The sequence below is a fragment of the Nitratireductor aestuarii genome (assembly GCF_014641695.1).
Taxonomy (GTDB): Bacteria; Pseudomonadota; Alphaproteobacteria; order Rhizobiales; family Rhizobiaceae; genus Chelativorans; species Chelativorans aestuarii.
Genome location: NZ_BMIF01000003.1, coordinates 1 through 113137, shown reverse-complemented (window position 1 = coordinate 113137; position 113137 = coordinate 1). Strand labels below are relative to the sequence as shown.

Below are 113137 nucleotides of genomic sequence, written 5' to 3'. Positions count from 1 at the left end.
ACATTGCTGGGGTTCGAGCCGATCTTTGGCCTTGATCCGGCCCAGCATGAGGGTGACCGGGCTTCCGGACCGCTGACGGCTCTGTGGTACATCGTGTTCGTGCTGCCGATGTTCCTGTTCACGCCGGACCAGCCGCGGAACAATGTCTCCGGCGCTGTCGGCACGGCGCTGCGCCGTCTCTGGCAAACGTTGCGCACCCTGCCGAAGCAGCGGAGCTATTTCAGCTTCCTGATGTCCTCGATGCTCTATCGCGACGCGCTCAACGCGCTTTATGCCTTCGGCGGCATCTATGCGGCGGGCGTACTCAACTGGACCATCGTTCAGATCGGCATTTTCGGCATCATTGCAGCCCTGACGGGCGCTATCGGAGCATGGTTGGGCGGTCTAGCGGACAAGGCCTTCGGCCCCAAGTCCGTGGTCGTAGGGTCAGCCTTGATCCTCGTTCTGTGCTGCCTGCTGGTGATCTCGACCACGAATGACGAGATATTGTTCATCGAGGTCGGCGAAGGCTCGACCCTGCCGACGTTAGCCTTCTACATTGCCGGTGCGTTCATCGGCGCGGCTGGCGGCTCGATCCAGGCTTCATCGCGCACGTTACTCGTTGATCAAGTCCCGCGCGAACGCGTGACGGAGGCTTTCGGCCTCTTCGCGCTTTCCGGAAAGGCGACGTCGTTCATCGGGCCGCTTTCCATCGCTGCAATGACTGCGTGGATGACCTCGCAGGCCTTCTCGCCTGAGACTGCACAGCGGGTGGGTGTGGCTCCCATTCTGGTACTCTTCATCGCCTCGCTGGTGCTATTGCCCTTCGTCAGAGGCGAAAAAGGGAGCGCCTGAGCGGCACTCCCTTCTGTACTTCGATCTTTGCGTCCGCCAACTTTTAGTGGCGGAAGTGGCGCATTCCGGTGACGACCATGGCGATGCCATGCTCGTCGGCGGCCTTGATCACCTCATCGTCGCGCATGGAGCCGCCCGGCTGGATCACCGCCGTTGCGCCTGCCTCGACAGCCGACAGCAGACCGTCAGCGAAGGGGAAGAACGCGTCGGAAGCGACCACGCAGCCCTTCGTCAACGGCTCGGCAAGACCAGCAGCCTCGGCGGCGTCCTGTGCCTTGCGGGCTGCGATGCGGGCGGAGTCGACGCGGCTCATCTGGCCAGCGCCTACGCCAACGGTTGCAAGGTCCTTCGTATAGACGATCGCATTGGACTTCACGTGCTTGGCGACGCGGAAGGCAAACTTGAGGTCGGCCAGTTCCTTCTCCGTCGGCGCGCGCTTGGTGACGACCTTAAGGTCGAGGTCATCGACAACGCCATTGTCGCGGTTCTGGACGAGCAGGCCACCGGCGACCGTCTTCGCGGCAAGGCCGGCCTGACGCGGATCAGCGACGCCACCCGTCAGAAGCAGACGCAGGTTCTTCTTCTGGGCGATGATGGCCTGTGCCTCTTCCGTGGCGTCCGGAGCGATGATCACCTCGGTGAAGATCTTGGAGATTTCCTCGGCAGCGTCCGCTTCGAGCGTGCGATTGAGCGCCACGATACCGCCGAAGGCGGAAACCGGATCGCAGGCCAGCGCCTTGCGGTAAGCCTCGGCGATCGATGCGCCTTCAGCCACACCGCAGGGGTTCGCGTGCTTGATGATGGCAACGGCTGCGGTGCGGGCCGGATCGAACTCGGAAACGAGCTCGAAGGCTGCATCCGTGTCGTTGATGTTGTTGTAGGAGAGCTGCTTGCCCTGGATCTGGCGGGCAGTCGCCACGCCCGGGCGCTTCTCACCGGTGAGGTAGAAGCCTGCCTGCTGGTGCGGGTTCTCGCCATAGCGCATGACCTGCGCAAGCTTGCCGCCGAAGGCGCGCCATTCCGGAGCCTCGACGTTGAGCGTCTCGGCAAACCACTGCGAGATCGCAGCGTCGTAGGCGGCGGTGCGGGCATAAGCCTTGGCAGCCAGTTCCTGACGCAGACGATAGGGCAGCGAGCCGTTGTTCTGCTCCAGAGCCTCAAGAACACGGGCGTAGTCCGCCGGATCGGTCACGATCGCAACATAGGCGTGGTTCTTGGCCGAAGCACGGACCATGGCCGGGCCGCCGATGTCGATGTTTTCCACCACGCTGGCATAGTCGCCGCCACCGAAGCGCACTTCCTCGAACGGATAGAGGTTGATGACAACCAGGTCGATCGGCTGAATATTGTGCTGCTTCATCGCGTCCTGATGCTCGGCATCGTCGCGGATGCTGAGCAGACCGCCATGGACCAGCGGATGCAGCGTCTTGACGCGACCGTCCATGATCTCGGGGAAGCCGGTGAGTTCCGACACGTCGCGGACCGCGAGGCCTTCGCGCTGCAGGGCAGCCGAGGTGCCGCCCGTGGAGACGAGTTCGACGCCCTTACCCGAAAGCGCGCGGGCGAAATCGACGATGCCGCTTTTGTCTGAAACGGAAATAAGGGCTCTGCGCACCGGCACGAGGTCCGGTGCTGGAATGTTCTTGGCGGAGACGGCCATGGCTACTCTCTCTTCATTGCCAGCATGGGGGAATGCCGGCTGCCCTACCACACACTGAGGCTAAATCAAACCTTGTGTGCTGGATCCATTGGTGCGCGAGAGGATGGTACTGGTCCTCAGAAACTGCCAGCTCACTTCCGTGCGCTGATCGGTATTGAAATTGAGGACGATCTGACGGCTTCTGGCGGGGCCCGCAAGCGAGGCGAAAAAGATCGACTCTTCAACAACGGGCTCGACGCCAGCAGCGGCGAAAACCCACGTGTCCGTCTTCTCGCCTACGAGGATCAGCAGGCCCTCCTCGCTTTGGTAGAGGGCGATGTCGGGATGGAGATGGAAGCGAATGGTGATCTCAGCCGGGGCTGGCTTCTGCTCTCCCGCAGGACGGAAGATATCTTGGCCGCGCAGGAGATTGCCCTCGTTTTCAAGGACTACCCTGCGTTGATGGATGAAGTTGAAGCGGGCGGCATAACCATCATGGCTGGCAACGAAACCCTGCGCACCCTGCTTTTCGATCCTCTGGCAGGTGACATTCTGCGGGCCGCTGATCAGCGGCGTTCCGATCCATTCGTCCCAACCGGCAGGAAGCGCAAAACGGGCCTGCGACGTGTCGTTGATCGTCGCGGTCGAGTGAGCGGCCGTAGCGCGCGCCAACGGACGGAATACCTCGTCGCCGAAAGAATCGATGCCGCTGTTGACGATGAACTGATGACGGCCGGACGACATTTCGAAGGAGAGGCAGCCGGCATTGGCCATGTCGGATAGTTCAGCTGCGGGCGGCGCACCTGTGTCGGCAATGACCGTGGTGCCCCCCATCGCAAGCCGCTCGTATCCCGAATAGGGCGCATGGAAGAGCGGTGCTCCGCCGGTGTCGTCGTGTCGCAGCACGGCAGCGATCCGGTCATGCAGGGTGATGCCCATGCCGTTGAAGTGGGCGATGGTGCCATCCTGATGGCGGAAGAAGCGCAGCGCCGGGAGCATCCTGTCGACGGCGCTTACCAGCGCTTCAGGGATCGGCTCAGCCTGATTGGCATAGGTCTGGCGCAACGGCAGGAGGTCAGACAGAAGCTCCAGGATCGCGTTCGGATTGCGCGAGATGTGCCCGCCATCCGGCAGGATCTGGCGTTCGATCTCCTGCGACAGATGTCGCGTGGCCGTGCGCATGGCCGAGGGCGGAGTGGGCAGCGACATGGACGAGAAGGCGAGCGCGATGCGAGCGCGCAGACGGTCCTCTCCATCCGGCATTTCGCGGGCGACCGAGCGCAGGTAGCGGATCTGGACGGCCAGCGTCTTCAGGAACAGCCGGTAGAACGGAAGGTCCGCTCCCTGCAGAACGATTGCCGAATGCTGAAGCCATGCGATGATGCGGCGGGCCGTGATGCCGGGGTGCCAGGCGATGCCGTTGATGCGGCGGCCGTGCAGCGTAATCCAGTCGAGCACGAGCGCGCGGGCGTTGGCCGCGGCAAGGTCCGACTCGGCAACATGGAGATGCCGCAGCCAGCGGAAGCCATGCAGCGCTTCCAGCCAGCCGTAATGCTCCACGTCCATCATGAAGGGCGATTCGCCACCGGCCTCCACCAGATGACCCGCGAGCAGGAATCGGCCGTGATAGATTTCGCGCGCGATCTGCGGATCGGCCAGACGCAGGTCCGGCGGAGCCAGCAAAAGGCGTTCGGGCGTGCGTCCGGAATAGCGCCAGCGATAGGCGGGACCTGCGCGCAAGCGCCGGCGCAGGCGGCGCCATCCCTGCCGCGCGGCAATACTCCACAAGAGCGGATTAAACCCGCCTGCCATGGCCGCTATTACACCCTAGTTGCGAGACCCCAACCTGCAATTCACAAGAATCTAGATGATTCAAGCATTTATGCGAAGGCATAATCTCTGGCATTCGCCGGAATTGAAATAGATTATGGGGATGAAATCGTTGACGCAGCGTAACCCTCAACCTGCACGCTGCCGGAACCTGGCCGCAAAGAACCCGTCGACGCCGGCAAGCTGGCCTGACGAACCATCATCCGCGGTGGGAATTGTCCTGAGCCAGCCCTCTTCAGCAATGAAGTGTTCCGCCCCAGGCAATTCTTCCGGCTGGATCCGGTCGAGTGAGATGTCGGGCCGCTCTTTCAGAAGGGATTGCACCAGATCCTCACCCTCTTCAGGGTCCAGCGAGCAGTTGGAGAACACCACGACGCCACCGGGCTTCACCAGTTCGAAGCAACGCTCCAGCAGACGGCGCTGCAGGCCCGCGAGCTTCGCGATGTCTTCGGGTGACTTGGTCCACAGAACGTCCGGATGACGGCGCACCGTGCCGGTCGACGAACAGGGCGCATCGAGAAGGATCGCGTCGAACTTCTGCTCGGGCTGCCACTTGAGAATGTCGGCCTCAACCACCTCGGCGGAAAGGCCGAGGCGGGCGAGGTTGCTCTTCAGACGCTTCAGGCGATTGCCAGATTGGTCGACGGCCGTGACCTTTGCGCCCGCAGCCGCGAGAGCGGCCGTCTTGCCGCCTGGGGCTGCGCAGAGGTCGGCCACTTCAAGACCAGCGACATTGCCTAGAAGGCGCGGCGGGAGGCTGGCGGCTGCGTCCTGCACCCACCATTCGCCATCCGCAAAACCCGGAAGCTCCGGGACGGAGACAGAAAGATCGTCCACTCGGACAGAGCCGTTGGGCAGCGTCCGGCCGCCAAACTTTTCGGCCCAGTTGTCTGGCTGCGACTTGACCGAGAAATCGACAGGCGACTCGGTGCGGTGGACTTCCAGAATTTGCCGAGTGGTGTCCTTGCCGTAAGCGGCTTCAAGGCGCTCGATCATCCAATCCGGAGCGTCGGCGGTCTTCTCAAGGGTCTTCGGCAGAAGCGTCGCCTTCTTGCGCCCGATGTTGCGCAGGATCGCGTTCACCAGAGCGGCGAAACGCGCGGAGCGGGGGTCGGCCTTTGCCTGAGCCACGGCGAGGTTCACCGCAGCGCTGTCTGGCACATCGAGGAACAGGATCTGCGCCGCAGCGACATGCAGGAGTGCGGAGAGCGAACGGGCGTTACCCGGCAATGCCCGATCAAGCTGGCTCCCAATGATGGCCTCGATTGTCCTGCGGAAGCGCAGCGCGCTGACGAGGATGGCGCGGACCAGCGCACGGTCGCGGCCATCGAGTGCCAGATACTGCGGATGGCCATGTTCGCCATCGGTCAGTGCATCAAGCGGTGTGCGGGCATCGATGACAGCGGACAGGAGCCGCGTCGCGGCCTGACGCGCCTCCATGCCCGGCTGGTTGTCCTCGACCACATGCTCACGCGGAGCGGAGGGACGGCGATGCTGCGGCTTGCGCTGCGGACGGACCTTGCCCTCGCTCACGACCAGGGACCCTTGCGGGCGTTGTCCCACGGACCGGGCCTGCGGCTTCCACCCCAGGGACCGGCCGGCGCTTCGGCGCGCGGAGCGGCCCGATAGCCCATTTCATTGGCTATCGCCTGCAGAGCCGCGATGCGGTTCTCCGTGTTGGGATGGGTGGAGAAGAGGTTATCCATATTCTGTCCGTTGAGCGGATTGATGATGAACATGTGAGCCGTGGCCGGATTACGCTCGGCATCCATGTTAGGCACCTGATGCGCGCTGTTGGCGATCTTGGCAAGAGCGGAAGCGAGCCACATCGGATTTCCGCAGATTTCCGCGCCTCGCCTGTCGGCCGAATATTCGCGTGTGCGGCTGATAGCCATCTGCACCAGCATTGCGGCGAATGGCGCCACGATCATCGCAATCAGGACGCCGATGAAGCCGAGCGGATTGTTGTTGTCGCGGTTGCCGCCGAAGAAGAACGCAAAATTGCCGAGCATCGAGATCGCACCGGCGAGCGTCGCGGTGATCGTCATGGTCAGCGTGTCGCGGTTCTGGACGTGCGCCAGTTCGTGCGCCATCACGCCCGCGACCTCCTCCGCTGTCAGGCGGTGGAGAAGGCCCGTCGTGGCAGCCACCGCGGCGTTCTGCGGGTTCCGGCCTGTCGCGAAGGCGTTCGGCTGCGGATTCTCGATCAGGTACACGCGCGGCATCGGGAGCCCGGCATTCGCTGCCAGACCCTGGACGATGCGGTAGTACTCAGGCGCCGTACGCTCATCGACCTCGACGGCGTTGTACATACGCAGCACCATCTTGTCGGAGTTCCAGTAGCTGAACAGGTTCATGGCAGCAGCAATCAGGAAGGCAATCATCATGCCTCCGGAACCGCCAATCATATAGCCGACACCCATGAACAGTGCGGTCATGAATGCCAGAAGCATTGCTGTGCGAACCAAGTTCATCCAAGTGGCTCCTTTACGCCGAAGTTCCTGCCAGACGGATACATGCTGCAGATCGATTGTGCACCGCCGTCTGTCCCTATAATGATGGGAATGAAACAGGCCAGATTCAACGGATAGAGCGGCAGTCCGATCCCGGCATTGCTGATAAATCAGCGCTTATGATGGACGGACCTTCGCCTAATTTGCCGCACCGTCAGGAAGGAAGATCAGGATGAGCGATACGGAACAACCTCAACCGGTCAAGAAGACACTCTCGCCGGCCGCCCAGCGGGCGCTTGCCGAGGCCGAAGAACGTCGCCGGAAAGCCCTGGAGGCCCAGGAGCAGGCTCCCAAGGAGATCGGCGGACGGGAAGGCCCAGATCCGGCTCGCTATGGCGACTGGGAAGTCAAAGGTGTGGCGGTCGATTTCTGATAAAAGCACCCGCTAAAAGATAAAGGGCCCGAGCGGGCCCTTTTCTCTGAGGACTGGAGTGCCTCGTCCTACTCTTCGTCTTCTTCTTCGTCGCGGTTCGAACGAAGCGAAGAGAGCTTTGCGAAAACTGCATCCGCGTCGAGCTCCTTTTCCTCGGAGCCGTACTCATCCACGTTGAGATGCTCGGTTTCCGAAGCCGGCAGCAGGGTGTCACCCGTCGGAGCAGCAGGCGGAGCATTACGGGCTGCGCGCTGAACTTCGATGTCGAGGTCGATCTGCGAGCAGAGGCCCAGCGTGACCGGGTCCATCGGCGTCAGGTTGGCGGAATTCCAGTGGGTGCGCTCGCGAATCTGCTCGATCGTTGCCTTGGTCGTGCCAACCAGACGCGAAATCTGGGCATCCTTCAGCTCGGGATGGTAGCGAACCAGCCACAGGATTGCATTCGGACGGTCCTGACGCTTGGACAGCGGCGTGTAGCGCGGGCCCTTGCGCTTGACTTCCGGCACACGAACCTTCGGTTCGGAGATCTTCAGACGATAGTTCGTGTTTGCCTCGCCACGAGCAATCTCCTCGCGGGTCAGCTGACCCATGGTGACCGGATCCATACCCTTGATGCCATGCGCAGCGTCGCCATCAGCGATTGCGGACACTTCCAGAGGATGCAGTCCACAGAACTCAGCAATCTGGTCGAACGTAAGCGCCGTATTGTCCACGAGCCAGACAGCGGTCGCCTTCGGCATGAGTAGCGTATGGGCCATAAGCAAGTTCCTTTGTTCGCCCGCGTCCCAGCGCGGGCGGTGGACGTTACCACCGATATTAAGGGAATTGACCCCTATATAGGCATTTTCGAAATTCGAGGCAAGAAAAGCTTGCACCCGGATGGAAATGGAACGTTCTCAGGCGACGTCCAGCACGATTTTCCCGATATGATCGCCTTCTTCCATGCGCTCATGCGCACGCCATGCCTCACGCAGGGGGAAGATGGTGTCCATCACCGGGGAAATCTGGCGGGAAGCGAGCAGCGGCCATACCTGCGCCTCCAGTTCCGCAGCGATTCTGCCCTTGAACTCGATGGTGCGCGGTCGCAGCGTCGACCCTGTGTAGGTGAGGCGCTTCATCATCAGCGAACGGGCATTGATCTCGCTCTGGACCCCGCCCAGGGTTGCGATCTGCACGACCCGGCCATCCATGGCCGCGGCGGAAAAGTTGCGATCGATGTAGGAGCCGCCCACCATGTCCAGAATGACGTCCACGCCGTTGCCGTCCGTTGCATCCCTGACCGCCGCGACGAAATCCTGCGTCTTGTAGTTGATGGCGACATCGGCCCCCAGTTTCCTGCAGGTCTCGACCTTGGCATCGCTGCCTGCCGTGGCGAAGACCCGCGCACCGAAGGCCTTGGCCAGCTGGATCGCCGCGGTACCAATGCCGGAGGTGCCGCCGTGCACCAGGAAGGTCTCGCCTTCCCGCAAACCGCCGCGTTGAAATACGTTATGCCAGACCGTGAAAAAGGTCTCCGGGATCGCCGCCGCCTCGGTGAAGGTATAGCCGTGCGGCACCGGCAGGGCGTTCGACTCATGCGCCACGCAATATTCCGCGTAGGCTCCGCCTGCTGTCAGGGCCGTAACGCTGTCGCCAATCTGCCACCGTGAGACATCCGCACCCACGGCCACCACTTCGCCAGCAGCTTCGAGGCCCGGCAGATCGGATGCGCCGGGCGGCGGCGGATAGTGGCCCTTACGCTGCGAAACGTCCGGCCGGTTGACACCAGCGGCCTTCACCTTGATCAGGATTTCGCCCTGCTTGGGCCTGGGAACTGGCCGCTCCTCCGGTTTCAGCACCATCGGACCACCGTATTCAGTGATGGCGATGGCAGTCATCGAATTCGGTATCGCAGTTCCCAGTGACATCTTTTCCTCCTGAAGCCTTCCCTTGAACAGACCGGTTCAAAACTCACCGAATCCTTTTTCGTTCGTCAAACACTATGAGAGAATTTGCCTCGCAAGCCCAGTCGTATGTATCCTCTTTGAAATTGACGAACCGGTGGAGAGATCGATGGATGAGGATGTTCCCGCGAAGCGCCCTGCCTATGCGATCGGCCAGGATATTTCGACGTTCTCGGTCGGCGACCTCGACGAGACAATCGCGCTCTTGAAGGCTGAAATCGAACGGCTGGAGCGCGCCCGCGAATCGAAGGATTCAACCCGGAATGCAGCAGAAGCGCTATTCCGTCGAAGCTGACCTGCGGAGAAGTAACGCCATCCTCATCGGCTGACCTTTAAATGGACACAAGCTCCACGGAGAGGCGGACGGACGGTCCTGATTCTCAGGGCCATCACTCAGCAAGCGGACAAAACATGCGTGCATCCTTCGGTTCCATCATCGCGCTGCTCTTCGGTACGGCGTTCCTGCTCTCAGCCTCGGGACTGCACGGCCTGCTGTTACCATTGCGCGGACAGCTCGAAGGCTTCAGCACGACATCGCTCGGCCTGCTCGGCACCAGCTGGGCGGGTGGCTTCATCGCCGGGTGCTATCTGGCGCCCAGGCTCGTCCGCCGCGTAGGCCACGTCCGCTCCTTTGGCGCACTTGCGGCTTCCGCCGCCACCATCGCGCTGCTGACCGGGATTTTCGTCGAGATCAACACGTGGATCGTGCTTCGCGCCTTTACGGGCTTCGTCATGGCGGGCGCCTACATGGTGATCGAAAGCTGGCTCAACGAGCGCTCCACCAACGAGTCGCGTGGCACGATCTTCGGCCTCTACATGATGGTCACGAACTCATCGCTGATGCTGGGGCAGATGGGCGTTGCCTTCGGCGATATCTCGACGCCGATCCTGTTCATGGTCACCGGCATCCTGTTTTGCCTGTCGCTGCTGCCGACCGCCATTTCGAAGGCTCAGTCGCCTGCGCCGCTCGCCAGTGTCTCGCTGGATCTGAAGGCGCTCTACGCGAATTCGCCCATCTCGGTCGTCGCCTGTCTCCTGATCGGCGTCGCCAATGGCGCATGGGGTACGCTGGGTGCTGTCTATGGCGCCTCGATCGGCATCCCCACCTTCTATATCGCACTGATGATGAGCGCAGCGGTGCTGTGCGGAGCCCTCGGGCAGTTTCCGATCGGCAAGATCTCCGACTACACTGACCGACGCTATGTGCTGATCGGCGCTGCTGTGACTGCGGCGCTGATCGGCTTTGCCATTTTCGTGCTTGCACCGCGGACGCCGGAAGTCATCCTCGTGATGGTGGGCCTCTATGGGCTTCTGGCCTATACGCTCTACTCCGTCTCGGTCGCCCATGCGAACGACCATGCGCCGGCAGGCAAGTTCGTGCAGGTGTCGAGCGGACTGCTGATGCTTTACGGTATCGGTACGATGATCGGGCCGATCATCGCCGGTTTCTTCATGAACTTTCTGCGTCCGGAAAGTCTCTTTTTGGCGACAGCCGCGGCACATATCAGTGTGGCTGGATACGCAGCATTGCGCATTTCGCGAAGGGCTCCGGTGCCGGCCGAGGCGAAGGATAGCTTCACGACCCAGCCAGCCGAGCGGCTGGCCACGCCGCAGGCAATTCAGCTCAACCCGAGGGCGGAGCTTTCGGTTGATGAGGGGAACGGCGCTGACGCCAAGACCGATTGAACCTTGGTAATAAAAAACAAATGAGCGGTACAACGACCGCTCATCTGCTCAGGGAAGTTAGAGATTTTGATCGCCTGAAAACGCGATCAATGGGTCGTATGCTTCGCTGCTCTCAGCTTCTCAATCTGGTCCTTTAAAGCTAATTTTCGTCTCTTGAGATCGACTATCTCCAGGGTGTCCATCGAGGGATGGTTCAACGCGCTATCGAGCTGACGTTCAAGCTCTCCATGCTTGCGTTGCAGTTCTGAAAGATGGGCTTCAAGCGACATAATGGAACTCCATTAGTTTCCCGCACCGCCTACATCGACTTTCGCCGTTTGTGACGGCACGAAGACAGTCTGCCACTCCCAGATAGGTTTGTCGAACAGAATACGGTAGCTTTTATTGACGATGTGAAATGTGGTAGGGGTAAGGTCATCGATCACCCTAGACCGTGACCACGCTCAGAAGTGCCTGGGACTGTAGTTGTGCGGTAAAAATGCGCGGATCCTCAGATATGTCCGAACAAGATCAGGCTCAGACACGCCTGGAATTTGCCCGCCTCAAGCAGGAACATGCCGATTTCGATGCTGCCATCAATGCCATGATCGCCACAGGATGCGATCCCCTGCAAATTCAGCGGATGAAGAAGAAAAAGCTCGCGCTCAAGGACCGTTTGCAGCAGATGGAAGATGGTCTTATTCCAGACATCATTGCCTGAGCAATCAGACCAGTCTTTTTGATACCGGCAAAGGAAGCCGAGCCTCTATGACCAAAACGATTGCCGATGTTGCCGTGATCATGGGAAGCCAGTCCGACTGGGAAACCATGCGGCATGCCGCGGAAACGCTTGAAGCCCTCCAGATTTCCCACGATGTCCGCATCGTTTCCGCACACCGGACTCCGGATCGCCTCTACGACTTTGCCAAGTCCGCCAAGGCGGAAGGGTTCAAGGTGATCATCGCCGGCGCAGGCGGTGCTGCCCATCTGCCCGGCATGACGGCTGCCATGACGCCGCTTCCCGTGTTCGGCGTGCCGGTGCAGTCACACGCTCTTTCAGGTCAGGATTCGCTGCTCTCGATCGTTCAGATGCCCGCCGGCATTCCGGTCGGCACTCTTGCCATCGGCAAGGCCGGCGCCACCAACGCAGCACTGCTGGCTGCCGCCGTGCTCGCTCTCTACGATCCGGCGCTTGCGGATCGGCTCGATGCCTATCGCGCGGCGCAGACCGAGAAAGTCGCCGAGCGTCCTGTCGAGGTTTCAGGCAAATGACCTCTCTGAAGCCAGGTTCCGTCATCGGCATTCTGGGCGGAGGTCAGCTCGCGCGCATGCTGGCGATGGCCGCAGCGCGCCTTGGTTATCGCATCGTGGTGCTGGAGCCGGATCCAAACTGTCCCGCAGCCCAGGTAGCCAACAAACACATCTGCAAGAAGTATGACGACCCCGAAGGGCTCGCTGAACTTGCCGATGGCTGCGATGTCGTCACCTACGAGTTCGAGAACGTACCGGCTGCTCCGGCCCAGTATCTGAGCGAGCGGAAGCCGCTCTTCCCCCCTGCTCTGGCGCTCGAAGTCTCGCAGGACCGGCTCACCGAAAAGACTTTTCTGAATTCGCACGGCATCGAAACCGCGCCCTTCGCTGCGGTCGAGAGCGTGGACGAGCTGAAGGCAGCCTTGGCCGAGTTCGGCAATCAGGGCGTGCTGAAGACGCGCCGACTCGGCTACGACGGCAAGGGCCAGCGCGTGCTGCGCAACCTGTCGGAAGCAGAGATTGAGACGGCGTTTGCCGAACTTTCCGGCTCGCCGCTGATCCTCGAAGGCTTCGTGCCCTTTGTGCGCGAGATTTCCGTCATTGCTGGCCGCAACCAGGATGGCGCAGTCGTCTCCTTCGATCCGGCAGAGAACGTCCATCGTGACGGGATCCTCTTCAGCTCCACCGTTCCGGCCAACATTTCGGACGAGACGCGGGCTGCGGCGGGAGACATCGCGAGCCGTATCCTCGAAGGACTCGGCTACGTCGGTGTCATCGGCGTCGAGTTCTTCGTGTTCGCCGACGGCAAGCTGCTGGTCAACGAGATCGCGCCGCGGGTGCACAATTCCGGCCACTGGACGGAAGCTGCCTGTGCCCTCTCCCAGTTCGAGCTGCATATCCGCGCCATTGCCGGGCTGCCGCTCGGCGATACGCGCCGGCATTCCGACTGTGTGATGGAGAATCTGCTCGGCGAGGCGCAGAATCAGGCGCCTGAACTTCTACAGGAGCCGGACCTCGTGCTGCATCTTTACGGGAAGGCGGAGCCCCGAGCGGGCCGCAAGATGGGTCATTTCACCCGGCTGGTGCGTCGAGCCAGCTGACTCCTGACCCAAGTGATGATTCATTTCAATGAGTTGTCCTTCGGGAGTTGACAGATCAGACGCTACTGACTATGCAACCACCGAACCAGCGCGCCAGACGGCGCGCTTTTATTTCCGGCCCGAAAGGGTCCCAATTATCGGGCCGTTCGGTCCGGGGCAGACGAGCAAGACCATGAAGATCAGAAACTCGCTGAAGGCGCTGAAGACACGTCACCGTGAGAACCGTCTGGTTCGCCGCAAGGGCCGCGTCTACATCATCAACAAGAGCAACCCGCGCTTCAAGGCCCGCCAGGGCTAAAGGCTTCGCGTCCGGAAGCCTCTGGCTTTTGGACCGTACCTTATGTGGGCACGTTGATTCCCACGCGGAATTTACTTTGCTACAACCGCAGAGGCGTTTATCATCGCCTCATGCGGTTTTTTGCTTTGTCAGCACTTCTGTTGCCTGTTCTCCTGCTCGCCCCTGCGCGGGCAGAAACGATTCCGGATACATCCTCCCCCGTTGAGACCGAGTCGCCCAGCAAGCTCGACGAGCTCTACCTTTCGCTGAAGACCGAACATTCCGAGGTTGCGGCAAACCGCATCGTCTCCACGATCAACAAGGAACTGGCGAAATCAGGCGGCGCCACTGCGGACCTGCTGATCGAGTGGGGGCAGAAGGCGGCGAAGGACAAGAACTATGCCGTCGCCAACGATCTCATGGATCAGGCGATTGGCCTTTATCCGGATTACGTCGAGGCCTGGAACAGCCGCGCCATGCTTCATCTGATGATGAACAACTACAGCATGGCCATTTCCGACCTGTCACACGCGCTGACGATCGAGCCACGCCACTTCGGTTCGCTGAACGGGCTCGCCGGTATCCTGCGCCTCACCGGCAAGGAGACGATGGCGCTCGACGTCTATCGTCGGCTGCTCGAGGTCTATCCGATGCACCGCGGCGCGCAGCGCGCCTTCATCCAGCTGACGGAAGAGAATACAGACGAGGCTCTGTAAGCGCACTTACCTGAAAGAGCCCGCAACACCCTCATGCTGAGCTTGTCGAAGCACGAGGGCTAGGCCCTCACGGTGTGATAAACTCACCTTGAGGGGTTCCGGAAATGAGTTATTCCAGCGCGCCGAAGCCATCCGCGCCGACATAGGCGATGCGGAGCAGGTTTGTTGCACCGGGCGTGCCAAGCGGAACGCCTGCCGTGATGATCACGCGGCTACCGGGCTGCGCGAATTTTTCCTCGTAGGCGATGCGGCAGGCGCGGTCGACCATGTCGTCCAGGTCGCTCGCATCCTCGGACACCACGCAATGGGTCCCCCACACAAGACTCAGCCTGCGCGCGGTTTCCACCACGGGCGAAAGCGCGATGATCGGGACATGCGGACGTTCACGGGCCGCACGGAGGCCGGTCGTGCCGGACGAGGTGTAGGTGATGATCGCGGCGAGGTTCAGCGTCTCGGCAATCTGGCGCGCTGCCAGCGAGATCGCATCTGCACCCGTCGCCTGCGGCTGGGTGCGCTGCGCGCTGATGACCGCCTCGTAGGTTGGATCGCGCTCGACCTGCTTGGCGATGGAGTCCATCATGGCCACCGCCTCGGTCGGATAGGCGCCAGCTGCCGATTCTGCCGACAGCATCACCGCGTCCGCGCCTTCGAAGACGGCCGTCGCCACGTCCGAGACTTCCGCACGCGTCGGCACCGGCGCCGAAATCATCGATTCCAGCATCTGGGTCGCGACAACCACCGGCTTGCCAGCGACGCGGCAGGCGCGGGTGATCTGCTTCTGGATGCCGGGAACCGCTTCCAGCGGCATCTCAACGCCGAGGTCGCCACGGGCAACCATGAGCGCGTCAGAAAGCTCGATGATCTCCGCCAGACGCTTCACCGCCTGCGGCTTTTCAATCTTCGCCATCAGCGCCGCCCTGCCCCGCGCGATCTTGCGCACTTCGGCAATGTCTTCAGGACGCTGGATGAAGGAAAGCGCGATCCAGTCAACGCCTGTTGCCAGTACGGCATCAAGGTCGCGGCGATCCTTCTCGGTGAGTGCACCCACCGGCAGATCCGTGTCCGGCAGGCTCACGCCCTTGCGGTTCGAAATCTGGGTGCCCGCCACGACGCGGCAGCGGATGAAACCCTTGCCCGTCTCAAGCGCCAGAAGCTGCAGCTTGCCGTCATCGATCAGCAGCCGGTGGCCAGGCTGAACGGACGAAAGAATTTCAGGATGCGGCAGGTGCACGCGACGGGTGTCGCCGGGCTCCTCGTTATCGTCCAGAATGAACTCCTGGCCGACCTCAAGCGTCACCTTCTTGTCCGCGAAGGAACCCACGCGCAGCTTGGGGCCCTGAAGATCAGCCAGAATGGCGATCGGTCGTTCGACGCGACGCTCCACGTTGCGGATGCGACCCACCAGCTCGCGCATGGTGTCGTGATCTGCGTGGCTCATGTTGACGCGGAAGACGTCTGCGCCAGCCTGATAGAGCTTTTCGATCATAGCCTCGTCGGAGGACGCTGGACCGAGGGTTGCTACGATCTTTACCTTGCGACCACGCTTCATTGACCGGACGCCCCGGTCATCGACGCACCTTCAGCCGTCTGGCCATCGGTGAGCTGCACCATCCAATTCTCCTGTTCACCCGTGTCGTATTCCTGAAAGCCCGCCCGCTGAAAACCACGCGCGAAACAGTCGTTCACACCCGAAATCTTGAATTCCTTGTCGGAGACGCACATCTGCACCGGACCCGACCAGCGACCGCCGCGCGTCGCATCTTCCGCGTAGAGGTAGTAATATCGTGATTGCAAGGGCCCCTGGATGATTGTCTTGCAGTTCGATCCCTGGATGTGCCACCAGCCCTCGCTCACCCAACCTGCTGTCGTCCTATAGCCGATCGACACGCCAACGAGATTTGGCGTGGAATTACAGACACGAAGGTCGGCGCGGGCTGGAGATGCAAGTGAAATGCCCGCAGCCGCAAGCAGCACGGGAAGGCATATCCGCCATGACATGGACAACCCTTTATGATGCATTTTTCGTCTCGGCATATGAGCGGCATTCCGGCTGTTGTGTTTAAAGTAAATGCACATGTCAATGTGAGCGGATAATAGTACCCTCGTTGCGCAGCAATAGCACAGTTTTACCCGGTATCGATCAAGGCGGCCCGCTCCCGACTCATGACACCCACCCTTCCCCAGGATTTTCCCCCGTACGAGGTGATCGACGGCGACCGTCCCAGAGGTCTAGTTCTGGTTTCGGATCACGCCTTCAACCTTCTTCCCGAGCAATATGGCAATCTCGGGCTTCCAGCATCAGAATTCCAGCGCCACATCGCGTATGATATCGGGGCTGAAGCAGTAACGCGGAGGCTTTCCGCGCTCATGCAAGCACCTGCCGTGATGGCGCGGTTCTCGCGGCTGCTGATCGATCCCAACCGGGGCGAAGATGATCCGACGCTGATCCGCCAACTGTACGACGGCACGGTGATTCGCGCGAACTATCCCCTGGCGGAAGAAGAGCGCCGGAAACGGATCGAAAAGTTCTACCGTCCGTATCATGATGCCGTCTCCTCCGTTGTAACATCCGTTGCAGAAGAGACAGGCTCCGCGCCGCTGGTGATCTCGATCCACTCGTTCACGCCCTACATGCAGGGTCGCGAGCGGCCCTGGCACGTGGGTATTCTCTGGGACAAGGACGACCGGGCCGTGAAGCCGCTGATCTCCACGCTTCAAAAAGAGCCGGGGATCGTCGTCGGTGACAACGAGCCGTACGACGGCGCGCTGCGTGGCGACACGATGTTCAAGCATTGCACCGCCAAGGGCTATGCTCATGCGCTGATCGAGATCCGGCAGGACCTGATCGTTGCCGAGGCAGGCGCGGCTGAATGGGCCGGACGGCTGGCGCCGATCCTTGAAGAGATCAACCGCCGACCTGATATTCATGAGACGAGGATGTTCGGTTCCAGAACCGGACCGATCCGGGATGGGAGTACAGAATGACAGAACTGACCGAAGAACAACGCCGCGACTTCGAGGCCGCTGCTTTCCGCAGGCTCGTGGAACATCTGCGCAATCGCACCGACGTGCAGAACATCGACCTGATGAACCTCGCGGGCTTCTGCCGCAACTGCCTGTCGAACTGGTACCGCGAGGCTGCCGAGGCCGAAGGCGTTGCGCTCAGCAAGGACGATTCCCGCGAACTGATCTATGGCATGCCCTATGCCGAGTGGCAGGCAAAGTACCAGCGCGAGGCGACGGCCGAGCAGAAAGCATCCTTCGAGCAGAACCGGCCACGCGACCACTAGCAGTCTTTTTTGGTTGCGCGGTTCTCGACGGAAAACCGGTTCCCACTTTTCCTGGAACCTACTTTCTTTCGCAGCGGTTCCGGACGCAAAACCGGTTCCCACTTTTCCTGGAACCGCTGCCGAGTCACAAAATCGACAACAAGCGCCGTGTTTTCGGATGGAGACGCCGAGCGGGCGCGCGGGCCGGACAATTCGTCCGGCTTGATTTTCTTGTCCGCCTCCGGCATCGAACCGTTAACCATTTCCCGCCAAATTGCGCGAACGAATCTCAGCTGGAGCAGAGAATGAACGACGTTGTAAACGAGACCTCACAGACCGTAGCCGCAGGCCAGCTGCGCGCCTTCGTAGAGCGGATCGAGCGCCTGGAAGAAGAAAAGAAGTCCATTTCGGACGACATCAAGGATGTCTACGCCGAGATGAAAGGTCAGGGCTTCGACACCAAGGCCATTCGCACGATCGTTCGCCTGCGCAAGAAGGATGCGAACGAGCGCCAGGAGGAAGAGGCAATGCTGGACCTCTACATGGCCGCGCTCGGAATGGCGTGAGCATAAAGTTCTTTTGGTAGCAAAGCGATGACGCCCGGTCGGACCACCCAAGGGCGTCCTCTCTCAAGTCTGGGCTGCAGCTGCAGCCAGCGCCGCGCTCAGCCTGTTCAGCCGATGCAGCGTGAGTCGGTCGGCGAGAAACTGCTGGTGCGGCTCCGGGCGGTCTATGCCCCGCGCTTTACCATCTGCGCCAGCGCACGGCCGGGAGCGGTCTCGGCATTACCGAGGTCCAGCACGATGCTCATATGATTGGCACCCGGAATCGACTGGAACTCAGCCTCCAGGCCGTCCCGCTGCAGGGTTTCCGCCATCGCCTGCCCCTGCTCGTGGAAGGGTTCCGTTTCGTGCACCCCTGCCATCAGCATCGCCGGCCCAATCGGGCGGTAGGCGAGACGCAGCGGTGAGAAGCGGCGCACCTCCTCGTCCGTAATGCCGATCTCCGGCTGCAGGAACGAGTGCTGAAGGGGCTCGAGTTCGTAGATCCCGCTCAGCATCAGCGTAGCCTTGGGCCGCACCGGGCTGTCCGCGTCGAGCAGGAAGGCGCAAAGGTGTCCGCCCGCCGAATGGCCCGAAACGGTGAACTTCTCGGGATCACCGCCGAAGCCCGCCGCGTTTTCACAAAGCCAGGCAGCGGCCGCGCGCACCTGGCGCACGATCTTCTCCATCCGCACGGCAGGCATCAGGCTGTAGTTCAGGATGGCCGCGATGCCTCCGGCCGCCACCACCGTGTCGGCGACGAAGGAAAAATCGCTCTTGTCGAACATCCGCCAATAACCGCCGTGGATGAAGAGATGGACGGGCGCGGCCCGTACCTCCCCCTCGGGGAAGAACAGGTCCAGGCGTTCGAGCTCGCCAGGACCATAGGCCACATCGAGCTCGGCGCGGCACCGCGCGCGGGTCGCAGCGCTGCGCTTGTGATAGACCTCGACATAGGCGTCGAAGTCCGGGACGTGGTCGCGGGTACGAAAGAGATCCATGGCAGCCTTCAGATCGTCGTGGCCACGTATTTTGCCTCGAGGAATTCGAGAATGCCATGGGCCCCGCCCTCACGGCCCAGCCCGCTCTGCTTGACGCCGCCGAAGGGCGCGGCCGCGTCCGAGACCAGCCCGCGGTTGAGCCCGACCATGCCGGTTTCGATCCGGCGGCTGAGCTGCAGGCCCCTCTTCACGTCGGATGTGTAGAGGTACGCGGCAAGACCATGCTCGGTATCGTTGGCGAAGGCCACCGCGTCATCCGGGTTGCTGAAACGGTAGACCGGCGCCACCGGACCGAAGATCTCCTCCTCCGTCATCATCGCGTCGCGCGACACGTCCGTAAGCACGGTGGGTGGGTAATAGAACCCCTTGTTGGCGAGTAGCTTTCCGCCCAGAAGCACCTTCGCGCCACGGCTCACGGCGTCGGTCACCAGCGCGTCGATCTTCTCGACGGCCTTGCGGGTGATCATCGGCCCGCACTGGACGCTTTCGTCCAGACCCGGGCCGACCTTGAGCGCTGCCATGCGTTTGACAAGCCCGTCAACGAACCGGTCATGGATGCCATCCTGCACGAGGAAGCGGTTGGCGGCCGTGCAGGCTTCGCCCGCGTTGCGCATCTTGGCGATCATCGCGCCGTCGAGCGCGGCTTCCAAGTCCGCATCGTCGAACACGATGAAGGGCGCATTCCCGCCGAGCTCCATTGAGCAGCTCACGACGGTGCGGGCAGCTTCCGCCAGCAGCGTGCGGCCGACGGCCGTGGAGCCGGTGAAGGAGAGCTTGCGGACGCGCGCATCGTCCAGCATTGCGGCGGTCACCGGACCGGGCTTGGTTGTGGTGATGACGTTCACCACACCGTCGGGCACGCCGGCGTCGCGGTAGAGCGTGGCGAGCGCATAGGCCGTGAGCGGCGTCTCGCTTGCGGGCTTGAGGATGACCGTGCATCCTGCCGCCAGCGCCGGAGCGATCTTGCGGGTCGCCATCGCCGCCGGAAAGTTCCACGGCGTGATGAGCACACAGATGCCGATCGGCTCATACTCGACGATGATGTGGTTGTTACCCGACGGTGCGATTTGGTACTCGCCGCGCACGCGCACGCCCTCCTCCGCGTACCAGCGGAAGAACTCGGCAGCATAGGTCACCTCGCCGCGCGCGTCCGCCAGGCTCTTGCCGTTCTCGAGCGTGATCAGGCGGGCGAGCTCCTCATGGCGCTCGATCATGAGATGGAAGCAGCGCATGAGGATTTCCGAGCGCTTGCGGGGCGGGGTCGCGCTCCATCCTTCGGCTGCCGCATGGGCCGCATCCACCGCCGCCCGGGCGTGCTCGACCGTCGCATCGGCGACCTGGGCCAGCACTTCTTCCGTTGCCGGATCAACGACGGGAATGGCATTGCCGGGCACCCACTGCCCTCCGATGAAGAGGCCCGGCGCGTAGTCATGGCACGAGCGCGGCAGGCCTGTATCGGTCGGAATTGGCTTGTTCATACTCTGCTCCTGTAGCTCAGTCGACGCTCGCGAGGTCGCCCGCATAGGCAGCCTGAAGCAGGCGTTCCATTGAGGCGGCATCGAGCGGACGCGGATTGTTCTTGATGAGGCGGTCGACGGTCAGCCCCTGCTCGCCGACCCATGCGAGCTTGTCGCGCGCAAGGCCGAGCTCCGCGAGCGAAGCCGGGATGCCGATCGTGCGGAACAACGTGGCGACGTGACGTATCGTCAGCTCGCCCAGCTGCCCCTCGTCGGCTCCATCAAGCCCCATCGCCCGTCCGATCTCGGCGAGCTCTGCGCCATAGGCCGCACGGTTATAAGCCATCACATAGGGCATCATGCAGGCCACGCCGAGGCCATGCGCCGTGTGAGTCAGCGCGCCGATCGGGTACTGGATCGCATGCGACGCCGCCGTGCCGGCCGTGCCGAACGCGAGTCCCGCGTAGAGCGCGCCCATCATAACTTTGGTACGCGCCTCGAGATCCGAGCCCTCACGGCAAGCCCGGTCAAGACCGGCGTTGATCAGGCTGATGGCCTTGAGCGCGAAGAAGTCCGTCATCTCGGTCTTGCCGATGAACACCCGTTCAAGCGCGAGGTCGGGCGAAGGCTCGCGGCGCACTGCCATGAAGGCCTCGATGGCATGAGTCAGGGCATCGGCTCCTGTCACTGCGGTCAGTCCGGGCGGGCAGGTCAGCGTCAGTTCCGGATCGCAGATGGCAACCTGCGGAATGAGATACGGGCTCGAGATGCCCACCTTCATGATCTTGTCCGGGTCAGAGAGCACCGCGACCGGCGTCGCTTCCGATCCCGTGCCCGCCGTGGTCGGCATGGCGATGATCGGAAGCACGGGACCGGGAACCTTGAACTCTCCATAATACTGCTCGGGCGATCCCCCGTGCGTCATCAGCAGCGCGACGCATTTGGCATAGTCGAGGCAGCTTCCGCCGCCGATGCCGATCACCAGGTCCGGATTGAACTCGCGCGCCGGCACCGCCGCCCGGACGCAGGAGTCCCGCGGCACGTCGGGCTCGACACCGGCGTCGATCTGAACCACCATCCCGGCGCTGCGCAGGTCATCCATCATTTCGAGGAATATTGGATCCCCCGCCAGCCGCGCATCCGTGCAAACCAGCGCACGGTTGCCGAAGCGGCGTGCGACGCGGCCGAGAGATCTGCGCTGCCCGCTGCCGAACAGGATTTCGCGGGGCGCCCTGAGCGCGGTGGAGGTGATCATGATGGATGGCCTTCCTCTCTAAGGGAAAACAGTTTCGTGGCTTCGGGACCGGAAAGACGTGACCAGAGGGCGGGAGCGATATTGATACCCTTCGCCAGCGCCTCCTGCCGGCGCGAACGAGCGCGGTCGCCGGGCACCAGAATCCGCCCCGCGCCTTCGCGGACCCGGGCATTGCGAACGCGATCGAGATAGCCCGCGATCGCATCGGCAAGGCCGTTGCGGGCAGGATCGATCACGATGAACACATCGCCCTTGTTGGCCGGATGTCGGTCATCGAGCGTGCCGCGCACGTCGGGTGCGAAGGCAGACCCGGCGATGGAGGCAACCAGCAGCTCGAACCCGAGCCCCAGCCCAAACCCCTTGGCGCCTCCAAACGAGGCGAGCGAGCCGGCCTTCGCGGCCTCCGCATCGGTGGTGGGCCGGCCTTCCGCGTCGAGCGCCCAGCCTTCCTCCAGCGGTTCTCCGCGCAACGCATGATCGTGCACCTTGCCCATCGAGACGATACCCGTCGCGAGATCGAGCACGAACGGCTCGCCCGGGCGCCCCGGCACCGCTATTGCGATGGGGTTTGTGCCGAGCATGGCCTCGGCGCCGCCATGCGGATGGACAAGCGCCTCGGAGCTCGACAGGGCAATGCCGATGCATCCGGCCTCAGCTACCTGCTCCACATAGGGCGCCAGCATCCCGAGATGGTTTGAGTTGGAAATGCCGGCAACAGCGATACCGGTTTCCGGGACCCGTGCAATCAGGGCCTGGATGGCAGCAATCGCAACCGCGGGTCCCATGCCCGCTTCGCCCTCCACATGAAGATAGGCGCTGCGCTGCCAGCTGTGCCGGCCGGTCGTCGAAACGTTCACGAGGCCATTGCAGATTCGCTTCAGGAGGCGCGGCAGACGCTGCAAACCATGCGAGGCATGACCTCTCAGTTCCGCCTGCACCAGCACCTCCGCCTGGAGTCGTGCGTGCTCCTCCGGCACCCCCGCCCGCTCCAGAAGAGCGCGTGCCACGGACATCGCTAAGTCCGCCGATATCAACATCCACCCAAATCCTATATGATATCAGATTGAATATCGTGTAGCATCGTGCTAATTGAAATTCAATAGCGAGAGGAAGCAATGGCAAGACGAGCTCAGACACAGGACAGCGCAGCGAGCGAGACACCCGGCACAACGACCATCCGGCGTCCCTCCAGCCTTGCCAACGAAGTCTATGAGACGATCTTCGCGCAGCTCATGTCGCTGAGGATCGCGCCGGGCTCCCGCATCACGGTCGACAATCTGGCCCGTGAGCTTGGCGTTTCTCAAACTCCGGTTCGCGAGGCACTGGGGCGCCTGGAGGGTGAAGGGCTCGTCTTAAAAACCCATCTCATGGGATATCGGGCCGCGCCGCAGCTCAATGCCAAGCAGTTCCTTGATCTTTACGAGATGCGCCTGCTGATCGAGCCCTATGCCGCTCGCCAGGCGGTCGCGAGCCTGGACGATGACAGCCTTGCCCGCCTCACCGAGGCGGCCGGCGTCATGGCTAGCCGGGGCCAAAAGGGTGACGAGCGGATCCGCTATTCGCAGTTCGCTCGCGAGGATGCGGTGTTCCATGACATGATCATGGAGATGGGCGGCAACGAGCTGATGCGCTCCACGCTCGCCCACCAGCACGTGCATTACCATATCTTCCGCCTGATGTTTCACTCGCGGGTTACGGAAGAGGCACTTTCCGAGCACGAGGCCATCATCTCAGCCTTCGAAGCGCGCGACGCGGACGCTGCCGAGGCCGCGATGCGCGTGCACATCGAGCGGTCGCGGGACCGCCTGCTGCCGGTGTTCGAGCAATGATGGAAGCTGCGCTTGAGATAAGGTCGGCGCCTCCTGCGGAGACCGCAGAGCTGTTGCGGCTGACCGGAGCGGGCAAGCAGTATGGTCCGGTCACGGTTCTGCGTGACGTCAACCTCTCCATCCATGGCGGTGAGATTCATGCGATCATAGGCGAGAACGGCGCTGGCAAGTCCACGCTCATGCGTCTGATATCCGGCCACATCCAGCCCAGCTTCGGAACGATCAACTATCTTGGCGAGGACATGGCCTTCCACGGGCCCGCCGACGCCGAACGGCGCGGCATCGTGCTCGTCCATCAGGAAATCCTGCTCGCCGAGGATCTGACGGTCGTAGAGAACCTGTTCCTTGGCCGCGAGGTCACGCGTCACGGCGTGATCGATGACCGGACGATGGAGCAGATCGCCATCCGTCAGTTGGCTGCGCTGGGCTGCACTGCGCGCCCCTGGCAGCTCGTACGTGAGCTGTCGATCGCGCAGCGGCAGATGGTGCAGATCGCCCGCGGGCTACTGGAGGAGCACAGGATCGTCATCTTCGACGAGCCCACCGCCGTCCTCACCGCCTCCGAAGTGGATCTGCTGCTCGACAAGATCCGGGCGCTCCGAGACCGGGGGGTCGCCGTTCTCTACATTTCGCACCGACTCGATGAGGTCGAGGCGCTCGCCGATCGCATCACCGTGCTACGCGACGGCAATATGATCGGCACCTACGATGCCGGTAGCGTCACCCAGCAGGACATGGCGCGGCTGATGGTCGGACGCGAACTTTCGATGCTCTATCCGCACAAGCGCGGCACCAGCGCCGCCGATCCACTGTTTGAGGTCGAGCACCTTTCTGTTCCCGGCTTCGTTCATGAGGCGTCCTTCGTCGCCCGGCCCGGCGAGGTGCTGGGTTTCGGCGGCATGATCGGCGCCGGGCGGACGGAGATCTTCGAGGGCATCCTCGGCTTGAGGCCGGCGAAGGCAGCAGCCATCCGCGTGAACGGCAAGCCGGTCCAGATCAGGTCGGTCGCCGATGGCTTCGAGGCAGGCATCGGCTACCTGACCGAGGACCGCAAGGGCAAGGGGTTGCTGCTGCGGGAGCGGCTGGCGCCGAACCTCGTGCTCAGCGCTCTCTCCTGGCTCTACAGAAAAATCTACACCGACGAGCGTATCGAGAACGCCGAGCTCAATGGCGCCATCCGGCGGTACGACATCCGCGTGCGCTCGAAGAAGCTCGAGGCTGGGCAGCTATCGGGAGGAAACCAGCAGAAGCTGCTGCTGGCAAAGACGATGCTGCAGGACCCCTCGATCGTCATCATCGACGAACCGACCCGCGGCATCGACATCGGCAACAAGAGCCAGATCTACAGCTTCATCGATGAGCTCGTGCGCCAGGGCAAGGCCTGCATCGTCATATCGTCGGAACTGCAGGAACTGGTGGGTCTGTGTGACCGCGTGCTCGTCATGAAGGACGGGAGGATTACGGCGGAACTCAGGAATGGGGACGTCACCGAGAATGCCGTGGTGCTGGCCGCCACGGTCGGTTCCGGCGCCGTTGGGTCTAGGGAGGAGAATGCACGTGACCGACACCACCTCTGAACTTGTAAGCAAGGAGTCGGTATTCCAGCGCATCAACTGGGTCGATCTCGGACCGTTCATCGCGCTCGCCGTTCTGGTGGTCGTGGGCTACCTGATCAATCCCGACTTCCTGTCGCCCACGAACATCACCAACGTCGTGACCCGCGCCACCTTCATCGGCATCATCGCGGTGGGCGCTACCTTCGTCATCTCGTCGGGGTGTCTGGACCTGTCGGTCGGTTCCATGGCCGCCTTCGCCGCGGGAGCCATGATCCTGTTCATGAACTGGCTTGTTCCGACATGGGGCGCCAACGCCATCCCTGCCGGCATCGTCTTCGTACTGTGCGTGGGAGCGCTCTGCGGCCTGGTGAACGGCCTGGTCGTAACCCTCGGCAAGATCGAACCCTTCATCGTGACGCTGGGCACGATGGGCGTCTATCGCGCCTTCATCACCTTCATGTCGAACGGCGGCTCGATCCCGATCGACCGCTCGCTGCGCGAGCCCTTCCGGCCGCTCTATTTCGGCACGGTGATGGGCATTCCGATCCCGGTGCTTGTCTGCGCGGCCGTCGCCATCGTCGGCTCGTTCATCCTCTACAAGACCAAGTTCGGACGGCGCTGCGCCGCGGTTGGCGCCAACGTCGAGGTGGCGCGCTTCTCCGGCATCTCGGTCGGCCGGATTCGCACGCTCGCGTTCGTCATTCAGGGCATCTGCGTCGCCATCGCGGCCATCTGCTACGTGCCACGCCTCGGCGCCGCGACACCTACCACCGGCCTGCTGTGGGAGCTGCAGGTCATCACAGCCGTCGTCATTGGCGGCACGGCCCTGCGAGGAGGCAAGGGTCATATCTGGGGCAGCCTGGCGGGTGCAGTGATCCTCGAGTTCATCGCCAACCTGATGGTGCTTTCGGACTTCATCTCCGAGTACCTCGTGGCAGCTGTTCAGGGCGTCATCATCATCGTCGCCATGCTGATCCAGAGGTTCTCGAGACGGTCGTGACGGAGCCACACGACACGCGTCTTTTCACAGTGGCTCATTATTATGGGAGGAGTAGTAATGATTAAGAGGACTATGTTCGCACTGGCTGGTGCGGTGGCGCTTCTCGGCGCCGCGCCGGCACTGGCCCAGGACACCAAGGTGATCGCCGTCTCCATTCCGGCCGCAACGCACGGCTGGACCGGCGGTGTCGTCTATCACGCCGAGGCAGCGGCCAAGGAGGTCAAGGCCGCGTTCCCGAACATCGACGTCATCGTCAACACCTCGCCTTCGGCCGTCGCTCAGGTGGGCGTGCTCGAGGACCTCGTAGCCACGCGCAAGCCTGATGCGCTGGTGATCCTGCCCTTCACTTCCGAAGAGCTGACTGGCCCGGTCCAGTCGGTGAAGGAAGCGGGCACCTTCATCACCGTCGTTGACCGTGGCCTGACCGACGAGACCATCCAGGATCTCTATGTCGCAGGCGACAACATCGCGGTGGGCTCCACCACTGCCCAGTTCCTGCTCGAGGAGCTCGGCAAGGGTGACGTGGTCGTCCTGCGCGGCATTCCGACCGTGATCGACGACGAGCGCATCCAGGGCTTCCAGGACGCGCTCGAAGGCAGCGACATCAAGATCCTGGACATCCAGTACGCCAACTGGAACCGCGACGATGCCTTCAAGGTGATGCAGGACTTCCTCGCGAAGTATCCGAAGATCGACGCTGTCTGGGCGAACGACGACGACATGCTGCTCGGTGTGCTCGAAGCCACCCAGCAGGCTGGCCGTACCGACATCAAGTTCGCGCTTGGCGCCAACGGCATGAAGGAGATCATCGAGAAGGTGATGGAGGGCGATGAGATCACGCCGATCTCCACCCCCTACCCGCCGTCGATGATCAAGACCGCGATCTACCTGACCGCGGCCAACCTCAACGGCCAGGCGCCTGTCCGCGGCAAGGTGATCCTCGATGCTCCGCGCATCACCAAGGAGAACGCACAGGAATTCTACTTCCCGGACTCCCCGTTCTGATCTGATCAATGGCGGCGGGCCTCACCGGTCCGCCGCTCAAGCCATCCTGAGACTCAAGGAGTGATGAACATGCCTGGTAAGAAAATCCTGATGCTCGTGGGCGAGTTCACCGAGGAATACGAGATCTACGTCTACCAGCAGGCCATGGAAGCCGTAGGTCACACTGTTCACGTGGTCTGCCCGGACAAGAAGGCAGGCGACATGATCGCCACGTCGTTGCACGACTTCGAAGGGCATCAGACCTACACGGAAAAGCTCGGCCACTATTTCCAGCTCAACAAGACCTTCAGCGAAGTGCGCCTCGAGGAGTACGACGCAGTCTACTGCGCTGGCGGCCGCGGCCCGGAATACATCCGCACCGACAAGCGCGTGCAGGCGATCGTCCGCCATTTCCATGAGACCAAGAAGCCGATCTTCACGATCTGCCACGGCGTGCAGATCCTCGTTGCGGTCGATGGCGTCGTGCGCGGCAAGCGCGTCGGCGCGCTCGGCGCCTGCGAGCCCGAGGTCATTCTTGCTGGCGGCGAATATGTCGACCTCTCGCCCACCGAGGCGCTGGTCGACGGCAACATGGTCTCGGCCAAGGGTTGGACAGCCCTTGCGGCCTTCATCCGCGAGTGCCTGAATGTGCTCGGGACCAAGATCGTCCACAGCTGAGCAAACGCCTTTCTCTGCTGAGCGGCTTCCTCTCAACTCCTCGACCGCCGTGTCGGGGAGTTTCTTTTTGCAGTCCTGCAAGGCTGGCGGAACAGAGCAGGCGGCAGCGGAGGCGCACGGCCGCGCAGCTGCTGCGGATCTTGCTGAGTCTGGTTGCTACCGATGCTGTTCGGGAAGCGGCGGCGGGTCGCGGCGCTGCGGTTGGGCTCGGTCCGACGTGTCCAGACGGAAGATGGCGTCAGCAATGGGAGTTTCTTCCGACTCGAAATCCTCGTCTGACGGGAGCAGGACGGAAACGCGCGTGATCGCGAGATCATCCAGCTGAAAAGGCGTGCCGTAGCCATATTCGAGGTGGCCACGGCCGATGATACCGATGACGAGCGCTTCAGGATCATCCTCAAGCGCGTAAGCGATGTTGCAGGCGAAGGCGCGATCCCAGGTCTGCTGGGCTCGCACGAAACGGTCGAAGGCCAGGTGGTCCGCCGACTTCGCCTCGCGATCCGGTCGCGCGCCGCCTGTAACATCGAAAAGGTACTGGCGGTATTCCATAGTGGCCGGCTTCGCGGGGGTCAGCCCATCGCGCTCTTCTGCCGGAATGGCATCCCAGCCTTCCTTGCCTACGCGGGTGACCAGCGCGCGATAGCAGTTAAGCGCGCGCATCGGCACCTTGAACTGGCGGCAGAAATGGAAAAGCGGCAGGTAGAGGTCCGGATCGAAGTTCCAGACCGTCTTCCATTCCGCCTTCTCCAGAAAGGCGTCCGCATCCAGCTCGCCCGCCACGAACGCATCGAGCGCCGGCTGCACCCGGCGCGGAAACATCTCGAATCCCATGACGAGCCTGCGGCCAGTGGCGAGTAGCCCCGCCGCTACATGAAGCTGCCAGCGATGAATGTCGAACCGGTCGTGGGTCTCGCCCAGCAGCACAGCCTGCTGTTTGCCCATGCGCGCCATGAGATCAGCATGATCGACGAGCGATCGAGTCCTAGGCTCAAGCCAGGTTCCGGCAGGATGTGGGATGGTATCGGTCATGCAGGCAGTCTCGGCGAAAGCGCCTAGAAGTTCAATCTCTCAATGCTGTTGACGGCCTACCCCGCGCCAGCTCATATTTGTCGAACGGGGAGCGGGTATGAGCATATTTTTGCGACTAATTCTGTTGGTGGTCGGCGTCACTGCGTTCGGTGGCCATCATGCACATGCTGACCTTTCATACACCGCGCACAGTACATCCGAGGGGTACAGCTTCATCCTGGTGAGTGGCAGTTTTTCTTACGATGACAACCTCCGCGAGTTTGAGCAGGTCGTGCTCAGACACGATGCGTCTGTCGTCACCTTCAACTCACCTGGCGGAAACATAGCAAAGGCGATGGAGCTAGGCCGCCTCATCCGCTCCAACCAACTCGGCACCATCCAGTTCCGCGACAGCGAGTGCTCCTCTGCCTGTTCTCTGGCATTCATGGGAGGCGTTCAGCGATATGCGGAGGCGGGCTCGATCGGCGTCCATAAGTCGTCTTATAGCGACAGCTCCAGGCTCTCCACGGAAGAGGCGGTGTCTCACGTTCAGGCGCTAACCGCGGAAGTCATCATGTTCATGGGAGAAATGGGTGTCGACCCCGCACTTCTCCAGCTTGCTTTGCAGTATGACAGCAACGACATCCGCTATCTCTCCCGCAGCGAAATGGAAAAGTACCGGGTCACAACGATCAGCGGAACGTCTGTTGCCACCTCAAGCAACACGTTCACCCCTCGCCCACCGGCCAGTCCGCCGCGCTCTGTATCCGGCATCAGCGAAAACCGGCTGACCATTCCGGAGGCTCGATCCGGGCGCGTGAGACATCCCAAAGGCAAGGCCCCGGTGAAGCTGGATTCGAATGGAGACTCGCCCACTCTTGCGACCTTGCAGAACGGTACTTCGCTTCGAATCCTCGACAATCAGGACCGGTGGTACCGCGTCCAATCTGGAAGAATAACCGGCTACATGCACCATACCTGGGTCTACGTCGACCAGTTTGACAGCGGGCCATTCAATCGCCGTCACCTGCAGATCAAGAGCTACGACAACCTGAATGATGCGATCCGTTTCGCTGAGGCTTCTCCGTTGAACCTAGACGTCTATCTTGCATCGAACGCCTGGTATGCCGTTACTCTGAGAGGGACCTTCGAAGAAGGCAACGGAAGGGCTGTCCTGAAGCGTCTGAAAAGCAGCCATCAGATTCCAGACGATTCCTTCATGACTTACGCCAACACCTACGTCAGGAAGCTCTGCTGCAACTGAAGGGCTGAGACGGCGTGGAACCGCTTCACCCTGCGAAATCTGCGCGAAGCGAAGCAGTCGCGCCCCTAAAGCGTACCATTATGCGGTAGAGTCATCTTGCAGAACGCTTCCATGGCGTTTAGCAAGAGGCCCTGTTTTGTGATGCAGAAGGCATGATTTCCCATGGCAACGCGCAAGCTTCTTCTTCTTCCTGGCGACGGCATCGGCCCCGAGGCCATGGCTCAGGTTACCCGCCTCATTGACGTTCTGAATTCCGACTTCAACGCAGGCTTCGAAACACAAACCGGTCTCGTCGGCGGCTCTGCCTATGATGCGCATGGCCAGTCCATTTCCGAAGAGGACATGAAGCTCGCGCTCGCCGCTGACGCTGTGCTGTTCGGCGCCGTTGGCGGACCGAAGTGGGATAGCGTGCCCTACGAAGTGCGTCCGGAAGCCGGCCTCCTGCGCCTGCGCAAGGACATGGAGCTCTTCGCCAACCTTCGCCCGGCCATCTGCTACCCGGCGCTCGCTGCTTCCTCCTCGCTCAAGCCGGAAGTTGTCGAAGGCCTCGACATCCTGATCGTGCGCGAGCTCACCGGCGGCGTCTACTTTGGCGATCCGAAGGAGATCATCGACCTCGGCAACGGCCAGAAGCGCGGTATCGACACGCAGGTCTATGACACGTTCGAGATCGAGCGCATTTCAGGCGTGGCCTTCGAACTGGCGCGTACCCGTCAGAACAAGGTGTGCTCCATGGAAAAGCACAACGTGATGAAGTCCGGCGTGCTCTGGAAAGAGGTCGTATCGGCTACTCACAAGGCCAAGTATTCCGACGTGGAGCTGACCCACATGCTGGCCGACGCCGGTGGCATGCAGCTCGTTCGCTGGCCCAAGCAGTTCGACGTGATCGTGACCGACAACCTGTTCGGCGACATGCTGTCTGACGTTGCAGCGATGCTCACCGGTTCGCTCGGCATGCTGCCGTCGGCATCGCTCGGCGCACCGGATGGCGTTACCGGCAAGCGCAAGGCGCTCTATGAGCCGGTGCACGGCTCCGCGCCGGACATTGCCGGCCAGGGCGTTGCAAACCCGATCGCCATGATCGCTTCCTTCGCGATGTGCCTGCGCTACTCGTTCAACATGATCGAGGAAGCCGACCGCCTGGAAAAGGCAATCGCCGAGGTTCTGAACGACGGTCTGCGTACCAAGGACATCATGTCCGAGGGCATGAACGAAGTTGGCACCGAGGCCATGGGCGACGCGATCATCGCCAAGTACCGCGCACTCGCTGCCTGATACAAACTATCAGCGCTTCGCATCGACGGCCCTTCATTTCGAGGGGCCGTTTTTGTTTGTTGGCTAATAAATTATTTGATTTTCAGCGGACTTCGGAATTCAATATCAGGATCAGCAAGCATACCCATCGAATAGACCAATCTTTTCTGGGATATCGTGCCTTGATCAAAGCTGCTCTTGTTTGCCTCGCCCTTCTTGCCGGGGCTATGACCGCCGACGCCGCAGAATACCAGAAAGTATTTTCGGAGGATCAGCCCGGCGCCAAGGACCATCCCCTCACCGGCCGCTACGGCGACTCCAGGATCCTGCTGCAGAGTGTTGCGGCTTTCAATGAGATCACGTTTGCCGCCGGCAAGGCCGACTACCAAGGCGGCAAGCACTTCACCGAAACGGTGAAGGCGGAGGGGAAGGTCACCCGGACCATCTACATCACCCCGACAGAGCGTTCGACGCTGGAGGTGTTCCGCAATTTCTACGACAAACTCAGCGGCGATGGATTCGAGACCGTGTTCCAGTGCGCAGGCACGGACGAGTGCGGCGAGCCGTTCAAGGAACTCAAATACCACTGGAACAACAAGGATACCCACGTCAGCAACACGACCGTGACGGGCGACCGCACGCGGTTCGTCAGCTCTGTCTTCGACGGCGGGCAAGATATCCGCTATGCCCTGATGAAGAAGGACGGGACATTCGTCAGCCTCTTCGTGGCGCTCAACCGCGGCGGCACCTTCGGCGACTATTCCGCGGCGCTGAATGATCGGGTGACGGCTCTCGTTGAGATCGCCGAGCCAAAGGCGATGGACAATCTCATGCGCACCATCGACAGCGCCGAGATGGCTTCCACCATCGCCAGCATGGGCAGCATCGCGCTCTACGGCCTCTATTTCGACACGGCCAAGGCGGAGCTCAAGGCAGAGTCCGAGCCGCAGCTCGTGGAGATGGCAAACTACCTCAAGAGCAACGACCTGAAGTTCTACGTCGTCGGCCACACGGACAGCCAGGGCAAGCTGGACTACAACCTCGACCTCTCCAACCGTCGCGCCAAGGCAGTTGCGGCCGAGCTGGTGAAGCGCGGGATCAAGAAGGACCGGATCGACGCGCGTGGCGTTGGTCCGCTGGCTCCGGCTGCTCCGAATGATGACGACGACGGCCGCGCCAGGAACCGCCGGGTGGTGCTGGTGGCGCAGTAACGCTTATTTGGCCGACGCCGCTATGCGCGCTGTGCAGGCTTGCGCAGCACCCATGACAATTGACTTCACACCAATTCTGCGTAAAAAGCACCGCTGAACGGAGATTGCTCGGTCATGTGCGCCTTTCATGCGCTTATCATTGCCAGCTTACCAGACGCGGCCGCAAGCGGCAGCGCGTGTCTCCGCTTTACTAAAACAACGACGGCCAAAACGACCCTCAAAACGGTCTAATCTTCCTTGGCTCACTCGTTCTCTCCCCGAGACAAGCCGGGGGAGGAGCAGAGCCCGCGAGGCCGGCGGGTTTGATCCGAAGCTAGCGGAGAGAACAGGAGTAGTGGACTCATGGGTTTTAAGATCGCTGTCGTCGGTGCGACCGGAAATGTCGGCCGTGAAATGCTCAACATCCTGGAAGAGCGCGGCTTTCCGGCTGACGAAGTCGTAGCGCTCGCATCGCGCCGCTCGCAGGGCACCGAAGTTTCCTACGGCGATCGCACGCTGAAGGTGCAGGCGCTGGAGAACTACGATTTCTCCGACACCGACATCGCGCTGATGTCCGCCGGCGGCAACGTATCCAAGGAATGGTCTCCGCGCATCGGCCAGCAGGGCTGCGTCGTGATCGACAATTCCTCGGCCTGGCGCTACGACGCGGAAGTTCCGCTGATCGTGCCCGAGGTCAATCCGGAGGCCGTCGACGGTTTCCGCAAGAAGAACATCATCGCGAACCCGAACTGCTCCACCGCACAGCTGGTCGTAGCCCTCAAGCCGCTGCATGAGCGCGCCACCATCAAGCGCGTCGTCGTCGCCACCTACCAGTCCGTTTCGGGCGCCGGCAAGGAAGGCATGGACGAACTGTTCGAGCAGACCCGCGCCGTGTTCGTGGCCGACCCGATCTCGACCAAGAAGTTCACCAAGCGCATCGCCTTCAACGTGATTCCGCACATCGACGTCTTCATGGAAGACGGCTACACCAAGGAAGAATGGAAGGTGATGGCCGAGACCAAGAAGATGCTTGATCCGAAGATCAAGCTCACCTGCACCGCTGTCCGCGTGCCGGTCTTTATCGGTCACTCCGAAGCCGTCAACATCGAGTTCGAAAAGCCAATCACGGCTGAAGAGGCACGCGACCTCCTGCGCGAGGCTCCAGGCTGCCTGGTCATCGACAAGCAGGAAGACGGCGGCTACATCACGCCTTACGAAAGTGCTGGCGAAGACGCCACCTACATCAGCCGCATCCGCGAGGACGCGACGGTTGAGAACGGTCTCTCCCTGTGGGTCGTTGCCGACAACCTGCGCAAGGGTGCAGCACTCAACGCCGTGCAGATCGCCGAACTGCTGCTCGCACGCGGCCTGATCACGCCGAAGAAGCAGGCTGCCTGATTTATCTGGCCTCGGAGGGGAGCGTTTCCTGGCGAAATGCTCCCTCCTCCACATTTCGGACCACAATCCCATATTCACTCCCCTTTCCGTCTTTCCTGCCTGAGGTCTGATCCATGGCCGATGAAGCGCTTATCGTTGTCGATGTGCAGAACGATTTTTGCCCCGGCGGAGCGCTGGCGGTGGAAGGCGGGCACGAGATCGTGCCGATCGTAAACAGGCTGATCCAGGAGCACGACAACGTTATCCTGACGCAGGACTGGCACCCGGCAGGACACCTGAGCTTCGCCTCGTCCCATCCGGGCAAGGCCCCGTTCGAGACCATCGAGATGCCCTATGGAGCGCAGACGCTGTGGCCGGACCATTGCGTGCAGGGAACCCAGGGCGCGGAGTTTCATCCTGATCTCGACGTAACGAAGGCCGAGCTGATCATCCGCAAGGGTTTTCGCCGCGAGATCGACAGCTATTCCACCTTCTACGAGAACGACCGCAAGACGACGACCGGCCTTGAGGGTTATCTGCGCGACCGCGGTATACGGAAGGTTGTACTCGCGGGACTCGCGACTGACTTCTGCGTAGCCTATTCCGTCATCGACGCCTGCCAGCACGGGTTTGACGTGACCGTTCTGCTGGAAGCCTGCCGTGCGATTGACCTCAATGGCTCCCTCGACGCGATGATCCTACAGATGAAAGAAGCCGGCGCCAATATTTTATAGCCCAGAATTATTCAATATAAAACAATACATATTGATGCGCTATGAAGTAATCCGGTCCCTAATTCTTGCGGGACCTATACTTCTTCTGGCATAAGCGCGGCCGACGTTTGTCACGAACGGAGGCTATGTTGCACAACAAGCACCTGATTTCCGAGCGCAGATTATCCATACTCTCGATTCTTGTTGCTTTCCTTTTCCTCGGGAACATTTGTTACCAGCTGCACGTCGTCCCGGAATGGAAGTGGGGTCCGGCGATCCACAAGACGCCGAAGCACACAGTGTCCGACTTCCGCTCCGAGATTTTCGAACGCGGCAAGAGCATATACGCGCTAGCCGCGTATATCGATCCGAACGCGGACTATGAGCCTGAGGCTTTTCCTGAACTCGTCCACGGCAGCCAATACCGTTCCACTCAGCTTGGGCCGATGGTCAGCGACGGCTGCAACGTCGTCGTGGTGCACCGGCTGGAGCAGGAAGGCGCCGCGCCGATCACTGTCATCGACATCATCCATATCGGCCAGCGTGGTGGGCGGATCGACCGGATGACCCGCTACATCGCCGACGGACGGAGGTAAACCATGTCACGCATGATCGAATACGAATGGAATGTCGGGACTGTCACGAAGCTCGCCCTCTCCGCGATGCGGATCTATCTCGGCTGCTGGATGATCGTGACTGGCACGTCCTACTGGCTGACAGAGTTCGGACTGCCCAGCATCTTCCCGCATCTCGTGCGCAACGCGCCGCTCTCGAGCCAACTGCTGGTGACGCTGATGGAAGTCGGCCTCTACGATGTCGTAAAAACCTGGGAGATCATCGGCGGTCTGATGCTGGTGTTCAACCGCTTCGTGCCGCTCGGGCTCATCATCTGCCTGCCGATCACCTTCATCGTCTGGTACAACGCGATCATCCTGAACGAGCGATACGGCCACCTCTTCAACCCCACCCACATGGGCGCCATGTGCTTCTACATGAATATCCTGGTGATGGTTGGATATGCGCGATACTACGCGCCGCTGGTGGTGACGAGAGCGAAGATGGGGAGCGTCAAGGGCGTTGAGAATTGATTGTGGGATCCAGTGACATGCTTCCGAAGAAGCATCTCGGTATTCGACAGACGATATAACTAGCCTTTTCTCCGTAACGCCAACAAAGCCAGCACCGCCCAGCCGGCGATCATCAGCACGCCGCCGATAGGCGTGATGGCGCCGAACCAGCGCGGGGCGCCGAGCGCCATGGCGTAGAGGGTTCCGGAGAAGATCAAAGCGCCGGCGGTAAACAGCCAGCTGGGGAGACGCCCCCAGGTCTGACCCGAGAGGCCGAGCGCCAGAATGGCGAGCGCGTGCCACATGTGATACTGCACGGCGGTCTGCCACCAGCCGAGCGCTTCCGCATCGACGCGCGCCTTCAGTCCGTGGGCGCCGAATGCTCCAAGGGCAACAGCAAGGCCGCCCAGAACCGCGCCCGTAATTACCAGCCGTTTCTCAACCAATTGACGTCACCCGTTGCATGCGGACCCGTATACGGCGCAAGCCGTCCGAGTGCTCTTGAAGCAGGACAATAGGAGAAGCTCAGGGGCCGGACAAGGAGACAGAACGGCGCTGGTTTTCGCGCCAATAAGGCGCGGCAGCGACAGGCAAGCCGTGGGGTTACTTCGCCGCTTTGCGCGCCGAAGATTTGGCCGTCTTCTTGGCCGCGGGGGCTGCGGGGATGCTTGCCTCGGCGGCTTCGCGTGCAAGCCGGGCAGCGCGGAGACGTTCGGTCTTGGCGTCGCGTGCGGCCGTTTCCTGATCCAGGATCTCGCGCGCCACCCGCGTGGTGACGTCGCCCTTGGTCTCATGCTTGTTTACGGCAGTCGGGGTGAAAACAGAATTGATGAGCGCGTGGTCCATCATGTTCCTCCTTAGAGCGCGGGATGCGGGCGGGAAACCGCTTCACACTTTTCCTCATCCCACTTTAAATGAAAAAGGCCGGGAAGATCCCGACCTCTCCTCAAAGCGCCTCAAGGTCCCTGCCAGTACATCCGTGGTCAAGGATCGAAGCGCTGATGTCATGCCTTAGGCACTACAGCACAGGGTGTCGCCACCCCGCTGAGTGTTAAGCAGCCTGCAGGTTCTGCGCTGCGTACTTGCCGCTGCGGTTGTCCTTCACTACGTCGAAAGTCAGCTTCTGGCCTTCGACCAGCGAGGTCATGCCCGAACGCTCAACAGCAGAGATATGGACGAATACGTCCGGCTGGCCATTGTCGAGTACGATGAAGCCAAAACCCTTGGTGGAATTGAAGAACTTAACGGTTCCAGTGTTCATGATTATTCCCTTTCAATTGGAATAGAGGTTGGTCGCCCGGCAGCGTGCCAGACGGCGGGTCGTTCGAAATTGAAAAGGAAGATCGTAGAAACGCGCAAAGCGCGGAAACAAAGTTCGTTCAGCAAGTTCGATAAAGCCAATGTAGGTGGCTATTGCGGTTATTGCAAGGCAGGAGGGGGATTTATTTATTGCCAGGCCCGAAAACACGAAAGCCACGCTGATGCGCGGCTTTTTCGTGGTGCCATTTTTGGAGCGGGCGATGGGATTCGAACCCACGACCCCAACCTTGGCAAGGTTGTGCTCTACCCCTGAGCTACACCCGCTTTCGCAACACCGTCAGGCGCTGCAGATGGCGCGCTTATAAGCCTAACTGCGGGACAAATGCAACTCGGGAAAATCAGAAACCGTGACGAACAATGTGGATTTCTACAGATTCGTCTTGCGGCGCTAAGCAGGCCCGGAAAACACGAAAGCCGCGCAATGCGCGGCTTTTTCGTGGTGCCATTTTTGGAGCGGGCGATGGGATTCGAACCCACGACCCCAACCTTGGCAAGGTTGTGCTCTACCCCTGAGCTACACCCGCTTTCGCAACACCGTCAGGCGCTGCAGGTGGCGCCTATATGGCCGAACTCCCGGCCGATTGCAACAGGGAAAAAGCAAGTTTTTCACATCAGCCTCATCAGGATTGACGCACCCCCTGCTCGCGGCCACGCAGAGCCTTTGTTTGCTTGCCATCAGCCGATGCGTTTGCCAAAACTCCCACGCTTTCTCGTTGGGGATTCTCATGCCGAAGACGCCAGAAGACCTGATGAAGTTCCTTTCCTCGCTGGGGATCAAGGTGACGACTCACACGCATGTGCCAGTGTTCTCCGTGAGTGAATCGCGCGGCATCTGCGACCACATTCCAGGTGCGCACACGAAGAACCTCTTCCTGCGCGACCGCAAGGACCGTCACTTTCTCGTGACGCTCGAGCAGGACGCCGTGGTCGACCTGAAGTCGATACACCACCTTATCGGCGCTTCCGGCCGCGTTTCCTTCGGCAAGCCTGAGACAATGATGGAACTCTTGGGCGTGATTCCCGGCGCGGTGACCGTTTTCGGCGTGATCAACGACACGAATCACCATTTGACGGTTGTGCTCGATGCGCCCTTAATGGAAAGCAATATCATCAATGGCCATCCTCTCCACAATGCAGCGACGACGTCCATCCAGCGGGATGACCTCATCCGCTTCATCAGGGCGACGGGGCACGAGCCGTTGATCTTGAAAGTTTCGCAATGATCGCCACATCTCAGCGCGGGCGAAAAGCTCGGGGACTTGGTAGGCGTAAGAGCTGGTGAAAGGGCTAAGATGAGCGACCGGAACAATCCTTATGCGGGTGGGGGCTACAGCTCGCAGGCAGGCGGGTCACAAAGTGTGAGCTATGGTGCTTCCAACGGCGCCGCGGCCAATCTGGCCGGTCCCTCCGACGCAGAGCTGATCAAGGATACGACGACGCAGGCTTTCACGGCTGACGTGATTCGCGAATCGCGCAATCAGCCCGTGCTGGTCGACTTCTGGGCGCCCTGGTGCGGACCCTGCCGTCAGCTCACCCCGGCACTCGAGAAGGTAGTGCGCGAAGCGCGTGGCCGCGTGAAGCTGGTGAAGCTAAACATCGACGAGCATCCCGCCATTCCTGGCCAGCTCGGCGTGCAGTCCATTCCCGCGATCATCGCCTTCAAGGACGGCCAGCCCATCGACGGTTTCATGGGCGCGATTCCCGAGAGCCAGATCCGCGAGTTCATCGACCGCATCGCCAAGGGTGGTGCGCCGCAGATCGAGGATGCACTGGCCGCCGCCGCACAGGCACGCAGCGAAGGCGATGCCCAGGGTGCTGCACAGATCTACGCTGCCATTCTTCAGCAGGACCCCGAGAATGTCGACGCGCTTGCAGCGCTGGCCGATCTGTTCTTCGACGCGGGTCAGGCCGAGCAGGCACACAAGTTCCTGGAGCAGGTGCCGGCGGACAAGCAGGATGCGCCGGCCGTAGCGGCCGTACGGACCAAGATTGCGCTTGCCGAGCAGGTGGCCAAGCTTGGCGACCCGGCAGAACTGGAGCGCCGTCTGGCGGCTGATCCCGCCGATCATCAAGCACGATTCGACCTCGCCCTCATCTGCAATGCGCGCGGTGAGCGCGACGCTGCGGCTGACCATCTGCTCGCGATCATGAAGGCCGACCGGCAGTGGGAAGATGACGGCGCGCGCAAGAAGCTCCTGGAGCTGTTCGAGGCCTGGGGCATGACAGACCGCGCAACGCTTGCCGGACGCCGCAAGCTTTCCTCGCTACTGTTCTCCTGATTCTGAACCAAGATCACGGCGATTCGGCCTCTTCACCAGAGGCCGGTCGCTCCGGACTGATGAAACAAGGTTGCCCCGATGGTCGATAGCGGACGCGTGAACAAGAATCCGGTCGATCCCAAGTTGCTCGAGCTGCTCGTCTGCCCCGTCACCAAAGGCACACTGGAGTGGGACGCGGCGAAGCAGGAACTCATCTCCCGACGCGCGCGCCTTGCCTATCCGGTGCGCGACGGCGTGCCTGTCATGCTGCCATCCGAAGCGCGCGAGCTTCAGGACGAGGAGCTATAAGCGCCTACCTATCGGTGACTGATCACTGACACGGTTCTTTCTTCCGTATCACGGTCTCCTCTTCCATCTACTTCCCTCCTCAGTGGAAATTCCGTCCCTTCGGCATGACGGCAGAAACTCCGGCGACGCGTGGCGGACCGGAGACGGTGTGGCTCCCCTGCCCTGCGGGTTTACTCTCGGGCGGAGCTGAGCGCTCTTCCTCCTTCGTCAGCAGGTTCAGCCAACTACTCAGGTCTTCGATCTTTTCCGCGATCACGTGGATGACATCCGAGACGATCTGGAGCCTGCCTGTCACGCGCACCAGACGTGAGCCGAGCACTTCCGGCCTGAATTTTTCAAATACCTGCGTGCGAACAACGATATTGGTCGTGCCCGTTTCGTCCTCGATGGTCATGAAGATGATGCCCTTGGAGGTACCGGGACGCTGGCGGATGAGGACGAGGCCTGCAACCGAAATGCGCTGCCCGTTGCGCCTGTCCCGGAGCGATCCATTCGGCACGACGCCGCTTTGCTTAAGCTGATCACGCAGGAAGGCGAGCGGATGCGCCTTCAGGGAGAGACTTAGCGAACGATAGTCGCTCACCACATGCTCGCTCGGGCGCATGGCGGGAAGCTCCATCTGCGGCTCGGCCTCAAACAGGCCGATCTCGCGCCTGTCGAGAAGAGGCAGGCGATCCGATGCGCGGGCCTCATCCAGCGCATGGACCGCCCAGAGCGCTGCGCGACGGTCGAGGCCGATCGAGCGGAAGGCATCGGCTTCGGCAAGGCGGGCGAGCACGCTCTTGGGCAGGCCGGAGCGCAACCACAAGTCGCGCACGGACTTGTAACCTTCCCCGCGCCGCGTGACGAGCTGCTCCATGTCCTGCTGGGCAAGGCCCTTGATCTGGCGGAAGCCGAGCCGCAGCCCATGTGCGGTGCGGATGATGGAGCGCATCGACCTATGCTGGGGAGCGATCCGCGAGGGCTTGAACGTGGCCTGCTCAAGCGTCGAATCCCAGACGGAAAAATTGATGTCGGGCTCGCGGATCTCCACGCCGTGCTCGCGGGCGTCGCGCACAAGCTGCGCCGGCGCATAGAAGCCCATTGGCTGAGAGTTCAGGAGCGCCGTGCAAAAAATGTCCGGGTAATAGGCCTTGAACCAGGCGGAGGCGTAGACCAGCAGCGCAAACGAGGCGGCGTGGCTTTCCGGGAAGCCGTATTCGCCAAAGCCTTCCAGCTGACGGAAGCAGCGCTCGGCAAAATCCCGCGGGTAACCCTTCCTGACCATGCCCTCAACGAGCTTGTCGCGATAGTGCCTCACCGCGCCGGTGCGCCGGAAGGTGGCCATGGCGCGGCGCAGCTGGTCGGCTTCACTGGAGGTAAAGCCGCCTGCGACGATAGCGATCTTCATCGCCTGTTCCTGAAACAGGGGAACGCCGAGCGTCTTGCCAAGGATCGCCCGCAGTTCATCATTGTGGTACTCGGGCTTCTCCCTTCCCTCACGCCGACGCAGATAAGGGTGAACCATGTCGCCCTGAATGGGGCCAGGACGCACGATCGCCACCTCGATCACCAGATCATAGAAGGTTTGCGGCTGCAGGCGCGGCAGCATGGACATCTGCGCGCGGGACTCCACCTGGAACACGCCGATCGTATCCGCACGCGATATCATGTCGTAGACCGGCTTTTCCTCCTGGGGCAAAGTGGCCAGCGTATAGGGGCGGCCGAAGGAATCCCGCGCCGGGTAGTGGGTCTCCAGCAGATCGAAGCAGCGGCGCAGGCAGGAGAGCATGCCGAGCGCCAGAATATCGACCTTGAGCAGGCCGACATTGTCGAGATCGTCCTTGTCCCACTCGATCATCTTGCGCTCTTCCATCGCCGTCTTGACGATGGGCACGATTTCATCGAGCCGATCCCTGGTGATGACGAAGCCGCCGACATGCTGCGAAAGATGGCGGGGGAAGCCCATGATCTCGTTGGCGCGCTCGAAGGTGTGGCGGGTCAGCGGATCGGACCGGTCCAGCCCGGCGGCACCTGCCTCCTGCTCGCCCACCTCTTTGCTGGACCAGCCCCAGATGGAGCCCGCGAGCGCATTCACGATATCCTCGGAGAGGCCCATGGCCTTCGCGACCTCGCGCATGGCCGAACGACCGCGATAGGAGATGACGGCGGCCGCGAGTGCAGTATTTTTCTCGCTATACTTTTGATAAATATAGGCAATCACCTCGGCGCGCCGGTCATGCTCGAAATCGACATCGATGTCCGGCGGTTCATTGCGCTCTTCGGAAATGAAGCGCTCGAGCAAATGGTCCATGATGTCGGGGCCGACATCGGTGATGCCCAGGCAATAGCAGACCAGCGAATTGGCGGCAGAGCCGCGGCCCTGGCACAGGATGCGCTGACGCCGGGCAAAGCGCACGATGTCGAACACCGTGAGGAAATAGCGGGCGTAGTTCTTCTTTTCGATGAGCGTCAGTTCCTTGCGGATCAGCTCCTCGTGCTTCGGCTCCAGACCCTTGGGGAAGCGCCGCTTCGCCCCTTCCCACGTCAGACGTTCCAGCTCAGCCTGTGCGGTGAGCCCCCGCTCCGACACCTCGTCGGGGTAGTTGTGCTCCAGTTCCTTGAGCGAGAAAGAAAGACTTGCGGCGAAGCGCTGGGTCTCGGCCAGCGCTTGCAGATAATCGCGGAAAAGGCGCTGCATTTCGCGGGGCAGTTTCAGGTGCCGCTCGGCGTTCATTTCCAGCTCAAGGCCAGACTTGGGCACAGTGGTCTTCAACCGGATGGCCGTCAGCACGTCCTGCAGGGCCCGGCGGTCCTTCGCATGGTAGAGAACGTCATTCGTCGCCATGAGCGGCAGGCCAAGCTCATTGGAGATTGAAGCGGCCTGGGCGAAACGCCAACGGTCATCGCCTTTATAAAGGGGGGCGAGCGCAATCCACGCAGACCTGCCGAAGCGGTCCTTGAAGGGCTGCAGCTGCGCGAGAAGCGCGTCCGCGGGTTGGGAAAAGTCGGCCAGGATGGCGAGCGAGATGTTGTCGCCCCAGTCGAAGAGATCCTGCCAGTAGAGGAGTGGTGCTCCTTTCTGCGCCTCCTCCCGCATGTTGGCCTGCGTCAGCATACGGCAGAGATGCGCCCAGCCTTGCCGGTCCTGCGGATAGGCCAGAACGTCCGGCGCGTCGTCGCTAAAGACCAGCCGGCAGCCAGGGTGATAATCAATCTCCTGTTCCTCGGCCTGCTTCCAGGCGCGCACCACGCCCGCGACGCTGTTGCGGTCCGCAAGGCCGATTGCCGTATAGCCCATCAGCTTGGCCGTCAGCACAAGCTCTTCCGGGCGGGAAGCTCCCCGCAGGAAGGAGAAGTTCGACTGAATGCCGAACTCCGCATAGGGCGGAATATCGCTCATGGGAACAGGCCATGCAGGTACCAGCGGGGCATGGTCTCGCCGTCATAGGTGCCTTCGCGGAACAGCCAGAAGCGGCGGCCTTCCATGTCCTCGACGCGGAAATAATCGCGGGCCGCGGAAATGGCAGCCTCCCGCCACCATTCCGGTTCGATCCGCTCTGGTCCCTCGGCCCGGCTGACGCGGTAAAGGGCCTTGCGCCAGCGGAACGAGAAGGGCGGTCCCTCCGGCACCTCGGCTGCCGCTTCGACAAGCTCCGGCCTTGCCAGCAGGCGAAGCGGCCGGGGAGAGACCGACCATGTCACCTCTTCCTGTTGCACGGCCGCAGCGGCGCCACCAGAGCCCCTGCCATTCATGACAAACCGATGCGCACCGGATCGTGCGGGCTGTCTCACCCAGTCGCGGAAGGACATGAATTCCGCCTGGCGTTCGGGAATGTGGCTCTCCGCAGGCGTTGGCATCATCACCGCGGCATCGCCCAGGCGGGCGCGCAGCCGGTCGACCATGAGGGAAAAACGCTCATCCTCCACGACCACCGCATCGCCGTGCAGGTCCTCCTGCTTTTCGACATAGGGGGCGGTGGATGCTGCGGCAAGCCGGACAAGCTCAAAGCCTTGGCCGGGATCGAGGCTGTCTTCCAGGACAGCGAATTTCTCTCGGAAGAGGAGCGCAATGGCCTGCGGCTCGCGGAGCGGGCGCGAGGTGCTGACGGAAATCCGCGAAACAACGCCATCGACCCGGAACAGGGAGAGGGTAAGCTGGCGCACCCCCTCGCCCCGGCGCTCCAGATCCTGCCGGAGCGTGCGCGCGAGCAGGAGCAGCAGATCCTTGATGTCATCAAGCAGGCTGATGGGTTCCCCAAGCCTGCGCTCCACGGATAGGGGCGGAACGGGAAGACGGGGCGAAATGGCCTCTTCGACCAGACCCAGGGCCTGATCGAGGCGCGTGACCAGCAGCCTTCCGAACCGGCGGACAAGCGGCCCGCGCGGCGCATTGAGAAGAGCACCGACACGGCGCAGGCCAACGCTTTCAAGCTTGCGCTGGGCTTCCTCCGCGATCCTCAGAGCCGCGAGCGGCATGGGCGTAAGCGCCTCGCCTTCCCCGCCTGCCGGAATGTTGACGGCGGCCCTTCCACTGAAACGCGCTGCCGCCCAAGCCATGCCAGGCGTGGGGGCCAACCCCGCGCGGGCGTCAAAGCCCTGCGCTGCAAGGCGGCGCACCACCTCCTGCAGAAGGGCATCTTCGCCACCAAAGAGGTGCGCACAGCCGCTGATGTCGAGCAGCAGACCATCGTAGCCATCGATGGCCACAAGCGGAGTGAAGTGATCGCACCAGTCCGCAAGGCGGGTCAGGAGCCGTTCGTCGCCCACCGGATCAGCCTCAAGCACTTCCAAATCCGGGTGCATGGCGCGGGCATCGGCAATTCCCAACCCCACGCGAAGGCCGAGCGCCTCCGCAGCCTCATTCATGGCCGCAATGCGCTGCGTGTTGTCCTCGCGGTGGCTGAGCACGAGCGGCGGCGTTGCTTCAGCCGGCTTTCTGCCGGCCTGCCGCCAGGCCGTTCCGTGCCTGTGACGCAGGATGCGATCCGTTGCCAGACGCGGCAGCCAGATTGCCAGTATCCGCCGCGTGGATTGTGTCGAGCTGAAGAGGTTTCCCTCGAACAGGCTGTCGTTCCTCAAAGGTAAGGTCATGGGAATTCCATTCCAGCACAAAGGTGCCTTCTTTTCCGGTGCGGCTCCTGGTGAGCGTGACGGCGAATGCCGGAGGGCCGATCGAGCGAGGCACGGTCCCCGCGATTGTTTCCCGCAACGTCGAGGCGGCAGAACTCACCTGGAAGCGGGTGGACGCAGCCGTGGGCTCCTCCTCGCCGGCATGGCGGATCAGGAAAAGCGGATAGCCGGCTGCGCGGGCACGGTGGCTCAACCTGCGCGTGGCCGTGAGGGTCAGCTTTGCCGGGTTTCCCTGCAGTTCCAGCAAAATAGCGCCAAACTGGTTCTGAATGGCTGCTTCTTCCGCGACCCAGAGCGCATCCTCGATGCGCTTCGGGTGCACCAGCAGAAGCCGGTCAGAGGTGATGCCGAACAGGCGCGTGAAGCCCGGTGCATAGGGAAGCCCCGTCTCGAAAAAGAAGTTTGAAAGGCCGATCCATAGGAGAGGCGACTGGCTTCCACTGCCCTTGCGGGCAATCGCCGCCAAGGCGAGACTGAACCCTGCCGCCACCGCGGCATCGCGAGTTTGCCTGCCGATGATCTCAATCAGGGCTGCCCGTGGAAGCCCCCCGCCCAAGGCCTCGTCCAGTTCCACAACCCCCAGCGGGAAAAGCCCTGCGGGATGGTTGCGCCGCACCAACATTCCGGCGGAATCGTCAGCTTTCTCCACCTCTTCGCCGCCCGCGCGACCGCCCTCCAGCCGTTCCGGCTGGGTGCCTTCTATGCGGGCAATCTGTTGGCGCAGGGCAAAAAGCTGCTCCTGCGCCGTGGCGGTGCGGGCCATGGCGTTCAAACTCTGTTTTGTTCTCGTTATGTTCTATAGAGATTCCAGAGGTCGTATCCAGAGTCAAGCAGACACTTTCAGCTTGGAACGCACCTCTGTGCGCAAACCTATTGCAGCCGCCTATCCTTAATGGAAACAGAAACGCCGTTTTCCCGTTCTGATGGCATGGGCACAAACGCGCTTCCCGGCGCTCTGCCCCTCGCAACCTGTAACGGAACACGCTATATGCGGGCAAAGGATTGAAAATGGCACGCATATACAAAACCCGGTCATGGTATGACCAACTCTCACCGTCGATCGAGGAAATCGAACTGCTCGCGATGGAAATCTATGCGAATTTGCCGGAAACTTTCCGTAAGCTTACCGGTGAAATCGTGATTCAGGTGGCCGAGTTTCCCCCAGAGGAAATCATGGACGACCTGGCGCTTGAGACGCCGTTCGACCTGCTCGGACTGTTTGAAGGCCGCGGCATTGCAGAACGCTGGAACCCCGACACCGGCGTGGGCCCGAATCGCATCACGCTCTACCGCCGGGCGATTCTGGATTACTGGTCAGAGAACGAGGAAACCTTGGGTGACATCGTTGCCCATGTGCTGATCCATGAGATCGGCCATCACTTCGGGCTCTCCGATGATGACATGGTCCGCATCGAAAGCAATGCGGACGATGGGTATCTGTCAGGGTCGGACTGAAGCTTTCTTAAATAGACCGCTAACAACCTCATCCTGAGCCTGTCGAAGGACGAAGAGTCCAGATTCCGCTGATTTCTCACCCCGTGGTTCGACAAGCTCACCATGAAGGGGTGAGAAATCACCGAGCCTCAATACTCCCCGAGCTTCATCTCAGGCGAATAATCGATCCCGTCCACTTCCTTGTAGACCGCCTGGCCGCAGCGCATGGTCTTGGTTTCCGCGTCAAAGGCATAGGTGGGCGAGCCATGCAGGAACCAGCCCTTGTTCAGGGCTGCCGTGACCTTGTGGCAGAAGCTGGAATCGTCCGGTCCTGAGAGGAAGCGGTAGAGTTTCATTACGTTCTTTCCCTGATCAACCTGGCACGCGAAAGCAGATCCTGTGCGATTTCCAGATGGAGCCGCTCGACCATCTTGCCGCTCATGGAGATGACGCCACGGGTGCTGTTCTCGGGCTTGGCAAATTCCGCAACAATAGCTTCCGCCTCGGCGATCTCTTCCTCAGTCGGGCCAAAGAACCGATTGGCAGCGTCGATCTGGGCGGGGTGAATAAGCGTCTTGCCGTCAAAGCCCAGCTCCCGGCCGTGCTGGCATTCGGCTGCGAAGCGCTCCAGATCCTTGAAATTGTTGGAGACGCCGTCGAGCACAGTCATGTCGCCAGCGCGGGCGGCCAGCACCACCTGAAGCAGGAGGGGCGCAAGATTGGCACGGTTCGGACCCGGGATGATCCGCGTTTCCTTTGCCAGATCGTTGGGTCCGACAATGAGGCAGTCGAGGCGCGATGAAGGATCGCGCGCATGGTCGGCGATTGCGCCGGCGTTGAGGATGGAACGCGGTGTTTCCATCATCGCCCAGAGGCCGATGCTTTCGGGCGCATCCATTTCGGAGAGCGCGCGCTCGACATCAGAAACCGACTGCACGCCCTCCACCTTGGGGATGAGAATGGCATTGGGCTCGCAGGCGCGGGCGGCGAGCAGATCCTCCGTGCCCCATTCACTGCTCAGGGCATTGATGCGAATGGCTATCTCGCACTTGGGCCGGTTGGGGCCGGCAAGAAATGCGCGCAGCTTTTCGCGGGCATTCTGCTTCTCGTCAGGAGCGACCGAATCCTCGAAATCGAAGACGACCGCATCACATTCCAGTGACGAGCTCTTCATCAATGCCCGCTCATTGCTGGCGGGCATGTATAATACCGAGCGGCGGAGTGATCTGGATTGGTTTTTCATGTGAATGTCATGACTCAGCAATTCTGCCGATGCAAGGGGGTTTGCTTGCAGCCCCAGCTTGTGTAAAGAACGCTCAACCCATCGGTTTTTGATAGGCGTGTTATAGTCCATGGAAAAGTTCACTAAGCTCACGGGCGTCGCCGCCCCCCTGCCGATCGTAAATATCGATACGGACATGATCATCCCCAAGGATTATCTGAAGACGATCAAGCGGACCGGGCTTGGATCTGGGCTTTTCGCTGAGATGCGCTTCAATGAGGATGGTTCCGAGAACCCGGATTTCGTGCTGAACAAGCCGGCCTACCGCAACGCGCAGATCCTGGTCGCGGGCGACAACTTCGGCTGCGGATCCTCGCGTGAGCATGCTCCGTGGGCGCTGCTTGATTTCGGCATCCGCTGCGTGATCGCCACCAGCTTCGCTGACATCTTCTACAACAACTGCTTCAAGAACGGCATTCTGCCGATCGTTGTTCGCCCCGATGAGCTGGACAAGCTGATGGACGACGCTTCGCGCGGCTCCAACGCCACGCTGACGGTCGACCTCGAGGCCCAGGAAATCCACGGGCCCGATGGCGGCACGATCAAGTTCGAGATCGATGCGTTCAAGAAGCACTGCCTGCTCAACGGTCTGGACGATATCGGCCTGACCCTCGAGAAGGGCGCTGCGATCACCAGCTTCGAGCAGAAGAACGCAGAGACCCGTCCCTGGGCTTAAAAAGCCCTATATCAAAGCCACTTAGTGTAACCTGCGTGATAACAGCGGGTTACAAAGTGCTTTAAAGATCCGGTATTGATTGCCATACGTCTGGATCATTTCGACTTTCTATTGAAATGATCCAGGTTGTATTTTTCTGCAGTTCCGGAGAGAAATCCGGTTCTGTCGAGGAGATGAGCATGGATTTCCGGATTTTGAGCAGCGCGGCCCTTGCAGTGGCCATGGCATTTTCGCCGGCAAATGCGCAGGAAGAGGCTAGCGGCCCCATCCCCTTTGCGGACGGCAGCTTCACCATCACCGAAAACGCCGAGATGGAGAAAATCCTGTCCTTTGAAGGGCAGGAGATCGCGCGCGGCTATTTCCTCGCCTACAATCGTACCGTGAAGATCGGCGAAGAGGATGTGGCGCTGTTCGAGGTCGGCCCCGGCGGCAATGCCTGCGGCGCCCAGACCGTCATCGCCTGGAAGCCAGAGGGCGAGGACCTGCAGACCGCCGCCGCTGGTGACGATTGCGGTTCACCTTCGCCTTCCGTGTCCGAGACATCCATTTATTTCGTGCCCTACCTCTTGCCGGGAACCTCGTCTCCGGTGCAGGTCTGGACGCCTGACGCGGGACTGAAGATCGCCGGGACGCTGAGCTATACACCACAGCCTGGAACGACCTGGGAGACGCTCGACATCGCCGATCTCAACTATCTGGTCGACGCCTTCGAGAACGAAGATGTGCTTGCCGCAGCCACCAGCCTGCTCGGAGACAAGCTGGCAGAGGTCGTGGCGGGACTTTCCGTCAGTGATGGCTTCCACACGCTCGATTCCGGCATCATGCATGGTTACGGCTGCGTTCCGCATGCCTGCGGCGCGTCGGACTCCTTCATCGCCATCGACAAGGCTGGCAAGAAGCTCTACTTCGCGCAGCAGGACGGCAAGGGCGGACAGGATACCTGGCCGGCTCTGGACCAGTGGCCTGCCGACGTCCGCGAAACGATGCTGAAGTCGATCGGCGGGTAAGCAATCCGAGGTCGCGTTCCTTTCAGCCCCAGTTCGCGCCGGTCAAGAGGTCGAGCGGGATCTTCAGATAGCGCCTGCCGTTTGCTTCCGGCTCCGGCAGGCGACCGCCGTTGATGTTGACCTGCAGCGCATGCAGGATCAGCTTCGGCATCGGCAGGGTGCGGTCGCGAGCCTCACGTAACTCCACGAACTCCGCTTCAGAACTGCATTTCGAGATGTGGGAGTTCGAAGCCTTCTGCTCCGCAACCGTTGTTTCCCAAAGCGGTTCGCGTCCGCCAGGCTGATAGTCATGGCCGACGAAGAGGGGCGTTTCATCCGGCAGTGACAGGATCTCCATGATGGAGCGGTAGAGCTGCGAGGCGCTTCCACCCGGGAAGTCGGCTCGCGCCGTGCCCGAATCCGGCATAAAGATCGTGTCGTGTATGAAGGCGGCATCGCCGATCACATAGGTGATCGAGGCCAGCGTATGACCGGGGGAGAACAGAACCCGCGCGGGAATGTTGCCGAGCGAAAAGGTCTCGCCGTGAGCGAAAAGCTTGTCCCACTGCGAGCCATCCGCCGGAAAATCCGGCCAATTGTAGAAATCTTTCCAGAGCTTCTGGACCTCGACCACCTTCTCACCGATGGCGGTCGGCGCACCGGTCTTCGACTTCAGGTAGTTAGCGGCCGAGAAGTGGTCGGCATGGGGATGGGTGTCCAGAATCCACTGGAGCTCAAGCCCCTGCTCTTTGATATAGGCAAGCAGGGCGTCGGCGTTCCAGGTGGCGGTGCAGCCGGATTTCTCATCATAGTCCAGCACAGGATCGATGATCGCGCACTTCCTGGTGTCCGGATCCGACACGACATACTGGACGGAACACGTGCGCTTGTCGAAGAAGGCTTTCACCAGCGGCTTTGTGGTCGTCATATGATACTCCGGCTAATTACCCCGCTTACTTCATAGAAATCTATGGGCGAGAAGCCAAGTCCTGCAGTCGGCCATCCACCCTACCGAATTGGAACACCACTGAAACCCATGCGTTCAAAATGCTTGTCCCAGCCAGGAGAACTGCATGGTGGCAGGTTCCAAACGCGGCGCAATTCGCATCGGCATTTCCGGCTGGACCTATGCGCCATGGCGCGGCGTGTTCTACCCGAAGGGGCTACCTCAAAAGAAGGAACTCGCCTTCGCGGCCCGGCAATTCCGCTCGATCGAGATCAACGGAACCTTCTACGGGCTGCAGAAGCCGGAAGCTTTCGCCAAGTGGCGCGAGGAGACGCCGGATGACTTCGTCTTTGCAGTAAAGGGCTCGCGCTACATCACCCACATGCGCCGACTGAAGGAGGTCGAAGCACCGCTCGCGAACTTCTTTGCCTCGGGCCTGCTGCGGCTTGGGCCGAAGCTCGGGCCGCTGCTCTGGCAGTTCCCGCCACACATGCGGTTCGATGAGGACCGGTTCGAAGCCTTCTTCCGGCTGCTGCCGCATGACATTAAGGCTGCCGCAAAGCTCTCCAGCCAGCACGACGAGCGGCTTGCAGGACGCGCCTGGATCGAGGCGGAGGGAAATGGACCTGTGCGCCACGCCGTCGAGATCCGGCACGAAAGCTTCTGCACGCCGGCCTTCATCGAGCTGCTGCGCCGACATAATATCGGGCTGGTGGTGGCGGACACACCGGAGTGGCCGCTGCTCATGGATATGACGGCGGATTTTGTCTACTGCCGTTTGCATGGGGCGGAGGAGCTCTATGCCAGCGGCTATGGCGACAACTCGCTTGCCCTTTGGGCGAGCCGCATCGAGGCATGGGCGGAAGGCCGTGAGCCGGAGGATGCAAAGCGGGTGCTCGGCCCCTCGCCGGACCGGGCAAAAGAGCGGGACGTCTATGTCTATTTCGACAATGACATCAAGGTTCACGCGCCGTTCGACGCGGCAAACCTCGCCCGACGGCTTCATGCGGAAGCGGATACGGCCGAGCTGCTGGAGCGAGGAGATGCCGTAGGCATGTGAGCATGAACGCAGCGTTCGAAGACCACTTTTCGTCTCAGATCACAGGCGGTAATATGGGCGCCAATCGATGCGATCCCGCATTTCCATGAGCCTTTGAGGCTTGCCACACTTTTCGAGGGGAGTGGGCGCGCACCAACTGAATTTCCATAAGAATAGGGCGCGCCCATCACTTTCCAAAAGCCGCTTTCTCGGCCAAAAGGGGCGGATGATCTCTCCCGCGCTACTTCGTCAAATTCCGGTTCTCACCTTCGCGACATTGGCGGTTCTGAACGGCACCGCAGCTGCCTTGGCGCATGCCTCGAACAGGGGCCACGTGCTGCTCTTGCCAACGCAGCATTACCTGCTGGGTGGAGCCATTGCGGTGGCGGCGAGCTTCCTTGCACTCGTGTTGCTGCCGCCCGAGCCGTTCGCGCGGATGATGGAGCGGCGCAAGCTTCTGTTCAAACTGCCCTTCGATGGGCGTACGGCGGTCAGCTCCCTCTCCTTCCTGTTCTTCGCAGCCCTCGTCTATGCCGGGTTCTTTGGCAGCCGCGATCCGCTCGCCAATCCTCTGCCGCTCGTCATCTGGACATTGCTCTGGGTAGGTCTGACTCTGCTGCATGGGGTGTTCGGCAACCTCTGGGCCTGGCTTAATCCCTGGTACGGGCCGTGGCGGCTGCTGGTGCGCCTCGGCGTGAAGGAGAGCGGCCATGCCAGTTTGCCCGCCGTTGCCGGATACAAGCCGGCGCTCTTCCTGTTCCTGTGCTTTGCGTGGTTCGAGCTCATCTTTGTTGCGCCGGAAGATCCGACCATTCTCGCGGCAGCGGTGACGGTCTATTGGCTCTTCACCTTCCTCGGCTGCATCATCTTCGGGTTCGAGGCCTGGACGGAACGGATGGAGTTCCTGTCCGTCTTCCTGCGCATGATCTCACAGATCTCTCCCTTCACCGCCAAGCCTTTTGCCAACAGCAATGTCATCTGGCTCGGATGGCCTGGCAGCAAGCTCATGCGGGCAAAGCCCCTGCCGCTCAGCGGCGTGGCATTCCTGCTTCTTGCGCTCAGCTCCGTCTCCTTCGACGGGTTCATGCACACCTTCACGTGGCTCAGCGTGATCGGGATCAACCCGCTCGAGTTTCCAGGCCGGTCCGTGGTCATTGCGCCCAATTCGCTCGGCCTAATTATGATGTTCGTCGCGCTGGCCGGGCTGTTCTTCGCTGCGGTGTGGCTTGGTGAAAAACTGGTGGGCGGAAAAGACTGGCGCAAGGCGGCGGGGCTGCTCGTCTGGCCGATCGTGCCCATCGCGCTTGCCTATCACTTCGCGCATTATCTCACTGCTCTCATGGTGGACGGGCAATACGCCATCGCTTCATTCTCCGACCCGTTCTTCCTTGGCTGGGACCTGTTCGGCACGGCAATCCGCCACGTCCAGGCTGGTATTGTGCTCGGATCGGATGCAGCTTGGTACATCTGGAACGCGCAGGCTGCCGCGATCATCGGCGGCCATGTGCTGGCTGTCTCGCTGTCACATCTTGTTGCCTGGCGGCTGCACCGTTCCGCCCGAAAGGCGGCGCTCAGCCAGGTTCCGATGGCGCTCTTGATGATCGGCTATACCGTCTTCGGCCTGTGGCTGCTCTCGACACCGTCAATCGGTTGATAATTGGCAACAATTTAACATTGCCACCTCGTGCGTTTGATGGTTTGTTGCGCGCGATTTCAGCGGGGCGTGGAAGCCCGGCCGACATAGTTCAGGGGAGTATGTTAGGCAATGAACCCAATCGGCAATCAGAGCCAGGTTGTTGGCAATGGCATTACGCGTCGCGACGTCCTGAAGGGCATCGGCGCTGGCGCCGCACTGCTCGCTGCACCGGGATTCGTGCGCTACTCGCAGGCGCAGACATCTGAACCTATCCGCATCGGTTTCCAGTGCCATCGCACGGGTATCGGCGCACCCTATGGCCGCTGGTACGATCGCACCACCGCTGCGGCCGTGAAGCTGATCAACGAGGCTGGCGGCATCAACGGCCGGCCGATCGAGATCGTCATCGAGGATGACGGCACCGACGCTGCACGCGGTTCCGAAGTGGTCGAGAAGTTCGTGCGCCAGCACAAGGTGGATCTCGTCTACGGAACGCTGTTCTCCCATGTCGTCGTCGGCTCGGCACCCACCGCGGGCGAGCTCAAGGTTCCCTATTATGTCGTCAGCGAGGGCTATCACGTCGCTTCGGGCAAGATGAACCGCTACTGCGTGCAGCCCGGCATCACCGACGTGAAGGCGCAGGTGCGCTCCGTCGCGCCGTGGATCGCAAACAACCTCGGCAAGAAGGTCACGCTGGTCTATCCGGACTACGCTTTCGGCCACGACCACCGCGATTACTTCGCTCCCGCGATCGAAGCACAGGGCGGTCAGGTCGTCGCCATGGTTCCGATCCCGCCGACCGAAACCTCGTTCACCCGCTACCTGCCGCAGATCCCGCGCGACACGGACGTGATCTATCACGTCATGGTCGGTCCCGCCGTGCTGACCTTCGTGAAGGAGTTGGGCGAGTTCTTCGGCAACAGCGGCCCGAAGCTCTTCGGCTTCATCGACTCGCTCGAAGCTGTTGACCTCAAGAGCCCGGGACTCGAGTTCCTCGAAGGCAGCCACTTCTGGGAAGGCATGCCGCGCTATGCGCAGGCCGACATGCCGGACTATGAGAAGTTCTACCGCGAGGCAATCGGGCTTGATGACAACGGCGCGAGCGTCAACGATGCCCGCGACATCTCGACGGCTGCCCACATGTTCGGCTGCTGGGAGACGCTGCACATCATCAAGCGCTCCATGGAAGCCTGCAACTATCAGGGCCCGCAGGACCGTCAGGCCCTGATCGAGGCCACGGAAGCCATGACCGAGATGGAAGCCGGACAGGAGCACCCGCAGGGCAAGAAGGTGTTCGACGGCCGCATACATCAGGTCTTTGGCGAGCAGAACATCAGCCAGGTCAAGGAAGGCCGCCTCGAAGTCGTGCACCGCACGTCCATCGAAGATGGCCGCTACGAGCCCGAGGGCGACTACACCAAGATGTCGTTCTAAGCCGACATTGGTATAAAGGTGGTCCTGCCGGAAGGCGGGATCACTATCACCACCTCCCTCTCTGACCGGATGAGGAAAGCCAATGGGCTTCGGGCCTTACTTCCTGTTGGCCACGCTTGAAGGCCTCGTGACAGCAGCCGTTCTGGCATTGACCGCGCTCGGGCTGTCGCTGGTCTTCGGCGTCATGCGGGTGGTGAACGTGGCCCACGGCGAGTTCTACATGCTGGGCGCCGTGCTTGCCTGGTGGTTCGCCAGCCTCGTTTCCGGCAATCCGGCGCTGGGCTTCCTGCTCGCCGTGGTGCTGAGCCCGCTTGTCGTCGCTGCCGTCGCGTTCATCGCCGACCGGCTCGTGCTGAAGCGGTTGAACTATGAGGCGGAAGGCACGATCGTTGCCACCATCGGCCTCCTCTACATCATCCAGCAGCTGGCACTTACCTTCTACGGTGCCGAGGCGAGGCCGGTGCAGGCTCCGTTCGACTGGCGCATTCAGCTGCCGTGGTTTGGCTATTCGGCCTACAAACTCTTCGTGATTTTCGCTTCCATCGCGATCCTGATCGGCACATGGTTCCTGCTGCGGCGGACGAACATCGGCCTCATCATGCGCGCCACGCAGATCGACCGCGACATGGCGCAGGCGTTCGCCATTCCCGTCGGCAAGGTTTACGCAGGCGTGTTTGCACTCGGCGCCGGCATGGCTGCCCTTGCCGCCGTGCTGATCGTGCCAATCAAGCAGGCCCATTACCTGATGGGACAGGACCCGCTGCTGCTCTCCTTCATCGTCGTCATCATCGGTGGGCTTGGATCGCTGCGTGGCACGGTCGTTGCCGCCCTGCTGATCGGCCTTTCCGACGGCATCATCTCCATGTTCTTCTCGCCGACACTCGCGAAGATGCTGGCGACGCTGCTGGTGGCACTGGTGCTGGTGTTCCGCCCGCAGGGCCTGTTCAGCCCCGGCGGAGTGGCTGCCCGATGAGCGGTTCTGACACGACCAGAACGATCCTGCTGCACGGCGCCCTGCTTGCAGGGCTTGCCGCGCTCGATTTCGTGCTGCCGGACTATCACCACGGTGTGCTGGCCCGCGTCATGGTGCTCTCGGTCTTCGCCATGGGTTACAACATCGCCTTCGGCTATACGGGTCTCTTGAGCCTCGGCCACGCGATGTTCTTCGCCGCCGGGCTCTATGGCGCAGCGCTGCCGATCTATCATCTGGGCTGGAGCGTGTGGCCGTCACTTGGCGCTGGCTTGCTGGCCGGGCTGGTGCTCGCGGTCATCGTCGCCTGCCTCGCGCTGCGAACCCTTGGCGTCGCCTTCATGATCGTGACGCTGATGTTCTCGCAGGTCTTCTATCTCACAACCCTCTACTTCACGACCTATACGCGCGGTGAAGAGGGCCTTGTCCTGCAGCAGGGCATGCGGACGCTCGCGCTGCCAGGCGGCCACATAAGCCTCGCCAACGCGGACGTGAGATTCTGGGCGGCGTGGACACTGTTTTCGCTGACGCTCGTCATCACGCTTTTCCTCGTGCGCTCGCGGTTCGGACGGGCGCTGGTCGCCATCCGCGAAAACGAGGAGCGGATGCGGATGCTGGGCTATGACGTCTTCGCCAGCAAGCTCGCGGCCATGGCCGTTTCCGGAACCATCTCGGCTGCCGCAGGCGCCGCTTATGCCGTGCTGTTCGGCTATGCGGGATCGGGCTTCGCTTCGATCCAGTATTCGATCCTGCCGCTGCTCTGGGTGCTGCTCGGCGGCGCTGCTACAGTGCTCGGGCCCTTCGTCGGCACGCTGATCATGTTCTACCTGATCGACACCGCCTCCAGCTACACGACCCCGCACATGCTGGTGGTGGGTGTCGCGCTGATCCTGCTGATCCTCTACTTCCCGAAGGGCATTGTCGGCACGATCCGCGCAAAATGGCTCCGGTGGCTGCCATGACCGCGCTGCTGGACGTCCGCAATCTCACGAGATCCTTCGGTGGTATCAAGGCCGTTGATAGCGTGAATTTCACGCTGCAGCAGGGCGAGATCCGCGCGCTGATTGGCCCAAACGGTGCGGGCAAGACCACGTTCGTCAGCCTGATCTGCGGACGCGTGCCGGTGGAACAGGGCACAATCCTGTTCAACGGCAAGGACATCACGCGCCTGCCAGCGCACAAGCGAGTGAGGGCCGGCATCGCCTATACGTTCCAGATCACCAGCATCTTCGCCAACCTGACGGTGCGGGAGAATGTGGAACTTGCCGGCATGCGCGAAGGGCATGACGGCAGTGCCGCGCTTGCCGTGCTAAAGCAGGTTGGTCTCGATCATCTGGCAGAACAGAAGGCAGGCGACCTCGCCTACGGCCACCAGCGGCTGGTGGAGATCGCCATGGGCCTCGGGCTTCATCCGCGCCTGCTCATTCTCGATGAGCCAACCCAGGGCCTTTCGGAGGAAGAAGTGGCCGCCTTCATCGCTCTCATCCGCGAGATCGCGCGAAACACGACGGTGCTGCTGATCGAGCACAACATGCATGTCGTGATGGAGCTTGCCCAACGCATTACCGTCATGCAGCAGGGCCGTATCCTGGCCGAAGGCACGCCTGAAGAAATCCGCAATGATGCGGACGTGCAGCGCGCATATCTTGGAGCGTGACATGGAACAGGCGCTAGCGATCCAGTCCATCAACTGCTTCTACGACGAGGTGCAGGTGCTGCACGACCTGTCGCTCGACCTTTCGCGGGGCGAAGTGCACTGCCTCTTCGGGCGCAACGGCGCTGGCAAGACAACCACGCTGAAGGCGATCATGGGCCTCGTGCGGGTGCGCTCCGGCAAGATCGTCAAGGACGGAGTGGAAATCAGCAAGCTCCCGGCGCACGAGATCGCCAAGCATGCCATCGCCTATGTTCCGCAGGGCCGCCGGCTGTTCGGAGAACTCACCGTCGCGGAGAACCTGCAGATTGGCCTGCTCGCCCGCAACAAGGGCGAGGAGACACGCGAGCGCGTGCTGAACCTCTTCCCGCTTCTGCGCGAGCGTCTGAACCAGCGTTCCAGCACACTTTCAGGCGGTGAGCAGCAGATGCTCGCCATGGCGCGCGCGCTCTGCGTCGAGCCAGACGTGCTGCTCCTGGACGAACCCACGGAAGGCCTCATGCCTTCCATGATCGCGCGCATTCGCGAAGCGGTCACAGCACTTCACGAGCAGGGCGTCTCCACCATTCTGGTCGAGCAGCGCGTCGATGCGGTGCTGGAGATCGCGAGCCGCGTTTCCTTCGTCGAGAACGGTCGGGTGAAGGCCACCATGGGCGTTGAAGACCTGCGCGCGGAGCCGGAACTCGTGCGGAAATACGTTGGCGTCGGGTAGCGCCCGCCAACATCTATCCCATCGCGGCAAAATAGCCCTGGAACATGACGAGCATCATGAAGTTGGTGACGTGTGCCTATCCCACACTCACAACCCAAGGATGCTCGATGTTCTACACCGACAACAAGCTACAATTCCCCGTGCGCGTTGAAAAACCCAATCCGGTCTTTGCCCGTGCCCTGCAACAGGCGATCGGCGGCGTGGAAGGCGAAATCCGTGTCGCCATGCAGTACATGTTCCAGGCGTGGGGCGCCCGCGGCGATCCCAAGTTTCGCGAGCTGCTGCTGAACACCGGCGCCGAGGAGCTCGGCCATATCGAGATGCTGGCGACCGCCGTCGCGCTTAACCTGGAAGGTGCTCCGCTTTCATTGCAGGAAGCGGTGTCTGCCGATCCGGTTGGCGGCGCGGTGCTCAACGGCATCAACCTGAAGAACCTTCTGTCGGCCGGACTTTCGGCCATGCCGGTCGATTCCGATGGCGTCCCCTTCGACATGTCTCACATCTATGCGAGCGGTAATATCGCCGCCGACATGACCGCCAATGTCGCGGCTGAGTCCACGGGCCGCGTGCTCGCGGTGCGCCTCTATAATATGACGGACGATCCGGGCATGAAGGAGATGCTCCAGTATCTGATTGCGCGCGACACCATGCACCAGAACCAGTGGATGGCGGCGCTGGAGGAGCTTGGTGGGCCTCAGGATGTGTTCCCGATCCCGAACAGCCATCCTCAGGAAGAGGAGAATCGCGAGTTTTCCTATGCCTTCCTCGGCTTCCAGAAGGATGGCAGCGAGCCGCCGAAGGGCCGCTGGTCCGAAGGCCAGTCGATCGACGGCAACGACAGTTTCTCGACCCGTCTGATGGAACCGCTCGGCGAAGAGCCGAACCTCGGGCGCGCGCGTCCGAACTCCGGCGCGCAAGCCGAGCAGCTATAGGAGGCGGCGATGGAACGACGTGCGTTCCTCGGCAGCCTCGGTGCTGGCGCTCTGGGCGGGCTTGGCGGCCTCGCCCTGGCGCCGCGCCAGTCGGCAGCCGCTACCGCTGCAGCAACTGGACCAGTCATTACCACCTATGTGACTGGCCAAAGTGGCGGTGACAACGTACCCCAAACGGGAGAGGTGGTGCACCTGATTGCCGATCCCAGCTATGGGTACGATCCGAATGCCGTCGCCGTAGTGACGACCAACGGGGCAAGACTTGGGTACCTGCCTCCCATTCATAGCCAGATGCTGGGTCCAATCCTGGCGGCGGGATTTACAGCAATCGGTCGGGTACGAACGAGCGGGAGCGGCGCAAAGCCGCAGGTCCAAGTCTCCGCTGTGCTGCAACCCCCGGTTCATGTGTAGCGATCATTTTTGACGCGACCAACGCGGCGGGGAGTGCTGAAAAGCAGCGCTCCTCGCAACTACGAAAATTTAAGCCCAAGATATACAACAAGTTATGCGTGTCTTCCGCATTAGAAAAAATCTGGTAAGACCGTAGGCATATTGAGAAAAAAGATTTATCAGCCGACTGGAAGCGCAGCTACCTTTGTTCCAAAGCAATAGTGCCTCCTTCTGGAGTTATCATGCAATCGAATCTCGTCATCAGTGTCGGACTGCCCTTAGTGATGTTCATCATCATGCTGGGGCTAGGTCTGTCCCTACGCCTTGACGATTTCTTCCGCGTGATCTCCCGGCCGAAGCCCCTGCTGATCGGGCTTGGCTGTCAGCTTCTGATCCTTCCGATCATCTGCTTTGCCCTGGTTTCGGTGTCGAACCTGCCGCCTGCCATCGCCGTGGGCATGATGCTTCTGGCGGCGAGTCCCGGCGGCACTTCCGCCATGCTGTTCACGCATCTGGGCAAAGGCAATGTGGCGCTCAGCCTCTGTATCGTGGCGGTCACCACGCTTCTGACCACGATCACCATTCCCACCGTGGGCAATATTTCGCTCGAAGCGTTCTTTGGTGACACCAAGCCGATCACCGTGCAGTTCCACCATGTGCTGCAGATCTTCGGCATCGCTGTGATTCCGGTTCTCTGCGGCGTCTTCATCCACCGGCGCTGGCCGGCGCTATCTGCGCGCATGGAAAAGCCGGTGAAGACACTCGCCACGCTCTTCCTCATCTTCGTCGTGATTGCGGCGGTCGTCACCGAGTGGAGGGTTGTGGTGGAATGGGGTCCGATCGTCGGCCTCACGGTCATCGCCTTCAGCATGGCAAGCCTCGCCGTCGGCTATTACGTACCGCAGCTCTTCCAGATTGATCGCCGCGATGCAATCGCGCTCGCCATGGGTGTCGCGCTCCACAACGCTGCGCTCGTCATGACCCTGACGCTCAACCAGTACATGCTGAACGAGCCCGAGATGGCGATCCCGCCAGCGCTCTACGGTGTCACCGCCTATATCATCTGCGGCGCATTCGTCTGGCTCCTCAACAAGGGCAAGGTGCTGCGCGAGGAAGCGAGCAGCTGAGCTGTTATCTTGGAACGTCCGGTGATGGCTGGGTCGCGATAAAGTCGGCGGGCCGCAAGCGCTCCGCCAATAGAACGACCACCAGCAGTATTACCGCGAAGCTCATGTAGACGGGCGAGAAGCCGGTCCGTTCGGCGACGAAGCCAATGAGCGAGGGCGTGACCAGGATCCCGCAATAGCCGATCGCCGTCGCCACGCTCATGCCGATGGAGGAAGGCACACCAGGCTGGTTGCCCGCCGCAGAAAAGACGATCGGCACCATGTTGGCGATGCCGAGCCCCGCCGCCGCGAAGGCAGCAATGGCGATCGCGGGGTTCGATGAAGCGCCGGCTGCCAGCATTCCAACCGCCGCCACCGTGCCTGAAATGCGAATGGTGGTCACCGCGCCGAGCCGGTTGCGCACTCCATCACCCATGAAGCGCATCACAGCCATCGCGCCGGAGAAGAAGGTAAAGGCGAGGCTTGCGGTTGCGAGGTTCGCACCCATTTCCTGCCGTAGATAAAGCGCAGCCCAATCGAGCACCGCGCCTTCAGGCGCCATGCAGAGCAGCGCTAGCAAGCCGATCAGGTAAACCCCAGGATTACTCGGAAAGCGCACCTTTGGAGACGTGTCGGATGAGGCCTGCTGAGGCTGCCGCTCCACCAGCAGGCGTGGAAGTGCAAATGACAGCAGGGCAAGGGCTGCGGCGGTCACCACAGAGGCGTGGCCGATGGGGCCCAGCGCTTCTGCTATTTTCCCGCCCAAACCCGCCCCCGTGAAGCCGCCAAGGCTCCAAAAGCCGTGCGATGAGGACATGATCGCCAGGCCCATGCGGCGCTCGACAACGACGGCGTTTGAATTCATCGCGACATCCATGCCGCCGATGGAAGCGCCGAACAGGGCAATCGCCAATGCTACCAATGCAAGATTGGGCGCGAGTGCCACCAGAAGCAGCGCAAAGGCGCTGATCACCGCCGATCCGCGCAGCACGGCTCGGGAGTTGGTATGGCTGATCAGCCAGCCACAAACCGGCATGATGACGACTGCGCCAAGGCCGAGCGTCAGGATCAGCAGACCAAGCATCGCCTCGCCGACGTCAAAGCGCTGAGCAAGCAGTGGGACCTGCGGCACCCAGCTTCCCATGATCATGCCATTGGTGAAGAAGCACGCGGCCACCGCCCACCGGCCTGCCCTAACCTGACTGGAGATCATTCAAGTCCCTCTGGATCGGAGAGGTTGTTGTGCCCACTGGCACTGGCGAAATGCCGATCGGCCGGAAGGGAGAGGTTCATTCGTTCTATCCGCTCCGAAATCCGGCTCTCGTGCATGTTGCGTGAAGTGCCCGCGCAAGCGAACGTGCAACTTTGGCAATGGTTGCCGGATGGAAGAAGGGCTTCGCCCCTAAAGAGGCGTACCCCAAACGTGAGCAACCCGAACCTTCGTCCGGGTTGCGGATCGTTGGTGTCAGGTCGGCTGACCTGACACACAGTATGCGTCGAAGCTTACTGCTCCAGGTAGTCGTACTTGCCGCCCTTCCATTCGTAGAAGACGTAGCCCGGCAGAGTTACGTCACCCTTGTCGTCGAACTCGAGCGAGCCAAGAACCGTATTGAACGTTCCTTCGTTCATCGCCTTCACAAGGGCTTCAAGGTCGGTGTTGCCAGCGGCCTTCACTGCGTCAGCAAAGATCTGGACCGCAGCGTAGGTGTAGAGCGAGTAGCCTTCGGTGTTCTTGCCGGCTGCCAGCATCTTGTCGACGATCGGCTTGGCTTCCTCGTTCTTGCGCGGATCCGGAGAGAAGGTCATCAGCGTGCCTTCGCCAGCGTCGCCGGTGATCGCCCAATATTCGTCTGTCACGAGAGCGTCACCGGAAACGAGCACGGTGCTCATGCCCTGCTCGCGCATCTGGCGGGTGATCAGGCCTGCTTCCGTGTGGTAGCCGCCGAGGTAGACGGCATCGACGCCTTCCTGCTTCAGCTTGGAAACGAGCGCGGTGTAGTCCTTTTCCTGAGCCGTGTAGGCTTCGTACAGCACCGGCTTGCCGCCAGCAGCCTCGTAGACAGCCATGGTGGCATCGGCCAGGCCCTTGCCGTAGGCGGTCTTGTCGTGGATGAAGGCTACCTTCTTGCCTGCGAACTTCTCGGCAAGGAACTTGCCGGCAATCTCGCCCTGCTGGTCATCGCGACCGCAGATACGGAAGATGTTGTCGCCCGGGCGCTTGTCGGTGAAGTCCGGATTGGTGGATGCGGGCGAAATCTCCAGGATACCTTCTTCGGCATAGACCTGCGACGCCGGGATGGACGAACCTGAGCAGAAGTGACCCGCCACGAAGGTGACGCCTTCAGCGGCGAACTGGTTGGCCACCGCCACGGCCTGCTTCGGATCGCAGGCATCGTCGCCCGTCACAAGACGCAGCATTTCGCCATTGATGCCGCCAGCTTCGTTGATGTCGGCAACGGCCTGTTCAGCACCCGCCTTCATCTGCTCGCCAAACGTGGCGTAAGCACCGGTCATCGGCCCCGCCACGGCAATTACGATTTCTGCCCAGGCAGAACCTGTCATCAGAACACTGAGGGCTGCCCCTGCCAACAACTGCTTTTTCATGATTGCTCCCATTCGTTAATCAGTTTTGTCAGCGGCACCTTGGTTCTTGTATTCCCGCCGCCGACACGCGGGAACTCCCGCACTACCCTGTATGAAAGCTCAACTTCACGAGGAAATAAAGGCTCTCGCACAGTGGATCTCCGCGCTTTACTTATTTCGGCTCCCAACCGAGCAAGGATTTGCGCCTATACATGAAGCTGTACTGCCTGCTTAACTGTTTGGATCTTGTGATCCGGTACCCGAGGAACGCAATCGCCATCAGGACGATGAGGTCGACCACGAAGTAATGCAGGCTCGTCAGCGTTCCTTTAAAGAGCGAGAAGTGGATGAACCGGGACGCCAGTGTCAGAAGAACGACGTCGATTGCCAGCTCGACTTTGGAATGCCAGGCCCTCGCCACGGCGCGGCCGGTGAGATAGGCCGCTCCTCCTCCCAGGCCGATGGTGACGAATACGAATTCCCAGAGGGAAACCTCCCACAGGAGGCCATTTGCCTTTTCCACTAGTGCCCTCCCCCTTCCAGATAAGCCGCACGGACCTCTTCACGCTTCAGAAGCTCCATGCCCGTGCCACTCATGGTGATGCGGCCGTTGACCATCACATAACCCCGGTGCGCGAGCTTAAGCGCATGGAATGCGTTCTGCTCGACCAGGAAGACGGTCAGGCCCTCGTTACGGTTCAATTCCCGAATGGCCTCGAAGATCTGCTTCACCACCAGCGGCGCCAGACCCAGCGACGGTTCGTCGAGCAGCAGCAGCTTGGGTCGGCTCATCAGCGCGCGGCCGATCGCCAGCATCTGCTGCTCACCGCCGGAAAGCGTGCCGCCACGCTGGGTGATGCGCTCCTTGAGCCGCGGGAACAGGTCGAACACGCGCCTCAGGTCATCATCGAAATGGGAAGGCTCGACCAGCGCCGCCCCCATCTGGAGGTTCTCCATGACGGTCATGCGCGGGAAGATCCGCCGCCCCTCGGGCGACTGCGCGATGCCCAGCCGCATGATCTGATGAGTGGGCAGGCCCGTAATGTCCATGCCGTCATAGGTGATCGTGCCGGTACGCGCCTTCGGGTCACCACAGATGGTCATCATCAGCGTGGACTTGCCGGCGCCGTTCGCGCCGATCATCGTCACGATCTCCCCGCGATGGACATCCACGTCGACGCCGCGCAGCGCTACGATCTTGCCGTAGTAGGTCTCGACGCCCCTGATGGCGAGGAGCGGTTCAGTCGAAGCAACCGTCACCGGTTCTGGCCTCTCAATGATTGCACTCATGTGGCGCCTCCATCACTGGAGGAGGTCCCGCGCGGTTTTCGCGTGCGGGGCGTTTTAGGTGCCGCCGTCTTCGCTGTTTCGGTTTTTCCCGTCGCAGCTTTGCGGGCCCGGGGGGCTCGCTTGGGCTTCCCGACCGCCTGAGCCGGTTCCGCTGACGTCACAGGTGCGCGCTCTGCCATGGGTTGCGGCGCCAGATCCGCAATAGCCGCTTCGCCGATCGTTTCGATTACGTGCTCGCGGACTTCCGGAACGTCGAGATCTTCCTCGTCCTCGACGCCGAGATAGGCGGCGATGACCTTGGGATCGGTGCGGACACTCGTTGCGTCTCCGTCGGCGATCTTGACGCCGTAGTCGAGCACGATGATGTGGTCGGAGATCTCCATGACTACGCCCATGTCGTGCTCGATGAGCAGGACGGACGTTCCCTGGCCGCGGATATACTGCAGAAGCTCGTTGAGCTCCTTCGATTCGCGGGGGTTGAGGCCAGCGGCCGGTTCGTCCAGGCAGAGAAGATAAGGATCGGTGCACATGGCGCGTGCGATCTCCAAGCGGCGTTGCGCACCGTAGGGAAGATCACCGGCGGGGTCGTCTGCGCGATCCATTAGGTTCGTCTGCTTCAGCCAGTGCACCGCCTTGTCGACCGCCTCGCTTTCCGCCTTGCGGTAGTTGGGCAGGCCAAGAATGCCGCCAATGGAGAAGCCCGAAGCGACCACCAGACGGTTGTGCTGCGCCACCAGAAGGTTTTCCAAAACAGTCATGCCGCTGAAGAGCCGGATGTTCTGGAAGGTTCTTGCGACACCGGCGCGGGCCGAAATCTCGTGGTCGGCCATGCGTTCGAGGAGGAAGACTCCCTGCTCTCCGTCCTTCTTCCAGCGCAGGCCGCTCGCCGTCACTTCTTCGACAAGCTCCGCCTGCTTGCCCGGACCGTGGCGCATGGCAATGCGGCCTTCGGTGGGTTTGTAGAAGCCGGTGACGCAGTTGAAGACGGTCGTCTTGCCGGCGCCGTTCGGACCGATCAGGGCGGTGATATCGCCCCGACCAACGGAGAAGGACAGATCCCCCACGGCCACCAGTCCACCGAAGCGCATGGTGAGGTGTTCGACGGTGAGGACGGGGTCTGCCTCCCAGTTCGGAATCGTGGCGGGGTTTGGTGCAACCAACGTATCTGACATCAGTGGCCCTCCCCCTGTGCGACGAGGTCCGCACCGATGCGTTTCTTTTCCTTGAGCGCAACGGTTGGTTCGCGGGTGGAGACGAAGCCTCGCGGCTTCCAGACCATGATGATGACCATGGCGAGACCAAAGAGCAGCATGCGGTACTGTACCGGGTCGAACCCGGGGCCAAAGATGTAGGTGAGGAAGCCCAGGTTACGCAGCGCCTCCGTTCCGCCGATCATCACGATCGCGGCGATCACCACGCCGATCTGGGAACCCAGACCGCCAAGAACAACAATCGCCAGTATGATGGCCGATTCGATGAAGCTGAAGCTTTCCGGCGAGATGAAGCCCTGGCGCGTTGCGAAGAAGGATCCGGCAAATCCGCCAAACATCGCGCCTATCGCGAAGGCGGTGAGCTTTGTGTTGCGGGTGTTGATGCCGAGCGACCGGCAGGCGATCTCATCTTCACGCAGCGCCTCCCACGCGCGGCCGATCGGCAGTGCGCGCAAGCGCATCGTCACGATGTTGGTGATGAGCGCGAGCAGGAAGATGATGTAGTAGAGATAGACGAAGCGATGGATCGGGTCATAGGTGAGCCCGAAGAAGGATGCGAAGCTTCCTTCGCCTCGGGCAAACTCCAGGCCGAAGAGGGTCGGCTTCGGAATGCCCGAAATGCCGTTCGGTCCACCTGTAAACTCGTACCAGTTGAGCAGCACGACGCGAATGATCTCACCGAAGGCAAGCGTCACGATCGCGAGATAGTCGCCCCTCAAGCGGAGAACGGGGAAGCCGAGAACAAGGCCCCAGCAGGCGGCCAGCATGCCGGCGAGCGGAAGTGCCGTCCAAAAGCCGATGAACTCGAAGTGCGTCGAAAGCAGCGCGAATGAATAGGCGCCCACCGCGTAGAAGGCGACGTAGCCCAGGTCGAGGAGACCGGCGAGGCCCACCACAATGTTGAGGCCCCACCCCAGCATCACATAGGTCATGATGAGGATGGCGATGTCGATGAACTGCCGGTCGCGGTTCGGGAAGAAGTACATGGCGACGAAGGGCAGAACCAGCGCGAAGATGAAGAAGGCGCGCAGCAGCCATTTGCCGAGATCCGGAAGGCGTTCCGACACGGTCGCCGATCGCGGCTTTGTCGAAGAGCCCGACCACGTCCGGTTGAAGACGAAGAGATTGAGCAGCAGCCGGCCGACGAAGACGACGACGATTGCGGTGATCCAGGCCGACCAGCGCATCTTCAGCGAGAGGCCGCCGGGAGCAATGTCCGTGCGGAAGCCGATGAAGAAGAAGCTGAGAACGCCTGCCAGGAAGGCGGCAATCGCTGCATCGCGTACGGCTTGGGCAAACCTGTTTTCTTCCTGACGTGCCCTGGCGCCTGGTGATGTGTTTGCAGAAGTGACTGCCATCATACCTTCTCCACTTCCGGTTTGCCCAAGAGCCCGGAGGGCAGGAAGATGAGCACAATTGCGAGGATGGAGAACGCAGCCACGTCCTTGTATTCAACCGTGAAATAGGCGGACCAGAACACTTCGATCAGGCCGATCAACAGGCCTCCAAGCATGGCGCCGGGAAGCGAGCCGATGCCCCCGAGCACTGCGGCGGTGAACGCCTTGATGCCCGCGAGGAAGCCTATGTAGAAGTCGATTACACCGTAGAGCAGGAGGAACATGCAACCTGCAACGGCGGCAAGTGCAGCGCCCATGACGAAGGCCAGCGAGATCGTCCGGTCGACGTCAACGCCGAGGAGGGCCGCCATCTTGCGGTCCTGCTCACAGGCGCGCTGTGCACGGCCAAGCGGCGAGCGCGTGATCAGCAGCGTGAAGCCTGCCATCAGGACTACGGTGGTGACGATGATCAGGATCTGCATGTAGGACAGCTGGACGCTGATGCCGCCGGTGATTTCCGAGGGAGGAATGAGGGTGATGCCGCCTTGCACCTGAGGCGGCAGCGGCTTGACGCGCGCACCCTGGGTGATTTGGACGAAGTTCTGCAGAACGATCGACATGCCGATGGCGGTGATCAACGGCGCCAGCCGGAACGACCCGCGCAGGGGCCGGTAGGCGATCCGCTCGACGGACCAGCCCCAGGCGGCGGTGAAGAGCATTGCTATGATCAGGACAATGAGAAGGACGACCGGCAGGAAGGCAAAGCCCAGAATACTCGTCAGTATCAGAAAGACTGCCAGAGATATGAAGGCACCGATCATGAAGATATCGCCGTGGGCGAAGTTGATCATGCCAATGATGCCGTAGACCATCGTATAGCCGATCGCGATCAGACCGTAGATAGATCCCAGCGTCAGCCCATTAATAAGCTGCTGGAGAAAATACTCCATGTACTAAGCTCTCCCGGAAATGTCGCATCATGCGCATTTCTTTTTGTTGTGCTCCCCTGTTGAACGATGTCGGGCGTTTTCGCCTCTTTCAGCATTCAACTTCGAACTATCCCCCGATGCTCAATGCATGGGAATGCTTGCAAGGTAATGGATTACATCTCCTCGGATTCAGAGAACTTCCTCTGTTCTCAACTCCCATTCCGGTCTCCCTTTCCGGTTCAGGGGGTCAGCCTAGTTTAATCAATTTAATCCATCAAGATAGAACATAGTAATCCATCAAGTGACGCTAAAACCATGCGCAAAGGGATCATCTTCATCAATGAAGATGGTGTTGAGCCCAGTCATCTTGGCCCAACCGCCGATGGAAGGAATAATCGCAGGAAGTTCACCAACTTTGGTTTCTGCCTCGATGCGGCCCTTGAAGACGGAGCCGATGATGGATTCATGATTGAAATCCGCGCCCGGCTTCAGTCTGCCCCTGCCATAGAGCTGCGCCATGCGGGCCGAAGTGCCGGTACCGCAGGGGGAACGGTCGATCGCCTTGTCGCCGTAGAAGACGGCGTTGCGCGCGGAATTCTCCGGGCTCTGTGCGGCACCCGTCCACATGATGTGGCTCAGCCCCCTGATGGAAGGCTGCTCGGGATGGACGAACTCGCGCATCGCGTTCAGCCGCTGGCGCAGGACGGGGCTCCAGCGGATGAAGTCTGCCGCCGTGTAGTCTGCCATGTCGCGGAAGTTCTCCTGCTCCTCGACAATGGCGTAGAAATTGCCGCCATAGGCGACATCGACCTTCAGCGTTCCGAGGTCAGGACATTCAACCTCGATATCCGTCGCGTACAGGAACGAGGGGACGTTGGTGATCCGCACTTCGCGGACGCGCCCACCCTCTTGCCGGTATTCGGCGACCACCAGACCGGCTGGTGCATCAATGCGCAGCGATCCCGGTGTCTTCGGCTGCACCAGGCTGTGCTCGATGGCGAAGGTCACCGTGCCGATCGTGCCGTGGCCGCACATGGGCAGGCAGCCGGACGTCTCGATGAAGAGAATGGCGACGTCGCAATCCTCGCGGGTCGGCGGGTAGAGGAAGGAGCCCGACATCATGTCGTGGCCGCGCGGCTCGAACATCAGCCCGGTGCGGATCCAGTCAAACTCTGCTAGGAAGTGCGCGCGCTTCTCCAGCATAGTGGTGCCTCGCAGATTGGGCGCTCCTCCCGCCACGAGGCGGACCGGGTTACCGCAGGTGTGACCGTCGATGCAGAAGAAGCTGTGGCGCATCAATCTCTTACCTCTTGAAACGGCTGGCCTTGAAGGGCTCGGTGTCTAGCGGCAGGTCCTGTTCGAGCACAAGGTCACGAATCAGGCGGGCAGTTGCCGCGGCCTGCGTCAGGCCAAGATGGCCGTGACCAAAAGCATAGAAGACATTCGGCGAGTGGCGTGAACGATCGATGACCGGCAGGGAATCCGGCAGAGAGGGGCGATAGCCCATCCACTGACGACCACCTTCAATCTTGAGGCCCGGCAGGAACGCGGCGGCTTTGCTTAGCATCGCCTGTGAGCGGGCAAAATTGGGTTGTCTACGTAATCCACCGAGCTCTACCGCCCCGCCTACACGAACACCTGTCGCGAGAGGTGTGACGACGAAACCGTGGCTCGGGAAAGTCAGCTGCCGGCGCACGTCGAAGGCGCCCGGCGGCAGCGTCGTGTTGTAGCCGCGCTCGGTCTCGAGCGGGATCGGATCGCCGAACACGCGCGTGAAGCGATGGGACCAGGCGCCAGCCGCTATGATCAGCTTTTGTGCCAGAAAGGTTCGGCCGTCGGCGGTGCGGACGGAAATCATTCCGCCATTCAGCTTCACCTCCGTCACATTGGCGGGGCTGAAGTTGGCGCCGGCACTTTCGGCATAGGTCCAGATCGCCTGTCCCAGCTGGCGCGGGTCGGCCACGGTCTTCCAGCCGGGCAGGAAGGTCGCGAAGCGGAAGCGGTCGGAGAGACCTGGCTGCAGCTCAGCTATCTCTCCACTACGAAGCGTGAGAAAGGGCACCTCGAAGCGGCGGCGGACCTCGTCCACCACCGACGATGCGGTGAACTCCGCTTCGCTGTCATAGAGCTCCAGCGCGCCATCCTCGCGCAGCATGTGCGTGAGGCTCGCACGTGACAGCAGGATCTGCCACTCGCGCTGGGCAAGCTTCATCAACTGGGCCTGAGCGGATACCGCCGTTTCGAACTGGGCTGGACGGGCCGCGAGCAAAAACCGCATCAGCCACGGCAGGAGCTTCGGAAAATAGGCGGGCGGGATGGCGAGCGGGCCAAGCGGGTCGGCGAGCCAGCCTGGAACCTTGCGCAGCATGCCCTTCTGGGCGAGCGGCAGGATGTCAGCAAACGCCAATGCTCCGGCATTGCCGGAACTCGTCTCCTCGCAAATGCCCGATCGGTCGATGACCATGACCTTGCGGCCAGCTTCGGCGAGGTAAGTCGCCGCGGTGACGCCGATGATGCCGCCACCCAGCACCAGGATTTCAGTCGTCACCGGGGGACTTTGTGGAGGCACTTTACGTTCCTTGTCAAAATTCGGGCAGCGCCGGCCGTTTGGCCAGCCGGTCGAGGATCGTGCTTTCGACCGCAGCCCGGCGTTCACCGCGAAGCGGCTGGCGAGGCATGCGGACGCGCTCGTTTGAGCCTATAGCATGAACTTCGGCAAGCTTGATGTTCTGAACAAGATAGGTTGATACATCCAGATCGAGCAGCGGACGGAACCAGCGGTAGATTTCCCGGGCTTCTTCCATGCGCCCTGCCTTGACGAGGCGATAGATCGCCACCGTCTCACGCGGGAAGGCTGTGACCAGGCCAGCCACCCAGCCATCAGCACCCATGGCAAGCGCCTCGTAGGCGAGATTGTCGACGCCAGTGAAGACGTCGAAACGGTCACCGAAGACATTGATGATGTCCGTGGTGCGTCGGATATCATCGGAGGACTCCTTGATCGCCACGAACAGGTCGTCCTTCGCGATCTCCTCAAGCATCGGGATGGTCACGTCGACGCGATAAGCGATGCGATTGGAGTAGATCATGACCGGCAGGCCCGAAGCCTCCGCCACCGCCCGCATCGTGTCGATCGTTTCCTGCGGGTCGGTGTGATATATCGGGCTTGGCACCAGCATCAATCCGTCGGCCTTGGCAGCGGCAGCCTTGCGAGCGAGCTCGACAGCATCGCGCGTCGCAGCCTCATTGATCGTCAGCAAAACTGACTTTCCGCCCGCAACGCCTTGAGCGATCTTCAGAATCGCGAGCTTCTCGTGCGTGCTCAGCATAGAGCCTTCACCGAGCGAACCGCCCATGATCAGGCCATCACATCCAGCTTCGATCAGGAGACTTATGCACCGCTCCATCTCCGCATGATCGATATGATCGTCAGGGGTGAACTTCGTGGTAACTGCCGGAAATACGCCACTCCACATTGAAAACCGCTCCCTATTGATATATCAGTGATATATTAAGAATTGGGTGTTGCTGTCAACGCGCATAGGATGCCATCTGGAGCAATGTACCACAACGCTAGCATATCAGGCTTCTTGAACGACCCGCTTCGACCCGAACGCGTGGCCGAAAAGGCATATCAGGCGTTGGAGCAACTGGTCGTCACGCTGCAATTGCCGCCGGGTTCGGTCACGACGGAAGGCGTTCTCATCGAGCGGCTAGACCTCGGGCGGACGCCCGTTCGCGAAGCGATTCAGCGGCTTGCCTGGGAAGGCCTGATGGAGGTGCGCCCGCGCGCGGGGATTGCCATAGCGGCCCTCAACACAACCGACTGGCTGAAGGTCATCGAGGCTCGTCAGTATCTGGAAATCACCCTCGCCAAGGCTGCCGCTCGGCTCGTCACACCCGAAACCGCATCGCGCTTCCATGAAGCAGCGCTCAACATGCAGCGCTCTGTCGTCGCCAACGACGTACTGGCCTATCTGGCAGCCGACAAGGAACTCGACGCTGCCGTCGCAAGTGCTGCGGACAATTCCTTTGCATCACGCGTAGTGGCGCCGCTCCAGACACACAGCCGCCGCTTCTGGTTTCGCTATCAGGCGGAGCGCAACCTCGCCTATGCCGCCGAGCAGCACGTTCGCATCATCAGCGCTATTCTGAATGGCGATGAAAAGGCCGCAGCGAAGGAAACCGACGCGCTGATGCGCATGCTGAAGAAGCAGGCCGAAGCCGCGTTCCGCCACACGGGGTGAACTTCGCCTACCGACGCGCTCTGCGCATCTTCAAGCAAACACGGTTATTTGATTGAACAAGGCTTGAGCCAGCCTAACTCGACAACGTATTAGAGCAAGGGTGGCCTTCAGTTTGCAGGGTCGTAGTTCTCGCGAATGAGCTTGTGCAGGATCTCCTTGACCTTCCGCTCGTCGGCGCGGCTCATGCCCGCCGTGATCTTGCGCTCAAACTCTCTGCGGGCGTGATTGAGCTGCTTTGCCACCTCGTTACCCGCCTCGGAGAGCGCGTAGCTGTCATTTCCGACCTCAACGATCAGCCCCTTCGACAGGAGAATGTCCAGCGCTTCCCTCGTCGCCCGTTCAACCAGGTGGCTGCGTTCCGTCAGACAGGCCTGAGAGATCGGTCCTTCCGTCTCGAGCGTGTAGATCACACGGCTTTCGGCAAGGGTAATGCCATGCTGCGCACGGTAGGTCTCGAACTGGGCGGACAGCACATGATGGGCGAAGTAAAGCAGCGTCGGAAGCGGCAGGTCTTCGCGCTCCACCACCTGCTCGACCTGCTGGGCCGGGCTCACCTTCAACAGCGGATGCTCGTCGGCCACACCGTAGCGGCCCTGAACATAGAGAAGCGCGTCGCCGTCCGTGTAGGAATAGCGCTCCACGCGGCCAACCATGATGATGTGATCGCCGCCATCGTAGATGCGGTCTGTAGCGCATTCGAGCGTAGAAATCGCACCTTCAACCAGCGGAACGCCGTTGAGCCCCCTGCGCCAGGCAACGTTCTCGAACTTGTTTTCAGAGGAGCTCGCGAAAGCCTGGGAGACCTCCAGCTGGTTTGCACCCAGGATCGATACGGCAAAATGCGAGGCGCTCTCAAAGATGGAGAAGCTCCGCGAAGTTCTTGCGATCGACCAAAGGATGAGCGGCGGATCAAGCGAGAGGGAGGAGAAAGAATTCGCCGTTACGCCTGCCATCCGCCCATCTGACTCAGTTGTCACGACGGTTACGCCGGTCGCAAACTGACCCAGGGCCCTGCGGAATGCCCGCGTATCGTCACGCGGATCTCCGGAGATTTCGGCTACATCAGATACGGTCATCCAGACAAATTCCCTGATCGAATTTCAAGGCGATAAACGCCGCAGCGGGCATCTCGATCGCCATGCGCGAACACGTAGTTCAATCTACCCACGCCTGCCACCCCCTTGATGCATCAAGAACAAGTGGAAATCTCGCGCACCATCTCGAGTCGCGGTCCCGAAAGGCCTATCAGGCGGCTGAAGCGCTCCAGTTCATTAGCCGGAAAATCCTGAAGGTGACCTGAGTTGCTGGAAGACGATCCACGTCGTCGGATCCAACCTGCAACCAACAAACATCGACGCTTCATACTGCGAGGTAAACGCGTGAGCGAACAGCGTGTAATCATTGCCGGCGCCGGACCGGTCGGCATGGTCGCGGCTGCCCGTCTGGTTCAGGCGGGTATTCCGGTGACCGTGCTTGAAGCCGGCGACGGTATTTCACGACTGTCTCGCGCGTCCACCTTTCACCCGCCAACACTCGACATGCTCGACGACCTGGGCGTGGCATCGTCGCTGATGGAGGAGGGTCTTGTTGCGCGCAACGTACAATATCGCTCCAAGCACGATGGCTTGCTCGGACGTTTTGACTTTGCCGAAATTGCCGACCACACGCGTCACCCATTTCGATTGCAATGCGAGCAATGGCGGCTCTGTGAAATCCTTCTGGAATATCTGCGCTGCTCGCCGCTGTTCCAGATGCACTTCAACAGCCAGGTTCGTTCCACGTTTCAGAATGATCGTGGGGCTGGCGTCATCCTTGCGGACGGCACGCGGCAGGTGGGGCGGTGGGTGATCGCTGCGGATGGCGCAAGTTCGGCCATCCGGCAGTACCTCGGCATCCCATTCGAAGGGTTCACCTGGACAGAACGGTTCCTCGTCCTCACTACGCCGGAGGATCTTGCGCGCCGTATTCCGGAACTGGACAGCGTTTCCTATGTATCGCACCCGGAAACGTGGCATTCCTTCCTGCAGATCCCAGGGCACTGGCGCGTGATGTTTCCTGTTCCAGTGGGGATACCAGATACAGAGGCGTTCGAGGATTCATTCGGCGAAGCTCTTCTTCACGGCGTTCTGCCGGAGCTGGTCGACCTCGAAATTTCGCATCGGACGCTTTATCGCGTGCATCAGCGGGCTGCCTCCACATTCCAGCAGGGCCGCATCTTCCTCGCAGGCGATGCAGCGCACATAAGCAACCCGCTTGGCGGTATGGGCATGAACGCCGGTATTCACGATGCCGTAAACCTAACCGGGTGGATGATCTCGGTGTGGAATGAAGGAGCGCCGGAAAAAGAGCTTGAGCGCTACGATCTGCAACGGCGCCGCGTGACGGAAGAGTACATCCAGACGAGCACTATTCAGAACAAGCTGGACCTGGAGGCGGCCACGCCACAAGACCAGGCGATCTTCCGCAAGACGATGGAGGATCGGATGGCGGATCAGGCCTCCCGCCGCGAGTTCCTGCTCGGCATCAGCATGATCAAGGCGCTCGATCGTGCCGAGCAGCTCGGCTGACAGACTGGATTTCGGCCCTAAACGCCCTGCCCCACGGTGGTGATGGACGTATCATCCCAGGCTTCACCGGCAGCCAGAAGGCAGCTGACACCATCTACGTCGGTGGTCAGGATGGTCCAGCTCCCGTGGTCGGAGACGAAGACCTCCATTACGGCATCTTCACCAAGCAGGCCGATGGCCTTCTGGGATTCTGCAAACTGCATTCCAAGCTGCTGAACAACATCCTCACGGGGGCCGCAAATCTGGGTCTCGGTGACAGCGGTGGTCGATTGCGAAAACAATCCTACCGTGGTCAGGACCATCAGTCCTAACCCACTCTGTACTATCCTGTTCATCTCAGCCTCCTGTCGCGTCTTTGCGGCGACATGTATGAGACTATAACAACCGCGATTGCTCAGCGTTCCATTCAAATGTTAGCGACTGCCCAATGGGTCAGCGAAGTGTGGCCGCTTCGTCATTCGGAGTAGCGCCGCAGAGCGCGGATATAACCTTAGCTGTACCGTCCGGAGCCACGAGGATGCGGGTGTCGAAGGCGGGCGCCTGCAGGAAGGTCGTCTGCTCCTGGTTGCCCAGCATCCATTCGGAGCTGAAGCTGGCGTAAAGCTCGATATCGTTGCCGATCTTCGTCATCTGGTACGTCGTCTGCCCATGCCCCCTGATCTGGAGCAGGTCATAGGCCATGGGCAGTCCGTGGAGCTCGAGTGACGACTGAATCATCATGGCAAAGAGTTTCTGGTACGTGATCACTTCGAGCGCACCGAGCTGCTCTGGCGAAGCATGCAATCGGCCGGAGATTGCAGTCTTGAGGCTTCTCAACCTTGCAAGGTCACCCGCCCTATCGGCGTCCATGTGCGGAATCTCACTGCCATCAACCATGTAGATCGCACGCCCGAGATCCCTTACAAGCTCGCCCTGAAAACGGCACCTGGCATCGGGATCGGACCAGGCTTCGGAGATATCCTTGTTGAGCTTCTCTGCAAGGATATCGCCACTGCAGAGTTCGACCGAATGGGTGAAAGATGGGATGCCCGAGCCGTAGTCGATCCTGAGTTCATAGCCGAACGGCATCATTTCGACCGTGAATCGATCGACATAACCGCCACCGACCAGGTTCTTCAGGGCAAAATACGCCACAGCCTTATCGCGATCTGTCGCGCTGGGGTCATAGAGCGTAAACAGATGGCTCTTGGCTTCACGCACATTCGTCCTGCAAAACCAATCCTTGATCGTATCCCAGATCCGTTCGATCGTGCGGGCAATCGAAGGCCGGTCACTCTGCCCGGCGCTGGCAGCCTTGATATCGGATGGGTTGAGCGAAATATCGAAGAAACGGCCCTGGATCCCGAGTACTGTAGCCATGAAACAACCTGCAATATCTAAAAACCAATGGCGTACACTCACGCCTATGGGTTCAAGCTAAATTGTTTCATTCGGTACACTGTCTCAAAAATGACAGCAGGCAGAGGGTTGCTACCTGACGGAACAGATGCCGTCAGGCCTTTTCTTGATGATCTTGCAGCTCCTTACTTCCGGACTGGATCAATGCCTATCACTGCCGATAGAACCGTTGCCTTGCCATCTGAATCTATCAGTATCTGGGTATCGTACACCGGGGCGAGGAGCATAGGCGATTGGGGGCCGGCGATAGCTTCCAGTTGCCTCCTGAGCTCAGAGCCCTTGATATCGGATTGCCATTGCGTTGTTGAACGAGCATGCATGATGACGCCACCCTTCTTGTCCGAAAAGAAGTTGAAGCTTGTCTCCCCCTTCCCTCCAAAGTGCATCAATTGACTGGGATCGAGAACCTCGCAGGATGAATATATAAGTAGGGCAAAGAGCTTCTGGGAGGCGATGGCAATGGCTGCCTGCTTCTGCTTTTCATTTCCCGGAATATTGCCAATCGCTTCCCCGAACGTGGTCAGCGGGGGCTCTTTGTCGGTGAAGCGAATCGGTTCCGAGCGAAGGCGGTAACTGCTGCGACCAAAATCCTTCTGCAACGCTTTCTCGTACTTGGCTCGCTCCGTCGCGTCCGTGATGCTCCAGCGCGTATAATCATTCAGAGTTTTGGTCAAACGAACCGGATCGCAGATCTGAACCGAAAAGGAGTAGGGCTCCAGCCCACCGCCGTACTTTATCTCGAGTGAATAGCCAAACGGTTCAATGGTAACGACAAACCGGTCCTGATAGGCGGGCGCCACAAGAGCCTTGAGCTTGAAAAAACTTTCCGCCTTCTCGCGCGGCGAGGCCTCGGCATTGTACAGAACAGCCAGATTGTCCTTAGCCTGAACATAGTTCGTTCCAAGAAACCAGTCGGTGATGTGGTCCCAGACACGGTTTAGCTTGGCACCAAGCGTGTCCGGTTTCTGCGCATAACGGATATCAGTCTGAGATACCTGCAGGTCCCCAACTTTACTTGCCATATAAAATGCAATCACAGCGGAATAACTCCAACTATACGAATGTAAAATAAATATTATTCAGAATAAAATTACCGAAGATTATTGGTAACAAGACATTAAAAGGCAAAACGACGGCACTTGCGCGCCGTCGAGTCTTTTATCTTCAGGTTGTGCAGAACTTGTCCTGATAATGACAGGGTGAAAGCTCACACGAAGGGCTTTGCTACCTGATAGCGGCGCGGCACAAGGCGCTCGAAATACTTGACGCCTTCGGCTGAAAGCCTGTTCTGGTCCGGGTCGAGAATGCTATCCGGCATGTGCTGCGTCTTGCCTGCCACCTGATCCAGCGGAACGTTCCTGAAGATGGTCTTCGAGCCATCGAACTGAAGAGCAACCGACGTGCTTCCCTGCTCGGCAAAGCGCACTGCAGCAGCACCAGCGGCGAAGGCCTCACGTGCATCCACTTCGTTTAGCGTAGCAATGTTGCCGCGCGGCAGGTAACCGAACGTATCCACGCGGGCGCGCTTGCCCGGCAGATCCTCGGCCAGCATGCGTTCCACAGCAGCACCAAGATCGGTGCCAGAGAGTTTTACGTTGCCGTGCTGGTCGCGCTCCAGCTTTTCCGCCGGCACCAGCGTTTCCACCAGCGAACGGCCATCCGCGCCCGAAACGCCCTCGGACATGGCAACCACGCAGCGGCCGTGCCGTGACATCGCGGACTTCACGTCATCGATGAAGTGCTGACGATCAAACGCACGCTCCGGAACATAGATCAGATGCGGACCGCTTTCCTCGTCCATCGACCATGCTGCCGATGCCGCTGTCAGGAAGCCAGCGTGCCGGCCCATGACGATGCCGACATAGATGCCGGGAAGCGCATGGAAATCGAGATCGACGCTCAGGAATGCGCCGGCAACAAATTCCGCGGCCGAAATGAAGCCCGGCGTGTGATCGTTCAGAACCAGGTCATTGTCGATTGTCTTCGGCGCATGGATACAGGCGATCTGCCTAGCTGAGGCCTTGCTCAGGATGCCCTGGGTTCCCGCCGTATCGTTGCCGCCGATGTAGATAAACGCGTCTGCACCGATGTGCTGCAGGGTCTTCAGAACCGTTGCGCAATAGGCCTCGTCGGGCTTGTCGCGCGTGCTGCCAAGGGCTGCACTTGGCGTCCCCGCAATTGCCCTGAGCTCGGTTTCAGAGAGCTCCGAAAGGGGCACGAGGTTGCCGTCGCGCACGCCTCGGATGCCGTGCAGAGCGCCCAGAACCCGGGCCTTGGGATAGAGCTTCCGCGCCTCAAGCACGGCGCCAACAACGGTCTGGTTAATCACAGCGGTTGGACCGCCGCCTTGTGCAATTACAAATGTTTCCGCCATGGCTACTCTCTCTCGCTTGCTTGGTTATCTATAGCACGCGAGAGCAGTCCGCCACCATGTTCGAAGCTCTTGACGCTCTCGAAACTCAAGCTTGTTTGGGATCGTCCAGAACGAGGTCGTGCTGAATGATCGCGGCATCTGGTCCGATGAAAAGCCAGATGGACAGGTGGCTGGGTTCCTGCCGTTCTACAAAATGCTTCTGATAAGGTTCGGCAGCGAGGTTTTTGAGTTCGCGGAAAGCGGAGAGCTTCTCGGCATCCGTGCTCTCCGCCGAGTAAAGCTTCAACAGGCAATCCTTCGCTGCGCCAACCTTTGTGCCGCAGAACCAGTCCTTGATCGCCGTCCAGGCCTTTTCGATCATGGACCTCGACGAACCTTTCTCCGCCGACAAACGAAGTGCCCTGAAGTCGGTATGATCGATACCAGCACAGGAGCTGCGACCTGGAACCATCAAAAGGTTAGCCATGGGCAATTCTCCGTCTACAAGGAAATGTAGCGGAGTAATTACCCTCCAACGCCCTTTAATCCTGTAACGAAAGTGACTCCGTTGGAGCGATTGGGCTTAGCCTACGAACGCGCGCTCAACCACGAAATCGGCAGGCTCGGAATTGGAGCCTTCCTTCAGCCCCGCCTTCTCCACCAATTCCTTGACGTCCTTGATCATGGCCATGGAGCCGCAGATCATGACGCGGTCAACCTCGCGGTTGAGGGGTTCTGTCCCCAGAGCTTCAAACAGGCGGCCGTTCTCGATCAGGGTCGTAATGCGGCCCATTTCGGGTGAGGCTTCGCGGGTCGTGGAAGCGAAATGCTTCAGGCGCCCTTCCGTCAGCTCGCCGATCAGCGGATCTTCACGCGTGTCCGCGATCAGTTCCTCGCCATACTTCAACTCCGCGACGTCGCGGCAGGTATGGGTGAGGATGACCTCGTCGAATTTTTCGTAGGTCTCCGGGTCGCGCACGAGGCTCGCGAAAGGCGCGATGCCGGTGCCGGTCGAGATCATGTAGAGACGCTTACCCGGCAGCAGCGCATCGTGCACAAGCGTGCCGGTTGACTTCTGGCGCATCAGAACGGTGTCGCCGGGCTGGATCTTCTGCAGATGCTGGGTCAGCGGACCGTCGGCAACCTTGATGGAGAAGAACTCGAGCTCCTCGTCCCACGAGGGGCTTGCGATCGAATAGGCGCGGAAAACGGGCTTGGCAGCGTTTGGCAGGCCGATCATGACGAACTCGCCGGAACGGAAGCGAAAGCTTTGCGGCCGTGTGATACGGAAGGCGAAAAGATTGTCCGTGTAGTGCGTGACGGAAATCACGCGCTCGGCAAACACGCCAGCCGGAATCGGAAACTCGACCGTCTGGTCCTCGGTGGCGCTACCTGGCACTGCAATGTTCATATGCTGCCTTCCGTTCAATCCTATGCCCGAGACTAATACAGCAGACGTAACCCACCGCCCTGCCGGACGGAAGGATTCTCATCCCATTTTCTTCGGGAACGAAGAATATCCTGCATGGATATGGGGTGCGGCACGGGAATGTTCAAACGCCATGCCTGCCACGACGTTCCAAATAAAAAAGGCAGGCGACGGAGACCGCCACCTGCCTTTTCGAAATCGGGAAGCGATTACTCGCTGGCAGCAGCTGCTTCTGCAGCGGCCTTGGCATCTTCCTCAGCCTTGCGGGCTGCAGCAAGACGCTCCTGAGCCTTCTGGCCAGGCTCAGCCTTCTTCGGGTTGTTACGCTCCGGACGCTTGGCAATGCCAGCCTGGTCGAGGAAGCGCAGAACGCGGTCGGTCGGCTGTGCACCCTGGGCGATCCAGTGCTTGATGCGCTCTTCGTTCAGAACGACGCGGTCTGCATCCTTGGCGAGCATCGGGTTCCAGGAGCCCAGCTCTTCCAGGAAACGGCCATCGCGCGGTGCGCGGGCGTCAGCGAGAACGACGTGGTAGAAGGGACGCTTCTTGGAGCCTGCGCGAGCAAGGCGGATCTTAAGGGACATTGTATTTTCCTTTCATTCAACACGTAGGCAGGTCACCCTGCCGATTAGAAGCGCAATTCCTCACGCCTTTTTCTTGTTTGAGGCTCGCATCGAAGCCGCCGGGAGAGCAGTGCGGGCGATCCTCGGTTAGCCTAGTTTCCCGCCGATGCACGCTCTTCAGCGATCGCCTCGTGATGACGGATCACCTCGCGAGCGATGAAGGTCAGGATCTTTTCGGCAAAGTCCGGATCGAGATGTGCTTCATCAGCCAGACGCCGCAGGCGGGCGATCTGCTGCTGCTCGCGCTGCGGGTCTGCAGCTGGCATCTTGTTGGCAGCCTTCAGCGCGCCCACCGCCTTGGTGCAGCGGAAACGCTCGGCCAGAATATGAATGAGTGCAGCGTCCAGGTTATCGATGGAAGCCCGATACTCCAGGAGCTTGGCTCTTGCTTCGTCCATGCCAGTGCTCATTTTCCCCCTCACTTCTTTCTCGGCAAGCCGGGGAACCCGGCACCCGGCAGGCCCGGAAGACCGGGCATTCCCCCGCCCGGTAGTCCTGGCATTCCCTTCGGCAGGCCGCCGGGCATTCCGCCCGGGCCGCCCAGCTGCTTCTGCAGCGCCTCAAGCTGCTTCGGATCCATCTTTGACAGATCCGGCATGCCGCCACCAAGGCCGCCGAGGCCCATCTTCTGGGCCATGCCGCCAACGAGGCCGCGCATCATGCCGCCCTTCTTGCCCTTGCCGCCCATGGCCTTCATCATGTCGGCCATGCCACGGTGCATCTTCAGCAGCTTGTTGATCTGGGCTGCGTCGGTGCCGGAACCGGCAGCGATGCGCTGCTTGCGGCTGTGCTTCAGCAGATCCGGATTGGAACGTTCGGCCGGGGTCATCGACTGGATGATGGCGATCTGACGGGCGATCACCTTGTCGTCCATGCCGGCGCCTGCCAGCTGATCCTTCATCTTGGCCATGCCTGGCATCATGCCCATGATGCCGCCGAGGCCACCCATGCGCTGCATCTGGCGAAGCTGCTCGGCGAGGTCGTTCAGGTCGAACTTCCCCTCCTGCATCTTCTTGGCCATTGCAGCGGCCTGTTCCTGATCGATGGTCTGCGCAGCCTTCTCGACCAGGCTGACGATGTCGCCCATGCCAAGGATGCGGTCGGCGACGCGGCGCGGATGGAACTCGTCCAGCGCGTCCATCTTTTCGCCAACACCGATCAGCTTGATCGGCTTGCCGGTAACGGCGCGCATCGAGAGCGCTGCACCGCCACGACCGTCGCCGTCCATGCGGGTCAGCACGATACCGGTGATGCCAACGCGCTCGTCGAAATTGCGGGCGAGATTGACGGCGTCCTGACCGGTGAGCGAGTCGGCGACCAGCAGAACTTCGTGCGGAGCCGAGACCTGATGGATGCCAGCCATCTCCACCATCAACGGCTCGTCGATGTGCGTGCGGCCGGCGGTATCGAGAATAACAACATCGTAGCCGCCGAGCTTCGCGGCCTGCACAGAGCGGCGGGCGATCTCGGTCGGCGACTGGTCGGCGATAATCGGAAGCGTGGAAACGCCGGTCTGCTCGCCGAGCTGCTTCAGCTGCTCCTGGGCGGCCGGACGGCGCGTGTCGAGCGAGGCCATCAGGACCTTCTTGCCCTGGCGCTCGGTGAGGCGCTTGGCAATCTTGGCCGTGGTGGTGGTCTTACCGGAGCCCTGCAGACCGACCATCATGATGACGACAGGGGCCGGGGCATTGAGGCTGATCGTCTCGCCCTCGGAGCCGAGCATCTCGATAAGCTCGTCGTGGACGATCTTGACGACCATCTGGCCGGGCTTGACCGACTTCAGGACGGTCGCGCCGACAGCCTTCTCGCGGACGCGGTCGGTAAAGGAGCGAACGACGTCGAGCGCGACATCGGCCTCGATCAGAGCCCGGCGCACTTCACGCAATGCTGCGGAAACATCGGCTTCCGACAGGGCTCCCCGCCCAGTCAGGCCGTTCAGGATGGCGCCTAGGCGTTCCTGGAGGTTCTCAAACATTCGCGCTCCTTTGGATCTCGTGATGCGGAATAACCGTCCACGAGAGGTAATGCATTCGCGCGCAAGATTAAACAGAGAGCAAAGCCAAAATGCACCCGGGGGCGCCACGCGCTGCCGGGTGTTGACCTCCGGGATCGGGTCCCGGTCGGCTGCTCAGAGTCTAAACTCGTCGCGAAAGTCGTGTCTCTAAACAGGAAACGGGCCGAAGAGTCAAGTCTCCGGCCCGTTTCCGAGATCAATCAGTTTCAGTCAGCTTAGCGCATCACATAGACGATGCGGCGGCTATCGGGTTCGACAAGAACCGGCTGGCCGTTCACGGACACATAGCGGTACTCGTAGTTCGGGATTTCCTGAACCTGGACGGTCTCGGGAAGCGATGCGCCGACGACGACTTCGCCTTCAAGATAAACGGGCTCAGGACGATGTTCCTGAACGTAGGTCACCACCTCCTGTGGCGGAGTGATCGTGTCGACAGTACCGCCGGCAATCGCGCCGGCTGCGCCACCAACGGCTGCACCAACCGGTCCACCGATGATTGCACCGGCGATAGCGCCCGTAGCAACGCCCGTCAGAGCGCCGGCGTTGTTCTCGCCCGTGCTGGCGGTCGTCTCATAGGTGACTGTCGGAACGGTCGACTGACGCTCGGTCAGGACAACCGTCTGCTGATCAGCGGAAGTGACGAGGTAATCGGAGTAGGCCCAGCCTTCAACGCCATTGGCCGTAACCTGGCACCACTTGCTGCCTTCGATACAGCCGGAAACTGTAGCTTGTCCCGATGCCATGATTGCACCGACTACCGGGTACTGGGGGCCTGGCCCTGCCCGCACGTTAAGATCGGTCACGGCTTCTGCCGTCACCTGTGCGCCTGCCGAGCCAGCCACAGCTACAAGAGCAACTGCCGCAAGTGCACTTTTTGCAAGTGCTGCCATCATGTTTCCATTCTCCTTTTGTTAGTCGCTGATCAAACTAAGGCGACGTTAATTCGTTCCATGTTATCTACGGGCTTGACTCCTGAATTTACTTCAGGCGCATAGCCTTCAACCCATGAGTGCTTACGGAGTTCGGCATGAACCTAGGCGGCAAAGCGCGCTTATTCGCAGCAATCTTTTTATCCAGCGTATTCACTGCAGGCGCGGCCAGTGCAGCCACGTGCGGCAATGACGCAAGCGGGTTTGAACGTTGGAAGACAAGCTTCTCGCAGGAAGCTGCGGCACGTGGCGTTGGACAGCGCGCGCTGAACGCGCTCGCGGGCACGACCTACGCGCGCAAGACGATCGCGGCCGACCGTGGCCAAAAGAGCTTCAAGCTCTCACTTAACGAATTTATGCAGAAGCGTGGCTCTGCAACCATTGTTTCGCAGGGCAAGAAGCACAAGGCGCAGAAGGCATCGCTGTTTGCAGCGATCGAGCGCCAGTATGGCGTTCCTGCCGGTCCGCTGATCGCCATCTGGGGCATGGAAACCGGCTTTGGCCGCTTCCTGGGCGACCAGAACACGATCTCGGCCGTGGCGACGCTGGCATATGATTGCCGCCGTTCAGAGTTCTTCACCGACCACCTCTACGCAGCCCTGCAGCTGATCGATCGCGGTATCCTGACGCCGCAGGCGGTCGGTGCTGCTCATGGCGAGATCGGCCAGACGCAGTTCCTGCCCGGAAGCGTGCTGAAGTACGGCGTGGATGGTGACGGCGACGGCCGCATCGACATGGTTCGTTCGACAGCTGATGCTCTCGCCTCGACCGCGAACTTCCTGCGTGCGCATGGCTGGCGCCCGGGTGCCGGTTATCAGGAGGGTGAACCGAACTTCGCCGCTATCCAGGGCTGGAACGCCGCAACGGTGTACCAGCAGGCCATTGCGCTCATGGGTCGGGATATCGACGGCGCACGCTAATTTAGATCAAGACGCGTGTGGAAAACCTATCACCGCGCGCTCAAGTTTATGTGAAAAGCGGCACCCAAGGGCGCCGCTTTTTTATTTGGCGAGAATGGCGTCGGTTACATCCCGTTTCCGTGCCGCAACTCCATGCAGCGATAAAAATCGGCCAGCTGCTTGCCCCGCTCGGGACGGAACGTCCTGCCCGCATCCTCAAGGATGACAATGCGATCGAGCCGGAAGGTGCGGAAGCTCTCCCGCAACTCGCACCAGCCGACGAGCGTCCAGACCTTGCCCCAGAACCAGAGGCCCAACGGGCGGACGGTGCGCTTGGTGATGTTCTCCTGCTCGTCGCAGTAGTCGAGCCGCAGTACCCGCCGGTCCTCCACCGCACGTTCCAGCACGTCGATGATCTGCCGCTCAGCATCGCTGATGCCCCAGCTCGGCGTATGGATCTCAGTCTTGGAAATGCGGTCCTTTTCGGTGTCGGGAAGAACAGCGCGGATCTTGACCAGCGCCTCTTCCGCCGCACGCGCCATGGCCGCGCCACCGAAGGCGCGCACCATGCGCGCTCCAGCCACCAGAGCCACGATCTCATCACGCGTGAACATGAGTGGCGGAAGCTCAAAGCCATCACGCATCAGGTATCCGACACCTGCCTCGCCATCGATCGGGACACCCGTCGACTGGAGATCCGCGATATCGCGATAGATGGTACGGTCTGACACTTCCAAACGTTCTGAAAGCATGCGCGCGGTGACGAGACGGCCACCGCGCAAATGCTGCACGATCTGAAACAATCGATCTGCGCGTCGCATCTGAACCGATCCCCTTCAATTCAGTTTTTGGCGCAGCTGTCAGGGCCCGGCATGATGCGGGTCCAGCAGCGCTTCATATCCAAGACGCTGATCCAGCACCCATCCCGACATGAGGTGAGAAAATTCGTGCGAATCCCCGTCGTTTCGCGGCGCAATTTGCACAACCCCTCCTGACAACGTTATGTCAGGAGCCTGTCAGTGGTGAAACGCTGCGGTCACCTCTTGCGTAGCGCCTCCTCGATCTCGGTGAGGATCGCCGGATCGTCGATGGTGGTCGGCATCGTCCAGTCACGCCCATCGGCGATCTTCTGCATGGTGGCGCGCAGGATCTTGCCGGAGCGCGTCTTCGGCAGGCGCTTGACCGCAATCACCTCCTTGAATGCGGCAACGGGTCCGATCCGGTCGCGCACCATGGCAATCAATTCACGCTCCACTTCGCGGAAGTCACGGTCGAAGTTCGCCCGCAGAACGACGAAGCCACAGGGCGTCTGGCCTTTCATCTCGTCGGCAACGCCCACAACGGCACATTCCGCGACGTCCGGATGCTCGGCCACGACTTCTTCCATGCCGCCGGTCGAGAGGCGATGGCCGGCGACGTTGATGATGTCGTCGGTGCGCGCCATGATGAAGAGGTAGCCATCCTCGTCGATGTATCCCGCGTCGGCCGTCTTGTAGTAGCCCTTGAAGTCGTGAAGGTAGGACGAGAAGAAGCGATCGTCCGCATTCCAGAGCGTGGGTAGCGCTCCCGGCGGCATCGGCAGGCGGATGACGACATTGCCGAGCGTGCCCGGCGCACTCTGGTGACCGTCGTCGTCCAGGATCTCGATGGCGTAACCTGGCATGGGAACACCCGGCGAACCGTACTTTACCGGCAGCAGCCCAAGCCCGACCGGATTGTGGCTGATCGGCGCTCCGGTTTCGGTCTGCCACCAGTGGTCGATGACGGGAACCTTGAGCTGCCTTTCGGCCCACTTGATCGTTTCCGGATCAGCGCGCTCGCCCGCCAGGAACAGGGTGCGCAGGTTCGAAAGATCCCGTTGGCGGATGAACTCGCCCTCGGGATCGGCCGTGCGGATGGCGCGGAAGGCCGTCGGCGCGGTGAAGAGGGCTGCAACCTTGTGCTCCTCGATCACGCGCCAGAAGGTACCGGCGTCAGGCGTACCAACGGGCTTGCCTTCAAACAGGACTGTCGTGCAGCCATGCAGCAGCGGCGCATAGACAATGTAGGAGTGCCCAACCACCCAGCCGACGTCCGAGGCGGCCCAGAACACTTCGCCGGGCTTGATGCCGTATTCGTGCTCCATGGTCCATTTCAGCATGACCATGTGGCCGCCGTTGTCGCGCACAACGCCCTTCGGTGCACCGGTCGTGCCCGACGTGTAGAGGATGTAAAGCGGATCGGTCGGCGCCACCGGAACGCAGGGAACGCTCTCGCCACGTGCCGCATCCATCGCCTGGCGCATGTCGATGTCACGGCCGTCCATCAGCCCGCACTGCTGTTGCTCACGCTGGAGGATGACACAGGCGGACGGCTTGTACGTTGCGAGTTCGATCGCCTTGTCGAGCAGCGTCTTGTAATCGACAACTCGACCGGGCTCGATGCCACAGGAGGCGGAGACAACCACCCTGGCTTCCGCGGCATTCAGGCGGACGGCAAGTTCAGGCGCGGCAAAGCCGCCGAAGACGACCGAGTGCACAGCGCCAAGACGCGCGCAGGCGAGCATCGCAAACAGCGCTTCCGGCACCATCGGCATATAGATGATGACGCGGTCGCCCTTCTCGACGCCCTGCTGGCGCAGAACGGCGGCAAGCGCCTGCACTTCCGATTGAAGCTCGGCGTAGGTGAACTTCTTCTGCCTGCCGGTGATGGGGCTGTCGTAAATCAGCGCAAGCTGGTCGGCGCGGCCTTCCTCGACGTGACGGTCAACAGCGTTGAAGCACGTATTGCACTCGCCACCGACGAACCATCGGCCATAGACGCCCTGTTCAGGATCGAAGACTTTCTCGTAGGGGGAGAACCAGCGAAGCTCATCAGCCGCATGCGCCCAGAACTGATCCGGATTGTCCTTCCACTCGCGATACACATCATGATAACGCGATGCCATGCTTCTCCTCCTAACCCTGCCTTTCCTGCCTCAATGGCCGAAAGGACAAGGAGATCATTGTCCTGCTTTGACAAGTGAACAAATTCGGGTGAAAGAAATCAACCTCAAAACGCAGGACATCAGATCCCCGTATGGCGACAAAAGTTCTTTCATATCTGATCATCGCCATGATGATCCTGCATATCATACGCCCTCTTGGGCTTCCTGGCCTCAGGAAACGCAGCGATTTCTGGAAGTTGGCTGTGGTCGCGCTCATCGCTATGGGTGCGACAGTACTACTGAGCCACGGATAATCTTTCCACTCCAGAACATATCAAGTTCAACCGAGACGATTATCGGCAAAAACAAAAAAGGCGCACGATTGCTCGCGCGCCTTTAGAATCAAAGTGAAACGCTGATTAAGCAGCCTTCTCTAGGTCCAGCTTCCACTGGCCGGTAGCAGCGAGGCTGTTCATGCGGGCGCGGTGCGCGAAGGCGGCCTGGCCAGCAGCGACATTCTCAGCCTTACCACCCCAAGCCTTAAGCGCAGCAGCCTGCAGGGCGCGGCCGTAGGAGAAGGTCAGCGGCCAGGACGGGTTGTGCAGCTCATTCATCAGCGACAGATGCGCGGTTGCTTCCTCGTCGGACTGACCGCCGGAGAGGAAGGCGATGCCGGCAACGGCAGACGGAACGGTCGACTTGAGGACGCGAACGGTCTTCTCGGCGACTTCCTCACGCGATGCCTTGCGTGCGTTCTTGCCGTCGATGACCATGTTCGGCTTCAGGACCATGCCCTCAAGGCTGACGCGTGCGTCGTAAAGCTCATCGAAAACCGTGTTGAGAACGAACTCGGTAACCTCGTAGCAGCGGTCGATCGAGTGGTCGCCCGGCTCGCCGTCCATCATGATTTCCGGCTCAACGATCGGAACGATGCCGGCTTCCTGGCAAAGCGCAGCGTAGCGGGCGAGCGCCTGCGCGTTCTGGCGAACGGCACCACGGGTCGGCAACACGTCGGAGATATTGATAACGCCGCGCCATTTGGCAAAGCGTGCGCCGAGCTCGTAATACTCGTTCAGGCGCTCACGCAGGCCGTCGAGGCCTTCGGTAATCGACTCGCCCGGGAAGCCAGCGAGCGGCTTGGAACCAGCATCGACCTTGATGCCTGGAACGGCACCAGCAGTCTTGATGAGTTCTACGAGCGGTGTGCCGTCCTTGGCGCTCTGGCGCAGGGTCTCGTCGTAAAGGATCACGCCGGAGATGTAATCCTTCATCGCATCGGCGCGGAACAGCATCTCGCGGTAGTCACGACGCGTGTCAGCGGTCGATTCAGCTCCGATCGTGTCAAAGCGCTTCTTGATCGTGCCCGTGCTCTCGTCCGCAGCAAGGATACCCTTGCCCGATGCCATCATGCGGGCTGCAATGTCTTCAAGACGTTCGCTCATCTTTTCGCGTCTCCTTCTCTCATTTCATTCCTGCCTAGCAGACACCAAAGACAAACGGAATGATGCTGGTTTCTCTTAAATCGATATAGCTCTGGTTACTTGCTCAATGCCGCGACGCCAGGCAGAACCTTGCCTTCCATCCACTCAAGGAACGCGCCACCGGCGGTCGAAACATAGGTGAACTTGTCGGCAGCGCCGGCATGGTTGAGTGCGGCAACCGTGTCGCCACCGCCAGCCACCGAGACCAGCGCACCGGCTTCCGTGCGGGCAGCAGCGTAGTTAGCCGCCGCGACCGTTGCACGGTCGAAGGGCTCGATCTCGAAAGCGCCGAGCGGGCCGTTCCAGACGAGCGTCTTGGCCTTGTCGAGCCAGGCTTCGACGTTCTTCACGCTTGCCGGACCCGCGTCGAGGATCATGGCATCGGAAGGCACAGCGGAGACGTCGACCGTCTCGTTCTCCGCGCCAGCCTTGAACTCACGCGCCACGACCGCATCAACCGGCAGGACGATGGAACAGCCTGCTGCTTCCGCATCGCGCAGGATCTGGCGCGCAGTATCGGCGAGGTCGTGCTCACAGAGCGACTTGCCAACCTCAACGCCCTGGGCGGCCAGGAACGTGTTGGCCATGCCGCCGCCGATTACCAGCGCATCGACCTTACGTACGAGGTTCGACAGGAGGTCGATCTTGGTGGAAACCTTGGCGCCGCCAACGATGGCGAGCACCGGGCGTTCCGGATTGCCGAGACCCTTTTCCAGCGCCTCAAGCTCTGCCTGCATGGTGCGGCCAGCGTAAGCCGGTAGCAGACGGGCCAGACCCTCCGTGGAAGCGTGGGCGCGGTGCGCAGCAGAGAAGGCGTCGTTGACGTAGGTATCGCCGTTTGCGGCAAGCGCCTTGGCGAACTCCGCGTCGTTCTTCTCTTCACCGGCATGGAAGCGGGTGTTTTCGAGCAGCAGGATGTCGCCGTTGTTGAGCGCTGCGATGGCGCTGGCTGCTTCATCGCCAATGCAGGAGGTTCCGAAGGCGACCTTGCGGCCGAGAACAGCTTCGACAGCGCCGGCCACCGGCTTCAGGGAGTCTTCCTCGACGACCTTTCCCTTGGGGCGGCCGAAGTGTGCGAGAAGGATTACCTTCGCGCCCTTGTCGGAAAGTTCGCGAATGGTCGGAGCCACGCGTTCGATGCGGGTGGTATCGGAAACCGCGCCGTCCTTCACGGGAACGTTCAGGTCCACGCGCAGAAGAACGCGCTTACCCGCGATGTCTTGAAGATCGTCCAGGGTCTGGAAGCCGGCCATTACTGCCTCACTATGCTAAGCTTATCGTCGGTGGCGAAAATACAGGGCATCGCGCAGTTAACAAGCCCGGTAGCTGTGCTTGGTTGCAAGTGAATCGATTATATTTTTCAGATGCTTGAGTCTGTGTTGTCGCGGCAAAGAAAAACGCGCCCGGCGGGGTGCCGAGCGCGTCAGGGAATGTCGTTCCCGAAGGAAATTTAGAGGGTCTTGCCGATCTCCACGGCCACGTCGGCCATGCGGTTGGAGAAGCCCCACTCGTTGTCGTACCAGGACATGACGCGGACGAGATCGCCTTCGATGACCTTGGTCTGGTCCAGAGCGAAGGTCGACGAAGCCGGGTTGTGGTTCATGTCCATCGAAACCAGCGGCTCGTCCGTGTAGGCCAGAACGCCCTTCAGCGCGCCATCAGCGGCAGCGACCAGAGCAGCGTTGACTTCCTCAACGGTAACCTTGCGCTTCGGCACGAACTTGAAGTCGATGACCGAAACGTTCGGGGTCGGGACGCGGATGGAAACACCGTCCAGCTTGCCCTTGAGCTCCGGCAGAACCAGGCCGACGGCCTTGGCAGCACCGGTGGAGGTCGGGATCATCGACATGGCGGCTGCACGGGCCCGGTAGAGGTCCTTGTGCATGGTGTCGAGGGTCGGCTGGTCGCCCGTGTAGGCGTGAACCGTCGTCATGAAGCCCTTTTCGATGCCGAAGGCGTCGTTCAGGACCTTGGCAACCGGTGCAAGGCAGTTGGTGGTGCAGGAGGCGTTCGACAGAACGATGTGCTCGCTCGTGATCTTGTCGTGGTTGACGCCGTAGACAACGGTCAGGTCGGCATTGTCAGCCGGAGCCGACACCAGAACGCGCTTCGCGCCACCCTGGAGGTGAGCCGAAGCCTTCTCCTTGGACGTGAAGATGCCGGTGCACTCGAGAACGATGTCGACGCCGAGCTCGCCCCACGGCAGCTTGGACGGATCACGCTCAGCAAACACCTTGAAGGAGTCCTCGCCAACGCGGATGGTGTCGCCATCAACGACAACCTTGCCGGGGAAGCGGCCGTGCACGCTGTCGTAGCGCAGCAGGTGAGCGTTGGTCTCAACTGGACCAAGGTCGTTGATCGCGACGACATCGATGTCCTTGCGGCCCGATTCATAGATGGCGCGAACCACATTGCGTCCAATGCGGCCGAATCCGTTGACGGCTACTTTAACGGTCATGAACTACCTCCGACGAGCGTTTAACACCGCATCTGCTGAGCGGCGGAGTGGCTTAGAGTTGTCAAACCCCTGGAACCGATACGATCCCAGGGGGAAGGGTTTATCAGGCAAGGCGCTGTTCGACTGCCGAAACCACAGCGTCGGCGGTGATGCCGAAGTGCTTGTAGAGATCCGGCGCGGGTGCGCTGGCGCCGAAGCCGGTCATGCCGACGAAGATGCCATCGATGCCGATGAAGCTGTCCCAGCCCATACGGATGCCCGCCTCGATCGCAACGCGAACCGGCGCATCACCGATGATTGCCTTGCGGTATTCCGGCGTCTGCAGCTCGAAGAGCTCGAAGCACGGTACCGAAACAACGCGGGTCGGGATGCCACGAGCCTCAAGAGCCTCGCGGGCCTTCACAGCGATCTCGACTTCCGAGCCCGACGCAAAAATCGTGACCTTGGCGGCATCGCTGGCCGAACGCAGCTCGTAGGCGCCGCGGGCCGACAGGTTTTCTTCCTCGAAATCGATGCGCACCGGTGCGAGCTTCTGACGGGTCAGGGCGAGCGTCGAAGGGGTCTCGGCCGATTCAACGGCAACCTGCCAGCACTCCGCCGTCTCAACCGTGTCGGCCGGGCGGAAGACGAAGTGGTTCGGGATCGCACGAAGGGCAGCCATGTGCTCCACCGGCTGGTGGGTCGGGCCGTCTTCACCGAGACCGATCGAGTCATGGGTCATGACGAAGATCGAGCGGATGCCCATCAGCGAAGCAAGACGCATGGACGGACGAGCGTAGTCCGAAAAGCACATGAACGTACCGCTGTAGGGGATGATGCCGCCATGGAGCGCCATGCCGTTCATGGCCGCAGCCATGCCGTGCTCGCGGATGCCGTAGTGAATGTAACGGCCCGAGAAATCGTCCGGCGTAACCGGCTTCGTCTGGCTCGTCTTGGTGTTGTTCGAGCCGGTCAAGTCAGCGGAACCGCCGATCATCTCCGGAACAGCTTCGTTGATGACTTCGAGCGCCATCTCGGATGCATTACGCGTCGCGACGGCTGGCGGGTTGGCTGCCAGCTTGCGCTTGTAGTCGACAATCGCGCTTGCGAAAGCTTCCGGCAGGTCGCCCCGCATGCGGCGCTCGAACTCTGCGCGGGTTTCCGCATCAGCAGCAGCAAGGCGCTTCTCCCATGCACCACGCTCCTTGACGGAACGCAGGCCAGCGAGACGCCACTCGTCCAGAATGTCGGACGGAACTTCAAAGGGCTCCGCCGTCCAGCCGAGGGCCTGGCGGGTTGCCTTGACCTCGTCCGCGCCGAGCGGCGATCCGTGCACCTTGTTCGTGCCTGCCTTGTGGGGCGAACCGAAACCGATGGTCGTGCGGAAGGCGATCATGGTCGGACGATCGGAGTTGCGGGCAGCCTCGATGGCAGCCGCAATGGCTTCCGGATCATGGCCGTCGGCGCGCATCGTGTTCCAGCCGGAAGCGGCGAAACGTGCGCACTGATCGGTGGAGTCGGAGAGCGAAACCGGACCGTCGATGGAAATGTTGTTGTCGTCGAAGAGAACGATGAGCTTGTTCAGCTTCAGGTGGCCGGCAAGCGCAATGGCCTCCTGGCTGATGCCTTCCATGAGGCAGCCGTCGCCCACCAGAGTGTAGGTGTAGTGGTTGACGAGGTCGTCACCGTAGCGGGCGCTCAGCAGGCGTTCTGCCATGGCCATGCCGACGGCATTGGCGATACCCTGGCCGAGCGGGCCGGTCGTCGTCTCGATGCCTGCGGCGTAGCCGTATTCCGGATGGCCGGCCGTACGCGAGCCGAGCTGACGGAAGTTCTTGATCTCATCGATCGTGATGTCTTCGTAGCCGGTCAGGTAGAGCAGCGAATAAAGCAGCATCGAACCATGGCCGGCGGAAAGAACGAAGCGGTCGCGGTCCGCCCACTTCGGGTTCTGCGGGTCATGCTTCAAGAAGCGGGTGTAGAGAACAGTGGCAATGTCAGCCGCACCCATCGGGAGTCCCGGGTGGCCAGAGTTCGCCTTCTCTACGGCATCCATGGATAGGAAGCGAATTGCATTCGCCATCCGGTCGTGTTTTTCGCGTGAGGTCATGTCTGCTCGCTGATCGCTGATCGCTGCCGGTCTGCTCAGGCAATGGCCCGCCTGAATTAGCTCGCGGACACATAGCAGGTGCTCCGCATGAGTCAATAAACTGGGGCGGCTCAAAACGAGCACATCAAGTCACAAACCGTTTTAAATTGGCACTTTTTGACCCCGCCCCCGCAATAAGTGGTGCATAAATGGGGATCGATGGGGTACCTGTTGACGCCAACTTAACACAACGCATAGTGTTCCTTGCGTAAAGCATTATGATTCCGGGTGATTCTCATGCGGCGGGCTTGGAACGGAAGACGATGGCCAGCGACACCACTTTGAGAGAAGCGCTCGAACGCTTGAGCAGAGGCATTGAGCGACTTGAGGCATCGGTCGACAGCCGCCTCGAGAAAGAAAACGATTATGCCGAGGCAGACGCCGAAATACAGAGGATGAACGCGGACCGCTCGCGTCTAGCCCAGGAAATAGACAAGGCAGAAGCCAGGGCTGAGCGGCTGGCTGAAGTTAACCGCGAAGTCTCCCGCCGTCTGGTGACGGCGATGGAAACGATCCGGGCAGTACTTGACCGCTAGGGTCAACCAGGGCGAGGACGATGGCGCAAGTTTCGGTCACGATTGACGGCAAAGTCTATCGAATGGCCTGCAACGAGGGGCAGGAAGAACACCTGATCGACCTCGCGCAGCGGTTCGATCGCTATGTCACCCATCTGAAGGACTCCTTCGGCGAGATCGGCGATCAGCGGATCACCGTCATGGCCGGCATCATGGTCATGGACGAGCTCGTGGAGCTGCAGAAACGCGTCAAGGGCATGGAGGCAGAGATCGCAACCCTCCGCAAGACCCGCGACGATGCCCTGCTGCGCGCCGATAAGACCGACGCTGCCGTGAGCAGTTCGCTCGAGGAGCTGGCCGTACGCATCGAAGCTGTCGCGGCAAAGCTCGCCACAAACTGATCGCCGCGGGCTGTCGCAATACACATTCTGCATCTTTGAACCTGCGGATGAGCAGTTTTTCAGCCGCTACAGCTGCGCTTGTGCCGCAAAACAAGTTCCCACAGCCAGGCGAATTGCTTAAAGAACGCCGAAACACTGGCGCAACTGACTGAACTGCGAATTTTTTCATGGCGAAGCTCGAAAATCCCGTCCAACTCGGCGTCATCGGCGCTCCTCACGGAATAAAGGGCGAGGTTCGCGTCAAAACCTTCACCGAAGATCCGACTGCGCTTGGCAACTATGGTCCGCTCACGACTGAGGACGGTGCGACGCTCACCATACGTAGCGTGCGTCCGTCCAAGACGGTCGTTGTCGTGCGGTTCAAGGAGATCCAGGATCGCAACGCTGCAGAGCTTTTGAACGGCAAGGGCCTGTTCGTGGAGCGGGACGCACTGCCTGACGATCTCGATGAGGAAGAGTTCTACCATGCCGACCTGATCGGACTCGAAGTCCGCGACGAGGAAGGCGAGACTGTCGGCAAGATCACGGCGGTGCAGAATTTCGGCGCCGGTGACATGCTGGAGGTGCGTCCCCGCGGTGGCGCCTCGGTCTTCATCCCCTTTACCAAGCTTGCCGTGCCCGCCATCGACTTCGACAGCGGTATCGTTACGGTAAATCGTGAGCTCGCCGGCTTGATAGACAAGGAAGAAGACTTAGAGCTTCGCGAGAAGGATGAACCGGAGGCGGATGCATGACCTTCCGCGCTACCATTCTGACCCTTTATCCCGACATGTTCCCCGGGCCGCTCAGCCAGTCGCTCGCAGGTCGCGCCATGAGCGAGGGAACGTGGTCGCTCGACACCGTGCAGATCCGCGACTTCGCGCTCGACAAGCATCGCAGCGTCGATGACACGCCTGCCGGCGGCGGTGCCGGCATGGTGATGCGACCCGACGTTCTTGCCCGCGCGATTGATACGACTGCTCCGGCAGAGGATCCGCGCCCGCGCCTTCTGATGAGCCCGCGCGGAAAGCCGCTGACACAGGCGAAGGTTCGCGAACTGGCTGACGGTCCCGGCGCCATCATTCTCTGTGGGCGGTTCGAGGGTGTAGACCAGCGTCTGATCGATTCTCGGCAGCTGGAGGAAGTCTCGATCGGGGACTATATTCTTTCCGGTGGCGAGATCGCCGCGCTCGTTCTGCTTGACGCAGTGGTGCGCCTGCTGCCCGGCGTCATGGGTAACGATCAGTCCGGCACCGAGGAAAGTTTCGAGAACGGGCTTCTGGAGCATCCCCACTACACGCGGCCGACAGTTTTTGAGGATCAGCCAATCCCGGACGTGCTGCTCTCCGGCAATCACAAGAAGATTGCCGCGTGGCGCAGGGCCAAGGCCGAGGAGATTACGCGCGAGCGGCGTCCTGACCTCTGGGAAGCACATCTGCAGAACCGCCGTTAGACCAGTTCTAACCATTGTTTTGACGCAATCCCTGACGGAAAACCGGTTCCCACTTTTCCTGGAATTGCTCTAGGCTCGTTATTTGCCTATCCCGTGCAAGAAATGGTGGAAGGCATTCTGTGAGTCGGCTAATCATCTTTTGCAGTCGTCTTGAATATCGCCTCAACCGTTCTCGCGAGGTCTGGCCATGAAATCCATGCTGTTACGTGGAGCCATCCTGAGCCTGCTGGCTACTTTTGCCGGCACGGCACAAGCGGCAGAAGAAAAGCTCGACTGGGCGCAGCCCTTCGTGGGCGACTGGACCCTTTCCGGTGTTTCCGAGGGCGATCCCTACTGCCTGATCACGCTCGGTGATGAAGGAACCATCGGCGGCGCGACGCTCGACATTTCGGCCACCTGCCTGCGTCGATTCCCGCTCGAGGAGGTCTCGGGCTGGACGCTGCGTGACGATTCCATCGTGCTTATCGACGCAACCCGCCAGCCAGTGCTGACGCTGGATCACCAGACGACAGACAGCTATGGCGGTGAGCTGGCCGACGGACGAACCGTCGCCTTCGACCGGGGCGGTTTCGACGCGCCCGAGCTGGACGAACTGATGGACGGCACATTCAACCTCAGCGGGTACAACGACCAGGAGTCTTGCGGATTCATGGTCGAAGCCGCATCGCCGACCGAAGGCACCATCGAACAGTCCGGCGACTGCCCGGCCGAATGGAAGGACAAGGGCTGGAGCAAGTGGCAGATCGCCTCGGAAAAGCTCGAACTGCTGGATGGAAACGGAGCTGCGATCCTGACACTGACGCGCGAAGACGCCTTCACGTTCAGCGCTGATGGACATGAGGGCCTGTTCTTCGGCACCGGCTCGATCCTGGTCAGCGAATAGTCGCAGACGTGCACCCTGGGGCGGGAATGAAACTCTTCTTGAAACTCGAATATGCGGCACTGTCGGTGGCCGCACTCATCGCCTACCACCAGTTTTCCGGGAACTGGTGGCTGTTTGCTCTGCTCATCCTCGCACCTGATCTCTCGATGCTGGGATACCTTGCCGGTCCGCGAGTTGGCGCGTGGTGCTACAACATCGCGCATACCTGGCTCACAGCCTTGGCCGTGCTGCTGACCGGCTGGCTGGGGGACAGTGATTCCACGATCGCGGTGGCACTGATTCTCGTCGCCCACATCTGTATCGACCGTGCCATGGGCTATGGGCTGAAGCATGAATCGGGCTTCAAGGATACGCATCTGGGCCGCATTGGCCGCGATTCCTGATCCTTCCACGTGTGAGGGCTGTTGATTAAGCGGTCGGACTGGTGTATGTGCCCAGCCCAAGGCTGCCATGGGTTCATGGCTCCTCACACTAAATCACGAACGTGAACTCGCCCCTGTGGCTTCTTCGGAAGGCACACTCCCTCAGGCGGTAATCTACTGCCAGCGAGATGGGCGCTCTGACGTTCCCAAGAACGAAAGAGGATACAACGATGGACCTTATCCGTCAGCTAGAGGCCGAGCAGGCCGCCAAGATTGCTGCCAAGCGCACCCTTCCTGAGTTTTCGCCGGGCGACACCGTTCGCGTTCTCGTACGCGTTACCGAAGGTTCGCGCACCCGCGTCCAGGCCTACGAAGGCGTCTGCATTGCCCGTTCGGGCGGCGGTCTGAGCGAGAGCTTCACGGTTCGCAAGATCTCCTACGGCGAAGGCGTCGAGCGCGTATTCCCGGTCTACTCCCCGCTCGTCGAGGGCGTTGAAGTCGTCCGTCGTGGTAAGGTTCGCCGCGCCAAGCTCTACTACCTGCGCGACCGCCGCGGTAAGTCCGCTCGTATCGTTGAGAACACCAACGCACGTTCGCGCAAGCTGAACGACGCTGACCGCGCTGCTGCTTCCGCCGAGAAGGCCCGTATCGAGGCCGAGAAGGTCGCTGCTGCTCAGGCTCTGGCCGCCGAGAAGGCTGCTGCAGAGGCTGCCAGCGAATAAGAATCGCCTGTGCGATTGCTGAATGCGAAAAGGGAGCTTCGGCTCCCTTTTCTATTTGCATCGACACCTGCCAAACCCGCTTTTTTGAACCACGCAGATCGGGTCAACACGCGATTGCAGCCCGGGCAAAACGCTGGTAATGAAAACCCCATGCTGAACCTAGCTTTGAACCCGGCTCCAAAGGATTTTGTCTTGCAGGACATCAAGCGCCTGCCGGGCCGGTTTTTTGCACGCCTTTCAGGCACGCTGCTGAGCCGACTTACCTGAGCGGAACCTCCGCTTCCGGGTCCAACACTTTCGGCATTTTCAGGATTCAAGACCATGACCAAACCGCGCACCCTGTACGACAAAGTCTTCGACGATCATCTGGTTGATGAACAGGATGATGGTACCTGCCTGCTCTACATCGACCGCCACCTCGTGCACGAGGTGACGAGCCCGCAGGCCTTCGAGGGCCTTCGCGTGGCAGGACGCCAGGTGCGCCACCCAGAGAAGACTCTGGCCGTCGTCGATCACAACGTTCCGACCTCGCCAGACCGCAAGTTCGGCATCAAGAACGAAGAGAGCCGCATCCAGGTGGAAGCGCTCGCGACGAACGCCGCCGACTTCGGCATCGAGTACTATAACGAGGCTGATGAGCGTCAGGGCATCGTGCACATCGTTGGTCCCGAGCAGGGCTTCACCCTGCCCGGCATGACCATCGTCTGCGGCGACAGCCACACCTCCACGCACGGCGCATTCGGCGCGCTGGCGCACGGCATCGGCACGTCCGAGGTCGAGCACGTTCTGGCAACGCAGACGCTGATCCAGCGCCGCGCCAAGAACATGCTGATCCAGGTCGACGGCAAGCTGCCTGAAGGCGTGACCGCAAAGGACATCATCCTCGCTATCATCGGCGAGATCGGCACCGCTGGCGGTACCGGCCACGTGATGGAATATGCCGGTGAAGCCATCCGCTCGCTGTCGATGGAAGGCCGCATGACGGTCTGCAACATGTCCATCGAAGGCGGCGCACGCGCAGGCATGATCGCTCCGGACGAGACCACATTCGAGTACATCAAGGACCGTCCCCGCGCTCCAAAGGGCAAGGCCTGGGATCTGGCCCGCGCCTACTGGGAGACGCTGCACACGGACGAAGGCGCTCACTTCGACCGCATCGTGAAGCTCGACGCAGGCAACCTGCCTCCGATCGTCACCTGGGGCTCCTCGCCCGAGGACGTCGTCTCCGTCACGGGCATCGTGCCGGATCCGGACCAGATTGAAGACGAGGTCAAGCGCATCTCCAAGAAGCGCGCGCTCGAGTACATGGGCCTGACTGCCGGCACGAAGATCACGGACATCGAGATTGACCGCGTCTTCATCGGCTCCTGCACCAACGGTCGCATCGAAGACCTGCGCGCCGCTGCCAAGGTTGCGCAGGGACGCAAGGTCAACGAGCGCGTCAATGCGATGATCGTTCCGGGCTCGGGTATCGTGAAGGCTCAGGCCGAGGCCGAGGGTCTGGACAAGATCTTCATCGAGGCCGGTTTCGACTGGCGCGAGCCGGGCTGCTCCATGTGCCTGGCCATGAACGACGACCGTCTGCGTCCCGGCGAGCGTTGCGCTTCCACGTCGAACCGCAACTTCGAAGGCCGTCAGGGCTTCAAGGGCCGTACGCACCTCGTTTCGCCGGCCATGGCTGCTGCCGCCGCCATCGCTGGTCGCTTCGTGGACATTCGCGAGTTCCGCTAAGACTTACGCGGGTTCGTCTAAATCAAAGCCATCGCAGCCGACGGGTTGCGATGGCTTTTCCATTTGGTGCGATAGCCGTCAGCTGGTGTGATAAACTGTCAGCGCCAGAACCGCGGCCGAAGCGGCCCCAATCATGCCCATGGTCAGAACGGTACCCACTCCCAAAAAACCGGAAATTGCAACGCCGCCAATGAAACCGCCCCACGACATTGCCAAAGCGTTGGCCAATTCCTTACCCGCGATGCCAGCAGCGGCTGCTACTGCCCTGCATTCATTTTTACTTAGTTCGCGCATGCGGCACCCTCCCGTGCACGGTCAGCACCACGCTTCAGCAAAGTCTCTGCTCGAAATAATCCCATTCAAATCTCCTTAAATGAATAACATGTTTTATATTTGCGAACCCGTTTGCAGGTCAACCGAGAGGTAGATTGGCTGAGGACGTAAGCTGGGGACGAAGGCGTGCTGACCCTTGATAGGCCTCTTTAAGGGGGTACTACTATCGATCTAACTGCACTCCCATTTCCGGACCGATCCAGCCAACGGCTGGAGATTAGTGAAGCCGGAAGCGCGAAGGGGCCATGCTGAAGTTCATCCATTCAAGCGATCTCCACCTGGGCAAGCGGTTTGCAAACATGCCGGAGGAGATCCGCGGGCGCCTCCGCGAGGCTCGCCACGCAGTCCTCGGCAAACTCGCGGAAGCCGCACGTGATCATGGCGCGAGCGTGATCCTGATCGCTGGTGATACGTTCGACACCGAGACGCCCTCGCCTGAAATTCGCCGGCAGACGCTTGCGGAGATGGCTGCTCATGCGCCGCTGCAGTGGATCATCCTGCCAGGAAACCACGATTCGCTGCAGGCCTCGCAACTCTGGAATGCACTTCAGGCAGAGGCTCCGGCCAATGTGGTACTGGCTATGGAGCCTCGGCCGATCATGCTCTCGGCAGATGCCACGCTTTTGCCTGCGCCGTGCACGACAAGGCGCCCCGGCCGAGATCTCACCGAATGGGTCGACAATGCTGCGACGCCCGATCGGAACATCCGCGTTTGCCTCGCCCACGGAGGCATTCTGGATTTTTCCGAGGATGGCGATGCGTCCGGCATCATCGCACCGGACCGGGCCAAGCGCTCGGGCCTCGACTATCTGGCGCTCGGCGACTGGCACGGCACCATGGCGGTGGACCCACGCACCCATTACAGCGGAACGCCCGAGCCCGACCGCTTCAAGCACAATGAACCCGGACGGGCGCTGGCGGTGGAAATTCCGGCAGCGGGCGCCGAGCCGATCGTGACGCCGGTCGAGACCGGCACATTCTCATGGTCCACCCAGCCGCTGCACCTCCTGAGTGAGGATGATCCTGCGGCATTGGTGCGCCAGCTGCTCCCCGAAGGTGTGAAGCGACGGCAGACGCTGATGCGCATTCTTGCGAGCGGCAGAACCCGGCCCGACGGACGCGCTTCGCTGGCCGCGACCATCGAACACGCAGCGCCGGAATTCGCTTTCCTTGCTCTTGATGATGCGGGGCTTGAGACTGACTGCGAGGCAGGCGACCTCGATGCTATCGACAAGGCCGGAGCGCTGCGCATCGCTGCCGAAGAGCTCCTGACCGACAGCGATAACACGGCACTTTCGGCGGCCGAGCGGCAGGTTGCTCGTGAAGCACTGCTTCGCCTCTTCTCCTACTCGCAGAAGATTGCGTCATGAAGATTTCCGCCCTCAGACTGCACAATGTGAAGCGCTTTGCCGGAAAAGGCGTGGCGCTGGAGAACATCCAGGAAGGCGTGAACGTCTTCTGCGCCGCCAACGAGTTCGGCAAGTCGACGAGTTTCGAGGCGTTGCACGCACTGTTCTTTCAAGCTCACACCAGCACGGCAAAGGATGTGCGCAGCCTCCAGCCCTATAGCGGCGGCGCGCCTATGGTGCAGGCCGATATCGTTACCGGCAACGGTCGCTACAGGCTCACCAAGCGGTTCCTGAGCAGCAAGCACGCGAGCGTTACCGACCTCGAAAACGGACGGCTGATCGCGCAAGCTGACGAGGCGGAGCAGTTCATCTCCAGCCTCGTGCGTGGCGGAACGGCGGAGCCTGCGGGCCTGCTCTGGGTGCGGCAGGGCGTAACCGGCATCGACCAGCGCGACAAACGAGAAGAAGAGAACGAGAAGCGCATCCGGGAGAGCCTGCTCACCTCCGTCCAGGGTGAAGTGGAAGCGATCACCGGTGGCCGGCGCATGAGCGCGATCATCGAGAGGTGCAGCGAGGAGCTGAGCCAGCTTGTCACGGACAAGCTGAAGCCCAAGGCTCGCGGACCCTACGCCGTGGCCATCGAGGAGCGAGACCGTCTCGTTGCCGAAGAACAGAGGCTGCGCGGCGAGGTGGAGCGGCTGCGTGAGGCGCTAGATCAGCGGGCGCAAATCGTGAAGCGTCTGGCTGTACTCGAAGATGCCGAGGAAGAGGCGTCGCGGCGTTCCGCCGTCGAGAAGGCGACCGCTGTGTTCGAGGCAGCCAAGGCTCACCGCGAGGCGCTGAAAGCCGCCGAGGCGGAGGCGCGGCTTGCCCATTCGCAACTTGAGAAGGCGGAACAGGATTTCGTAGCGTTCCGTACCGCCTCGAAGCGGTCGAAGGAACTTCAGGCAGAGCTTGCGACGGTTGAGGAGGAGCGCCGCAATGCACTCGCTCGCCGCAACGAAGTTTCGCTTGCGATGGACAAGGCACTTTCGGCTGCACAGGCTGCAGCGGCTGAGGAACAGGAAGCCCGGCAGCTGCTTCAGCGCCTCGATGCGGCGCTAAAGGCCCGGCAAGCAGCAGAAGAACTCATCCTGCTGCGCGAGCGACTGCAGCAGGCCGAAGCGCTTCGCGCCAGCCATGAAGCCCTTAAGGCTGAGCTTGCCAACCTCACATTGCCAGCTGGTCTGATCGACAAGTTGCAGAAGCTGGAAGTGGAGATCGCCGGGCTCAGAGCGGCCAAGGAGGCAAGCCTCCCGACGCTCAGGATGCAATATCAGCCTTCGGCTACAGTCGGTGTTACAGTCAGCGGCAAGCAGCTAGAAGATGGCGCTGAGCAGAGCTTCGATGATCTTGTGGAGCTGGAAATTGCGGGCGCTGGTACGCTCATCCTGCGCTCCAACCGGCCGGCGGATGCCGATGCCATGCTGCTTCGCAAGGAGGCCGAGCGGCGCAAGCTGCTCGAAGCTGCCAGTCTCGCGGATCTGGCGGAAGCTCGCGCGCGGGAAGCCAGCGTTCAGGCCAAGCTCTCCGACTTGAAGCAGCTGGAGCTGCGGCTGGAGCATCTTGCACCGGAAGGGCTCGCCCGCCTGCGGGAACTTGTTGCACAGCGGGAATTGCTGGGCGCGAGCGTTCCCGATGTCGAGGGCGATCCGGAGGTCGTGCGGACACGGGCGGCGGAGGCAGCGCAGAAGCTGACCGATGCCAACGGACGGATCCGCGAGGCACAGCCCCAGCGCAGCCGCGCTGACGATGCGCTGATGGCGATCGAGACGCGCCACGCCAAGATTATCGCCGAGCTGACCCAGGTCGATTCCGTCCTTGGCGCTGCTGACGCCCGCGCGAGCCGCGAACAGTCGCTGGAGGCCTCATACTTCCAGCAGAAGCAGAACTTTGAAGAGCTGAACCAGAAGGTGGAAAAGCTGCAGCTTGCAGCGCCCGATCTGGCCGCAGCCGAAGCTGCGCTCCAGCGGGCTCGGTCTGTTCAAGACGCAGCCAACAAGGAAAAGACAAACCTCCATATCAAGCTCGCGGAACTCAACACCGAGATCCGCAACAAGTCGGACGAAGCCGTCGAAGAAGCCTGGCGAGAGGCCGAGGATGCGCTGGCCATCACGAATGAACGGGTCGCGCGCTTCCAGAAGGAAGTTGCGGTTCTGGTCCGGCTGCGGTCAGCGCTACAGCAATCACGTTCGGCGGCCCGCGATCTCTACCTGCAGCCGGTGATCAAGGAGCTTCGCCCGCTCCTCAACCTTCTGTTCGATGACGTGTCGTTCGTCTTTGATGAGAAGACCTATCTGCCTCAGTCGCTGCGCCGAAACGGACAGGATGAGAGTATTGAGGTGCTGAGCGGCGGCATGAAGGAGCAGCTGTCGATCCTGACCCGCCTTGCCTTCGCACGGATGCTGGCCGCCCATGGCCGTCCGGCGCCGGTCATCCTCGACGATGCGCTTGTCTATTCCGACGACGACCGGATCGAGAAGATGTTCGACGCGCTACACCGGCAGTCGCGCGACCAGCAGATCATCGTGTTCTCCTGTCGCCAGAGGGCGTTCTCGAAACTCGGCGGAAACGTGCTCGAGATCTCAGACTGGCGGCCGGAGGCTTGATGGGCCTTAGTCTGGCTCTCCGAGCTGGACGCGGCTCTCAAGCAGCAGGCCCTTCTCCTCAAGAACCGGATAGGCGGCTGCGGCAACGAGATGAGAGTTGATCAGCCTCAGGTCGCGGATCACGTCCAGATGGAGCGAGCTGGTTGCGGAGGTATTGAGATCGCCTTTCCGTAGCCGGATGAAGTGAGACTGTGTCGCTTCACTCTCGGCCTTCCGGAAAGCAGCCTTTTCGCGCGCCAGCATCTGCGCCATCCGCTCGTCCTGCGTCACAAGCAGCGAGGCGGCTGTCTGAAGATTGTTGGTGAGCCGGTCAAACAGGCGCTTCAACTCCTTCTGCCCCTCCTCGGAGAAGCTGAGGCCGCGCCGCAGCCGCTTTGAGAGGTGGGGGAGAAGGCCTCGGTCGATCACGTCGCCTGCCTGCTCCAGGTTGGTGGAGAAGAGCAGGATCTGATCGAGGCGCAGCTTGTCGGCTTCGCTCAGCTCCTCCGGGTCAATCGAGGTGAGGTAGGTCTTGATGGCCGTGTTGATGTGGTCGATCACGTTGTCCTTGTCGCGCAGCGCGGAAAGCGCCTTGCGATCGGAGCCCGTGACGCCGTTTCGGGCACCTTCCAGCATCTCTCCCAGAACGTCTACCAGACGCAGAGCTTCCCGGGTGGCCTGGCCGAGTGCGACCATCGGCGTTTCCTTGGCGGCAGGGTCCAGATAGCGCGGTCGTGTCGGGTCGGTCTCATCCACCTTCTCGGGCAGGAGCTTGATCAGGAGCTTCGAGAACGGTCCGAGCAGCGGCAGGAAGAGCACCGCCAGCACCACATTGAAGGCTGTGTGGAAGTTGGCAACCGCACGGGCGTAATCCGCCGCCATGAGCGGCGCGAGTTCGGCAATCTTGTCAAGGAAAGGCATGGCGATCGCCAGACCCACGACGCGCGTTGCAAGGTTGCCAATGGGCAGCCGCTTGCCGGCGGGGTCGTCTCCCAGGTCGCCTTCCAGCACAGGATTGACCGCCGTTCCAAGGTTGGCGCCGAGCACCAGCGCGAATGCCTGGAATGGCTGGATGAGATCGTGCGCGGCAAAGGACATGATCAGCAGCACGACGGCCACGCTTGAATGCGCCGCCCAGGTGAGGATTGCCGCCACAATAATGTTGAGCAGCATGACGTCGGACATGCTCTCTAGCACCCAGGAGAGTGCCTCGGATTCTTCGAACTCACTCATCAGATCGAGGATCTGATGCAGCGCCAGGATCATGAAGCCGAGGCCGATCATCACGCGGCCGAGATCATGGATCTGGTGGTTCGAGGCCTTGCGGAACATCACGACGCCAATGAGGATCAGCGCTGGCGACACGGCTGCGATGTTGAACGAAAGCACCTGAACAATAAGGGTGCTGCCGACGTTGGCGCCGAGCATCACCGCCAGCGCCGGGACGAGATCCACAAGCCCGCCAGCGGCGAAGGCGGCGGCCATCAGGCCGGTCGCCGTGCTGCTCTGCAGGATAGCCGTGACAAACAGCCCCGCGCCCAATGCGTTGAGACGGTTCTTCAGAGCATGGCCGAGGAACGACCTGAGCTTGGGTCCAAAGGCCCGCTGAATTCCCGTCTGGACCATACGGGTACCCCAGAGCAGCAGGGCAATATGGCCAGCCAGGGCAACAAGGCCTAAAACCAGCGCCATGAAAGATCTCCTAAAACGACGGGGGGTTGCCGAGGCAAGCGCCCGACGCAGACTTGTGCGTCAACGGTGATCTTTTCTGACCGTTCCTTCAAATGCAAGCAAGCGGGCCAAATGCCTCGGCTGACGCTCTGGTCAGATGGGAGGCAGGCCAAGCCACTTCGTCAGCGCCTCGGCAATGAGGTTGATCGAGAGGGCAGCCAGCAGAATTCCCATGACCCGGCGGAGCACATTCGCCCCATGCTTGCCGATGATGCGCGACACCAGGTCACCCGCCAGGAAGAGACCCAGCATGATCAGCAGGTTCAAGCCCAGCATGGCAACGGTTTCCATCTGCTCGAAGAAGCTCAGACGGTTGTTGTCCATGAGGATCACCATGGCCAGCATGGACCCGGGACCGGCTATGATCGGCACAGCGATCGGGTAGACGCCCAGGCTTTCCGGCGTCTCACCTTCCACGTCGGGATTCTTGGAGTGGCCACCGCCCTGCCCCAGCACCATCATCAGCGAGAAGATCAGCATGATGATGCCGCCGGCGATCTGGAACGAGAGAAGCGAGATGTTCATCGCCTGCAGAATGAACTGCCCGACAATCGCGAAGACCACGAGAACGATGAAGGCGACCGGGATGGCGATAAGTGCGGCCTTGCGGCGCCCGGCCTTGTCCAGATCTCCGGTAACGGTGAGGAAGAGAGTTGTGTGGCTGATCGGATCGAGAACGGCGAGAAGGGTCATGAACTGCGTCAGCAGCAGCGTTTGATCGACCAGCATGCATTACTCCGTGGCGGACTTTTCGGCAGAGATACGAATTGGCGCGACAGGTAAGAAGATAAACGGCGGACTGTCCAGAGAAACGATCTGGCGGTTATCTGCCATCGCAGCATAAGCTTAACAGCTGACTACTCCCTGAAATGCAAGAAGCCGTCGCTCTTGCGGGCAACGGCTTCCTGGTAGCTATTTCAGGTCTGGACCCTAATTGGATGAACCGTGCCAAGGGATCAGGTACTTCCGCGCTCCGACGACGATCGCGTAGAAGGCGAAGCCCAGAACCGAGAGGTGCACGATCACCGCGAACAGCGCAGTGGTGTTATAGGTGTTCATCTCGCGGACGGCGAGATTTCCGAGGCCGACGTTGCCGCCAAGGTATTCACCCACGACCGCACCGATGATCGAGAGCACGACGCCAACTTCCATGCCGGTCAGGATGTACGGAAGCGAGCTCGGGAAATCGAGGTGAACCAGACGCTGCATCGGCGAAGCGTTGATGCTCGCCATGACTTCGCTGTGGCCGCGCTCAACCGACTTCACGCCCAGAACGGTGTTAAGCAGGATCGGGAAGAACGCGAGGATCGTGGCGATCACCACCTTCGAGGTGATGCCGAAGCCGAACCACACGATGAAGAGCGGCACCAGCGCCACCTTCGGGATCACCTGCGTGGCGATGACGAACGGGTTCAGCATGCGCTCCAGACGGGGCATCTTGCCGAGGATCATGCCGAGGCCGACGCCGAGGATGCTAGCCAGGATGAAACCGAGGAAGGTTTCCCAGGCGGTCACGCCCGTGTGGAACCAGACGTTCTTGTCGGCCAGGAACTTGATCCACTGCATGCCAACCGCGGACGGTGGCGGCAGGATCAGCTTGCTGACGTTGAAGAACCGAACGTAAGCTTCCCAGCCTCCAAGGAACACGAACAGAAGCAGCAGGCTACCGATCCAGGCGGGGAACTGGGCTGGCCCTTCCGCCGACGGATTGTTGTTTTTCTCACTCATTGAAGCCTCGTTTGACTTGCGGAAGCCCACTAGTGTTCCAGCTGCGTGCGCAGGTGCGCGACGATCGACTGAAACTCCGGCAGCTTGTGAATGCTCGAATCCCGAGGGCGCTCGAAAGGAACATCGATGATTTCCTGAACACGGCCCGGACGCGGCGAGAGCAGGATGATACGGCTCGCCAGGAACACGGCTTCGGTGATCGAGTGCGTCACCAGCACCACCGTCTTGCCGGTTTCCATCCAGATGCGCTGCAGCTCGCCATTCATCGTGTCGCGCGTGATCGCATCGAGCGCGCCAAACGGCTCGTCCATCAGCAGGATGTTCGGGTCGTAGCTCAGCGCGCGCGCAATTGCTGCACGCTGGCGCATGCCGCCGGAGAGCTCCTTCGGGAAGCGCTTCTCGAAGCCGCTGATGCCGACCAGCTTGCAGAGCTCGGCCGCCTTTGCCTGCCGCCCTGCCTTGTCGATACCGCGAAGCTTCAAGGGAAGTGCGATATTCTCTTCGATGGTGAGCCACGGAAACAGGTTTGCTTCCTGGAACACCATGCCGAGCTGCTTCAGCGCATCGACATTGCGATTGCCGTTCGACCAAAGGTTGGCGCCGCCAACCTCGATCGATCCTGCGGTCGGCGTCTCAAGGCCGGCGATCATGCGCAGCATGGTGGTCTTGCCGCAGCCCGATGGGCCGAGCAGGATCGTCATCTCGCCGCCCTTGATATCCAGGGTGGTCGGGGTCAGGGCCTGAACGCCATGACCGCGAACGCCGAAGTACTTTTCAGCTCCGTTGAGCGTGATCGAATTGTTGTTGCCGCCGCCCGCCGCGACGCTCTGCATTGTCATTTCACGGCCTCATCGTAAAAGGCAGTCGAGAAGAGGGAGGAAACATCATCGATCTGCATGATGTCAGCCGCTCCAACGAGGCGTGCGGCCTCTTCGAAGACTTCCGGCACGTTGCGCATCACGTTCTCGTCGCCCTGTGCCAGCGCGAGCTCGTTGTAGGCCTTGATAGCTTCAAGGCGGAACTCGCGATCCTCAGTCACGGTGAGGTCGAACTTCGAGGCGACGCGGTCGAGGATTTCAGCCGGATCGGCGGCCTTGATCTCAAGCGCCGAGTTGCGCATCGCGCGAACGAACTTGACCACGGTGTCGTGGTTCTCGGTAGCAAACTTCTCGGTCGTACCGATAACGCCGCCCGGCAGCGGAGCGAACTGGGTCGTGCTCCAGATCTTGACCGGCTCGTTGGTCATGCGCAGCAGAAGCGCCGTCTCGATGTTGGCGATGAAGGCGTCAACGCGGCCCTGCTTCAGGATCTCGACGTTACCGGCGCTCGAACCGATCGCCTGACGCGGTACATCCGCAACAGGAATACCTGCACCGGCGAGCATGAGGTTCAGGATATTCTCCTGGCCACCGCCCAGCGAAGCAACGCCAACGGTCTTGCCGCGCAGTTCTTCCGGCGAGTTGATGGGGTCGCCTTCGCGGCTCACCAGGCTGAAGATGCCGCCCTGAAGGCTGGTCGCCACCGATACGAGCTTGGTGTCCTGCGATGCGGAAGCCTTGAAGAGGTCAAGCAGGCCAACGCGGGTGAAGTTCGCCTGTCCGGCGATCACCTGCTGGATGCCGACGGCCGTGCCGCGCACGTTGGTGATCTCGACCTCAAGACCTTCCTTTTCGAAATGGCCGCCAACAACGGCGTTCATCTCCGGGAGGTACTCGAGCGTCAGGTCGAACGGCTCCATGAAAACAAGCTTGGTGGCAGACTGTGCGAAGACGGGAAGTCCGCCCATGGCGAGATACGCGCCACCGGCGGCCGCACCCTTCAACAACATACGACGGGTAAGTTTTTCAGAGATTGCCATAATGATTGTCTGCCTTATCTATGAATGCGTGTTGTTCAGGAGATGTACCCGCCGGCCGGAAGGCCGTTTGTCAGGTACGGGAGGCGTTGAAAGTCGAAACTTCGGCGGAGCGATGGGAGGGCAGCCGTCCTGCCGGCAACGCCAGGCTGGACCAATGTTCTGGGCGGCAATTCACGCGTGCCTATCAACCGTTACCCCTCCAAGAAACGCTGTGCTGAACCGGCGTCGATTTTTCGTTGACATGTTCTATTCGCCAGCTTCCTGAAAGCATTTCATTCTGTCCCTATAGCCAGAAGCTACAAAAACGTTCCTGTCATTCCGGAACGCTATAGCTGGTTGCCTATAAAGGTTTTTGGACCCGTGCAAAGGAAGTCGCGGACCGGTTAACACGTTTTTTGTCACAGGTTTCCGCACACCTATAACCATCCGGAATGCCCACCCTCATGAGGGCAATGGTCGCACCAATGTCATGGCTGCATAGTGCCCGCCTTATTCTCACTGAAACCAGATGAGTGGCGGTTCATGGCGATGGCATCCAACTCTAGCGAACATCTCGAAGCAGGAAATCAGGCCGTAGTGGAGCGCCTGTTCGAGGCACAGCCCTTTCTGATCGGCATGGCTCTTGCCGGCGAGGCAATTCCCGGGATGCACCCGAACCTCGTCCTCCACGCAGGCCCGCCCATCGCCTGGGAGAACATGGTTCCCGCCATGCAGGCCGCGATACTGGGCGCACTCATCTTCGAAGGTCGCGCAGAAACGCTTGAAGCAGCCCGAGAGCTGGTCGAGTCCGGCGTGATCTCGTTTGCACCGGGCCATGACCACCAGGCCGCAGGCGCAATGACCGGCATCATCACCGCCTCGATGCCCGTATTCGTCGTCGAAGAGAAAAAATCCGGCATCCGCGCTCATGTCACGGTGAACGAAGGTCTCGGCAAGGTGCTGCGTTTCGGCGCCAACGATCCGGAAGTGATCGAGCGCCTGCGCTGGATGCGCGACGAGTTCTATCCGCTGATGCGTCAGGCCCTTGAGATCGCCGGACCGATGAACCTCAAGAAGGCCGTTGCTGAAGCGCTTCGCCGCGGTGACGAGGTTCATAACCGCAACAAGTCGGCCACGACCCAGTTCTTCAAGGAAATCACGCCCCATCTGCTGGCAACCGGCGCACCGCACGAGAAGCTCGCCGCAGTGCTGAAGTTCATCGCGGACAACGACCACTTCTTCCTGTCGCTCGCTATCGCCCAGGCGAAAGCAACGTCGCTCTATGTGGAGCAGCTTGGCGTCGGCAGCACCGTAACGGTTATGGCCGGCAATGGCGTGGAAGTCGGCATCCGCGTCGGCGGTCTCGGCAAGAAGTGGTTCACCGCACCGGCCCAGGTTGGCGACATCAAGCTCTTCCCCGGTTACACCAAGGAAGACGCGACGCCCACCATGGGTGACTCCTACATCACCGAGAGCATCGGTCTTGGCGCCTTTGCGCTGGCCGCCGCACCGGCCATCGCCTCCTTCATCGGCGGAACGGTCTCCGATCTCGTTGAGCGCTCGAACACGATGCGCCAGATCACCTTGGCAGAGCACCCGGAGTTCGTTATCCCGGCGCTCGACTTCAGGGGGGTTCCTTGCCCGATTGACGTGCGCAAGGTGGTGGAAACGGGGGTTACGCCATTGATCAACACCGGCATTGCTTCGAACAAGCCCGGCGTGGGCCAGGTCGGCGCCGGCGTGCAGCAGGTTCCGCTTGAGTGCTTCCAGAAGGCCGTAGCCGCTCTCGGCTGAGGCCGATCCGCGACTACGCCGGAACGGAGGACGCCATGAGCGTAACTTTTCTGTCTGAGCTGATGAGCGAAATCAGCCAGCGCGGCCGCAGCTTCCTGCAGCGAAACCGCGAGCAGCCGCGCAACCCTATCGAACTTTGCGAGGCCCTCGTCTCACGCCGGGGCGAGGTCTCTTCCTTCGTGCTTTCGGAAGCCGTCTGGCAGAGCTGGGACCGGCTGGACCGCAAGGGACAGGTCGATTTCCTGATCGAGGTCGCGCAACGTTTCGGACCTGATGAGAATGCCGTTCTGGAGGCTCTTGCGGTCGCTCAGGAACGTCGTGACGCCGACGCCTACCATCGCTTGCACCGGGCAACCGAGCCGCGTTCGCAGGAGCTTATCCGCCGTCTCAATATGGCCAAGCAGGGGACGCTGAGGCTGGTGCGGATGCGCGAGGTGCTGACGGACGCCATCGGTGAGCATCCGGCGCTGGCACACCTCGACGGCGACTTCTTTCACCTGTTCAACTCGTGGTTCAACCGCGGCTTTCTGGAGCTACGGCCAATCAACTGGAATACGCCAGCAAGCATTCTCGAGAAGTTCATCGAGTATGAGGCGGTTCACGAGATCAATGGCTGGGACGATCTGCGCAGCCGGATCGAGCCGAAGGACCGGAGGCTCTTCGCCTTCTTCCACCCGCAGATGGGTGAGGAGCCGCTGATCTTCGTCGAGGTCGCGCTGACCAGCCAAGTGCCGAACAGTATCCAGTCGCTGCTCGCGACGGATCGCGAGGAAATTGCGCCGGAGCAGGCGACGACGGCTGTCTTCTATTCGATCTCCAACTGCCAGAACGGGCTGAAGGGCATTTCCTTCGGCAATTTCCTGATCAAGCAGGTGGTTGAGCAGCTGCGCAACGAGTTGCCCAACCTGAAGAACTTCGTGACGCTTTCTCCCGTGCCGGGTTTCCGCCGCTGGCTGGATGGCATTCGCAAGGACGAGCAGCAGACGGTACTGGCGCCGAGGGATCTGGAAGCACTCGCCGCGCTTGACGAGCCCGATTGGTCTGCGGAGACGGAGAGCGTTTACGCGCTCAACCCGCTGCTGCAGGGGGTGGCGGCACACTATTTCCTGGCTGCGCGAGACAAGCGCAACCGCGTCATTGACCCTGTCGCCCGCTTCCATCTGGGCAACGGCGCCAAGCTCGACAACATCCACACCTTCGCCGACCTTTCGGCGAACGGCAGGCGCAACGCCTACGGCCTGATGGTCAACTATCGCTACGAAATGTCGGAGATCGAGGCCAACCACGAGGCGTATGCCGAGAGAGGCGACGTGGTGGCTTCGCCTTCGGTTCGCAGCCTGCTGAAGAAATTCCAATCAAAAACGAAAATTGCCCACGCTAGCTAGAGGGAGGCTATGCAGTACAATCTTTACACCCAGATTCTCTCCCGCGCGTCAGACCGCGATGCCCCGTGCATCCGAACCGCGGACGGCCGGGTCTACACCTATGGTGATGTCGATACGCTTTCAGCACGTTTTGCAAACGTGCTGCGCAGCAGGGGTGTCGTCATCGGTGACCGCGTCGCTGTACAGGTGGAGAAGTCGCCGGAAGCCATCATCCTTTATCTCGCCTGCCTGCGAGCCGGTGCTGCCTTCCTGCCGCTCAACCCCGGCTACACGACCGCCGAGATCGAGTATTTCGTCGATGACGCCACGCCGCACATCTTCGTCTGCGACCCGCAGAAACGCAAAGACCTGGCCCCGATCTGCGAAAGCCTGAACGTCGCCCACCTGCTCACCCTCGACGCCAACGGGAAGGGTACGCTTACGGAGTTCGCCGCCAAGGCGGAGACGGATTACGAAACCGCAGCGGTGGAAGCGACGGATCTCGCCGCGATCCTCTACACATCGGGTACGACCGGACGTTCCAAGGGCGCGATGCTGACGCATGCGAACCTCGCCTCCAATGCGCGGACGCTGGTAGAATACTGGCAGTTCACCGAGAGTGACGTGCTGCTGCACGCGCTGCCGATCTTCCATACGCACGGGCTGTTCGTGGCTACAAATGTTGTGCTGACGGCCGGCGCATCGATGATCTTCCTGCCGAAGTTCGACATCGAGGAAATCCGCAAGAACCTGCCTCAGGCAACGACGCTGATGGGTGTGCCGACGTTCTACACGCGTCTGCTGAACGAAGAGTGGCTGGATCGCAGCAGTACCGATCACATGCGCCTGTTCATCTCGGGATCGGCACCGCTGCTGGCTGAAACGCACAAGGCATGGACAGCACGAACTGGCCACCACATCCTCGAACGCTACGGGATGACCGAGACCAACATGATCTCGTCCAACCCCTATGACGGCGATCGGCTGCCCGGATCGGTCGGCTTCCCGCTGCCCGGCGTCAGTGTTCGCATCACCGATCCGGCGAGCGGTGCGCTGCTGCAGAGTGGCGAAGTCGGCATGATCGAAGTGAAGGGCCCCAACGTCTTCAAGGGCTACTGGCGCATGCCGGACAAGACGCGCGCGGATTTCCGCGAGGACGGCTACTTCATTACCGGTGACCTCGGACAATTTGACGAAGGCGGTTATCTGTCGATCGTCGGTCGCAACAAGGATCTCGTCATCACCGGCGGATACAACGTCTATCCGAAGGAACTGGAAGAAGAGATCGACCAGATCGAGGGCGTCGTTGAGAGTGCCGTCATCGGCGTGCCGCATCCTGACTTCGGTGAGGGCGTCACGGCAGTGGTGGTCGCCAGGAAGGGCTCAACGCTGACGGAAGACAGCGTGATCAAGGCGCTGGACGCAAGGCTCGCCAAATACAAGCTGCCGAAGCGCGTGATCTTCGTGGAAGAGTTGCCGCGCAACACGATGGCCAAGGTGCTGAAGAACGAGCTGCGGAAAACCTACGCAGATCTCTACAAATAACAAAGGGGCCCGCGAGGCCCCTTCAGACCGCTGACAAACCCGCCGATTTTTTTGGCGGGTTTTTCGTTTGGAGCGGGAAGGCGTCGCTGCGGGTGTTGACGCAGAGAAGATGAAGAAGGAGCCCGCGGGCTCACGCCCCGGCCATGTGTGGTTTCCGGGTGAGTGCCAGGGCGATCTTCTTCATGTTCTGGCTGGCGGCTGCCAGCAGGCATTGCCACGTT

General features: G+C 61.0%; 113 protein-coding genes and 2 tRNA genes (1 of these 115 cut by a window edge). 56 read left to right on the top strand and 59 right to left on the bottom strand.

From position 1 onward, the window contains the following. A protein-coding gene (locus tag IEX27_RS06675) for an MFS transporter (protein ID WP_188720172.1) crosses the window boundary here: on the top strand, positions 1-834 show its 3' portion. It extends 552 nt beyond the left edge of the window; only the last 834 of its 1386 coding nucleotides appear in the window; its start codon lies beyond the left edge, outside the window; the stop codon is at positions 832-834. Positions 835-877: 43 nt separating this feature from the next. Here IEX27_RS06675 and purH read toward each other — a convergent pair whose 3' ends face one another. From purH to htpX, 4 genes are all read right to left on the bottom strand, one after another. Further along, on the bottom strand, positions 878-2494 hold the full coding sequence (gene purH, locus IEX27_RS06670; RefSeq protein WP_188720171.1) for a bifunctional phosphoribosylaminoimidazolecarboxamide formyltransferase/IMP cyclohydrolase: 1617 nt from the start codon (positions 2492-2494) through the stop codon (positions 878-880). A gap of 60 nt (positions 2495-2554) precedes the next feature. After that, positions 2555-4285, bottom strand: a complete 1731-nt coding sequence (locus tag IEX27_RS06665) for a heparinase II/III family protein (protein ID WP_188720170.1) — start codon at positions 4283-4285, stop codon at positions 2555-2557. A gap of 147 nt (positions 4286-4432) precedes the next feature. Continuing rightward, a complete protein-coding gene (locus IEX27_RS06660) occupies positions 4433-5842 on the bottom strand; it encodes an RsmB/NOP family class I SAM-dependent RNA methyltransferase (RefSeq protein WP_373869867.1) in 1410 nt (469 codons plus the stop codon). Continuing rightward, positions 5833-6777, bottom strand: a complete 945-nt coding sequence (htpX, locus tag IEX27_RS06655) for a zinc metalloprotease HtpX (protein WP_188720169.1) — start codon at positions 6775-6777, stop codon at positions 5833-5835. The genes IEX27_RS06660 and htpX overlap by 10 nt, the downstream gene beginning before the upstream one ends. A gap of 211 nt (positions 6778-6988) precedes the next feature. Between htpX and IEX27_RS06650 the strand changes: the two genes are divergently transcribed. Then, positions 6989-7189, top strand: coding sequence for a DUF1674 domain-containing protein (locus IEX27_RS06650; protein WP_188720168.1), 201 nt, complete (start codon positions 6989-6991; stop codon positions 7187-7189). Positions 7190-7257: 68 nt separating this feature from the next. On the opposite strand, the gene IEX27_RS06645 is transcribed toward IEX27_RS06650, so the two are convergent. Further along, positions 7258-7947 carry a DUF1013 domain-containing protein gene (locus IEX27_RS06645; protein WP_188720167.1) on the bottom strand — a complete coding sequence of 230 codons (690 nt, stop codon included), beginning with the start codon at positions 7945-7947 and terminating at the stop codon, positions 7258-7260. A 138-nt stretch (positions 7948-8085) separates the two neighbouring features. Then, positions 8086-9096 (bottom strand): NAD(P)H-quinone oxidoreductase, encoded by a 1011-nt coding sequence (locus tag IEX27_RS06640; RefSeq protein ID WP_244630258.1) that lies wholly within the window; start codon positions 9094-9096, stop codon positions 8086-8088. A 145-nt stretch (positions 9097-9241) separates the two neighbouring features. On the opposite strand from IEX27_RS06640, the gene IEX27_RS06635 reads away from it, so the two are divergent. Both IEX27_RS06635 and IEX27_RS06630 read left to right on the top strand, forming a co-directional pair. Further along, positions 9242-9427: a DUF1192 domain-containing protein gene (locus tag IEX27_RS06635; RefSeq protein ID WP_188720166.1), complete on the top strand. Its 186-nt coding sequence runs from the start codon at positions 9242-9244 to the stop codon at positions 9425-9427. A 116-nt stretch (positions 9428-9543) separates the two neighbouring features. Further along, a complete protein-coding gene (locus IEX27_RS06630; RefSeq protein WP_188720165.1) occupies positions 9544-10818 on the top strand; it encodes an MFS transporter in 1275 nt (424 codons plus the stop codon). 86 nt (positions 10819-10904) lie between these two features. On the opposite strand, the gene IEX27_RS06625 is transcribed toward IEX27_RS06630, so the two are convergent. Next, positions 10905-11087, bottom strand: coding sequence for a YdcH family protein (locus IEX27_RS06625; RefSeq protein ID WP_188720164.1), 183 nt, complete (start codon positions 11085-11087; stop codon positions 10905-10907). A gap of 227 nt (positions 11088-11314) precedes the next feature. Between IEX27_RS06625 and IEX27_RS06620 the strand changes: the two genes are divergently transcribed. The 5 genes from IEX27_RS06620 (at position 11315) to IEX27_RS06600 (ending at position 14141) form a co-directional block, all read left to right on the top strand. Continuing rightward, a complete protein-coding gene (locus IEX27_RS06620; RefSeq protein WP_188720389.1) occupies positions 11315-11518 on the top strand; it encodes a YdcH family protein in 204 nt (67 codons plus the stop codon). A gap of 47 nt (positions 11519-11565) precedes the next feature. Further along, positions 11566-12069, top strand: coding sequence for a 5-(carboxyamino)imidazole ribonucleotide mutase (gene purE / locus IEX27_RS06615; RefSeq protein WP_188720163.1), 504 nt, complete (start codon positions 11566-11568; stop codon positions 12067-12069). After that, positions 12066-13148 (top strand): 5-(carboxyamino)imidazole ribonucleotide synthase, encoded by a 1083-nt coding sequence (locus IEX27_RS06610; protein ID WP_188720162.1) that lies wholly within the window; start codon positions 12066-12068, stop codon positions 13146-13148. The genes purE and IEX27_RS06610 overlap by 4 nt, the downstream gene beginning before the upstream one ends. A gap of 172 nt (positions 13149-13320) precedes the next feature. After that, positions 13321-13446, top strand: coding sequence for a type B 50S ribosomal protein L36 (ykgO, locus tag IEX27_RS06605; RefSeq protein ID WP_188720161.1), 126 nt, complete (start codon positions 13321-13323; stop codon positions 13444-13446). Positions 13447-13571: 125 nt separating this feature from the next. Continuing rightward, a complete protein-coding gene (locus IEX27_RS06600; protein WP_188720160.1) occupies positions 13572-14141 on the top strand; it encodes a tetratricopeptide repeat protein in 570 nt (189 codons plus the stop codon). Positions 14142-14250: 109 nt separating this feature from the next. On the opposite strand, the gene pyk is transcribed toward IEX27_RS06600, so the two are convergent. Both pyk and IEX27_RS06590 read right to left on the bottom strand, forming a co-directional pair. Next, the gene (pyk, locus tag IEX27_RS06595) at positions 14251-15690 is read right to left on the bottom strand and encodes a pyruvate kinase (RefSeq protein WP_188720159.1); all 1440 of its coding nucleotides are present in this window, start codon (positions 15688-15690) and stop codon (positions 14251-14253) included. Further along, entirely contained in the window at positions 15687-16139 is a 453-nt protein-coding gene (locus tag IEX27_RS06590) for a DUF1036 domain-containing protein (RefSeq protein ID WP_244630257.1), read from the bottom strand. The genes pyk and IEX27_RS06590 overlap by 4 nt, the downstream gene beginning before the upstream one ends. Positions 16140-16304: 165 nt before the next feature. Here IEX27_RS06590 and IEX27_RS06585 point away from each other — a divergent pair, with 165 nt between their 5' ends. The 3 genes from IEX27_RS06585 (at position 16305) to IEX27_RS06575 (ending at position 17976) form a co-directional block, all read left to right on the top strand. Next, entirely contained in the window at positions 16305-17126 is an 822-nt protein-coding gene (locus IEX27_RS06585) for an N-formylglutamate amidohydrolase (RefSeq protein WP_188720157.1), read from the top strand. Next, the gene (locus IEX27_RS06580) at positions 17123-17431 is read left to right on the top strand and encodes a DUF1244 domain-containing protein (protein WP_188720156.1); all 309 of its coding nucleotides are present in this window, start codon (positions 17123-17125) and stop codon (positions 17429-17431) included. Before IEX27_RS06585 ends, IEX27_RS06580 begins: the two co-directional genes overlap by 4 nt. Before the next feature lie 284 nt (positions 17432-17715). After that, positions 17716-17976, top strand: coding sequence for a DUF2312 domain-containing protein (locus IEX27_RS06575; protein WP_188720155.1), 261 nt, complete (start codon positions 17716-17718; stop codon positions 17974-17976). A gap of 164 nt (positions 17977-18140) precedes the next feature. Here the strand turns inward: IEX27_RS06575 and IEX27_RS06570 are convergent, their stop codons facing one another. The 4 genes from IEX27_RS06570 to IEX27_RS06555 are packed head-to-tail and all read right to left on the bottom strand — an operon-like array spanning position 18141 to position 22702. Continuing rightward, on the bottom strand, positions 18141-18953 hold the full coding sequence (locus IEX27_RS06570) for an alpha/beta hydrolase (RefSeq protein ID WP_188720154.1): 813 nt from the start codon (positions 18951-18953) through the stop codon (positions 18141-18143). A gap of 8 nt (positions 18954-18961) precedes the next feature. After that, positions 18962-20431 (bottom strand): NAD-dependent succinate-semialdehyde dehydrogenase, encoded by a 1470-nt coding sequence (locus IEX27_RS06565; RefSeq protein ID WP_188720153.1) that lies wholly within the window; start codon positions 20429-20431, stop codon positions 18962-18964. Positions 20432-20447: 16 nt separating this feature from the next. After that, the gene (locus IEX27_RS06560; RefSeq protein ID WP_188720152.1) at positions 20448-21665 is read right to left on the bottom strand and encodes an iron-containing alcohol dehydrogenase; all 1218 of its coding nucleotides are present in this window, start codon (positions 21663-21665) and stop codon (positions 20448-20450) included. Then, positions 21662-22702, bottom strand: coding sequence for an Ldh family oxidoreductase (locus tag IEX27_RS06555; protein ID WP_188720151.1), 1041 nt, complete (start codon positions 22700-22702; stop codon positions 21662-21664). The genes IEX27_RS06560 and IEX27_RS06555 overlap by 4 nt, the downstream gene beginning before the upstream one ends. Positions 22703-22780: 78 nt before the next feature. On the opposite strand from IEX27_RS06555, the gene IEX27_RS06550 reads away from it, so the two are divergent. The 5 genes from IEX27_RS06550 to IEX27_RS06530 all read left to right on the top strand — a co-directional run bounded on the left by IEX27_RS06550 (position 22781) and on the right by IEX27_RS06530 (position 27712). After that, complete coding sequence (locus tag IEX27_RS06550; protein ID WP_188720150.1) at positions 22781-23494, top strand: GntR family transcriptional regulator; 714 nt, start codon at positions 22781-22783, stop codon at positions 23492-23494. Further along, complete coding sequence (locus IEX27_RS06545) at positions 23494-25071, top strand: sugar ABC transporter ATP-binding protein (RefSeq protein WP_188720388.1); 1578 nt, start codon at positions 23494-23496, stop codon at positions 25069-25071. The genes IEX27_RS06550 and IEX27_RS06545 overlap by 1 nt, the downstream gene beginning before the upstream one ends. Next, positions 25046-26050 (top strand): ABC transporter permease, encoded by a 1005-nt coding sequence (locus tag IEX27_RS06540; protein WP_188720149.1) that lies wholly within the window; start codon positions 25046-25048, stop codon positions 26048-26050. Before IEX27_RS06545 ends, IEX27_RS06540 begins: the two co-directional genes overlap by 26 nt. A 57-nt stretch (positions 26051-26107) precedes the next feature. Further along, positions 26108-27055, top strand: a complete 948-nt coding sequence (locus IEX27_RS06535) for a substrate-binding domain-containing protein (protein WP_188720148.1) — start codon at positions 26108-26110, stop codon at positions 27053-27055. A gap of 69 nt (positions 27056-27124) precedes the next feature. Further along, positions 27125-27712 (top strand): DJ-1/PfpI family protein, encoded by a 588-nt coding sequence (locus IEX27_RS06530; RefSeq protein ID WP_188720147.1) that lies wholly within the window; start codon positions 27125-27127, stop codon positions 27710-27712. A gap of 156 nt (positions 27713-27868) precedes the next feature. On the opposite strand, the gene IEX27_RS06525 is transcribed toward IEX27_RS06530, so the two are convergent. Continuing rightward, positions 27869-28741: a ChaN family lipoprotein gene (locus IEX27_RS06525; protein ID WP_188720146.1), complete on the bottom strand. Its 873-nt coding sequence runs from the start codon at positions 28739-28741 to the stop codon at positions 27869-27871. Positions 28742-28838: 97 nt separating this feature from the next. Between IEX27_RS06525 and IEX27_RS06520 the strand changes: the two genes are divergently transcribed. The 7 genes from IEX27_RS06520 to IEX27_RS06490 all read left to right on the top strand — a co-directional run bounded on the left by IEX27_RS06520 (position 28839) and on the right by IEX27_RS06490 (position 35606). Continuing rightward, positions 28839-29984, top strand: coding sequence for an SH3 domain-containing protein (locus IEX27_RS06520; RefSeq protein WP_244630254.1), 1146 nt, complete (start codon positions 28839-28841; stop codon positions 29982-29984). A 162-nt stretch (positions 29985-30146) separates the two neighbouring features. Then, entirely contained in the window at positions 30147-31259 is a 1113-nt protein-coding gene (gene leuB, locus IEX27_RS06515; protein ID WP_188720145.1) for a 3-isopropylmalate dehydrogenase, read from the top strand. Positions 31260-31420: 161 nt separating this feature from the next. Then, on the top strand, positions 31421-32449 hold the full coding sequence (locus IEX27_RS06510; protein ID WP_188720144.1) for an OmpA family protein: 1029 nt from the start codon (positions 31421-31423) through the stop codon (positions 32447-32449). Positions 32450-32791: 342 nt separating this feature from the next. Continuing rightward, positions 32792-33826: an aspartate-semialdehyde dehydrogenase gene (locus tag IEX27_RS06505; protein ID WP_188720143.1), complete on the top strand. Its 1035-nt coding sequence runs from the start codon at positions 32792-32794 to the stop codon at positions 33824-33826. A gap of 113 nt (positions 33827-33939) precedes the next feature. Continuing rightward, on the top strand, positions 33940-34539 hold the full coding sequence (gene pncA / locus IEX27_RS06500) for a bifunctional nicotinamidase/pyrazinamidase (protein WP_188720142.1): 600 nt from the start codon (positions 33940-33942) through the stop codon (positions 34537-34539). Between the two features lie 125 nt (positions 34540-34664). Beyond that, complete coding sequence (locus tag IEX27_RS06495) at positions 34665-35114, top strand: hypothetical protein (RefSeq protein ID WP_188720141.1); 450 nt, start codon at positions 34665-34667, stop codon at positions 35112-35114. Between the two features lie 3 nt (positions 35115-35117). Next, positions 35118-35606, top strand: coding sequence for a DoxX family protein (locus tag IEX27_RS06490; RefSeq protein ID WP_188720140.1), 489 nt, complete (start codon positions 35118-35120; stop codon positions 35604-35606). 59 nt (positions 35607-35665) lie between these two features. Here IEX27_RS06490 and IEX27_RS06485 read toward each other — a convergent pair whose 3' ends face one another. The 6 genes from IEX27_RS06485 to IEX27_RS06460 form a co-directional block, all read right to left on the bottom strand. Beyond that, the gene (locus tag IEX27_RS06485; RefSeq protein WP_188720139.1) at positions 35666-36031 is read right to left on the bottom strand and encodes a DUF423 domain-containing protein; all 366 of its coding nucleotides are present in this window, start codon (positions 36029-36031) and stop codon (positions 35666-35668) included. Between the two features lie 157 nt (positions 36032-36188). Then, positions 36189-36431 (bottom strand): hypothetical protein, encoded by a 243-nt coding sequence (locus IEX27_RS06480; protein ID WP_244630253.1) that lies wholly within the window; start codon positions 36429-36431, stop codon positions 36189-36191. Positions 36432-36636: 205 nt separating this feature from the next. Beyond that, positions 36637-36846 carry a cold-shock protein gene (locus IEX27_RS06475; RefSeq protein WP_188720137.1) on the bottom strand — a complete coding sequence of 70 codons (210 nt, stop codon included), beginning with the start codon at positions 36844-36846 and terminating at the stop codon, positions 36637-36639. A gap of 12 nt (positions 36847-36858) precedes the next feature. Continuing rightward, positions 36859-37122: a hypothetical protein gene (locus IEX27_RS06470; RefSeq protein WP_188720136.1), complete on the bottom strand. Its 264-nt coding sequence runs from the start codon at positions 37120-37122 to the stop codon at positions 36859-36861. Continuing rightward, a tRNA-Gly gene (locus IEX27_RS06465) sits at positions 37095-37169 on the bottom strand. The genes IEX27_RS06470 and IEX27_RS06465 overlap by 28 nt, the downstream gene beginning before the upstream one ends. 185 nt (positions 37170-37354) lie before the next feature. Beyond that, positions 37355-37429: transfer RNA gene (locus IEX27_RS06460), tRNA-Gly, on the bottom strand. A 201-nt stretch (positions 37430-37630) separates the two neighbouring features. Between IEX27_RS06460 and IEX27_RS06455 the strand changes: the two genes are divergently transcribed. The 3 genes from IEX27_RS06455 (at position 37631) to IEX27_RS06445 (ending at position 39472) form a co-directional block, all read left to right on the top strand. Continuing rightward, a complete protein-coding gene (locus tag IEX27_RS06455) occupies positions 37631-38128 on the top strand; it encodes a prolyl-tRNA synthetase associated domain-containing protein (RefSeq protein ID WP_188720135.1) in 498 nt (165 codons plus the stop codon). 69 nt (positions 38129-38197) lie between these two features. Continuing rightward, positions 38198-39184, top strand: coding sequence for a thioredoxin (gene trxA, locus IEX27_RS06450; protein WP_188720134.1), 987 nt, complete (start codon positions 38198-38200; stop codon positions 39182-39184). A gap of 78 nt (positions 39185-39262) precedes the next feature. Continuing rightward, positions 39263-39472 carry a Trm112 family protein gene (locus IEX27_RS06445; RefSeq protein WP_188720133.1) on the top strand — a complete coding sequence of 70 codons (210 nt, stop codon included), beginning with the start codon at positions 39263-39265 and terminating at the stop codon, positions 39470-39472. Between the two features lie 79 nt (positions 39473-39551). Here the strand turns inward: IEX27_RS06445 and IEX27_RS06440 are convergent, their stop codons facing one another. From IEX27_RS06440 to IEX27_RS21330, 3 genes are read right to left on the bottom strand one after another with little or no spacing between them, the layout of a single operon-like run. After that, positions 39552-42854 (bottom strand): error-prone DNA polymerase, encoded by a 3303-nt coding sequence (locus tag IEX27_RS06440; protein ID WP_188720132.1) that lies wholly within the window; start codon positions 42852-42854, stop codon positions 39552-39554. Next, positions 42851-44431, bottom strand: a complete 1581-nt coding sequence (locus IEX27_RS06435) for a Y-family DNA polymerase (protein WP_280516471.1) — start codon at positions 44429-44431, stop codon at positions 42851-42853. The genes IEX27_RS06440 and IEX27_RS06435 overlap by 4 nt, the downstream gene beginning before the upstream one ends. Next, positions 44379-45347: an ImuA family protein gene (locus tag IEX27_RS21330; RefSeq protein WP_244630252.1), complete on the bottom strand. Its 969-nt coding sequence runs from the start codon at positions 45345-45347 to the stop codon at positions 44379-44381. Before IEX27_RS21330 ends, IEX27_RS06435 begins: the two co-directional genes overlap by 53 nt. 245 nt (positions 45348-45592) lie before the next feature. Here IEX27_RS21330 and IEX27_RS06430 point away from each other — a divergent pair, with 245 nt between their 5' ends. Next, on the top strand, positions 45593-46039 hold the full coding sequence (locus IEX27_RS06430; protein WP_188720130.1) for a metallopeptidase family protein: 447 nt from the start codon (positions 45593-45595) through the stop codon (positions 46037-46039). 128 nt (positions 46040-46167) lie between these two features. On the opposite strand, the gene IEX27_RS06425 is transcribed toward IEX27_RS06430, so the two are convergent. After that, positions 46168-46374 (bottom strand): DUF1737 domain-containing protein, encoded by a 207-nt coding sequence (locus tag IEX27_RS06425; RefSeq protein ID WP_188720129.1) that lies wholly within the window; start codon positions 46372-46374, stop codon positions 46168-46170. Next, positions 46374-47261, bottom strand: coding sequence for an HpcH/HpaI aldolase/citrate lyase family protein (locus IEX27_RS06420; protein WP_188720128.1), 888 nt, complete (start codon positions 47259-47261; stop codon positions 46374-46376). Before IEX27_RS06420 ends, IEX27_RS06425 begins: the two co-directional genes overlap by 1 nt. Before the next feature lie 109 nt (positions 47262-47370). Here IEX27_RS06420 and leuD point away from each other — a divergent pair, with 109 nt between their 5' ends. Both leuD and IEX27_RS06410 read left to right on the top strand, forming a co-directional pair. Further along, positions 47371-47976 (top strand): 3-isopropylmalate dehydratase small subunit, encoded by a 606-nt coding sequence (leuD, locus tag IEX27_RS06415; RefSeq protein WP_188720127.1) that lies wholly within the window; start codon positions 47371-47373, stop codon positions 47974-47976. Between the two features lie 179 nt (positions 47977-48155). Next, positions 48156-48983 (top strand): Ivy family c-type lysozyme inhibitor, encoded by an 828-nt coding sequence (locus IEX27_RS06410; RefSeq protein ID WP_188720126.1) that lies wholly within the window; start codon positions 48156-48158, stop codon positions 48981-48983. Positions 48984-49005: 22 nt separating this feature from the next. On the opposite strand, the gene IEX27_RS06405 is transcribed toward IEX27_RS06410, so the two are convergent. After that, positions 49006-49890 carry an MBL fold metallo-hydrolase gene (locus tag IEX27_RS06405; protein WP_188720125.1) on the bottom strand — a complete coding sequence of 295 codons (885 nt, stop codon included), beginning with the start codon at positions 49888-49890 and terminating at the stop codon, positions 49006-49008. A 145-nt stretch (positions 49891-50035) separates the two neighbouring features. Here IEX27_RS06405 and IEX27_RS06400 point away from each other — a divergent pair, with 145 nt between their 5' ends. From IEX27_RS06400 to IEX27_RS06355, 10 genes are all read left to right on the top strand, one after another. Beyond that, positions 50036-50968, top strand: a complete 933-nt coding sequence (locus IEX27_RS06400) for a DUF72 domain-containing protein (RefSeq protein ID WP_188720124.1) — start codon at positions 50036-50038, stop codon at positions 50966-50968. A 205-nt stretch (positions 50969-51173) separates the two neighbouring features. Next, the gene (locus IEX27_RS06395) at positions 51174-52601 is read left to right on the top strand and encodes a hypothetical protein (RefSeq protein WP_188720123.1); all 1428 of its coding nucleotides are present in this window, start codon (positions 51174-51176) and stop codon (positions 52599-52601) included. A gap of 111 nt (positions 52602-52712) precedes the next feature. After that, positions 52713-54017 (top strand): ABC transporter substrate-binding protein, encoded by a 1305-nt coding sequence (locus IEX27_RS06390; RefSeq protein WP_188720122.1) that lies wholly within the window; start codon positions 52713-52715, stop codon positions 54015-54017. A gap of 82 nt (positions 54018-54099) precedes the next feature. After that, complete coding sequence (locus IEX27_RS06385) at positions 54100-54990, top strand: branched-chain amino acid ABC transporter permease (protein WP_188720121.1); 891 nt, start codon at positions 54100-54102, stop codon at positions 54988-54990. Then, complete coding sequence (locus IEX27_RS06380; protein WP_188720120.1) at positions 54987-55949, top strand: branched-chain amino acid ABC transporter permease; 963 nt, start codon at positions 54987-54989, stop codon at positions 55947-55949. Before IEX27_RS06385 ends, IEX27_RS06380 begins: the two co-directional genes overlap by 4 nt. Further along, positions 55946-56644: an ABC transporter ATP-binding protein gene (locus IEX27_RS06375; RefSeq protein WP_188720119.1), complete on the top strand. Its 699-nt coding sequence runs from the start codon at positions 55946-55948 to the stop codon at positions 56642-56644. The genes IEX27_RS06380 and IEX27_RS06375 overlap by 4 nt, the downstream gene beginning before the upstream one ends. A 1-nt stretch (position 56645) precedes the next feature. After that, the gene (locus IEX27_RS06370; RefSeq protein WP_188720118.1) at positions 56646-57353 is read left to right on the top strand and encodes an ABC transporter ATP-binding protein; all 708 of its coding nucleotides are present in this window, start codon (positions 56646-56648) and stop codon (positions 57351-57353) included. 107 nt (positions 57354-57460) lie between these two features. After that, positions 57461-58285 (top strand): manganese catalase family protein, encoded by an 825-nt coding sequence (locus tag IEX27_RS06365; protein ID WP_188720117.1) that lies wholly within the window; start codon positions 57461-57463, stop codon positions 58283-58285. Between the two features lie 9 nt (positions 58286-58294). Next, the gene (locus IEX27_RS06360) at positions 58295-58696 is read left to right on the top strand and encodes an HIRAN domain-containing protein (RefSeq protein WP_188720116.1); all 402 of its coding nucleotides are present in this window, start codon (positions 58295-58297) and stop codon (positions 58694-58696) included. A gap of 221 nt (positions 58697-58917) precedes the next feature. Then, complete coding sequence (locus IEX27_RS06355) at positions 58918-59802, top strand: bile acid:sodium symporter family protein (protein ID WP_188720115.1); 885 nt, start codon at positions 58918-58920, stop codon at positions 59800-59802. 4 nt (positions 59803-59806) lie between these two features. Here IEX27_RS06355 and IEX27_RS06350 read toward each other — a convergent pair whose 3' ends face one another. From IEX27_RS06350 to IEX27_RS06305, 10 genes are all read right to left on the bottom strand, one after another. Further along, complete coding sequence (locus IEX27_RS06350; protein ID WP_188720114.1) at positions 59807-60994, bottom strand: MFS transporter; 1188 nt, start codon at positions 60992-60994, stop codon at positions 59807-59809. A gap of 290 nt (positions 60995-61284) precedes the next feature. Continuing rightward, positions 61285-62385, bottom strand: coding sequence for a branched-chain amino acid ABC transporter substrate-binding protein (locus tag IEX27_RS06345; RefSeq protein WP_188720113.1), 1101 nt, complete (start codon positions 62383-62385; stop codon positions 61285-61287). A gap of 151 nt (positions 62386-62536) precedes the next feature. Further along, on the bottom strand, positions 62537-62887 hold the full coding sequence (locus IEX27_RS06340; RefSeq protein WP_188720112.1) for a DUF6867 family protein: 351 nt from the start codon (positions 62885-62887) through the stop codon (positions 62537-62539). Then, positions 62887-63654, bottom strand: a complete 768-nt coding sequence (locus tag IEX27_RS06335; RefSeq protein ID WP_188720111.1) for an ABC transporter ATP-binding protein — start codon at positions 63652-63654, stop codon at positions 62887-62889. Before IEX27_RS06335 ends, IEX27_RS06340 begins: the two co-directional genes overlap by 1 nt. After that, complete coding sequence (locus IEX27_RS06330) at positions 63651-64826, bottom strand: ABC transporter ATP-binding protein (protein WP_188720110.1); 1176 nt, start codon at positions 64824-64826, stop codon at positions 63651-63653. Before IEX27_RS06330 ends, IEX27_RS06335 begins: the two co-directional genes overlap by 4 nt. Then, positions 64826-66223, bottom strand: coding sequence for a high-affinity branched-chain amino acid ABC transporter permease LivM (gene livM, locus IEX27_RS06325; protein WP_188720109.1), 1398 nt, complete (start codon positions 66221-66223; stop codon positions 64826-64828). Before livM ends, IEX27_RS06330 begins: the two co-directional genes overlap by 1 nt. Next, positions 66223-67152, bottom strand: coding sequence for an ABC transporter permease subunit (locus IEX27_RS06320; RefSeq protein WP_188720108.1), 930 nt, complete (start codon positions 67150-67152; stop codon positions 66223-66225). Before IEX27_RS06320 ends, livM begins: the two co-directional genes overlap by 1 nt. Before the next feature lie 276 nt (positions 67153-67428). Further along, complete coding sequence (locus tag IEX27_RS06315) at positions 67429-68430, bottom strand: 4-hydroxyproline epimerase (RefSeq protein ID WP_188720107.1); 1002 nt, start codon at positions 68428-68430, stop codon at positions 67429-67431. 4 nt (positions 68431-68434) lie between these two features. Further along, positions 68435-69700, bottom strand: coding sequence for an NAD(P)/FAD-dependent oxidoreductase (locus IEX27_RS06310; protein WP_373869865.1), 1266 nt, complete (start codon positions 69698-69700; stop codon positions 68435-68437). Between the two features lie 13 nt (positions 69701-69713). After that, entirely contained in the window at positions 69714-70607 is an 894-nt protein-coding gene (locus IEX27_RS06305; protein WP_188720105.1) for a dihydrodipicolinate synthase family protein, read from the bottom strand. Between the two features lie 84 nt (positions 70608-70691). Between IEX27_RS06305 and IEX27_RS06300 the strand changes: the two genes are divergently transcribed. Continuing rightward, complete coding sequence (locus IEX27_RS06300; RefSeq protein ID WP_188720104.1) at positions 70692-71378, top strand: GntR family transcriptional regulator; 687 nt, start codon at positions 70692-70694, stop codon at positions 71376-71378. A gap of 107 nt (positions 71379-71485) precedes the next feature. Here the strand turns inward: IEX27_RS06300 and IEX27_RS06295 are convergent, their stop codons facing one another. Beyond that, on the bottom strand, positions 71486-72454 hold the full coding sequence (locus IEX27_RS06295; RefSeq protein ID WP_188720103.1) for a flavin reductase: 969 nt from the start codon (positions 72452-72454) through the stop codon (positions 71486-71488). Positions 72455-72757: 303 nt separating this feature from the next. Here IEX27_RS06295 and IEX27_RS06290 point away from each other — a divergent pair, with 303 nt between their 5' ends. Continuing rightward, the gene (locus IEX27_RS06290) at positions 72758-73945 is read left to right on the top strand and encodes an FAD-dependent oxidoreductase (protein WP_188720102.1); all 1188 of its coding nucleotides are present in this window, start codon (positions 72758-72760) and stop codon (positions 73943-73945) included. Between the two features lie 17 nt (positions 73946-73962). On the opposite strand, the gene IEX27_RS06285 is transcribed toward IEX27_RS06290, so the two are convergent. The 10 genes from IEX27_RS06285 to IEX27_RS06240 all read right to left on the bottom strand — a co-directional run bounded on the left by IEX27_RS06285 (position 73963) and on the right by IEX27_RS06240 (position 82655). Next, positions 73963-74280, bottom strand: a complete 318-nt coding sequence (locus IEX27_RS06285; RefSeq protein ID WP_188720101.1) for a hypothetical protein — start codon at positions 74278-74280, stop codon at positions 73963-73965. 97 nt (positions 74281-74377) lie between these two features. Next, positions 74378-75304, bottom strand: a complete 927-nt coding sequence (locus tag IEX27_RS06280) for a hypothetical protein (RefSeq protein ID WP_188720100.1) — start codon at positions 75302-75304, stop codon at positions 74378-74380. A gap of 164 nt (positions 75305-75468) precedes the next feature. Next, positions 75469-76380 (bottom strand): hypothetical protein, encoded by a 912-nt coding sequence (locus IEX27_RS06275; protein ID WP_188720099.1) that lies wholly within the window; start codon positions 76378-76380, stop codon positions 75469-75471. 170 nt (positions 76381-76550) lie between these two features. Beyond that, positions 76551-77717: a diphosphate--fructose-6-phosphate 1-phosphotransferase gene (locus IEX27_RS06270; protein ID WP_188720098.1), complete on the bottom strand. Its 1167-nt coding sequence runs from the start codon at positions 77715-77717 to the stop codon at positions 76551-76553. An 85-nt stretch (positions 77718-77802) separates the two neighbouring features. Next, positions 77803-78183 carry a hypothetical protein gene (locus IEX27_RS06265; RefSeq protein WP_188720097.1) on the bottom strand — a complete coding sequence of 127 codons (381 nt, stop codon included), beginning with the start codon at positions 78181-78183 and terminating at the stop codon, positions 77803-77805. 96 nt (positions 78184-78279) lie between these two features. Continuing rightward, the gene (locus IEX27_RS06260) at positions 78280-79107 is read right to left on the bottom strand and encodes a ferredoxin--NADP reductase (protein ID WP_188720096.1); all 828 of its coding nucleotides are present in this window, start codon (positions 79105-79107) and stop codon (positions 78280-78282) included. Positions 79108-79334: 227 nt separating this feature from the next. Further along, complete coding sequence (gene rpsP, locus IEX27_RS06255) at positions 79335-79709, bottom strand: 30S ribosomal protein S16 (RefSeq protein ID WP_188720095.1); 375 nt, start codon at positions 79707-79709, stop codon at positions 79335-79337. Between the two features lie 131 nt (positions 79710-79840). Then, on the bottom strand, positions 79841-80146 hold the full coding sequence (locus IEX27_RS06250; RefSeq protein ID WP_244630250.1) for a chorismate mutase: 306 nt from the start codon (positions 80144-80146) through the stop codon (positions 79841-79843). A gap of 20 nt (positions 80147-80166) precedes the next feature. Beyond that, entirely contained in the window at positions 80167-81723 is a 1557-nt protein-coding gene (gene ffh / locus IEX27_RS06245; protein WP_188720093.1) for a signal recognition particle protein, read from the bottom strand. A 254-nt stretch (positions 81724-81977) separates the two neighbouring features. Beyond that, on the bottom strand, positions 81978-82655 hold the full coding sequence (locus tag IEX27_RS06240; protein WP_188720092.1) for a DUF1236 domain-containing protein: 678 nt from the start codon (positions 82653-82655) through the stop codon (positions 81978-81980). 134 nt (positions 82656-82789) lie between these two features. Here IEX27_RS06240 and IEX27_RS06235 point away from each other — a divergent pair, with 134 nt between their 5' ends. After that, positions 82790-83611, top strand: coding sequence for a lytic murein transglycosylase (locus IEX27_RS06235; RefSeq protein WP_188720091.1), 822 nt, complete (start codon positions 82790-82792; stop codon positions 83609-83611). 104 nt (positions 83612-83715) lie between these two features. Here IEX27_RS06235 and IEX27_RS06230 read toward each other — a convergent pair whose 3' ends face one another. From IEX27_RS06230 to tkt, 6 genes are all read right to left on the bottom strand, one after another. Further along, on the bottom strand, positions 83716-84411 hold the full coding sequence (locus tag IEX27_RS06230; RefSeq protein ID WP_188720090.1) for a helix-turn-helix transcriptional regulator: 696 nt from the start codon (positions 84409-84411) through the stop codon (positions 83716-83718). Positions 84412-84626: 215 nt separating this feature from the next. Next, positions 84627-86516 (bottom strand): propionyl-CoA synthetase, encoded by a 1890-nt coding sequence (locus IEX27_RS06225; RefSeq protein WP_188720089.1) that lies wholly within the window; start codon positions 86514-86516, stop codon positions 84627-84629. Between the two features lie 398 nt (positions 86517-86914). Beyond that, positions 86915-87937: a class I fructose-bisphosphate aldolase gene (locus tag IEX27_RS06220; protein ID WP_188720088.1), complete on the bottom strand. Its 1023-nt coding sequence runs from the start codon at positions 87935-87937 to the stop codon at positions 86915-86917. 95 nt (positions 87938-88032) lie between these two features. Further along, a complete protein-coding gene (locus IEX27_RS06215) occupies positions 88033-89229 on the bottom strand; it encodes a phosphoglycerate kinase (RefSeq protein WP_188720087.1) in 1197 nt (398 codons plus the stop codon). A 197-nt stretch (positions 89230-89426) separates the two neighbouring features. Continuing rightward, a complete protein-coding gene (gene gap, locus IEX27_RS06210; RefSeq protein WP_188720086.1) occupies positions 89427-90434 on the bottom strand; it encodes a type I glyceraldehyde-3-phosphate dehydrogenase in 1008 nt (335 codons plus the stop codon). Between the two features lie 103 nt (positions 90435-90537). Beyond that, positions 90538-92523 (bottom strand): transketolase, encoded by a 1986-nt coding sequence (tkt, locus tag IEX27_RS06205; protein ID WP_188720085.1) that lies wholly within the window; start codon positions 92521-92523, stop codon positions 90538-90540. A 302-nt stretch (positions 92524-92825) separates the two neighbouring features. On the opposite strand from tkt, the gene IEX27_RS06200 reads away from it, so the two are divergent. The 8 genes from IEX27_RS06200 to leuC all read left to right on the top strand — a co-directional run bounded on the left by IEX27_RS06200 (position 92826) and on the right by leuC (position 98608). Then, positions 92826-93098, top strand: coding sequence for a DUF4164 domain-containing protein (locus IEX27_RS06200; protein WP_188720084.1), 273 nt, complete (start codon positions 92826-92828; stop codon positions 93096-93098). Between the two features lie 20 nt (positions 93099-93118). Next, positions 93119-93478, top strand: coding sequence for a cell division protein ZapA (locus IEX27_RS06195; protein ID WP_188720083.1), 360 nt, complete (start codon positions 93119-93121; stop codon positions 93476-93478). Between the two features lie 167 nt (positions 93479-93645). Further along, a complete protein-coding gene (gene rimM / locus IEX27_RS06190) occupies positions 93646-94212 on the top strand; it encodes a ribosome maturation factor RimM (protein WP_188720082.1) in 567 nt (188 codons plus the stop codon). Continuing rightward, positions 94209-94910: a tRNA (guanosine(37)-N1)-methyltransferase TrmD gene (gene trmD, locus IEX27_RS06185; RefSeq protein WP_188720081.1), complete on the top strand. Its 702-nt coding sequence runs from the start codon at positions 94209-94211 to the stop codon at positions 94908-94910. The genes rimM and trmD overlap by 4 nt, the downstream gene beginning before the upstream one ends. A gap of 187 nt (positions 94911-95097) precedes the next feature. Then, complete coding sequence (locus IEX27_RS06180) at positions 95098-95793, top strand: AprI/Inh family metalloprotease inhibitor (protein ID WP_188720080.1); 696 nt, start codon at positions 95098-95100, stop codon at positions 95791-95793. Positions 95794-95819: 26 nt separating this feature from the next. Continuing rightward, positions 95820-96176, top strand: a complete 357-nt coding sequence (locus tag IEX27_RS06175) for a DUF4260 domain-containing protein (protein WP_188720079.1) — start codon at positions 95820-95822, stop codon at positions 96174-96176. A 209-nt stretch (positions 96177-96385) separates the two neighbouring features. After that, positions 96386-96877 (top strand): 50S ribosomal protein L19, encoded by a 492-nt coding sequence (rplS, locus tag IEX27_RS06170; RefSeq protein ID WP_188720078.1) that lies wholly within the window; start codon positions 96386-96388, stop codon positions 96875-96877. 321 nt (positions 96878-97198) lie between these two features. Next, positions 97199-98608, top strand: a complete 1410-nt coding sequence (gene leuC / locus IEX27_RS06165; protein WP_188720077.1) for a 3-isopropylmalate dehydratase large subunit — start codon at positions 97199-97201, stop codon at positions 98606-98608. Positions 98609-98686: 78 nt separating this feature from the next. Here the strand turns inward: leuC and IEX27_RS06160 are convergent, their stop codons facing one another. Beyond that, a complete protein-coding gene (locus tag IEX27_RS06160; protein WP_188720076.1) occupies positions 98687-98902 on the bottom strand; it encodes a hypothetical protein in 216 nt (71 codons plus the stop codon). 284 nt (positions 98903-99186) lie between these two features. Between IEX27_RS06160 and IEX27_RS06155 the strand changes: the two genes are divergently transcribed. Beyond that, positions 99187-100311, top strand: a complete 1125-nt coding sequence (locus IEX27_RS06155; protein ID WP_188720075.1) for a metallophosphoesterase family protein — start codon at positions 99187-99189, stop codon at positions 100309-100311. Beyond that, on the top strand, positions 100308-102938 hold the full coding sequence (locus tag IEX27_RS06150) for an AAA family ATPase (protein ID WP_188720074.1): 2631 nt from the start codon (positions 100308-100310) through the stop codon (positions 102936-102938). Before IEX27_RS06155 ends, IEX27_RS06150 begins: the two co-directional genes overlap by 4 nt. Positions 102939-102944: 6 nt before the next feature. Here the strand turns inward: IEX27_RS06150 and IEX27_RS06145 are convergent, their stop codons facing one another. From IEX27_RS06145 to IEX27_RS06125, 5 genes are all read right to left on the bottom strand, one after another. Continuing rightward, the gene (locus IEX27_RS06145; RefSeq protein ID WP_188720073.1) at positions 102945-104609 is read right to left on the bottom strand and encodes a Na/Pi cotransporter family protein; all 1665 of its coding nucleotides are present in this window, start codon (positions 104607-104609) and stop codon (positions 102945-102947) included. Positions 104610-104741: 132 nt separating this feature from the next. Continuing rightward, positions 104742-105377 (bottom strand): MarC family protein, encoded by a 636-nt coding sequence (locus tag IEX27_RS06140; protein WP_188720072.1) that lies wholly within the window; start codon positions 105375-105377, stop codon positions 104742-104744. A 201-nt stretch (positions 105378-105578) separates the two neighbouring features. After that, complete coding sequence (locus IEX27_RS06135; protein WP_188720071.1) at positions 105579-106376, bottom strand: ABC transporter permease; 798 nt, start codon at positions 106374-106376, stop codon at positions 105579-105581. A gap of 29 nt (positions 106377-106405) precedes the next feature. Beyond that, on the bottom strand, positions 106406-107215 hold the full coding sequence (locus IEX27_RS06130; protein WP_210315506.1) for an ABC transporter ATP-binding protein: 810 nt from the start codon (positions 107213-107215) through the stop codon (positions 106406-106408). Beyond that, on the bottom strand, positions 107212-108234 hold the full coding sequence (locus tag IEX27_RS06125) for an ABC transporter substrate-binding protein (protein ID WP_188720070.1): 1023 nt from the start codon (positions 108232-108234) through the stop codon (positions 107212-107214). Before IEX27_RS06125 ends, IEX27_RS06130 begins: the two co-directional genes overlap by 4 nt. Before the next feature lie 522 nt (positions 108235-108756). On the opposite strand from IEX27_RS06125, the gene IEX27_RS06120 reads away from it, so the two are divergent. From IEX27_RS06120 to IEX27_RS06110, 3 genes are read left to right on the top strand one after another with little or no spacing between them, the layout of a single operon-like run. Continuing rightward, positions 108757-110007 carry a YlbE family protein gene (locus IEX27_RS06120; RefSeq protein ID WP_210315505.1) on the top strand — a complete coding sequence of 417 codons (1251 nt, stop codon included), beginning with the start codon at positions 108757-108759 and terminating at the stop codon, positions 110005-110007. Positions 110008-110042: 35 nt separating this feature from the next. Beyond that, positions 110043-111392, top strand: a complete 1350-nt coding sequence (locus IEX27_RS06115) for a malonyl-CoA decarboxylase (RefSeq protein WP_188720069.1) — start codon at positions 110043-110045, stop codon at positions 111390-111392. A gap of 9 nt (positions 111393-111401) precedes the next feature. Continuing rightward, the gene (locus tag IEX27_RS06110) at positions 111402-112916 is read left to right on the top strand and encodes a malonate--CoA ligase (RefSeq protein WP_188720068.1); all 1515 of its coding nucleotides are present in this window, start codon (positions 111402-111404) and stop codon (positions 112914-112916) included. Positions 112917-113137: the final 221 nt, after the last annotated feature.

Excerpts from the sequence above, each read along its gene's own strand:
- purH (WP_188720171.1), bottom strand. The coding sequence starts at position 2,494 with ATGGCCGTCTCCGCCAAGAACATTCCAGCACCGGACCTCGTGCCGGTG.
- IEX27_RS06665 (WP_188720170.1), bottom strand. The coding sequence starts at position 4,285 with ATGGCAGGCGGGTTTAATCCGCTCTTGTGGAGTATTGCCGCGCGGCAG.
- htpX (WP_188720169.1), bottom strand. The coding sequence starts at position 6,777 with ATGAACTTGGTTCGCACAGCAATGCTTCTGGCATTCATGACCGCACTG.
- IEX27_RS06650 (WP_188720168.1), top strand. The coding sequence starts at position 6,989 with ATGAGCGATACGGAACAACCTCAACCGGTCAAGAAGACACTCTCGCCG.
- IEX27_RS06645 (WP_188720167.1), bottom strand. The coding sequence starts at position 7,947 with ATGGCCCATACGCTACTCATGCCGAAGGCGACCGCTGTCTGGCTCGTG.
- IEX27_RS06640 (WP_244630258.1), bottom strand. The coding sequence starts at position 9,096 with ATGTCACTGGGAACTGCGATACCGAATTCGATGACTGCCATCGCCATC.
- IEX27_RS06635 (WP_188720166.1), top strand. The coding sequence starts at position 9,242 with ATGGATGAGGATGTTCCCGCGAAGCGCCCTGCCTATGCGATCGGCCAG.
- IEX27_RS06630 (WP_188720165.1), top strand. The coding sequence starts at position 9,544 with ATGCGTGCATCCTTCGGTTCCATCATCGCGCTGCTCTTCGGTACGGCG.
- IEX27_RS06625 (WP_188720164.1), bottom strand. The coding sequence starts at position 11,087 with ATGTCGCTTGAAGCCCATCTTTCAGAACTGCAACGCAAGCATGGAGAG.
- IEX27_RS06620 (WP_188720389.1), top strand. The coding sequence starts at position 11,315 with ATGTCCGAACAAGATCAGGCTCAGACACGCCTGGAATTTGCCCGCCTC.
- purE (WP_188720163.1), top strand. The coding sequence starts at position 11,566 with ATGACCAAAACGATTGCCGATGTTGCCGTGATCATGGGAAGCCAGTCC.
- IEX27_RS06610 (WP_188720162.1), top strand. The coding sequence starts at position 12,066 with ATGACCTCTCTGAAGCCAGGTTCCGTCATCGGCATTCTGGGCGGAGGT.
- ykgO (WP_188720161.1), top strand. The coding sequence starts at position 13,321 with ATGAAGATCAGAAACTCGCTGAAGGCGCTGAAGACACGTCACCGTGAG.
- pyk (WP_188720159.1), bottom strand. The coding sequence starts at position 15,690 with ATGAAGCGTGGTCGCAAGGTAAAGATCGTAGCAACCCTCGGTCCAGCG.
- IEX27_RS06590 (WP_244630257.1), bottom strand. The coding sequence starts at position 16,139 with ATGTCATGGCGGATATGCCTTCCCGTGCTGCTTGCGGCTGCGGGCATT.
- IEX27_RS06585 (WP_188720157.1), top strand. The coding sequence starts at position 16,305 with ATGACACCCACCCTTCCCCAGGATTTTCCCCCGTACGAGGTGATCGAC.
- IEX27_RS06580 (WP_188720156.1), top strand. The coding sequence starts at position 17,123 with ATGACAGAACTGACCGAAGAACAACGCCGCGACTTCGAGGCCGCTGCT.
- IEX27_RS06575 (WP_188720155.1), top strand. The coding sequence starts at position 17,716 with ATGAACGACGTTGTAAACGAGACCTCACAGACCGTAGCCGCAGGCCAG.
- IEX27_RS06570 (WP_188720154.1), bottom strand. The coding sequence starts at position 18,953 with ATGGATCTCTTTCGTACCCGCGACCACGTCCCGGACTTCGACGCCTAT.
- IEX27_RS06565 (WP_188720153.1), bottom strand. The coding sequence starts at position 20,431 with ATGAACAAGCCAATTCCGACCGATACAGGCCTGCCGCGCTCGTGCCAT.
- IEX27_RS06560 (WP_188720152.1), bottom strand. The coding sequence starts at position 21,665 with ATGATCACCTCCACCGCGCTCAGGGCGCCCCGCGAAATCCTGTTCGGC.
- IEX27_RS06555 (WP_188720151.1), bottom strand. The coding sequence starts at position 22,702 with ATGTTGATATCGGCGGACTTAGCGATGTCCGTGGCACGCGCTCTTCTG.
- IEX27_RS06550 (WP_188720150.1), top strand. The coding sequence starts at position 22,781 with ATGGCAAGACGAGCTCAGACACAGGACAGCGCAGCGAGCGAGACACCC.
- IEX27_RS06545 (WP_188720388.1), top strand. The coding sequence starts at position 23,494 with ATGGAAGCTGCGCTTGAGATAAGGTCGGCGCCTCCTGCGGAGACCGCA.
- IEX27_RS06540 (WP_188720149.1), top strand. The coding sequence starts at position 25,046 with ATGCACGTGACCGACACCACCTCTGAACTTGTAAGCAAGGAGTCGGTA.
- IEX27_RS06535 (WP_188720148.1), top strand. The coding sequence starts at position 26,108 with ATGATTAAGAGGACTATGTTCGCACTGGCTGGTGCGGTGGCGCTTCTC.
- IEX27_RS06530 (WP_188720147.1), top strand. The coding sequence starts at position 27,125 with ATGCCTGGTAAGAAAATCCTGATGCTCGTGGGCGAGTTCACCGAGGAA.
- IEX27_RS06525 (WP_188720146.1), bottom strand. The coding sequence starts at position 28,741 with ATGACCGATACCATCCCACATCCTGCCGGAACCTGGCTTGAGCCTAGG.
- IEX27_RS06520 (WP_244630254.1), top strand. The coding sequence starts at position 28,839 with ATGAGCATATTTTTGCGACTAATTCTGTTGGTGGTCGGCGTCACTGCG.
- leuB (WP_188720145.1), top strand. The coding sequence starts at position 30,147 with ATGGCAACGCGCAAGCTTCTTCTTCTTCCTGGCGACGGCATCGGCCCC.
- IEX27_RS06505 (WP_188720143.1), top strand. The coding sequence starts at position 32,792 with ATGGGTTTTAAGATCGCTGTCGTCGGTGCGACCGGAAATGTCGGCCGT.
- pncA (WP_188720142.1), top strand. The coding sequence starts at position 33,940 with ATGGCCGATGAAGCGCTTATCGTTGTCGATGTGCAGAACGATTTTTGC.
- IEX27_RS06495 (WP_188720141.1), top strand. The coding sequence starts at position 34,665 with ATGTTGCACAACAAGCACCTGATTTCCGAGCGCAGATTATCCATACTC.
- IEX27_RS06490 (WP_188720140.1), top strand. The coding sequence starts at position 35,118 with ATGTCACGCATGATCGAATACGAATGGAATGTCGGGACTGTCACGAAG.
- IEX27_RS06480 (WP_244630253.1), bottom strand. The coding sequence starts at position 36,431 with ATGGACCACGCGCTCATCAATTCTGTTTTCACCCCGACTGCCGTAAAC.
- IEX27_RS06475 (WP_188720137.1), bottom strand. The coding sequence starts at position 36,846 with ATGAACACTGGAACCGTTAAGTTCTTCAATTCCACCAAGGGTTTTGGC.
- IEX27_RS06455 (WP_188720135.1), top strand. The coding sequence starts at position 37,631 with ATGCCGAAGACGCCAGAAGACCTGATGAAGTTCCTTTCCTCGCTGGGG.
- trxA (WP_188720134.1), top strand. The coding sequence starts at position 38,198 with ATGAGCGACCGGAACAATCCTTATGCGGGTGGGGGCTACAGCTCGCAG.
- IEX27_RS06445 (WP_188720133.1), top strand. The coding sequence starts at position 39,263 with ATGGTCGATAGCGGACGCGTGAACAAGAATCCGGTCGATCCCAAGTTG.
- IEX27_RS06440 (WP_188720132.1), bottom strand. The coding sequence starts at position 42,854 with ATGAGCGATATTCCGCCCTATGCGGAGTTCGGCATTCAGTCGAACTTC.
- IEX27_RS21330 (WP_244630252.1), bottom strand. The coding sequence starts at position 45,347 with ATGGCCCGCACCGCCACGGCGCAGGAGCAGCTTTTTGCCCTGCGCCAA.
- IEX27_RS06430 (WP_188720130.1), top strand. The coding sequence starts at position 45,593 with ATGGCACGCATATACAAAACCCGGTCATGGTATGACCAACTCTCACCG.
- IEX27_RS06425 (WP_188720129.1), bottom strand. The coding sequence starts at position 46,374 with ATGAAACTCTACCGCTTCCTCTCAGGACCGGACGATTCCAGCTTCTGC.
- IEX27_RS06420 (WP_188720128.1), bottom strand. The coding sequence starts at position 47,261 with ATGAAAAACCAATCCAGATCACTCCGCCGCTCGGTATTATACATGCCC.
- leuD (WP_188720127.1), top strand. The coding sequence starts at position 47,371 with ATGGAAAAGTTCACTAAGCTCACGGGCGTCGCCGCCCCCCTGCCGATC.
- IEX27_RS06410 (WP_188720126.1), top strand. The coding sequence starts at position 48,156 with ATGGATTTCCGGATTTTGAGCAGCGCGGCCCTTGCAGTGGCCATGGCA.
- IEX27_RS06405 (WP_188720125.1), bottom strand. The coding sequence starts at position 49,890 with ATGACGACCACAAAGCCGCTGGTGAAAGCCTTCTTCGACAAGCGCACG.
- IEX27_RS06400 (WP_188720124.1), top strand. The coding sequence starts at position 50,036 with ATGGTGGCAGGTTCCAAACGCGGCGCAATTCGCATCGGCATTTCCGGC.
- IEX27_RS06395 (WP_188720123.1), top strand. The coding sequence starts at position 51,174 with ATGATCTCTCCCGCGCTACTTCGTCAAATTCCGGTTCTCACCTTCGCG.
- IEX27_RS06390 (WP_188720122.1), top strand. The coding sequence starts at position 52,713 with ATGAACCCAATCGGCAATCAGAGCCAGGTTGTTGGCAATGGCATTACG.
- IEX27_RS06385 (WP_188720121.1), top strand. The coding sequence starts at position 54,100 with ATGGGCTTCGGGCCTTACTTCCTGTTGGCCACGCTTGAAGGCCTCGTG.
- IEX27_RS06380 (WP_188720120.1), top strand. The coding sequence starts at position 54,987 with ATGAGCGGTTCTGACACGACCAGAACGATCCTGCTGCACGGCGCCCTG.
- IEX27_RS06375 (WP_188720119.1), top strand. The coding sequence starts at position 55,946 with ATGACCGCGCTGCTGGACGTCCGCAATCTCACGAGATCCTTCGGTGGT.
- IEX27_RS06370 (WP_188720118.1), top strand. The coding sequence starts at position 56,646 with ATGGAACAGGCGCTAGCGATCCAGTCCATCAACTGCTTCTACGACGAG.
- IEX27_RS06365 (WP_188720117.1), top strand. The coding sequence starts at position 57,461 with ATGTTCTACACCGACAACAAGCTACAATTCCCCGTGCGCGTTGAAAAA.
- IEX27_RS06360 (WP_188720116.1), top strand. The coding sequence starts at position 58,295 with ATGGAACGACGTGCGTTCCTCGGCAGCCTCGGTGCTGGCGCTCTGGGC.
- IEX27_RS06355 (WP_188720115.1), top strand. The coding sequence starts at position 58,918 with ATGCAATCGAATCTCGTCATCAGTGTCGGACTGCCCTTAGTGATGTTC.
- IEX27_RS06350 (WP_188720114.1), bottom strand. The coding sequence starts at position 60,994 with ATGATCTCCAGTCAGGTTAGGGCAGGCCGGTGGGCGGTGGCCGCGTGC.
- IEX27_RS06345 (WP_188720113.1), bottom strand. The coding sequence starts at position 62,385 with ATGAAAAAGCAGTTGTTGGCAGGGGCAGCCCTCAGTGTTCTGATGACA.
- IEX27_RS06335 (WP_188720111.1), bottom strand. The coding sequence starts at position 63,654 with ATGAGTGCAATCATTGAGAGGCCAGAACCGGTGACGGTTGCTTCGACT.
- IEX27_RS06330 (WP_188720110.1), bottom strand. The coding sequence starts at position 64,826 with ATGTCAGATACGTTGGTTGCACCAAACCCCGCCACGATTCCGAACTGG.
- livM (WP_188720109.1), bottom strand. The coding sequence starts at position 66,223 with ATGGCAGTCACTTCTGCAAACACATCACCAGGCGCCAGGGCACGTCAG.
- IEX27_RS06320 (WP_188720108.1), bottom strand. The coding sequence starts at position 67,152 with ATGGAGTATTTTCTCCAGCAGCTTATTAATGGGCTGACGCTGGGATCT.
- IEX27_RS06305 (WP_188720105.1), bottom strand. The coding sequence starts at position 70,607 with ATGTGGAGTGGCGTATTTCCGGCAGTTACCACGAAGTTCACCCCTGAC.
- IEX27_RS06300 (WP_188720104.1), top strand. The coding sequence starts at position 70,692 with ATGTACCACAACGCTAGCATATCAGGCTTCTTGAACGACCCGCTTCGA.
- IEX27_RS06295 (WP_188720103.1), bottom strand. The coding sequence starts at position 72,454 with ATGACCGTATCTGATGTAGCCGAAATCTCCGGAGATCCGCGTGACGAT.
- IEX27_RS06285 (WP_188720101.1), bottom strand. The coding sequence starts at position 74,280 with ATGAACAGGATAGTACAGAGTGGGTTAGGACTGATGGTCCTGACCACG.
- IEX27_RS06280 (WP_188720100.1), bottom strand. The coding sequence starts at position 75,304 with ATGGCTACAGTACTCGGGATCCAGGGCCGTTTCTTCGATATTTCGCTC.
- IEX27_RS06270 (WP_188720098.1), bottom strand. The coding sequence starts at position 77,717 with ATGGCGGAAACATTTGTAATTGCACAAGGCGGCGGTCCAACCGCTGTG.
- IEX27_RS06265 (WP_188720097.1), bottom strand. The coding sequence starts at position 78,183 with ATGGCTAACCTTTTGATGGTTCCAGGTCGCAGCTCCTGTGCTGGTATC.
- IEX27_RS06260 (WP_188720096.1), bottom strand. The coding sequence starts at position 79,107 with ATGAACATTGCAGTGCCAGGTAGCGCCACCGAGGACCAGACGGTCGAG.
- rpsP (WP_188720095.1), bottom strand. The coding sequence starts at position 79,709 with ATGTCCCTTAAGATCCGCCTTGCTCGCGCAGGCTCCAAGAAGCGTCCC.
- IEX27_RS06250 (WP_244630250.1), bottom strand. The coding sequence starts at position 80,146 with ATGGACGAAGCAAGAGCCAAGCTCCTGGAGTATCGGGCTTCCATCGAT.
- ffh (WP_188720093.1), bottom strand. The coding sequence starts at position 81,723 with ATGTTTGAGAACCTCCAGGAACGCCTAGGCGCCATCCTGAACGGCCTG.
- IEX27_RS06240 (WP_188720092.1), bottom strand. The coding sequence starts at position 82,655 with ATGATGGCAGCACTTGCAAAAAGTGCACTTGCGGCAGTTGCTCTTGTA.
- IEX27_RS06235 (WP_188720091.1), top strand. The coding sequence starts at position 82,790 with ATGAACCTAGGCGGCAAAGCGCGCTTATTCGCAGCAATCTTTTTATCC.
- IEX27_RS06230 (WP_188720090.1), bottom strand. The coding sequence starts at position 84,411 with ATGCGACGCGCAGATCGATTGTTTCAGATCGTGCAGCATTTGCGCGGT.
- IEX27_RS06225 (WP_188720089.1), bottom strand. The coding sequence starts at position 86,516 with ATGGCATCGCGTTATCATGATGTGTATCGCGAGTGGAAGGACAATCCG.
- IEX27_RS06220 (WP_188720088.1), bottom strand. The coding sequence starts at position 87,937 with ATGAGCGAACGTCTTGAAGACATTGCAGCCCGCATGATGGCATCGGGC.
- IEX27_RS06215 (WP_188720087.1), bottom strand. The coding sequence starts at position 89,229 with ATGGCCGGCTTCCAGACCCTGGACGATCTTCAAGACATCGCGGGTAAG.
- gap (WP_188720086.1), bottom strand. The coding sequence starts at position 90,434 with ATGACCGTTAAAGTAGCCGTCAACGGATTCGGCCGCATTGGACGCAAT.
- tkt (WP_188720085.1), bottom strand. The coding sequence starts at position 92,523 with ATGACCTCACGCGAAAAACACGACCGGATGGCGAATGCAATTCGCTTC.
- IEX27_RS06200 (WP_188720084.1), top strand. The coding sequence starts at position 92,826 with ATGGCCAGCGACACCACTTTGAGAGAAGCGCTCGAACGCTTGAGCAGA.
- IEX27_RS06195 (WP_188720083.1), top strand. The coding sequence starts at position 93,119 with ATGGCGCAAGTTTCGGTCACGATTGACGGCAAAGTCTATCGAATGGCC.
- rimM (WP_188720082.1), top strand. The coding sequence starts at position 93,646 with ATGGCGAAGCTCGAAAATCCCGTCCAACTCGGCGTCATCGGCGCTCCT.
- trmD (WP_188720081.1), top strand. The coding sequence starts at position 94,209 with ATGACCTTCCGCGCTACCATTCTGACCCTTTATCCCGACATGTTCCCC.
- IEX27_RS06180 (WP_188720080.1), top strand. The coding sequence starts at position 95,098 with ATGAAATCCATGCTGTTACGTGGAGCCATCCTGAGCCTGCTGGCTACT.
- IEX27_RS06175 (WP_188720079.1), top strand. The coding sequence starts at position 95,820 with ATGAAACTCTTCTTGAAACTCGAATATGCGGCACTGTCGGTGGCCGCA.
- rplS (WP_188720078.1), top strand. The coding sequence starts at position 96,386 with ATGGACCTTATCCGTCAGCTAGAGGCCGAGCAGGCCGCCAAGATTGCT.
- leuC (WP_188720077.1), top strand. The coding sequence starts at position 97,199 with ATGACCAAACCGCGCACCCTGTACGACAAAGTCTTCGACGATCATCTG.
- IEX27_RS06160 (WP_188720076.1), bottom strand. The coding sequence starts at position 98,902 with ATGCGCGAACTAAGTAAAAATGAATGCAGGGCAGTAGCAGCCGCTGCT.
- IEX27_RS06155 (WP_188720075.1), top strand. The coding sequence starts at position 99,187 with ATGCTGAAGTTCATCCATTCAAGCGATCTCCACCTGGGCAAGCGGTTT.
- IEX27_RS06150 (WP_188720074.1), top strand. The coding sequence starts at position 100,308 with ATGAAGATTTCCGCCCTCAGACTGCACAATGTGAAGCGCTTTGCCGGA.
- IEX27_RS06145 (WP_188720073.1), bottom strand. The coding sequence starts at position 104,609 with ATGGCGCTGGTTTTAGGCCTTGTTGCCCTGGCTGGCCATATTGCCCTG.
- IEX27_RS06140 (WP_188720072.1), bottom strand. The coding sequence starts at position 105,377 with ATGCTGGTCGATCAAACGCTGCTGCTGACGCAGTTCATGACCCTTCTC.
- IEX27_RS06135 (WP_188720071.1), bottom strand. The coding sequence starts at position 106,376 with ATGAGTGAGAAAAACAACAATCCGTCGGCGGAAGGGCCAGCCCAGTTC.
- IEX27_RS06130 (WP_210315506.1), bottom strand. The coding sequence starts at position 107,215 with ATGACAATGCAGAGCGTCGCGGCGGGCGGCGGCAACAACAATTCGATC.
- IEX27_RS06125 (WP_188720070.1), bottom strand. The coding sequence starts at position 108,234 with ATGGCAATCTCTGAAAAACTTACCCGTCGTATGTTGTTGAAGGGTGCG.
- IEX27_RS06120 (WP_210315505.1), top strand. The coding sequence starts at position 108,757 with ATGGCGATGGCATCCAACTCTAGCGAACATCTCGAAGCAGGAAATCAG.
- IEX27_RS06115 (WP_188720069.1), top strand. The coding sequence starts at position 110,043 with ATGAGCGTAACTTTTCTGTCTGAGCTGATGAGCGAAATCAGCCAGCGC.
- IEX27_RS06110 (WP_188720068.1), top strand. The coding sequence starts at position 111,402 with ATGCAGTACAATCTTTACACCCAGATTCTCTCCCGCGCGTCAGACCGC.